Genomic DNA, 113278 nt, shown 5'->3' with positions numbered 1-113278 from the left:
CTGCTGGTCGATGCGGCGCTGCGCATCACCTCGCCCGATGGGCGCAGCTACGCCCAGCGCCTGGCCGCGGTGCGCACCGAGCGCCAGCTCAGTGAGCTCTACGAGGACTTCGTCGGCATGGTGCCGCTGGGCGGCAAGCTGTTCGGCGGGCTCAACCCGGTCCGCACCGGCGGGCCGATGCAGGTGAGCATCGCCTTCGCCCAGACGCGCACGCGCGGCTATCCGTATCCGCTGCAGGCCGGCGTGCGCCACGAGGTGTTCACCCGGCGCGGTGGGCTGTATTTCGGCACCGCCCATCTGCTGGGCTATCCGGCGCATTACGACGCGCTGCTGTACCGCTTCGCCGATTTCAACGCCGGCTGGTATGCCAGCCGCAACGCCGCCTTCCAGGCCGCGGTCAGCCGCGCCTCGGGCATCAAGCTGGCCCTGGACGGCGACCTGCTGCGGCCCGGCGCGGGCATGGACGATCCGGGCGCCACCGAGCGCGCGGTGCGCGCACTGGGCGCACGCCTGGACATGGACGAGGGCCAGATCCGCCGCGCGCTGCAGCAGGGTGACACGCTGGCGTTCGAGGACAGTGCGCTGTATGCACGCGTGTTCGCCCTGGGCGACGCGGCGGCCGGTCGGCCGCTGCCGCGCGCGGTGCTGCCGGGCATCCGGCTGGAGAGCCCCAAGATCACTCGCCAGCTGACCACCGCCTGGTTCGCCGACCGGGTCAACGCGCGCTGGCAGCGGTGCATGCGCCGCTGAGCGCCGGGCGCGTTTCGGTCAGCGAAAGCGGACAGGCTGGCGTTGGATGCGCTTGGCCGCGTTACCGAGCGCCTTAAGATGCGTTGGCCCCCCTTTGCCATCGCCGCGCAGTCGCACCACGCGCCTGCGCAAGCTCGCCATGACCGCGCTTCCGCCCGACACGTCGCCGCAGCTCGAAGCCATGCTCCAGGCGCTGGAACAGGCCCTGCCTGCGCTGGTGGCCGCGCACCCGGCGCCGGGCGATTTCTGGAATGCGTTCATGCTCCGGCTGGACGAGATCGAGGCATGCGCACCGCCGGAGCTGGACCTGACCGCACGCGTGAATGCGATGCTGGCGCCGCATGGGATGCGGATCGCGGTGGCGAACTAGGCGCCGTTCGCAACCCGCAGAAGCGACGCGCTGCGCGGATTCGTGCAGAAGTCGAAGGCGCTGGGTTCCCGCGTTCGCGGGAACGACGGGTTGCTTGGGCCGCCCCGATCCCGTGCTCCAGGCGCATGACCTTCGTCACTGGGCGCGGCGGCCGTGCACGGTGAGCATCGCGGTTAATCGATCCGCATCGGACTCCAGGACATCCCCATGAGCGCAGGACAGGGTTCGGCAGGCAACGTCATCGCCGCCATCTGCAGTTTCTTCATCCCGGGACTGGGCCAGCTGTTCCAGGGGCGGCTGATCTCGGCGGTGCTGTGGTTCCTGACCGGCTGCGTGGCCTTCGTCATCACCTGGCTGATCACGCTGTCGCTGCTGCCCTTCGGCTGGTTCATCATCAGCGTGCTCTCGTGCATCAACGCGGCGGTGTATCGCCGCGCACCCTGACCGACGCCGCTAGCGCGGCGCGGCCTCGAGCAGCTTCACCAGACTCCACAGCGTGTGGTTGACCGGGGTGGCGATGCCATGTTCCCGGCCCAGCCGCACGACGGCGCCGTTGAGATGGTCGATCTCGCTAGGCCGGCCGCGCGCCAGGTCCTGCGCGGTGGAGGAGCGCTGGCCGGCCATGTTGCGTGCCAGGCCGTAAGTGGCGTCCCACAGGTCGTCGGGCAGCGTGATGGACGCGGCCGCGGCCACCGCCGTGCATTCGTCGAAGACCGCGCGCATGGTGTCCTTGATCCCCGGCACCTGTACCAGCAGGCCGTAGGGCTGCTGGGAAATGGCCGACAGCGCGTTGTAGCAGCAGTTGATCACCAGCTTGGCCCAGAGCGCCTCGGCCACGTGGTCCGAGACTTCGCTCGGGATGCCGGCCTCAGTCAGCATCGCGGCCAGCGCGGCGCTGGTCGCCCCTGCGCCGATCACCAGCTCGCCGCGGCCGTGGTGGCGCACATGCGCCGGGCCGGCCATCTCGGTGCCGACGTAGACCACGGTGGGGATGACGGGGCGCTGCAGCGCCTGCGCCAGGCGTGCGGCATTGTCCACGCCGTTCTGCAGGCTGAGCACCTGGGCCTGCGGCGCGAGCCAGGGCGCGAGCGCGGCGCCGGCCGTCTCGGTGTCGCCGGACTTCACGCAGCACAGCACCAGCTCGGTCTCGGCCGCGGCGGCGGCGTCGGTGCTGGCCTGCAGCGCGACCACGCCATCGAACGCGGCCGACTCCAGCCGCAGGCCGTGGGCCTGCACCGCTTCGACCAGCGGCGCCCGGCCGATCAGGGTCACCGCGTGGCCGGCGCGCGCCAGCATGGCGCCGTAGTAGCAGCCGACTGCGCCGGCTCCCATCACCGCGATACGCATCGCGGCCTCCTTGGTTCATGGGAAAGCCACGGACTTTAGAGCGTGTCGCGGGGTGAGGTAAGGGCGGTGATCGGAACCTGTCGTTCCTGCAGAGGGGCGAGCGCGGTGTCGTTGGCTTTCAGGATCGCGCGAAAGGCGCTGGGTTCCCGCGTTCGCGGGAACGACGATAGGAGGCTGTGAGCCGATCATGCCAAGCCGCGTCGGCGAGACGCGCAACGCGGGATCGACCGTTTCATGGCGGGCCTGCACGCAGCCCAGAGCCCGCCATGCACGCTAGCCGATCGGCGCGCGCCGCGTCCCGCTGGGAAGATCGATCAGCGGCGCGGCAGCGCCGGCCTCGTTGCGGATCCGTTCGGCCAGGCGCAGCGACAGCGCGACGATGGTCAGGGTCGGGTTGGCGTAGCCGCCACTGGGGAACACCGACGAACCGGTGACGTACAGATTCTCCACGCCGTGCACGCGGCCCTCGCGATCGACCACGCCGCTGCGCGGGTCGTCGTGCATGCGCGTGGTGCCCAGGAAATGCGTGGTGGAGGTGGTCTTGATCTCCATCGGCCGGCGGATGTGGAAGGTGCCCAGGCCGCTGCGCGCCAGTTCGCGCGCCACGATGTCCTGGCTGCGGTGGACCAGGGCGATGTCCTGATCGTGCCAGCGCCACTGGATCTCGATCAGGCGGTTGCCCAGATCGTCGCGCTCCTGGCCCAGGCGCACGCGGTTGTCGTAGCGCGGCGGCTGCTCGACCTGGTGCAGCACCTCGAAGTGGTCCAGGCGGTGGCTGGGCTCGCCCTGGCGCGACCAGCCGCCCACGCCCAGGTGCGAGATCGGGCGGCGCAGGCGGTCGTTGTACTGCTGCAGCACGCCGTCGACGCCCAGCGCCGCGGCCACCAGGTCGCGCTTGCGCGGCAGCTGCTTGCGGCGCAGCGCCTCGCGCACGCGCTGCGAGGCGCGGAAGCCGATCTCGCGCCGGCGCGACATGCTGCGCCGGGGGAACAGGATCGTGCTGAGGTTGACGCTGGGCTCGCCGCGCAGGGTGGCATCGGTCAGCTGCAGATGGCCCATGGCCGAGGTGCCATCGACGCGGCGCAGGTCGTACAGCGCCATGCGGTCGATCAGCTTGCGCGAGCTCGGGGTGAAGGTGCCGCCGAAGACCAGCGGATGGTCCATGAAGTAACGCCCGACCAGCCCGTGCTGGTTGCCGATGCCGTCGGCGAGCACATCGTCGGAGGCCAGCAGCAGCTGCGGCGTGGCCAGGCCGCCCTGCGCCAGCACGATGGTGTCGGCCTCGAACACCAGCGCATGACCGGGCTGCGCCAGGGCGTGCACCGCGCGCACGCGCCCGCTCGACGCATCCAGCTGCAGGCGCGCGGCGGTGGCGTTGTAGTAACAGGTGATGTCGCGCGAGGCGCCGATCAGCTCGCGCTGGCCGCTTAGCACGACTTCCTTGTCGGCGAAGTGGAACATGCTGGTGCGCAGGCCGCTGCCTTGCAGCGGCAGGCGCGGCGCATCGGCGCCCTCCCAGTAGCCCGGGCCGTAGTGCCACGGCGGCAGCTCGAACCATTGCTGGGCGCGCGCATAGAACGGCGCCAGCTCGGCGATGGACAGCGGCCAGGCGCTGTCGGGCAGCCACGGCCGCGCCTCGAAATCGACCGCGCTGAGCGTGGTCAGACGCAGGTGGTTGGCGCCTGTGCCCGCGTCGACCAGCCAGCGGTTGGCGTTGCCGCCAAACCGGCGCGTGGTCCAGATGCCCTGGTGGCCGTCGAACACCGAGGTGCTGGCCGGCTGGCCGCGGGCGGCGTGATCTTCGTCCAGGCCGCCGCTTTCCAGCAGGGTGACCTTGAGGCCGCAGTGGCGCAGCGCGGTGGCCACGGCGATGCCGGCGGGGCCGGCACCGACGATGCAGACGTGGGAGCGAACGGTTGCGCCGCGGGGCAGCGCCTTGGCATCAACGAACATGAACGCACATCCTGTCGATCAGACGGTCGAATCCGGGCGCCGGAGGCGTCCTTCCCCCCAGACAACGCGGGCGAGGCGCCTGACAGGACAGTCAGCTGGCCACGGTCTTGCCCCCTCCCTTTCGCCGAAGGCGAAGGGGAGGGCCGGGGAGGGGTCGCTTTTGATTTTGCTGTTGCCGTTGCTTTCGCACTTGCCCCTCGCCAATACCGCAGAAGCTCAGAAGCAAAAGCGAACCCCCTCCCAACCTCCCCCTTGCGCTGCGCGCAAAGGGGAGGGGCCCTCCGGCGGCATCCAGCTAGCGGCACAGGACACGTCGCCTCGAGCCGAACCGCGATCACGCCCAGCGCATGAGCCCGCAAAATCCGCCCCCTCCCTTTCGCCGAAGGCGAAGGGGAGGGCTGGGGAGGGGTTGGCTGTTGCTGTTGCTGTTGCCGTTGCTTTCGCCCCTCGCCAACGGCGAGCACTGCAATAGCAAAAGCGACCCCCCTCCCAGCCTCCCCCTTGCGCTGCGCGCAAAGAGGAGGGGCGCTCCGGCGGCATCCGGCCAGCGGCATGGGACACGTCGCCTCGAGCCAAACCACGATCACGCCGAGCGCATGAGCCCTCAAGATCCGCCCCCTCCCTTTCGCCGAAGGCGAAGGGGAGCTCGAAGTCGCGAGCTAGCGACTGAGGGGGAGGGGTTGGCTGTTGCCGTTGCCGTTGCTGTTGCTTTCGCCTCTCGCCAACGGGCCGATTCCCGGATCACCCTGAGCCAGCTCAACTGCGGCCCCTGTCACGATCCGCGATCGCACACGGCCTTGCTTCATGACCATCGTGTCAGGATCCGGTGCTCCTGCCCCACGCGGGCGCCGCCCGAATGAAGCCGCATGGGATCGGACAAGGACCGCCTGGCCGCCATCCAGTCGCTGCGGGCCGTGGCCGCGCTGATGGTCGTCCTGCACCACGCGCGCAACCCGATTCCCTGGCTGTGGAACCCGCTGGCGCACTACGAGGCGTTCGCCTCCGGGGTGGACATCTTCTTTGTGATCAGCGGCCTGATCATGTACGTGGCCGCACGCGACGAACGCTGGCGCGAGTTCATCGGCAAGCGGGTGATTCGGGTGGTGCCGCTGTACTGGATCGCGACCCTGGCGCTGCTGGCGATCGAGCTGCTGCGCCACCAGGCGCGCCTGGACGCCAGTGAACTGTGGCACCTGCTGCAGTCGCTGTTCTTCATCCCGCACCCGAGCCCGGACAAGCATGGCGAGCTGTATCCGCTGCTGGCCGTGGGCTGGACGCTCAACTACGAGATGTTCTTCTACGCGCTGTTCTGCGTCGGCATCGTGCTCAGGCGCGTGGTGGCGGTGCCGACCGTGCTGATTCTGGCGCTGGTCGCGGCAGGTGCGCTGGGCGAGCCCCAAGGCCCGCTGGCACGCACCTACACCAGCCCGCTGCTGCTCGAATTCCTGTGCGGACTCTGGCTGGGCGTGCTCTACCGCCGCGGCCGTGCCGATCGTCTGCCGGGCTGGCTGCTGCCGGCCGGCCTGGCGGGGCTGCTGCTGTTGCCGGCGCTGTCGGAGGAGGAGCTCGCACTGGCGGGCCGGATCGTGTGCGGTGTCGCGGTCGTGGCCGGTGCGATCGGGCTGGGCACGCGCGCGCCGCGCCACCCGCTGCTGGAGCGGCTGGGCGATGCCAGCTACTCGATCTACCTCACCCATACCGTGGTGGCGCTGCTGCTGGTGCAGGCGCTGTGGGCGCGTATTCCGCTGCATGGGCCGCTGCAGCTGGCGGGCTATCTGCTCACCGTGCTGTGGGTGAGTGCGCTGGTCGGGCTGGCCAGCTATCGCTGGCTGGAACGTCCGATCACGCGCGGGTTACGCAGGGCGTGGATGGAGCGCGTCGCACGTCGCAGGGCGGCCGTCGCCGAAGAGGCTACGGAGACGCGCTAGGACGGCCGACAGTCCGTCGTTCCCGCGCATGCGGGAATCCAGTGCCTTTCAAGCGAAAGCTTGACGTCCTTGGGTTCCCGCTTTCGCGGGAACGACGATGGTGGGGGCAATGGCGCTAAGTCGTCTGACACACCTGGACGCGCCACGCCGCCGCCTCACCAGCCGTAGAGCTTCCAGTACACCGGCGAGATGTCGCCGCGGTTGGGGTCGCTGGAGCGGTCCAGCCTGCCGTCGCCGTTGTCGTCGTAGAGGTAATAGGCCGGGCCACGGCTCGGGGTGATCTTGACCATGCGCAGGGCGCCGGCGACGCGATATTCCTGGATGACATCGCCGTTGTCCTCGGTGCGCACCGCCACGTCGGCGTCGGGCAGGTCCATCTCGGTCAGGTCCTGGCCGCCGTGGCGCGCGCCGCCGCCGCTAGCGCAGCCGGTGAGCAGGATCCCGCCGCTCAGCAGCAGGCAGGTCAGGACGGGCATCAGGCGCTTCATGGCGGCATCTCGCAGGTGGGAACCGCGCCGATTATCCGCCTGCGCGCGTGCTGCCGGGTGACGGCCGGTGACGCGGAGGCGCGGCGTAGAATCTGCGCATGACAAGACTCGTACTGATCGACGGCTCCAGCTACCTCTACCGCGCCTTCCACGCGCTGCCGCCGCTGAGCAACGCGGCCGGCGAACCGACCGGCGCGCTGTTCGGCGTGGTCAACATGCTGCGCGCCACGCTGAAGGAGCGGCCCGAGTACGTCGCCTTCGTGGTCGATGCGCCCGGCAAGACCTTCCGCGACGACCTGTACCCCGAGTACAAGGCCAACCGCGCGGCGATGCCCGACGACCTGCGGGCGCAGGTCGAGCCGATGATGAAGATCGTCCACGCGCTGGGCATCGACATCCTGCGTGTGGAAGGGGTGGAGGCCGACGACGTGATCGGCACCCTGGCCGTGCAGGGCTGCCGCGACGGGCTGCAGGTGACCATCTCCACCGGCGACAAGGACTTCGCCCAGCTGGTGCGCCCGGGCGTGGAACTGGTCAATACCATGAGCGGCAGCCGGATGGATTCGGACGCGGCGGTAATGGAGAAGTTCGGCGTGCGCGCCGACCAGATCGTCGACCTGCTCTCGCTGATGGGCGACACGGTGGACAACGTGCCCGGCGTGGAGAAGTGCGGCCCCAAGACCGCGGCCAAGTGGCTGGCCGAGTACGGCACGCTGGACAACGTCATCGCCAACGCCGGCAGCATCAAGGGCAAGATCGGCGACAACCTGCGCGCGGCGCTCGAGCGCCTGCCGCTCAACCGCGCGCTGGTGACCATCCGCACCGACGTGCCGCTGGAAGTGGCCGCCCAGGACCTGGCGCTGCGCGAGCAGCACGTGGACGAACTGCGCGAGCTCTACGCGCGCTATGGCTTCAACCAGGCACTGAAGGAGCTGGACGGCGGCAGCGTGTCGGTGCCGGTCGCGGAAAAAGAGCCGGGCAGGGCGCGCGGCACCGGCTTTAGTGCCGCGCCCGCGCCGGCTGTCGTGCCCGATCTCGATCCGGCGCTGTCGGCCGCGGGCGAATACGAGACGCTGCTGACCACCGAACAGCTCGATGCCTGGATCGACACCCTCAAGGCCGCCGGCCGCTTCGCCTTCGACACCGAGACCGACAGCCTGGACCCGATGCAGGCCAACCTGATCGGCCTGAGCTTCGCCGCCGAAGCGGGCAAGGCCGCCTACCTGCCGCTGGGCCACAACTATCCGGGTGCGCCGGCGCAGCTGCCGCGCGAGGATGCGCTGGAGGCGCTGCGCCCGCTGCTGACCGATGCGGACGTGGAGAAGATCGGCCAGCACGGCAAGTACGACCTGCATGTCATGCGCCGTCACGGCGTGGAAGTGGCCGGCTACACCCAGGACACGCTGCTGGAGAGCTTCGTGCTCAACTCCGGCAGCGCCCGCCACGACATGGACAGCCTGGCCAAGCGCTACCTGGGCTACGACACGGTCAAGTACGAGGACGTGTGCGGCAAGGGTGCCAAGCAGATCCCGTTCTCGCAGGTGTCCCTGGAGGACGCCACCCGCTACGCGGCCGAGGACGCCGACATCACCCTGCGCCTGCACCAGGTGCTGTCGCCCAAGCTGGCCGCCGAGCCGGCGCTGGATTCGGTCTATCGCCACATCGAGATCCCGCTGGTGCCGGTGCTGGCGCGGATCGAGGCCAACGGCGTGCGCGTGGATGCCGACGAGCTGCGCCGCCAGAGCGCCGACCTGTCCAAGCGCATGCTCGCCGCCCAGCAGAAGGCGACCGAACTGGCCGGGCGCAGCTTCAACCTGGATTCGCCCAAGCAGCTGCAGGCGCTGCTGTTCGACGAGCTGGGCCTGCCGGCGGTGGTCAAGACGCCCAAGGGCCAGCCCTCGACCAACGAGGAGGCCCTGGAGGCCATCGCCGAGGCGCACGAGCTGCCGCGCGTGATCCTGGAATACCGCGGCCTGGCCAAGCTGCGCAGCACCTATACCGACAAGCTGCCGGAAATGATCCATCCGCAGACCGGCCGCGTGCACACCAGCTACCACCAGGCCGGCGCGGCGACCGGGCGCCTGTCCTCGTCCGATCCGAACCTGCAGAACATCCCGATCCGCACCGAGGACGGCCGCCGCATCCGCCGCGCCTTCGTCGCCCCGCCCGGGCGCAAGCTGGTGGCCTGCGACTACTCGCAGATCGAGCTGCGGATCATGGCCCACCTGTCCGGCGATCCCGGCCTGGTCGGCGCGTTCGAATCCGGCGCCGACGTGCACCGCGCCACCGCGGCCGAGGTCTTCGGCCGCAGCATCGACCAGGTCACGTCCAACGAGCGCCGCGCCGCCAAGGCGATCAACTTCGGCCTGATGTACGGCATGAGCGCCTTCGGCCTGGCGCGCCAGCTGGGCATCGGCCGCGGCGAGGCGCAGGACTACATCGCCCTGTACTTCAGCCGCTATCCGGGCGTGCGCGACTACATGGAGGCCACCCGCCAGCAGGCGCGCGAGCAGGGCTATGTCGAGACCGTGTTCGGCCGCCGCCTGTATCTGGACTACATCAACGCCGGCAGCCAGGGCCAGCGCGCCGGCGCCGAGCGCGCGGCGATCAACGCGCCGATGCAGGGCACCGCGGCGGACATCATCAAGCGCGCGATGGTCAGGGTGGACGCGTGGCTCGCCGACCATCGCGAGCGTGCCATGATGATCCTGCAGGTGCACGACGAACTGGTGTTCGAGGCCGAGGCCGACTTCGTCGAGACCCTCGCCGCGCAGGCGCGCAGCCTGATGGCGGGCGCGGCGACCCTGGCCGTGCCGCTGGAAGTCGATTGTGGGGTCGGCGACAACTGGGACGAGGCGCACTGATTGGCCGTGCGGATGTGTCGCGAACTGGACGTGGCGCGTATAGCGCCTTTGTGTCAGGCGGCGCAATAAAACCCGCAATCCAGGCCGCCAACACGGCGTTGCGGCCTACGCGATGCTGGCGAAACAGCCAGTTACATCGACATTTTCGAGATAACGAGAAATTAATTTCAGAACTGACCAGTTTATGATCTGAATATCCCCTAAATTCAACGGGTTTTTAACTGGATCCTTCACGATCTATCCATGTTGGGAGTGCTTTCATAGCCCTCGACAGATGCAAGGTCTGTCGCGGATCGCCCCCCATCCCCTGGGGCCGATCTCTGGTACGAAGAGCCCCTCCCCAGGCTCCCGTACCCTGGCCCCGCCGAGCTCCCCCTGCTCCGCGGGGCTTTTTTATGCCCGATCGTCGGCTTGCGGTCGCACCAACCCGCCGTCGCCACGCGCGTCTGCCCGAAAAGCCTGCTTCGCCAACCCGCCTCGACCCGGTCGGGCGCGACTCCTCGCTCGGTCAGCCCTCGACGGCGGACTCGCCGCCGCGGACCATCCTAAGGCCCGCTCGCCGCTCGCCTGCCCGGGCCGACGCTCTGCGGCGAATGGATCAGGACTTCTTACGGCAAGAAGGCATCCAGCAAGCGCTTTGCCCCCCCCTTTGCCGCAGGCGAAGGGGGGAGGGCCGGGGTGGGGTGCTCTTGCTTCGGCGGCTTGCCCGGCAAAGCCCCGACTCCTCCCCATCCCTCCCCTGCGCTGCGCGCAAGGGAGGGGGCTCAAGCCAAAGCCCTGTGACCTGACGCGCTGCCCCACGGAGTCGAAACGCCTTCCCGCCCGCAACCCCAAAGACCTGACCGGCGCGACAGGTTTTAAGCGACACTTCGCGCCTTCCGGTTGAGCCGCTTCGTGGTGTGGTGCGCATGTCGCCGTTCCCTTCTCGTCCGCTGTCCCGTCCGTCATGCGCGTCCTGATCGTCGAGGACGATGCGGCCATCGCCGAGGCCGTGGTCTCGGCCATGCGCCAGCAGGGGCATGCGGTGGATCATCTGGCCGATGGTTCGCGCGCCGATCTGGCGCTGCGCGACACCGAGTACCAGCTGCTGGTGCTGGACCTGGGCCTGCTGGGGCCCATGGATGGCGTGCAGGTGCTGCAGCGCCTGCGCGCCCGCGCGGCCACCACCGCAGTGCTGGTGATCACCGCACGCGAAGGGCTGGAGGATCGCGTGCAGGTGCTGGACCTGGGCGCCGACGATTACCTGGTCAAACCCTTCGCCCTGAAGGAGTTCGAGGCACGGGTACGTTCGCTGCTGCGGCGCATGGTCAGCCAGGGCGCGCCCGAACTGCGCCTGGGCCAGCTGCGCCTGGACCTGGCCGGCCACCGCGCCTGGATCGGTGAAGACCCGCTGGAGCTGACCGCCCGCGAGTTCGGCCTGCTCGGCGCACTGGCCACGCGCACCGGCCGGGTTGCCAGCCGCGCCCAGCTGGTCGAAGTGCTGTGCGGCTGGGATGCGGACATCAGCGACAACGGTCTGGACATCGCCATGTATCGCCTGCGCCGCAAGCTGCAGGGCAGCGGCGTGGGCGTGCGCACCATCCGCGGCCTGGGCTATCTGCTGCAGGAGCAACAGGACACAGGCGATGACGCCTAGGGCCTGCAGGGGGATCGATGGCCGGCCCTAGCCCGCACCCCAGCCTGCGCCGGCGGCTGGTGCTGTGGCTGGCGGTGCCCATGCTGGTGCTGCTGGGGCTCGATGCCGGGCTGACCTATCGCGTGGCGCTGCATTACGCCAACCGCGCGCACGACAGCAGCCTGGCCGACGACGCGGTCACCCTGGCCGAGCTGCTGCGGCGCGAGCCGCAGTCGCACGCGCTGTCCCAGCAGGCGCAGTTCCTGCTGCGCTACGACCCGAACGGGCCCAACTACTTCGCCGTGATCAGCCGGCGCCACGGCCTGCTCTACGGCGACAGCGGCCTGGGCAACACGCGGATGCCGGTGCCGGGGACCAAGCCGGTGCTCTACAAGGGCTTCCACGACGAGCACCATCTGCGCATGGCGACCGTCGGCCTGGCCTCGCCGTACGAGGCCGGCGACACGCTGGGGGTGACGGTCGCCGAGACCCTGCGCGAGCGCCACCGCAGTGCCCGCGACGTGCTGCTGATGACCCTGCCGCTGCAGGCCGGCCTGATCGCCGTGGTGCTGGTGCTGGTCTGGGTCGGCGTCGATCGCGGGCTTGGCCTGCTGGCGCCGCTGACCCGGCGCCTGGCCGAACGCGAGCAGGCCCTGGCGCCGGTGACCGAGCCCGACGTGCCGCGCGAGATCCTGCCGCTGACCCGCGCGCTGGACGCCCTGTTCGTGCGCGTGCGCGGCGCGATCTCCCTGCAGGAACGCTTCATCACCGACGCCGCCCACCAGCTGCGCACGCCGCTGGCGGGCCTGCAGCTGCATGCCGAACGGGCGATGACGGCGCAGGATCCGGCCCAGCTGCAGCAGTCGCTGGCCCACATCCTGGCGCAGACCGCGCGTGCGGCCCGGGCCTCCAACCAGCTGCTGGCGCTGAGCCGCGCGCAGGCGCCGCATCCGCGCGAGGAGATGCATGAACCGCTGGCCCTGGACCGGCTGGTGCCGCGCGCGGTGGCCGCCCGCGTGCCCGAGGCGCTCGATGCCGGGCTGGACCTCGGCTACCAGCCCCCGGAGACGCCCGTGCCTGCGATCGTCGGCGAAGCGCGCGGGGTGCAGGAGCTGCTCGACAACCTGATCGACAACGCCCTGCGCTATGCCGGCAAGGGCCGCAGCATCACCGTCGGCCTCTCGGCCGAGCAGGCGCGGGTGATCCTGAGCGTGGAAGACGATGGCCCGGGCGTGCCCGACGCGCTGCGCGCGCGGCTGGGCGAGCGCTTCTTCCGCGTGCCCGGCACCGGCGGCGAGGGCACGGGCCTGGGGCTCGCGATCGTCCAGGGCATCGCCAGCCACCACCAGGCCGAGGTGGCGTTCCTGCGCGGCGCGCAGGGTGGGCTGCGGGTGGAGGTGCGCTTCCCCGCAGCGGCGCGGCCGGAGACGGCGGCCGACCCGGGCAAGCACAACCTGGCGTAAACCCCGCCGCCGCCCCGGCGCGGACGAAAGCCAGCGGAAAACCTCGCGTGACACCCTGCCGGCCTCTTCAGTGAGGTGGCACGTGATCCGTTCAAGCGAATTCTTCTTCGAAGGTGGCCGCAACGGCGTGCTGCTGATCCATGGCCTGACCGGCACGCCGGCCGAGATGCGCCGGGTCGGCACCGGCCTGCACCGCGCCGGCTTCACCGTGCACGGCGTGCAGTTGGCCGGCCACTGCGGCGACCTGGACGACCTGATGGCCACCGGCTGGCGCGACTGGTACGCCAGCGTCGAGCAGGCCGCGGACACCATGGCGACGAAGGTGGACCGGATCTTCGTGGCCGGCCTGTCGATGGGCGCGCTGCTGTCGCTGGAGCTGGCCGCCCAGCGCCCCGAGCTGGTGTCGGGCGTCGGCGTGTATGGCGCGACCTTCGTCTATGACGGCTGGAACATCCCGTGGACGCGTCACCTGTCCTTCCTGCTGCCGCTGTTCAAGGCCACCGGCATCGGTCGCGACCGCATGTTCATGGAGGAGCCGCCGTTCGGCCTGCGCGACGAGCGCCTGCGCGCACAGATCAGCGCGGCGATGCAGGGCGCGGACAGCAGCGTGGCCGGGCTGCCGGGCAACCCCTGGCATTCGCTGGCCGAGCTGCGCGCGCTGGCGGCGCGGGTGCGCCGGCACCTGCCCCAGGTCACCGCGCCCTGCCTGGTGGCGCATGCCACCGAGGACGATGTGGCCAGCCTGCGCAATGCGCAGTGGGTGCTGGACGGCGTGTCCGGGCCGACCGAGTTCCTGCCGATGCACGAGAGCTATCACATGCTGACCCTGGACCGGCAGCGGCGCCTGCTGACCGAGCGCACGGTGGAATTCTTCCAGCGCCTGGCGCAGCCGGAAGCGGCGCCGCGGGCGAGCGTCGATGCGCCGTACCGGTACGAGGCACTGGCATGAGTCTGGCGGTGGCCCTGCTGTGGCTGCTGACCGTGGTGGTGGATACCGCGGGCCAGCTGGCCTTCAAGGCCGCGGCGGTGGATGGCGGTGAGGCCGCAGAGACGCTGGCGCGCTGGCGGCACCGGCTGGCGCGGCCGTGGCTGTGGCTGGGCATCGCCTGCTATGTCGTGGAGTTCCTGGCCTGGGCGGCGTTCCTGTCGCTGGTGCCGCTGTCGCGCGGCGTGCTGCTGGGCTCGGTCAACATCCTGGCGCTGATGCTGGCCGGGCGGCTGTTCTTCGGCGAGCGGCTGACGCCGCTGCGCGTGGCCGGCATGGGCCTGATCGGACTGGGCGTGGCGGTGGTGGGAGTGGGAGGATGAAGCGGCTGTACGTGTTCGGCTTTCCGCTGCTGATGGCGTTCGACACGCTGGCGCAGCTAAGCTTCAAGCTTGCCGGCGATCACGCCCTGCCGCTGGAATGGGGCCTGCCCTGGCTGCAGCGGCTGTTCGGCCAGCCGTGGATCTATGGCGCGATCCTGGGCTACATCGGCGCCTTCTTCACCTGGATGACGCTGCTGGAGCGCGCGCCGATCGGCCCGGCCTTCGCCGCCTCGCATCTGGAAGTGGTCAGCGTGCTGCTGGTCTCGGCCTGGCTGCTGGGCGAGCCGATCACCCTGGTGCACCTGGTGGGGGCGGCGTTGATCCTGGCCGGCGTGGCCTGCCTGGCGCGTGCCGAAACCCAGACCGCCGAGATCGCCGGTGCTGCCGCGACGTGAACTGCCGCCCACGGCGGGGCTGCCGCTGCGCTGGACCGACCTGCTGCCCGGCGATGCCGGGCTGGAAGCGCGGCTGGCGCAGCTGTTCGACCTGCCCGCGCCGCTGCTGACCTGCTCGGGTACCGCGGCGCTGGTGCTGGCCCTGCGCGCGCTGCGGCGTCTGGCGCCGACGCGCGATGAGGTCGTGGTGCCGGCCTACACCTGCCCGCTGGTGGCCATCGCGGTGCAGACCTGCGGACTGCGCCTGCGCCTGGGCGAGCTGCGCGAAGGACACTTCGATCTCGATCCGGTCGCCCTGCGCGGCCTGTGCGGGTCGCGCACGCTGGCGGTGCTGCCCACCCACCTGGCTGGTCGCGTGGCCGAGGTCGCCGACGCGGTGGGCGCGGCGCGCGCCTGCGGCGCCTGGGTGATCGAGGACGCGGCCCAGGCGCTGGGCGCGCGCGTGGACGGGCGCAGCGTCGGCCTGCGGGGCGACATCGGGTTCTTCAGCCTGGCCGCGGGCAAGGGCTTGTCGCTGTACGAGGGCGGCGTGCTGGTCAGCGCCGATCCGGTGCTGCGCGCGCTGCTGGCCGAGGAGGCAGCGCAGGTGCCCTCGAGTGCAGGCTGGGAGCTGCGTCGCAGCGCCGAGCTGCTGGGCCTGGCGCTGGCCTATCGGCCGCGCGCGCTGGCCCTGGCCTATGGCCTGCCGCTGCGGCGCGCGCTGGAGCGCGGCGATCCGGAAGCGGCGGTGGGCGATGTGTTCGGGCCGGAGATTCCGCTGCACCGCGTCGGCGCCTGGCGGCGCATGGTCGGCGTGCATGCCAGCGCGCGGCTCCCGGCCTTCCTGCACGACGCGCGCGATCGCGCCCTGGCCTGGAAGCAGAAGCTGCAAGCCGTGCCCGGCGTGCAGGTCTACGACGACCGCCCCGGCGAACACGGCACCTGGCCGGTGCTGTGGCTGCGCCTGCCCGACCGCGCGCGCCGCGACGCGGTGCTTGAGCGGCTATGGACCGCCGGCCTGGGCGTGAGCCGCATGTTCATCCACGCCTTGCCCGATTACGCCTATCTGCGCGACTGCGTGCCGCAGGCCGAGGTGCCGCAGGCGCGCGCACTGGCCGCGTGCAGCCTGACCATCGGCAACGGCCCCTGGCTGGATGAGGCCACGCGCGCGCGCATTCTCGACGTCCTGCGCCAAGGCGCGACGTAGAGCGGCGAGACGCGGGCTGTCAGGCCGCGACCGAAGCGGCGGCGATCAGGGGCAGCAGCGCCGCGTTCAGGGCGTGCTGGCCGGCCTGCCAAAGGGGCAGGACGTTCGGATCGGGCGGCTGCTGGCCGTCCAGCGCGGAGAGCAGGCGCTTGAAGGGCTGACGGTAGCGATGGTGCGAGATCTCGCCGGTGATGTCGCTGGCGACGATCGGCGCGGAGAGTTCGTCGATCAGGCGCCGCGCATCGGCCAGCTGGAAGCGGCCCTGGTCCCAGTTGGTGCGGGCCACGTCCTCGCCGAACACGTCCTTGTCGATGGACAGATAGACCGGCAGTGCGGCGTCGGCGCGTGCGGCGAAGGCGTCCAGCAGGCTGGCGCTGTCGGCGAAGCCGTGCACGGCGTGGCCGCAGCCCAGCGTGCGCGCCCAGCGCGTGTCCACGCCCAGGCACCAGTAGTGCACGCGTCCGGCGCGCAGCGGGCCGAGCACGTTCTCCCAGCAATGGCGCGTACCGGCGTCGGCCGAGCACAGGCCGACCATGTGCACGCGCGTCACCTGCGGCAGGGCCGCCACGCGCCGCACCCAGGAGCCGCAGTGCACGCCGAAGGGGTAGCGCATGTTGTCCGGATGGTTGTCCAGCACCACCACCTGCAGCGGGCCGCCGTGGCGCGCCGCCGCCTGCCGCACCAGCGGCCAGGTCAGGTGATGGAAATCGCCGCTGCCCAGCATCACCGTGCCGTGGGCGCTCTCCAGCGCCGGCTGCAGCTCGCGGGCCAGCCGTTCCAGCGTGGCCACGCCGCAGCCGAAGCGCACCGCGTCCTGCCAGGCACGCAGCGGCAGCACGCGCGCGCCCGGCAGCGGCCCGACCGCGCCGTCCAGGTCCAGCACCAGCGGTGCGCTCATCCGGCCACCTCGGCCTGCGGCACGCTGCCGGCTTCGTGTTCGAAGCGGTGCGCATGCCGGCGCAGCAGGCCGCGCAGCAGGGCGTTGCGCGGATACACCGCGTGCCGGGTGGGAGTGAGGCGCGCGCCGAGATAGCGCTTGATCTCCGGATCGGTCCAGCCGGCCACGTAGTGGCTCAGGCCCTGGCGGCGGGCGTGTTCGAGGTTGTGCATCCAGCTCACCGCGTACAGGTTGTGCTGGCGCGCCTGCGGATAGGCCAGGCCGATGTACTTGTCCACCAGCATGCCGGCGTGTTCGTAGCACAGGTTCCAGCCGATCAGCGCCTGATCGTGGTAATAGGCGAAGACGCGCCCGCCGCTGCCGCCGTCGCGCAGCAGGCCGTCGAGGAAGGCGCGGTCGAGCTGGTCGAAGTGGATCTGGCTCTGCGCGTAGACGTTGAGGTACAGCGCGTAATAGGTCGCCAGCGTGTCCGGCTCGTCGAAGCACGGCGCGCCGGTGGGCAGGCATTCGATGCGCAGGTCGGCGCGCGAGCGCAGCTTGCGGCGGATATCGCGGCGGCGGCCGGAGGACAGGCGCGCCAGATAGGCGTCCTCGTCGGCGAAATCGATCGGCACCCACGCCAGCTGCATGCCCTGCATCAGCACGAAGCCGCGCTCGGCCAGCGCCTGGGCGAAGGCCTGGGCGCGGCGATTGCCGTGCAGGCCGAGCAGGGGCGAGTCGTCGGGCAGATCCTTGACGATCAGCAGCGGCGCGCGCCGCGCCTGCGCCAGCACCTCGTCGGCCAACGCCTCCACGCTGCCGCTCAGCGGCAGCGGCGCGTATTCGGTGGCGGTGCAGCCGATGAAGCAGGCCGGCCACTCCAGCCAGCGGCGCCAGTGGCGATAGCCGGGCAGGCCGGTCACGCGCCGGCGCAGCGCATCGTCGGCGGTGGTCAGCAGATCCAGGCGGGCACGGAACAGCGGCAGGCCGCTGGACAGACGTTCGACCTGGAAACCAGGCGGCGGATGGGCCAGGAAGCTGTCGAGCAGCGCGTCGGGCTCGAGCTGGGTACAGGAGTACATGGCGGCTCCGCGAAGCACCGGCCGCTTGGCGCGGCCGGTGCCGGTGGGGGATCAGACGGTCTGCTTGGCCTTGGTCAGCGCCTGGTCGATCAGGGCGATGGCCAGGTCGATCTCCTCGTGGGTGATGTTCAGCGAGGGCGCCAGGGTGATGACGTTCTTGTACCAACCGCCCACGTCCAGCACCAGGCCGATCGGCCTGCCCTTGTGCGTGAGCTCGCCGCCCAGGCCGATGTCCACCATGCGGTCCAGCAGCGCCTTGTTGGGCGTGAAGCCGTCGGCCTCGCAGATCTCCGCGCGCAGCGCCAGGCCCAGGCCATCGACGTCGCCGATCTCCTTGTGACGCTTCTGCAGCTCGCGCAGGCCGTCCAGGAAGTGCGCGCCCTTCTCCGGCACGGTGCGCTCGTAGTCCATCTCATAGCCCATGCGGATCACTTCCAGCCCCAGCGAAGTGCCCAGCGGGTTGGAGTTGAACGTGGAATGGGTCGAGCCCGGCGGGAAGATGGTCGGGTTGATCAGCTCCTCGCGCGCCCACAGGCCGGACAGCGGGTTCAGGCCGTTGGTCAGCGCCTTGCCGAACACCAGCACGTCCGGGGTCACGCCGAAGTGCTCGATCGACCACAGCTTGCCGGTGCGCCAGAAGCCCATCTGGATCTCGTCGACCACCATCAGGATGCCGTACTGGTCCAGCACCTTCTTCAGATCGCGGAAGAAGTTCGGCGGCGGGATCACGTAGCCGCCGGTGCCCTGGATCGGCTCGACATAGAAGGCCGCGTATTCGGCCTGGCCGACCTTGGGGTCCCACACGCCGTTGTATTCGGTCTCGAACAGGCGCGCGAACTGGCGCACGCAGTGGTCCGAATACTCCTCCGGGCTCATGCCCTTGGGCCGGCGGAAGGGATAGGGGAAGGGGATGAACATCGCGCGCTCGCCGAAGTGGCCGAAGCGGCGGCGATAGCGGTAGCTGGAGGTGATGCTGGAGGCGCCCAGGGTGCGGCCGTGGTAGCCGCCCTCGAAGGCGAACATCAGGCTCTTGCCGTTCTTGTAGTTGCGCACCAGCTTGAGCGAGTCCTCGATGGCCTGCGCGCCGCCGACGTTGAAGTGCACGCGGCCGGGCAGGCCGAACTTGCCTTCCACGTCCTGGGCAATGGTCTTGGCCAGCTGGATGCGGGTGGGATGCAGGTACTGGCTGGCGACCTGCGGCAGGGTGTCGATCTGGTGCTTGAGCGCGTCGTTGAGGCGCTTGTTGGAATAGCCGAAGTTGCAGGCCGAGTACCACATCTGCAGATCCAGATACGGCGTCTGTCCACTGTCGAACATGTAGCTGCCTTCGCAGCGGTGGAACACCTTGGGCGGATCGACGTAGTGCACGGTGTCGCCGAAGGAGCTGTAGCGGGCCTCGTCGGCCAGCAGTTGGGCGTCGTCCTCGAGCGCCGGGGCGAGGGTGTGGAGCAGGTTCATGGCAGTGTCCGTTTGCAGCAGGAGGGGAAGCCGCGTCACGCGATGGCGGCGGCGGGAGAAACGAGCGGGGCGTGGCGGGTCAGTGCGCCGGATTCCAGCGCGGGCAGCAGCGCCAGCGCTTCGGCGAAGCCTTCGATGGCGCTGTGCGCCAGCGCGTGGTCGCGGCAATGGGCGATCAGCTTGCGCTTGGCGAACACGTAGTCGGCGCGGCCGGCCACGCAGAAGTCCGAGGTGCCGTCGCCGACCAGCAGCACCTGACTGCTTGGCGTGTGGCGGCGCGCCTGCGCGGCGCGCGCGCACTTGCAGGTGCCGGCGCCGCAGCTGGGCGCCTGGTGCGGGGATTCCAGGTTCCAGCGGCGTTCGCCGACCGGATGGAAGCGGTTGGCGTACAGCGGCAGCGGCGCCACGCCCTCGCGGGCCAGCAGCAGGCGGATCGGCAGGTCCAGGCCGTCGCTGACGATCTCCAGCGGCCAGCCGCGCGCGGCCACCGCCGCGGCGAAGGCGGGGAAGGCCGGGTCGATGTCCAGGCCCGACAGATGCTGTTCGAACTGGGCCGCATCCATGTCCAGCAGCGCGACCTGGCCGCGCATGCAGGCGCGCGAGCCGATGCGACCGGCCAGCCAGTCGTCCTCCAGCGCCTCCCAGCCGGGACGGCCGAAGCGCTGCAGCAAGGTGTCGATGGTGTCGCGCAGCCCGATGGTGCCGTCGAAGTCGCACAGCACGGTCCAGCGCAGGGGAACGGAACGAAGAGACATGGGACTTGGTGCGTGGTTCGAGGTAGCGCCACGTTAGGCAGCGGACCTTTCCGAGGGCTTTCCGTCGCCGCGCGCTTCAGCCGGCGTTGGGACGGCGCCGGTTCTTCACTTGCCGATGCGGGGCGCACGTGTGATAACGCCGCCGTTGCCACCTGCGATGCCGCCCCGATGCACGATCTGTTCGACCTGTCCGCGCCGTGGTGGCACTTCGTGCTGCGCGGGGTGGTGATCTATGTGATGGTCACCGTGCTGATGCGCATCTCCGGCAAGCGCGCCATCGGCCAGTTCACCCCGTTCGATCTGATCCTGCTGATCCTGATCGGCAATGCCGTGCAGAACGGCATCAACGGCGGCGACAACTCGCTCACCGGCGCGCTGATCATGGCATCCACGCTGATCGCGTTGAACTGGCTGGTGGCCTTCGGCTCGGCGCGCTCGATGCGCTTTCGCCGCCTGGTGGAGGGCCATGCCACGGTGCTGGCCCGCGACGGCAAGGTCTTCGCCGAGGTGCTGCGCAAGCAGCTGGTGGCCGAGTCGGACTTCAAGAAGGCCATGCGCCAGTCCGGCTGCGAGCACGAGCGCGACATCCGCCTGGCGATCCTGGAAACCAACGGCCACATCACCATCGAGACCCGCGAGGGCAAGTCGGGGTAGCGGCTTGGTGCATCCCATGGCGCACCTGTCCCCGCAAATCTTGTAGAGCGGAGCTTGCTCCGCTGGGGCCTTCGCCACGTACCAAACGAAGAGCAGCGGAGTCCCCAAAAGGGGATTGCCACAAGCTCCGCTCTACGGAGAGGCCACCCTTGTGGCTTCTTCGGTCAGTGGTGGCGGTGGAGCCCGAGCGGTAGAGCCTCATCGCCGCCATTGACGCAAAGGCCACAAGGGCGGCTCGCACGGGGTCAGCGGGAATCGAGCTCGGCCAACCAATCCCGCGGCCGCAGATAGTCGGCCAGGCGCGCCTCGTCGCTGCCGGCCTCGGGGGTGAAGCCGTATTCCCAGCGCACCAGCGGCGGCAGGCTCATCAGGATCGATTCGGCGCGCCCGCCGCTCTGCAGGCCGAACAGCGTGCCGCGGTCGTAGACCAGGTTGAACTCCACATAGCGCCCGCGCCGGTAGAGCTGGAAGTCGCGTTCGCGTTCGTCATAGGGCGTGTCGCGGCGTGCGGCCACGATCGGCAGATAGGCCTCGAGGAAACCGTCGCCGACCGCGCGCAGATAGCCGAAGTCGGCGTCGAAGTCGTCCTGCAGATCGTCGAAGAACAGCCCGCCGACGCCGCGCGTCTCGCCGCGATGCTTGAGGAAGAAGTACTCATCGCACCAGCGCTTGTGCGCCTCGTAGCGCGCCTGGCCGCCGAAGGGCGCGCACAGCGTCCGCGCGGTGCGATGCCAGTGCAGCACATCGGCATCGACCGGATAGAACGGCGTCAGGTCGAAGCCGCCGCCGAACCACCATGCCACCGTCTGCCCGTCGCGCTCGGCGCGGAAGTGGCGCACGTTGGCATGCGTGGTCGGCAGATGCGGATTGCGCGGATGGAACACCAGCGATACGCCGACCGCGCGCCACGAGGCGCCGGCCAGCTCGGGCCGCGCGGCCGAGGCCGAGGGCGGCAGCCGGCTGCCGGACACGTCGGAGAAGCCGATGCCGGCCTGCTCGAAGACGGCGCCGTCGCGCAGGATGCGCGTGCGCCCGCCGCCGCCCAGGGAAGGGCTAGTGTCGCGGGAGGCAGGAGGCCGGTAGCGACCGCCGCCCAGGGACGGGCCAGTGTCGCGAGAGGCAGGAGGCCGGTAGCGACCGCCGCCCAGGGAGGGGCCGGTGGCATGCGAGGCGGCATCGGCCGGGGGCTGGCGCGTCCAGCGATCCTCGACGAAGCGGGCCTGGCCGTCGGCGGCCTCGATGGCGGTGCAGATGCGGTCCTGCAGTCCGGCCAGATAGTCGCGGACGAGGTCGATGCTGGGGATGTGGGTCATGCGCGCAAGTGTACGGGCCGCTTCGTGGCGCTCAGCGCGGGCGGATCGTCGGCGCGCTGCCGAACTGCGCCCGCACCGGCGCCGTGCACAGCTTCCAGATGATCGCACCGTGCAGCGCGGTGAACACCAGCGCCACGATCACGCTGAAGACCAGGGCGGCGGTCTTCAGGCCGGCCAGCTCCGGCGGCAGCGCGCCACCGGCGCCGCCCAGCCCGGGCTGCATCGCCAGCGACGCCTCGGTCATCGCCGGCACGTACCAGAGCGAGCCATAGGTCAACAGCGTGCCCTGCGCCAGGTAGGCGATGAAGGCCAGGCGCGCCCATTCGCGGCGCTTGAGCAGGCCCCAGCCCAGCCAGGCCAGCAGCAGCGAGGCGATGGCCTCGGCCAGGCCGATCTCGAAGTAATGGGTCAGCATCCAGCGCATCAGCGGCGGCATCGGGCCGGCCGGCTCGAACAGCTGCAGATAGGCCGGGCTGGACACCAGGCCGGCCATCGCCATCTGCAGCGCGCCGTAGGCCAGGCCGACCGCGGCCAGGGCCAGGGTGATCCAGGCCAGCACGGTGACGAAGCCCTGCGCCCCGCTGCGGGGCGAGGGCGCGGCGCCTGGCAGCGGCGGCGGGACGGGCGCGCTCATGGCGTGGGCTTGAGCGTGTCGTCGAACAGGTTGAGCACGCGCTTGTACTCGTCCAGCCAGGAGTCGGCGCGGGTGAAGCCGTGGCGCTCCAGCGGATAGGGCGCGATGGACCAGTTGTCCTTGTGCAGCTCGATCAACTTCTGGGTCATGTCGATGGAGTCCTTGAAGAACACGTTGTCGTCGATCATGCCGTGCGCGATCAGCAGGCGGTCCTGCAGGCCGGCGGCGTACTCGATCGGCGAGGAGACGCGATAGGCCTGCGGGTCGATGTCCGGCGTGTTGAGGATATTGGACGTGTACTCGTGGTTGTACTGCATCCAGTCGGCCACCGGGCGCAGCGCGGCGCCGGCCTTGAACGTGCCCGGCGCGCGGAACAGCGCCATGTAGGTCAGAAAGCCGCCGTAGCTGCCGCCGTAGATGCCGGCGTGGTCGCGGTCGCCCTGGTGCTCGCGCACCAGCCATTCCAGGCCGTCCAGGTAATCGTCCAGCTCCGGGTGGCCCATGTTGCGGTAGATGGCCGTGCGCCAGTCGCGGCCGTAGCCGGCGCTGCCGCGGTAGTCCAGGTCCAGCACCAGATAGCCGCGCTGCACCAGCAGGTTGTGGAACATCTGCTCGCGCGGGTAGGGCGGATAGCCGGCGATGGCGTTCTGCAGATAGCCGGCGCCGTGGACGAACATCACCACCGGATAGCGCTTGCCCGGCACCAGTTGCGCCGGTGCGTAGAACTTGCCCCAGATCGCGCCGGCGCCGTGGCGCGAGGGCACCTGCACCAGCTGCGGCTGGATCCAGTTCACCGCCTTGAACGCCGGCGTGCGCGTGTCGGTCAGCACCTTGGCCTGGCCGCCGCCGGCCGGCACCACCGCCAGCTGGCTGGGCAGGTAGCTGGCCGAGTACTGGACCAGCAGCGAGCGCCCGTCCGGCGACTGGCTGAAGGCCTCCACGCCGCCGTCCAGCGCGGTGACCTCGGCGACCTTGCCGGTCTTCAGTTCGGTCCGGCAGACCTCGTAGCGGCCCGGCGCGGCGCGGTTGCACAGGAAGAAGAAGCCCTCGCTATCGGCCGCCACCTGCGGCGCGGATACCTCCCACGCGCCGCTGGTCAGTGCCTTGGTTTTCTCGCTGCCGCGCTGGGTGTAGAGCTGGGAGTGGCCGCTGGCCTCGCTCAGCAGCCACAGGGTCTGGTTGTCCGGCAGCCAGCCGAACTCGTTGAAGCTCCAGTTGATCCAGGCCGGGTCGGTGAGGCGGTCGCGCACCTGCAGGCGCGCGTTGTCCAGGTCCACGCTGGCGATCCAGCGGTCCTTGTTGTCGGTGGCGCGCAGCAGCAGGGCGACATTGCGCGAGTCGGCGCTCCAGTGGATCGCCGCGCCGCTGGCGTCGCCGTCGCTTTCCACGCGCACGGCGCGGTTGCCCTTCAGCGGCTCCTTGCCGGCGGCCTTGCGCAGCTCGGCCAGCGGGTCGCTGGCGATGCCGGGCAGGGTGTCCAGGCTCAGCGGCTTGACCGTGCCGCTGGCCATGTCGGCCAGCCACAGCGCCTGCGGGATCGGCGAGTTGCGCCCGACCAGCGTGCGCGCCTCCTGCTGCTCGGCGTAGCCGGATTCGGTGACGTAATGCGGGACCTCGCCGGCCTGGCCGGCGTCGGCGCCCTTCTTCTGCGTGACCACCAGCAGCCAGCGCCCGTCCGGGGACAGCGCGGTCTGGCTGATCTGCACGTCCTTGCCCAGGTAGACCGGCGCCGGCGCGCGGCTGGGGTCGGCCTTGCGCCAGGCGGCCTCCTGGCGGCGCAGCGCCTCGCGCTGTTCGCGGTCGCGGGCCAGGGTGGACAGGGTGCGCAGCTGCTGCTCGCGCAGGACGTCGGCCTCGGGCGCCTTGTCCGGATCGTCCTCGGCCTTGGCCTGGGCGGCCTGGGCCACGGCGGTGCCGTTCCAGCGGAACCACTGCTGGCCGACCCGCCACACCAGCGCGCCGTCGCTGGCGAACTGCGGCTGGCTTTCGTCCTCCAGCGTGCGCGTGAGCTGGGTCAGCGCGCCGCTGCGCAGGTTGCGCACGAACACATCGCCGTTGCGGATGAAGGCCTGGCGCTGGCGTTTGGCGTCGTAGATGGCATCCGGGGCGCCCAGGGTGTCGCGCGCGTCGTCGGACACGCGCGTGGCGGCGCTGGCGCCCAGCTCCTGGCGGAAGGTGTCGCGGATCGGCGAGCCGTTGCGCTTGAGGTCGTATTCCACCCCATGGCTGTCCCAGGTCCAGCGCGGCGCCTCGACCGGCGGGCCGATCCAGTCCAGGTCCGCCATGACCTGTTCGATGGTCAGCGGCGTGGGCGATTGCGCCAGCGCGGCGGGCGACAGCAGCAGGCAGGACAGGACGGCAACGGGCAGGCGCATGAACAGGCGCTTCTCGACGACAAAGAGCCGCGAAGGGTAGCAGCGGCATCGCGCGGGGCGCATCGGACCAAGGTCACGGCGACTTGCCCGGGCGGGCCCCAGCGGCGACAGTACCGTTCGCCCGGCGACCAGGACCGGGGTGCAGCCAGGGGAATGTCTTGATGTCAGCCGTCGTCGAATCCGCGCCGCAGCGCGCCGGCCTGTGCCCGCTGGGCCTCGGGGCGCCCACGCGGATCATCGCCCGCAGCGGCGGTGCGGCCATCGATCTGGCCACCTTCCACGGCCACGTCCGCGCGCTGGCCGCGCAGCTGCCGGCCGGGCGCCACGCGGTCAATCTGTGCGAGGACCGCTACCGCTTCCTGGTGGCGTTCTGCGCGGTGGCCCTGCGCGGGCAGGTGACCCTGCTGCCGTCCTCGCGCGCGCCGGCGGTGGTGGCCGACGTGATGGACCGCCATGCGGACACCTACGCGCTGGGCGACCTGCCCATCGACCCGGCCCCGGCCGGCTACTGGCGCCTGCCCGACACGCTGGGCCACCTGGACGGCCCGGTGCCGGAAGTGCCCGAGGACGCGGTGGTCTGCATCGGCTTCACCTCCGGCAGCACCGGCGCGCCCAAGCCCTTCCCCAAGACCCTGGCGGCCTTCCGCACCAGCAACGCGCAGAACCTCAGCGCCGTGGCCGACCTGTGGGGCCAGGCCACGCCCAGCCTGGTGGCCACCGTGCCGCCGCAGCACATGTACGGCATGGAGATGTCGGTGGTGATGCCGCTGATGAGCGATGCCTGCGTGCACGGCGGCAAGCCGTTCTTCCCGCAGGACGTGGCCAGCGCGCTGGCGCAGATGCCGGCCCCGCGCGTGCTGGTGACCACGCCCGTGCACCTGCGCGCGCTGGTCGAGTCGGGCGTGTCGCTGCCGCCCATCGCCGGCTATGTCTCGGCCACCGCGCCGCTGGAGCAGGCGCTGGCGCAGGCGGCCGAGGCGCGCTTCGGCGGCGAGCTGCGCGAGACCTTCGGCTCGACCGAGACCTGCATCTTCGCCAAGCGCCGCACCGCGCTGGACACGGCCTGGACGCCGCTGCCCGGCGTCTGGGTGCAGCCGCAGCCGGACGGCACGCTGGTGCACGCGCGCCACCTGCCGCAGCCGGTGCCGCTGGCCGACCTGATGGAGGTCGAACCCGACGGCCGCTTCCACCTGCGCGGGCGCCAGGCCGACCTGCTCGAGATCGCCGGCAAGCGCGCCTCGCTGGGCGATCTGACCCGCCGCCTGCAGGCCGTGCCCGGCGTGCGCGACGGCGCGGTGCTGCAGCTGGCGCCGGACGAGATGGGCGTGGCCCGCATCGCCGCGCTGGTCGTCGCCCCGGGCATGAACGAGACCGAGCTGCTCGCGCAGCTGCGCACGGCGATGGACCCGGTGTTCCTGCCGCGGCGCATCCGCTTCGTCGCCGCGCTGCCGCGCGGGGAGACCGGCAAGCTGCCGCGCGATGCCGCGCTGCGCCTGCTGGAATACTGATTCAAGGACGCATCAGGACGCGCCCGGCAGGCTGCGCGCGTCACGCACGAGGACCTCACACCACGCCATGTCGGCTGTCATCGAAACCCTGCCCCGCCCGGCAGGACGCTGCGCGCTGGGGGCCGGAACGCCCGGGCGGGTGATCGCCCATGCGGGCGGGCGCGACATCGCGCTGCATACCTTCCACGCGCAGGTGCGTGCGCTGGCGGCGCGGCTGCCGGCCGGCACCCATGCGGTCAACCTGTGCGAGGACCGCTACCGCTTCATGGTCGCCCTGTGCGCGGTGGCGCTGCGCGGGCAGGTCACCCTGCTGCCGCCCTCGCGCGCGCCGGCGGTGGTGGACGAGGTGATGGCGCGGCAGCCGGCCACCTACGCGCTGGGCGATCAGGCGCTGGCCGTCGCGCCGCCGCACTACTGGCGCCTGCCCGAGGTGCTGGACGAGGCCGACGGCCCGGTGCCCGAGGTCGATGAGGACGCGGTGTTCGCCGTGGCCTTCACCTCCGGCAGCACCGGCGCGCCGAAGGCCTTCCCCAAGACGCTGGCGCAGTTCCGCGCCAGCACCGCGCAGCTGGTCGCGGCGATGGCCGACCTGTGGGACGGCGCGCGGCCGAGCATCGTCGCCACCGTGCCGGCCCAGCACATGTTCGGCCTGGAGCAGTCGGTGATGGTGCCGCTGCTGACCGAGGCGGTGCTGCACGGGGCGCGCCCGTTTTTCCCGCTGGATGTGGCGCGCGCGCTGGCCGACGTGCCCGCGCCGCGCATGCTGATCACCACGCCGGTGCACCTGCGCGCCCTGGTCGAGTCGGGCGTGTCGCTGCCGGCCATCGCCGGCTGCGTGTCGGCGACCGCGCCGCTGGAACAGGCGCTGGCGCGCCAGGCCGAGGCGCGCTTCGGCGGCCAGGTGCGCGAGATCTTCGGCTCGACCGAGACCTGCATCTTCGCCAGGCGCCGCACCGCCATCGAACGCGCCTGGACCCCGCTGCCCGGGGTGAGCGTGCAGCCGCAGCCGGACGGCACGCTGATCGCCGCGCCGCATCTGCGCCAGCCGGTGGCGCTGGCCGACCTGACCGAGGTACTCGGCGACGGGCGCTTCATCGTGCACGGGCGCCAGGCCGACCTGCTGGAGATCGCCGGCAAGCGCGCCTCGCTGGCCGACCTGACCCGCCGCCTGCGCGCCGTGCCCGGCGTGCGCGATGGCGTGATGGTGCAGCTCGACAGCCCCGGCAAGGTGCGCCGCATCGCCGCGCTGGTGGTGACGCTGGGCCTGTCCGAGGGCGATCTGCTGGCCGCGCTGCGCGGGGCGATGGATCCGGTGTTCCTGCCGCGGCGGGTGCGCTTCGTCGAGGCGCTGCCGCGCACCGACACCGGCAAGCTGCCGCGCGCCGAGGTGCTGCGCCTGCTCGGGGAGACGACGTGAAACCGGCTGCGGTGATCGTCGGTGTCGCGCTCGCCGCGGCGCTCGCGGGGCTGGGGTGGTGGGCGTTGCGCGCCAGGCCCGAGCCGACGCAGGCCGCCGTGGCCGCGCCCGACACCGCCGCGCCCGCCGTCTCCACGCCGACCGTCAGCGCGCTGCCGGCCAGCACCACGCCGCTGCCGGCGACGGGCACGCCGCTGCGGCTGGTGTTCGACGATCTCAAGCGGCGCGCCGGCAACGGCGATGCGCGCGCGGCCTGCCGGCTGGCGGCCGAGCTGGAGCAGTGCGAGCGCGTGCGCCTGCAGCTGGCGCAGTTCGACGACATGACCCGGCAGCAGCAGCGCATGCTGGAGGGCATGGAGCCCGCGCAGCGCGCCAAGGCGCAGGAGAACATGGAGCGCACGTCCCTCGCGCGCGGCCAGCAGCTGCTGCAGGATTCGGAAGGCTGCGAGGGGGTGCCGGCAATGTCGCCGGCCCAGCGTGCGGGCCTGTGGCGCGATGCGGCGTTGGGCGGCAGTCTGCCGGCGTTGACGCAGTACGCGGTCGGCAACGCGTTCCGCACCCGCGACACGCTGCAGGTGCTGCCGCAGCTGCAGATCTATCGCAACGAGGCCGAAGGGCTGGCGCTGCAGGCGGCCGAGCGCGGCAGCATCCAGGCCACGATGGCGCTGGCCGGTGCGTATTCGCCGCAGCGCGATACCGGCCGGCGCACGTATCTGGCGCAGGTGGTGACGCCGGATCCGAGCAAGTCGCTGGCGCTCTATCTGCGGGCGCAGCAGGCGCTGGCGAGCACGCAGTCCGCGCAGGCGCAGGCGCCGATGCAGCGGTTCCGCGCCGGCGCGCTCCAGCGCAACATCGATTGGCTGCGCGGCAACATGTCCGATGCCCAGCTCGCGCAGGCCGACGCCCTGGCGCGTCAGTGGCAGCAGGACTGGAGCGCGCCCGCGCCCGAAGAAGGCGGTCTGCCGTTCTCGCCCGATGGCGGCGTGCCGGATGTCACGCCGAAGCTTTGCGGTGATTGACCTTTTGGCGGGGGCTTTAAAGGCCTCTGTCCTGGTTGAGCGACTTGGGTGCTTGAGCGCGCTGGCTTCGGACGGGCAGCGGTCCGGCGGGCGGCGTCCGCTTTTCCCTCAATCAGGGCATCCTGCCCTGATTCGGGCGCTCGGCATCCTGCCTCGCTCGGCGCGGCCACCGCCCGCCGGCCCGCTGCCTCGCGCGTTTCGTGAGATGGGTTTGGGTCGAAAGTCGACGCGACTCCTGACCCGGTCGCAGCCTCGTTGTAGAGCGGAGCTTGCTCCGCTGCTCTTCGTTCGGTTCGAGGAAAGCCCCAGCGGAGCAAGCTCCGCTCTACAGGTGGGAGAACCCTGGTGGCTCTGCGGCCAGTGGCGGCGACGGCGCGCTCAGCCGTGGACGCCGTCGATCTCGATGCGCAGGTCGCGGCGGCACACGGCCGCGTGCAGGATCAGGCGCGGCACTGAGGCCGGCAGGCGCTGGGCGAGCAGGTCGGCGGCCAGGGGCAGCTCGGCGGCGTCGCGCACGTAGACCTTCAGCCGGGTGCTGGCGTCGAACTGGGCCGGCAGTGTCGGCCGGTGCCGGCGCGCGCTGGCGAGCAGGCTGTCGAAGTTGGCGAAGGTCTCCTCCAGCTGCGCGGCGGTGGAGTCGCCGTGCAGGCTCTGGTGGCCGACCACCGAGGCGGTGCCGGACAGCAGCAGCGGGGCGTGCACCGACGGCGGCGGCAGCATGGCGCGGGCGAAGCTCGGCGGCTGCGGGCCGTACTGGCGTGGATAGCGATAGGCGCTGACCTGGCGCGGGTTCTCCACCGGCGTGCCCGGCTCGCGGCTGGCCAGCCAGTACACCTGCAGGGTGCGGCGGCCATCGACGCGCCCGATCGCGGTGGCCGCCGGCAGCTGCGCGGTGTCGAAGCGGCCCAGGCCACGCGCGCGACCGACGCAGAAGTGACGGTAGCGCTCGGCGTCGCCTTCGCCTTCGGTGATGTCGTCCAGGTAGTTCCACACGCGCAGCAGGTGCGGGGTGGCGCCGTCGGGCACGAAGCCGGACAGCTGCGCATAGGCCTGGACGGCGGCGGTCTCGATGTCGCCGTCGACCTCGTCGATCTGGATCGCGCCGAACTGCAGGGTCCCGTCGCTGGCCCAGGCGATCGCCCCGTCGCGCCCGCGCACGACCGGGCGGGTGCTGCGCCAGACCTCCAGCGGCGCCGCGCCGTAGGGCGCCAGCGGCACGCGCAGGTAGCGCGGATCGTCGTCGACGGGCGCCTCGGGGCCGAAGCCGAACACCGCCAGCACGCGGTAGTCGGCCAGCAGCGCCTGCGGCGTGGTGTCGTGGAGGTAGTCCACCGTCAGGGTGGACGCGTCGAGGGGCACGGAAGCGGAGAGCGAGTTCACGCGATCAGTTTAATCGGCCTGCAGTGTGTCGCCGGTAAAGCCCTCGGCCAGCTGGCGTCGCCGCCTGCGCCAGGCGCGCAGGGCGGCCGGCACCATGATCGCCACGTGCGCGGCGTAGATCAGGCGGAACACGCGCAGCCGGCGCAGCACGCGCGGGCTGTCGAACACGTCGCCGGCCAGCATCGCCACCACCGCCGATTCGACTTCCAGCACGTCGCGCGGGTTGGCGAACAGGTGGCGCATGGTCGGCGAGGTGAAGCGGTAGATGAACCACTTGAACTCGTCCAGGCCGGCGTCCAGCCGCCGCTGCAGCCTGCGGCGCAGGCGCGTGGCCTGCCGCGGCGCGCGCAGCGCGGCATCGACCATCGCCGCGCCCTGTTCGGCGCTGTGCATGGCCAGGAACACGCCGGAGGAGAACATCGGGTCGACGAAGGCATAGGCATCGCCCAGCAGCAGCCAGCGCGGTCCGCTCATGCGCGTGCATTCGTAGGCGTAGTTGCCGGTGGCGTGGACCGGGGCCACGCGCTGGGCGCCGGCCATGCGCTGGGCGACCTCGTCGTTCAGCGCCAGGGTCTGGCGCAGGAAGCCTTCCAGATCGCCGCTGCGGGTCTTGAGGTAGTCGGGGAAGCACACCGCGCCCACGCTCATCACATCGTCCGGCAGCGGGATCAGCCACATCCAGCCGTGCGCATGGCGGTAGATGCTGATGTTGCCCGCGTCCTCGCCGGGCCGCCGGGCTACGCCGCGGAAGTGGCTGAACACCGCGGCCGACTGGTGGCGCGGGTTCTTGCGCTTGAGCTTGAGCCGGCCGCCGAGGAAGGCGTCGCGGCCGCTGGCGTCCAGCAGCCACTGCGGGCGCAGGGTCAGCTCGGCGCCGCGTTGGCGCACCCGCACCACGGGTTGCTCGCTCTCGAAGGCCACGCCGGTCACCGCCGTGCCCTCGTGCGCGTCCACGCCTTCGCCGCGGGCCTTGTCGAACAGGATCCGGTCGAAGTCCGCGCGCGGCACCTGCAGGGCGAACGGGCTCTTGGCGTCCAGCGCGCGGGCGAACTTGAAGGTGTTGTAGCCGCCCTGCTCGTCGGGGAAGTCCGCGCCGAGCTTGAGCGTGCCGATCGCGCGCATGTCCTCCAGCACGCCCAGCCGTTCCAGCAGCGGCATGGTCATCGGCAGCAGCGATTCGCCGATGTGGAAGCGCGGATGGTGGTCCTTCTCCAGCAGGGTCACGCGCCAGCCGGCGCGGGCCAGCAGGATCGCCGCGGTGCTGCCGGCCGGGCCGCCGCCGACGATCAGCACGTCGGGCGTGGCGTCGGGCGCCCCAGTCGGGGCGGTGGCCAGGGCCGCGGCGGCGCCGGGATCGGCGGCGGGCTGGGCAGCGGTGGCGGGGGTCATGCGGCGCGAACCTTCGCGTGTGGCAGTCCTGACAAGGGCGTCATCATAGCCTGCGCGGCCACATTGCCCGAAGGTTGCGCGCGGCCGTCCTTTGCACCATCGTGTCGCACCTTCAACGCCCTGGAAACCGCTGCCGCATGTCCGCGCAAACGCCCGAAGAACACGAACTGGCCCAGCTGCTGGTCGAGAGTCTGAACCTGGAGGACGTGGACGCCGGCGCGATCGACCCGGAGGCGCCGCTGTTCAACACCGGCCTGGGCCTGGACTCGATCGATGCGCTGGAGCTGGCCTTGGCGATCGGCAAGAAGTACGGCTTCCAGCTGCGCTCGGACAACGAGGACAACCAGCGCATCTTCGCCTCGCTGCGCGCGCTGTCGGCCCATGTCCAGGCCAACCGGACCGTCTGAGGCTCCGGTCCGTCCAGTCCTCCATGCGCGCGCCTGAGCCGGGCGCGCCGGCCGACGCCGCGCCCTGGGCGATCGGCGCGGCGCTGGTGCTGGCCGTGGTCTATTCGCCGCTGGCGCATTGGGCCAATGCCAGCGGCCGCAGCGACCTGGCCGTGCTGGCCGGCGCGGCGCTGGTGCTGATGCTGCTGATCGAACCGATCGCCCGGGGGCGCTGGTGGGCCTGGGCGCTGGCCGCGCTGCTGCTGGCCGCCCTGGTGCCGCTGTGGCGCTCGCCGCACGCGCTGCTGCTGCTGACCGCCCCGCCGGTGGTGTTCACCGGCTGGGTGGCCTGGTTCTTCGGCCGCAGCCTGCGCGCCGGGCGCGTGCCGCTGATCGGGCGCATCGTCGAGGGCCTGTACGCGCAGGCCGGGCAGCCGCTCAGCGACGACCAGCGCCGCTACACCCGGCGCCTGACCCAGGCCTGGACCGCGCTGCTGGCCGGCATGACCCTCGCCAACCTGGCGCTGGCGCTGTGCGCGGTGCCCGGCGGCGTGCTGGCGCAGCTGGGCCGGCCCTCGCCTTGGCCGATCTCCGACGCGCACGCCTCGCTGTTCGCCAACCTGCTCGGCTACGGGGTGATCGGCGGGTTCTTCCTGGGCGAATACCTGCTGCGCGCGCGCTGGTTTCCGGTGCGGCCGTACCGCAACTTCGTCGACTTCGTGCGCCAGCTGGCGCGGCTGGGGCCGGGCTTCTGGCGCGATGTGCTGCGCTGAAGGCGGCCACGCGCGGCCCAGGGGTGCGGTCCGGAGTGGCGTTAAAAAATCGCAAAATCCCGCCGCCCAAGTGCGCGGCGGCCGGGTATCCTGTCGGCCATGAGCATTTCGACAGAGAACATGGACGTGCAGCCGTCGAGGTCCCTGGGCCAACTGGCCTGGGGCGCCTGGAACCTGCTGCAACTGGCGTTCACGCTGCTCTGGACGGCCACCCTGTGCAGCCTGGTGCTGCTGCTCTACGTGCTGGGCGTGCCGGTCGCGCGCCTGCTGCGCATGGCCCCGCGCGTGTGGGCGCCGGTGCTGGTGGCCGGGGCGGGCGCCAGACTGGTGGTCGAAGGCGGGCAGGACATCGACTGGTCGCGCCCGCATCTGGTCGTTTCCAACCACCAGTCGGTGATCGACATCTGCGCGCTGTACATGGCCGTGCCGGTGCCGCTGCGCTTCCTGCTCAAGGACGAGATGCGCAAGGTGCCGTTCGTGAACTGGTACGCGCGCGCCACCGGCATGCTGTTCCTGGACCGCGACAGCCGCCGCGCCGGGGCGATCGTGCGCCGCCAGGCCGCCGCGCTGCTGGCCGCCGGGCAGACCCTGTGCCTGTTCCCCGAGGGTACGCGCAGCCGCACCGGCGAGCTGGCGCCGTTCAAGGCCGGGCTGCTGCAGGCCGCCATCGACGCCGGCGTGCCGGTGATCCCGGTGGCGCTGGACGGCTGCGGCAAGGTGCTGCCGCCGCAGGGCCTGTTCCGCGTGCGGCCCGGCACCATCCGCGTTCGCATCGGCACGCCGATCGACCCACACCAGCCCGGCGACCCGCTGGACCGCCAGGCGCTCACCCAGCGTGTCCACGACGCCGTGCGCACGATGCTGGAACCGCGGATCTGAGCCAGGGCATGGAATTCGCTGTCGCGTCCGACCACCCGGCCCTGCCGGGCCATTTCCCAGGCCAGCCGATCGTGCCCGGCGTGGTGCTGCTGGACCATGTGCTGGAGGCGATCGCCGCCGCGCACGGCCCGTTGCCCGGCGCGCTGCGCCTGCCGCAGGTGAAGTTCGTCCAGCCGCTGCTGCCGGACCAGACCGCGCGGGTGGAGCTGGACGGTGCCGCGCCGCGCTGGAAGTTCCGCGTGCTGCGCGCGGACACCGTGCTGGCCAGCGGCGAGGTGGTGGCCGCATGAGCACGGCCTGGAAGCAACGCCCCGAGGGCGGCAACCGTCTGGCCCTGCGCGTGCTGCGCGCCATCGCCTGCCACGGCGGGCGCGGCCTGGCGCGCGCGCTGCTGTGGCCGATCACGCTGTACTTCATGGCCGTGCGCGGGCCCGAGCGCCGCGCCTCGCGCGCCTACCTGGCGCGCGTGCTCCATCGCCCGGTGCGCTGGCGCGATGTCGCCCGCCACATCCATACCTTCGCCGCGGTGATCCTGGACCGGGTGTTCCTGCTGAGCGGGCGCATGGGCGAGTTCGAGGTCGGCGTCACCGGCCTGGACCAGCTGCATGCGCAGATGGACAAGGGCCGCGGCGTGCTGATCTTCGGCTCGCACCTGGGCAGCTTCGACGCGCTGCGCGTGCTGGCCCAGGAGCGTCCGGACGTGCAGGTCAAGGTGGTCCTGGACAAGGCCCAGGCGCCGGCGATGACCGAGATGCTGGCCGCGCTCAACCCGCGCCTGGCCGACTGCATCATCGACGCCAGCCAGGACAGCACCTCGATCGTCATGGCGATCAAGCACGCCACCGACGAAGGCCACCTGGTCGCGCTGCTGGTCGACCGCGCGCGGCCTGAGGACCCGTGCCTGCCGGCGCAGTTCCTCGGCGCGCAGGCGCAGTTCCCGACCTCGCCGTGGCTGATCGGCGCGGTGCTCAAGGTGCCGGTGGTGCTGGCCTTCGGCCTGTACCAGGGCCGCGCGCGCTACACGCTGGCGTTCGAGACCTTCAGCGAAGGCCTGGAGGTGCCGCGCCGCAACCGCGCCGCGACCCTGGGCGCACTCATCCGTGGTTATGCCGCGCGGCTGGAGCATCATGTGTGCGCCGCGCCCTACAACTGGTTCAACTTCTATGATTTCTGGAACACCAAGCCCGACCCGGATCCTGCCGCTGTGGCGCCGGGCGCTGACGCTGACGCTGCTGTGCAGCGCCGCACCGCTGTCCGCCGCGTCGCCTGACGCGGTCGATCCGGCCTGGATCCTGTCCAAGATCGCCCGCAGCGGCGATATCTCCACCCCGTTCGTCGAGCTGCGCGGCTCGGCCCTGCTCAAGGCGCCACTGCGCGTGGAAGGCCGCTACGCGCGCCAGGCCGACACCACCCTGGTGCGCGAGGTCACCGCGCCCTACCACGAGAAGATCACGCTGAAGGGCCAGACCGCCACGCTGGAGCGCGACGGCAAGGCCACGCGCACCTTCTCGCTGGCGCGCGCGCCGGAGCTGGCCGATCTGCAAAAAGGCTTCGGCGCCCTGCTGAGCGGCGACGCCAGCCAGCTCGAGCAGCATTACGCGCTCAGCGCCACCGGCACGCGCCAGGCCTGGCAGCTGCGCCTGGATCCCAAGGACGCCACCGCGGCCAAGGTGCCGGTGCGCGGCATCCAGCTCTACGGGCAGGGCGCCGAGCTGCGCTGCATCGAGACCACCGACGCCAAGGGCCAGGCCCAGCGCACGCTGCTGGCCGGCGCGGCGCATGCGGCCCAGGGCGTGGATGACGGCGCGGCCCTGACCGCGCTGTGCCGCGGCCACGCCGGGTGAGTCTGCCGCCCGCCGCGCGCACCGGCCTGGCGCTGCTCTGGCTGGCGCTCCTGCTCGCGCTCGGCGCGTGGATCGGCAGCACGCTCAAGCTGTCCGGCGACCTGCGCAAGTTCATGCCCGAGGCGCGCACCCCCGCGCAGAAGCTGCTGCTGGACGAGCTGGGCGAAGGCCCGGGTTCGCGCCTGCTGCTGCTGGCCCTGTCCGGCAGCGACCAGGCCACGCTGGCGGCGCAGTCCAAGGCGCTGCGCGCGCGTCTGGCCAGCCAGCGCGAGGCGATCTCGATGGTCGCCAACGGCGACGTGTCGCCGGGCGATGCGATCCCGGCCAAGTGGCTGCCGTACCGCTTCCTGCTGACCGACCGCTACGACGCCCATCCGCTGGACGCGGCCACGCTGCACGCCGAACTGGCCGAGCGCGTGCAGGACCTGGGCTCGCCGGCGGCCGAGATGATCGAGCCGATGCTGCCGCGCGATCCCACGCTCGAACTGCTGTACGTGGCCCAGCGCCTGCAGCCGGCCAGCACGCCGCAGCTGATCGACGGGGTGTGGTTCGACAAGGCCGGCAAGCGCGCGCTGCTGGTGGTGGAGACGGTGGCCGGCGGCTTCGATCCCAGCGGCCAGCAGCAGGCGGTGGGTGGCATCCGCGCCGCGTTCGAGGCGGTGGCCAAGGGCAGCAACAGCCAGCTGCTGCTGACCGGGCCGGGCGCGTTCTCGGTGGAGATCAGCACGCGCACGCAGAACGAGACCCAGTGGATCGGCATGCTCGACACCGGCGGGCTGATCCTGCTGCTGCTGATCGCCTACCGCAGCTGGAAGATCCCGCTGCTGGGCGTGCTGCCGCTGGCCAGCGCCGGCCTGGTGGGCATGGTCGCGGTGATGCTGTGCTTCGAACAGGTGCACGGCATCACACTGGCCTTCGGCTTCACCCTGATCGGCGTGGTGCAGGACTATCCGATCCATCTGTTCAGCCATCAGCGTCCGGGGCTCTCGCCCTACGCCAATGCGCGCCATCTATGGCCGACGCTGGCCACCGGCGTGGTGTCCACCTGCATCGCGTATGTGACCTTCTTCTTCTCCGGCGTCGAAGGCCTGCGCCAGCTGGCGGTGTTCACCATCTGCGGGCTGGGCGGCGCGGCGCTGCTGACGCGCCTGCTGCTTCCGGCGCTGATCGATCCCTCGCCGCGCGACTATGCCGACTCGCGCCTGATGGCGCGGCTGTTCGTGCTGATCGATCGCCTGCCGCGGCCGCGCTGGTCGCTGCTGGGCCTGGCCGTGGTGGCGGCGGTGGTGATCGTCGCCAGCCCGACCCCGTTCTGGCAGGACGACCTGTCCAAGCTGACCCCGGTGCCGCGCGAATCGCTGATGCAGGACGGGGAGCTGCGCAGCGAGCTGGGCGCGCCGGACGTGATGTACGTGCTGAGCCTGCAGGCGCCCGACCGGCAGGCCGCGCTGGCCGCCTCGTCCGCCCTGCGCACGCGCCTGGACGCGCAGGTCGCCGCCGGCAACCTGGCCAGCTACGACATGGCCGCGCGCTACCTGCCGACCATCGCGACCCAGCGCAAGCGCCAGGCGCAGCTGCCCGCGCCGCAGGCCGCGCGCGCGATGCTGGAACAGGCCACCGCCGGGCTGCCGTTCCGCAGCGATGTCTTCGCCCCGTTCCTGGCCGACCTGGAGCAGGCGCGCACCGCCAGGCCGCTGGACGCGCCGGACCTGGCCGACACGCCGCTGGCCACGGGCGTGCAGGGCCTGCTGCTGGAAGGCGAAGGCCACACCACCGCCCTGGTCTCGCTCAGCGGCCTGCGCGATCCGGCCGCGCTCACCGCCGCGCTGGCCGGCACGGGCGCGCAGCTGATGGACCTGCGCGAGGCCTCGCGCACGCTGGTGCTCACCTACCACCGCGTGCTGGTGGCCATGGGCGTGGCCGCGGTGCTGCTGGCCATCGCCGTCAGCGTGTCGCTGCGCGAGCGCCGCCGCATCGTGCGCGTGCTGCTGCCGATGGGCCTGAGCGTGCTGCTGATCCTGGCGGTGCTGCGCGGCGCGGGCGTGGAGCTCAACCTGTTCCACCTGATCTCGCTGATCCTTGGCGCCGGGCTGGGCCTGGACTATGCGCTGTTCTTCGACCATGCCGGCGACGATGCGGCCGACCAGCGCCGCACCCTGCACGCGCTGATCGTGTGCAGCCTGATGACGCTGCTGGTGTTCGTGCTGCTGGGCCTGTCCAGCATCCCGGTGCTGCGCGCGATCGGTTCGACCGTGGCGATGGGCGTGGTGTTCAACTTCGTGCTGGCGCTGCTGGTCTCGCGCGAGCACGCGCGCGGCGACGATGCGCCGGGCGCGCAGGCCGCCGCGCATGGCTGAGGTTGCGCTGCCGCGCACGCGCGCGGAGATCGCACGGCTGGTGCCGCACCAGGGCCTGATGTGCCTGTGGGAGGAAGTGCTGGACTGGCGCGATACCGCCTTGGTCCTGCGCAGCCACGGCCATCGCGCGCCCGACCATCCGCTGCGCCGGCATGGCCGGCTGCATGCGGTGCACCTGTGCGAATACGGCGCCCAGGCCATGGCCGTCCACGGCGGCCTGCTCGGCCAGGCCAGCGGCGCGCCGGTGCGACCGGGCATGCTGGTGGCACTGCGCGGCGTGCAGCTGCACGTGGACACGCTCGACGGCCTCGAGCAGGCGCTGGAAGGCCATGCTGAGCTGCTGATGCACACGCCCGACAGCCAGCAGTACGGCTTCCGCATCCTGCACGCCGGCACCCTGCTGGCCGAAGGCCGCGCCTCGGTGATGCTGGGCTGAGGCGAGGGGTGGGGCGGTGGCCTTGGGAGAAGCAACAGCCTCCCAAATCGCTGTAGAGCGGAGCTTGCTCCGCTAGGCCTTGCCGATGATCCGGTCGGAACGCAGCGGAGCAAGCTCCGCTCTACAAGGAGGCCGCGACGTGGTGTGAAGAGACAGGTACTCCTCCCAGACCGCATGCAGCGCATTGCTACCATGCACCCATGACTTCATCGACGACTTCAAAGCCGGCGCGACGCGCGCTGGTGACCGGCGGCAGTGGCGACCTGGGCGGGGCGATCTGCACCGCGCTGGGCGCGGCAGGCTTCGAGGTGATCGTGCATGCCAACGGCAACCTGTCGCGCGCCCAGGCCGTGGCGCAACGCATCGCCGAATCCGGCGGACGCGCGCAGGCCGTGGCCTTCGACCTGGCCGACGCCGATGCCTGCGCGGCCGCCATCGCCACCCTGCTGGAAGCCGGCCCGGTGCAGGTGGTGGTCAACAACGCCGGCATCCATGACGACGCGCCGATGGCCGGCATGAGCGCGCAGCAGTGGCATCGCGTCATCGATGTCTCGCTGCACGGCTTCTTCCACGTCACCCAGCCCTTGCTGCTGCCGATGGCGCGCACGCGCTGGGGCCGGGTGGTGAGCGTGTCCTCGGTCGCGGCGGTGATCGGCAACCGCGGCCAGGTCAACTACGCCGCGGCCAAGTCGGCCCTGCATGGCGCCACCAAGTCGCTGGCCCGCGAGATGGCCAGCCGCGGCATCACCGCCAACGTGGTGGCGCCGGGCGTGATCGAGGGCGCGATGATCGGCGCGCAGTTCCCGCCCGAGGCGATCAAGCAACTGGTCCCGGCCGCCCGCGCCGGCAAGCCTGAGGAAGTCGCTGCGCTGGTGGCCTTTCTCTGCTCGGACGCCGCCGGCTACATCAACGGCCAGGTGATCGGCGTCAACGGCGGGATGGCGTAGGAAGGGCCGCCGATAGGCTCTCTGCCTCAAGCAGGGCGAAGCGCTCCGCTTTTGTGGGAGCAACTGTCTCTCAGGTCACGCCGCGGCCCCTTGTAGAGCGGAGCTTGCTCCGCTGCGTTCCGACCGGATCATCGGCAAGGCCTAGCGGAGCAAGCTCCGCTCTACCCGGCACACCCACAACCCACAGCGGGCGCTATGCGGCTTCGGCGTACCAGGCGGGTTCCAGCGACGCGATAGGCGGCGCGGTGCCGGCCAGCAAGGCCGCCAGGCCATGATCGTCCAGGTTGGCATGCGCCGCATTGGCGCGGGCCAGGATCTCGCCGGCCAGCCATTCCATGCGTGCGACGTTGGACGCCAGGCGTGCGGCCAGGGCGTCGGAATCGAGCGTGTCGTTCAAGGCGCGGTTGAGTTCGAAGAACCAGTCGATCGCGTACTGGTCCAACAGGCGGCCGTCGGTCAGCGGGGCAGGGTGGGGCGCGTTGCGCCGGCCCCATTCGGCCAGCAAGGCCTGCACGGCCAGATTGAGCGCGCGTCCGCGCTGGAACAGCGGCCGCAGCCGCCCCAGCAGCGGCACATCGGTCAGGCGTCCGGCGAAGTACAGCGGCGCCAGCAGCGACCAGTAGTAGGTGTAGTCCCAGATCACCTTGACCGGCATTACCTGCGCATCGCCGAACAGCGGGTACTGGCCCTGGTAGAGCGTCAGCGTGTTCTCGTAGAAGCCGCTGTAGAGCTGGTTATAGATGCCCGCGTACGGTGCGATCCCTTCCCCGGCGCGATCGCGCGCGACCAGGTCGGTGATGTAGCCGTTGGCGATGGCAATGAAGTCGCTGCCCGGCGAATAGAACGGGTCCAGGAACACCCCGGCCTCGCCGGTCAGCGCCCAGCGGTCGCCGGAGAACACCTGCTTGCAGCCGTAGGAGAAATCGCGCAGGAACATGAAGTCCATCAGCGCATGCTCGGGCCGCTCCAGCGCGGCGGCCACGCGCGGCTGGTGCGCGCGCAGCCAGTCCATCGCCTTGGCGTGGGTGTTCATCGTCTCCAGCGGATGCGCGTCGGCATCGCAGACGATGCCCAGCGAATGCGCGCCGCAGGACAGCGGGATCAGCCAGAACCAGTAGCCCGGCCCGCACATGTGATTGGTCGAGCGCCAGCGGTCCGGCGGCGTGCAGCGCGCCAGCCAGGCCGGATTGTCGGACCAGTCGTTGGGATCGATGAAGCCTTCCACGCGCCACCACACCGCATTGGCATGGTGCGCATTGGGCTGGGCCAGGCCGAGCTTGCGCTTGAGCAGGCCGGCGCGGCCGCTGGCATCGACCACCCAGCGCGCGTCCAGCGTGGCCGCCGCGCCATCGCGTTCGAAGCGCACGCCGTGATCGGCCTCACCGGAGGCCAGGTCCACGCCGCGCACGCTGGCGCCATCGATAAAGTCCACGCCCAGCGCACGCGCGCGCTCGCCGAGGAAGTTCTCAAAGCGGCCGCGGTCGATCTGCCAGGACGGGGTGGGCAGCAGCTGGCTCACGCCCAGTTCGGTGCACTGGTCGATCCGCCACTGGCCCTCGGAGAAGAAGAAGCGGAAGCCGAACTTGCGCAGATGCTCGGCATCCAGGTGCGCACGCAGGCCGAGCACATCGCTGAAGTAGTGCGCGCCGATCTCCACGCTCGACTCGCCCACCTTGAACGCGCCTTCGCGCACCGGATGGGCGCGGCGCTCGATCACGCTGATGGCCAGGGCCGGCTCGCGCGCCTTGAGCTGCAGGGCCAGGGTCAGTCCGGCCAGGCCGCCGCCGAGGATGGCCACATCGGTCCGCGCATTCATCTTCAGGCGTCCGCCGCCGGGGAGGGAGCCGGCACCCTAGCAAACTCGCCGTGTGGGTCGTGGATGACCGGGCGGGTGGCGCGGATGCCGCGATAGACCGACAGCAGCCGGCCATGGCGCAGCACCTGGCCGACCACGTGCGTGGTGATCCTGCACAGGTCGCGCACCAGGCGGAAATGGCTCTTGCGGAAGGTGCCCGGCTCGGTGCCGGCGTAGCGCGTCTCGATCGGCACCGACACCACGCGCGCACCGGCGCGGCGCGCGGCACTGATCAGCATCTGCGCCTCGAACACGAAGCCTTCGCCTTCCACCCCGTCCAGCGTGAACACGCTGCGCGGATAGAAACGCTGGCCGCTCTGCGTGTCGACCAGGCGGAAGCCGCAGCCCCAGGCGATGCCCCAGTCGCCGAAGTCGTTGCCGATGCGGCGGATGATCGGCTGGCTGGCGCGCTTGCGCAGGCGTGCGCCGTTGACCACCCAGCCGGGGTAGGCATTGGCCGCCTCGAGCATGCGCGGGAAGTCGCTGGCCCGGTGCTGGCCGTCGCCGTCCATGGTCAGCACGCCCTGCGCGCCCTGGCGCGCGGCTTCGGCGAAGCCGCTGCGCAGCGCCGCGCCCTTGCCCAGGCGCCGCGGATGGCGGATCAGCGTCACCGGCAGGCCGTCCAGGCAGTCGCTGGTGCCATCGTCGGAGCCGTCATCGACCACGATCACCCGCGGGCACACCGCCAGCGCGTCCTCGACCACCTCGCGGATGCGCAGCCGCTCGTTGAGCGCGGGGATCACCACAGCCACATCGTCCATGGTCAGTGCGCTCATCGGACGATCTCCACCTGCAGCACCGCGCCGTGGCCGGCGTCGAGGTGGCAGTGCGCGGCGCCCTGGGCCAGGGCGTCGAACAGCGGCAGCATCGGCGCCATCGCATTGCCGGCGGCGAGGGTTTCCAGCGGGCCGGCCGGTGCGCGGTCGGCGCCGCCGGTGCCCAGCGCGGCGCGCAGGGCGAGGCCTTCGCCCTGCGCACTGAGCACCAATGCGGCGCCCAGCAGCCCCTGGCTGTGCGAGATGCGACCCAGCGGCCCCACCGACTGGCTGTCGTAGCCCACCAGCAGCACCTCCGGCGTGCCGGTGGCCAGCTGGGTCAGCGCTTCGAGCAGGCCCTGGGCGAAGCTGCCGTGGAAGGCGCTGATCGCGGTGGCCGGCGCATGCGTGCCGGCGCCGATGGTCCAGTAGCCGGCCGCGGCGTTGTGCACCGAGTTGTGGAAGCGGATCGGCGAGATGCCGGTCGGGTCGCTGGCCAGCTGGCGGCACATGTAGTCGGTGATCGCCAGATCGCCATGGGTCGAGGTGAACACCGAGGGCAGGGCCGACGGGTCGCGGCCGGCGGCTTGGCATGCGGCCAGCGCCACTTCCAGGGCCACGGCCACCGTCTCCGGGGCGCGGCGGCGTTCGTTGGGCGCGAGCAGCTGTGGCGCCGGCTTGGCCGGCGCGTCGGGCGGCAGCGCGCCGCCGCGGGCATAGCCCTGCGCGGCGTCCCAGGACGGCAGGCCGCGGCACCAGAAGCCGATGCCGGCCACGCGGGCATTCAGGACCGGGGCGCTCATGCGCGGCCGAAGACCAGCGCGCAGTTGTTGCCGCCGAAGCCGAAGGAGTTGTTCATGGCGTACTGCACCGGGCGCCGCTCGGGCGCGAAACGGATCTGGGGACCGCACGCCGGATCGGGCGTGTGGGCGTTGAGGGTGCCGGGGAGATAGCCGGTGTCCAGCGCGATCAGCGCGAACACCGATTCGACGATGCCCGCCGCGCCCAGCGTGTGCCCGGTCCAGGCCTTGGTCGAGGCCGCGTGCAGCCCGTCGGGGAACAGCTTTGCCACCGCGATCGCCTCGACCGTGTCGTTGGCCGGCGTGGAGGTGCCGTGCAGGTTCAGATAGTCCAGCTGCGCGGGCTCGATGCCGGCGCGGGCCAGTGCATCGGCCATCGCCAGCTGCGCGCCCAGGCCTTCCGGATGCGGGGCGGACATGTGGTGGGCATCGCTGGATTCGCCGTAGCCGCGCAGCTGCAGGCCGGCCTGCGCCTGGTCCGCGCGTTCGATCAGGGCGAAGCCGCCGGCCTCGCCCAGCGACAGCCCGTCGCGGTGGGCATCGAAAGGCATGCACGGATTCTTCGACACCAGCTGCAGGGCGTTGAAGCCGTACAGCACGCTGCCGCACAGCGTGTCCACGCCGCCCACCAGCGCCGCATCGACCAGCCCGGCCTGGATCAGCCGCGCGGCCTGGGCGAAGACCTTGGCGCTGGACGAACACGCCGTGGCCACGGTCACGCAGGGCCCGGCCAGGCCGGTGGCGTGCTGGACGAAGTCGCCCAGCGAGTGCGGCGTGTGCACGATCGGGCGCGCCAGGTCGTCGGGGAAGCGCTCGCCTTCGGCATCCTGCTCCAGGCGGGTGTAGGCCTCCTCGCTGGCGCCGATGCTGGAGGTCGAGGTGCCGATCACCACCGCCACGCGTGCCGCGCCGTAGCGGCCTGCCGCGGCCTGCACCGCGTCGCGCACGCCGTCCTGGCGCAGGGCGAGCCAGGCCAGGCGGTTGTTGCGGCAGTCCCACTGCGCCAGCTCAGCCGGCAGCACGACGTCCTCGACGCCGTCGACGCGGCCGATCCAGCAGTCCAGGCGCGGGGTCGGACCGAAGTCGTTGCGCCGCAGGCCGCTGCGGCGCGCTTCCAGGCCTTGCGCCTGCGCCTGGCGGCCATGGCCCAGGGCGGTGGTGGCGGTATAGGCCGTGATCGCCAGGGGCGTCATGCGGGACGGGGACGGCATCCAGAGCTTTGTGTCAGTCGATGGCGTTCGAGTATAGCCAGCGGCCTCGGCGTGACCGTGTGCACGCGCAGGTGGCGTTTCAGGTTCGGGTTTCGCCACTGCGGGCTTTGCCGCACAATCGTTGCGACTTTCCTGATCAATCGGATTCGCGCGCAACCGGATGCATGCGTTCGTCTACAAGAGCCTGCGCAAGGCCGACACGTACCTGTACCTGGCAGCGCGCGACGACTTCGCCCGTCTGCCCGCGCCGGTGCGCGCCCAGCTGGGCGAGCTGGCCTTCGTGCTGGAAGTGACCCTGACTCCCGAGCGCAAGCTGGCGCGCGAGGACATCGCGGTGGTGCGGCAGAACCTGGCCAGCCAGGGCTTCCATCTGCAGTTCCCGCCGTTGGCGGCGATCCAGGATCCGATGCCCGATGCCTGATCCTGTCCGTCCGCCGATCCGCGCGGCGCTGGTGGCGCTGCTCGCCGGCCTTGCCCTGGCCGCACTGACCTTCTTCGGCGGACCGGTTGCCGCGGTGGGCGCGCTGCTGGCCCAGCCGGCCCTGGCCCTGGCGGTGTCCTGGCAGGCGCGCACCCGCGCGCCGGCGCGGCGCGACTTCCTCAAGCGCGATCTGCTGCCGCTGCTGGCGGTGTGGGGCGCGGGCTTCGCGGCCGCCGCCGGGCTGCTGGCCTGGCCGCTGCAGGCGCTGCGCAGCGGCGGCTCGCTGGGCGCCGCGCTGGGCCTGAGTGCGGTGGTCGGCGTCTGCCTGATCGGCGTGTGGTGGGCCTGGCCGCTGTGGCTGGCGGTCGAACGCGAGGGCGGCGCGCTCTCGCGCCAGTGGCGGGCGATGGCCGACCGCGACGTCGGCGACTGGCGCGGGCTGGGCGTGGCCGCGGCCGTGGCCCTGGCCATCGGCGGCGGGCTGAGCCTGGCCTGGCCGGCGCTGTGGCCCAGCACCCTGCGCGCCGTCGGCGCGATCGTCTACGCGCTGGCGCTGCCGCTGCTGCACGCCGGCCTGCAGCGCGCCACCCGCGCCGGCGGCCTGCCGGTGCTGGACATGCCGGCCAAGCCCGCCGCCCGACCGGCGCAGAAGGCGCCGCCGTCCTTCGCCCCGGCGCCGGCGCCTGCCGCGCGCCCCACGGCCGCCCCGGCACCGGCCGCCGCGCCGCGCGCCACGCCGGCACCCGCCGCGGCGGGTCCGGCCCAGGAGGCGGCGCTGTACGAGGCCGCGCGCAGCGGCCGTGTCGAGCGCGCGCTGGAGCTGATCGAGGCCGGCGCCAACCCGCGCGCCCTGCCGCCACCTGACGCGCGCGACCAGCGCAGCCTGGCCGTGCTGGCCGCGGTGCTGCCCGACTTGCGCCTGCTGCGCACCCTGATCGCCAAGGGCATCGACCTCAACCAGGCCCACGCCGGCATGACCCCGCTGCTGGCGGCGACCCGCGACAGCTGGCACGGCCGCCCGGACGCGGTCACCACGCTGCTGACCAACGGCGCCGACCCGCGCCAGGCCGACCGCGAAGGCAATACCGCCCTGCACCACGCCGCGCGCAGTTCCGACCCCGGCGTGGCCGCGCTGCTGCGCGACGCCGCCGCCGAGCTGGACGCCCTGAACCACGACGGCATCACCCCGCTGGGCATCGCCTGCGTCGCCGGCAACTGGCGCCTGGCCAAGTTCCTGCTCGAACGCGGCGCCCGCCCCGAACCCGCCGGCGGGCAGCCGGTGCTGCTGGCCGCCGCCGCGACCGAGGAAGACGACGCGGCCGGCGTGCAGCTGCTGCTCAAACACAAGGCCAAGGTCGATGCGCGCGGCGCGCACGGCCGCAGCGCCCTGCACGAGGCCGCCCTGGCCGGCCATGCCGAGATCCTGGCCGCGCTGCTCGCGGCCGGCGCCAGCATCGATGCGCGCGACGAGGCCGGCGCCACGCCGTGGCTGGAGGCCGCGCGCAGCGGCCGGGTCGCCGCGCTGGACACCCTGGCCGCCGCCGGCGCCGACCTGGCGGCGGTCGATGCCCGCGGTCGCAACGCGCTGCTGCTGGCCAGCACCGCCGAGCAGGTCGTGCCCGCGGTGGTCAAGCGCCTGCTGGAGCTAGGCGTGGACCCCGAACGGCGCGACCTGGCCGGCCACCGCGCCGCCGACCTGGCTGCCGCGGCCGGGCGCTGGGCCCTGGTCTCCCAGCTCGATCCCGACTACCCGTTGCCGACCGCCGTCTCGGCGGCTGACACCCATGCCCCGCCGCCGGACCAGGCGCCGCTGGGCCTGCTGCGCGAGGCGCTGGAGCGCGGCGAACGGCGCGGCCTGGACGCGCTGGTGCGGCTGTGCTCGCCGCAGGAGCTCGGCAGCCTGCTGCATGCCCCGGCCCTGCAGGCGCAGGCCGACGCGGTGGCCTGGCTGCTGCGACACGGCGCCTCGGGCGAACAGCCCGACGTGCGCGGCGACCTGCCGCTGCTGGCGGCGATGGCGCGCGGGCCGGCGGCGCTGCCGGTGATCCGGGTCCTGCTCGACGCCGGCCTGTCGCCCGCCGGCAGCGCCGGGCTGGCGCGCTTCCTGGCCGCCTGCCTGGCCTCCGATGCGCGCACCCGGCCGGAGGTGGCCGCAATGGCGCTGGAACTGCTGGCCCGCGGTGCCGATCCCTTCGCCCCCGCGCCCGGCGGCGACCGCGCGCTGCCTCTGGCCGTGCGGCTGGACTGGCCGGCGCTAGTGGAGGCCTTGCTAGCCCTCGGCGTGGACCGCGAGGCCCGCGACGCGCGCGGCATGTCGGCGCTGCACCTGGCGACCGCGCTGGGCAATGTGGCGATGGTCCGGCGCCTGATCGCGGCCGGCGCCTCGCCCGACGCGCGCGCCGCCGACGGCCAGACGCCGCTGGGCGTGGCCCTGTCGGCCGGCCGCCGCGACCTGGCCGACTGGCTGGACTGGCGCGTCTGGCCGCTGCCGCGCCGCGCGCTGCAGCCGGCCGACCTGCCGGCCGCGGCCAAGGCCGGCGACGCCGACGCGGTGCGCCGCCTGCTCGACCTGGGCTTCGACGTGGACGCGCAGGACGCGCAGGGCTGCAGCGCGCTGCTGCGCGCGGCCGGCGGCGGCCACGGCGCGGTGGTCGACCTGCTGCTGGCGCGCGGCGCCGATCCGCAGCGCCCCGCGCGCACCGGCGCCACGCCGCTGTCGGCGGCGGTGAGCATGCGCCAGACCGCGATCGTCGGCGCCCTGCTCGATACCGGCGCCAGCATCGAGTATCGCCTGCCCGGCGAGGTCAGCGTGCTGATGCTGGCCGCCGCGCTGGGCCTGCCCGATGTCGCCGCGCGCCTGCTCACCGCCGGGGCCGACGTGCACGCGGTCGATGCGCAGGGCCTGACCGCGCTGCACTGCGCCGGGCTGTTCGGCTTCATCGCCCGCGACCGGCCGCGCCTGCTGGCGCTGCTGGATACCTTGCTGCTGGCCGGCGCGCAGCCCGACGGGCCCGACGGCGGCACGGTCACCCCGCTGCTGCTGTTGCTGGGCGCGCGCGCCGAGCCGGGCACCGCCTGCGACGAGGACGTGATCCTGGCCGGCCTGGAGCGCCTGCTCGACGAGAGCGTCGCGCTCGACGTGCGCGATCCGCGCGGCTTCGGCCCGCTGCATCTGGCCGCGCTGCACGGCCTGCTGCGCGTGGTCCAGCGCCTGCTGCGCGCCGGCGCCGACCCGGCCCAGCGCGATGCGCTGAACCGCATCCCGCGCGATATCGCGATCATGCGCGGCTTCGTCGATGTGGCCGGCGAACTGGCGCCGACCGTGGTGCCCGGCGCCGGTGCGCCGATCGCGCGCTTCCTGCGCGACCCGCGCTGAAGGCGGCGCACCGCTTCCCTCCCCTGGATCCTCGCCGATGTCCGACGCGTCCGCCGCCGATGCCGCCCCCATCACCTGGGCCGATTTCGAGAAGGTGCTGCTGGTGGCCGGCACCATCCTGAAAGTCGAGCCCTTTCCCGAGGCGCGCCGGCCGGCCTACAAGGTCTGGGCCGACTTCGGCCCTTACGGCCGGCGCAAGACCAGCGCGCAGATCGTCAGCCTGTATGCGCCCGAGGACCTGGTCGGCAAGCAGATCGTGGCGGTGCTGAACTTCCCCGAGAAGCAGATCGGGCCGTTCCGGTCGCAGTTCCTGCTGACCGGTGCCTACACAGAGGAGGGCGTGGTGATCACCACGCTGGAGCGCCCGGTGCCCAACGGCGCGCGCCTGGGCTGAGCGCGCGCGGCCTCAGTCGCTGGCCGCCGGCTTGTCCGTCGTCGCAGACGCAGACGTGTCCGCTGTAGCGGGCGGCGCCGTGTCGGCGGCGACCAGCTTTTCCAGGTCGCGGCGCGCGTCGCGCGCGGTCTGGATCAGCGCCGCGTCGTCGTCGTAGACCAGGTACTGCTCGCGCAGCAGCTTCTCGTCGTGCGCGCGGAAGCGCTGCGCCTGCCGCGCGGCTTCCTCCTCGTCCACGCCCAGCGCGGTCAGCACACGCTCGCCCATCTCCAGGCTGGAACCGAAGGTCTCGCGGAAGGGCTCGGCGCTCAGGTCCATCAGCCGCCAGGCGTGCTGGCGATTGCGCGCCCGGCTGAGCACCGTGGCGGCCGGGTACATGCGCCGGATCAGGCGTGTGCAGCGGATGTTGGTGTCCGGATCGTCCATGGCCACCACGAACACCTTGCAGTGCTGCGCGCCGGCTGCGCGCAGCAGGTCGGGCCGGGTGGGATCGCCGTAGAACAGCCGCGCATTGCCGAAGCGGCGCAGCGTGTCCACCTGCTCGGCGCTGTGTTCGAGCGCGACGAAGGACACGCGCTGGGCGGTGAGCAGGCGCGCGACGATCTGGCCGAAGCGGCCCATGCCGGCGATCAGCACGCGCGGCTGCAGGTCCTCGACCTCCTCGAAGGCGCGCTTGGGCGCGGCCGGCGCGTGGTCCAGCCAGCGGCTGGCCGCGATCAGCAGCAGCGGCGTGGCGGCCATCGACAGGCCGACCATCGCCACCAGCCGGTCGCGCTGCTGCCCGCTCAGCAGGTCCGCCTGCGCGGCCTGGTTGAACACCACGAAGGCGAACTCGCCGCCCAGCCACAGCACCGCGCCCAGCTTCAGCGCCGCGCGCCAGCTCAGGCGCACCTGCCAGCGGCCCAGCGCCAGCAGCACGCCGGCCTTGACCAGCAGCAGGGTCAGCACGCCGGCGGCGATGATCTGCGGCTCGGCGCGGACGCGGTCGATGTCGATGGACATGCCCACGGCGATGAAGAACAGGCCCAGCAGCAGGCTCTTGAACGGCTCGATCTGCGATTCCAGCTCGTGGCGGAACTCGGAGTCGGACAGCAGCACGCCGGCCAGGAACGCGCCCAGGCCGGCGCTCAGCCCCGCCAGCTGCATCAGCCAGGCCGTGCCCAGCACCACCAGCAGCGCGCTGGCGGTGAACACCTCGGGCATCCGGGTGCGCGCCACGATGCGGAACAGATGCCGCAGCGCCAGCCGGCCGAACAGCGCCACCAGCACGATCGCGCCGATCGCCTCCAGGCCCGTGGCCCAGCTCAGGGTCTGGTTCTTGGCTCCGCCCAGCAGCGGGATCGCCACCAGCAGCGGGATCGCGGCCAGGTCCTGGAACAGCAGCACCGCAAAGCCGGTGCGGCCGTAGTCGGTGGCCAGGGCCTTGCGTTCGGCCAGCAGCTGCAGGCTGACCGCGGTGGAGGACAGTGCCAGACCCATGCCGATCACCAGCGCCTTCTTCCAGCTCAGGCCCAGGCACAGACACAGCGCGCCGAGCACCAGCGTGGTCAGCAGCACCTGCAGTCCGCCGGTGCCGAACACCGGCTTGCGCATCACCTTCAGCCGCGAGGGCGAGAGCTCCAGGCCGATCACGAACAGCAGCATGACCACGCCGACTTCCGAGGCGTTGAGGATGCGCTCGGCATCGCGCACGAAGCCGAAGCCATGCGGGCCCAGCAGCGCGCCGGCGACCAGATAGGCCAGCACCGCGCCCAGCCCGAGGCGCTTGAACACCGGCACGGCCACCACGCCGGCCAGCAGGAACACCAGCGCAAGTTGCAGACCGCCGTCGTTCATCGAAACTCCCTTTGCGCCCCTTCCATTATGCGCCGCCGCGCGCGTCCGACCGGCCGCGCGCGTGGGCCGCACTGTCATGGCGCCGGCGGGTCGGATGGCACTTGCCGCCGCTGCGCCGGGGCGGCAAGCTCGGTGCCTCATCGTGGACAGGGATCGACCATGCGCAGCACCGTCAGACTCGCGGCCTTCTTGTGCAGTGCGCTGCTTGCGACCGTGGGGAATGCCGCGTTCGCGCAGACCCGTGGCGAAGTCAGGGACACGCTGGAATCCAGCCTCGTCGTCACAGGCGACATCCGCATCGCCAGCGACGGCAAGGTCAAGGCGTTCCAGATCGATCGGCCGGACAAGCTGTCGGGCGATGTGACGCAGCTGATCGACCGTGCGGTGCCGAGCTGGGAGTTCGAGCCGATCCTGGTCGCGGGCAAGCCGGCGGAGGTGCGCTCGCGCATGCGCATCCGCCTGGTCGCGTACAAGCGTGAGGATGGCAACTATGTGCTGAGCATCCGCAGCGCGTCCTTCACCGGCGACCAGGACGAGGAGGTCGATGCGACCTGGCTCAAGCAGCAGAAGATGCCGCCGCCGGCCTATCCGGCGGTGGCCGCGGCGTCCAACGTGTCGGGCACGGTCTTTCTGCTGATCAAGGTCGGCGCGGACGGCAAGGTGCAGCAGGCGTTCGCCGAGCAGACCAATCTGCGCGTGCTGGCCAACGGGCGCGAGATGGCGCGCTGGCGCAAGGTGCTGGAGCAGTCGGCCATCGCCGCCACGCGGGCCTGGCAGTTCACGCCGTCCGCCAACGATCCCAAGCATCCCGAGGGCGGTTGGACCTCGCGCGTGCCGATCGACTATTCGCTCGCGCGCCAGCGTCCCGGCTACGGCACCTGGGAGCCCTACATCCCCGGTCCGCACATGCCGGCGCCGTGGCTGCGCCCCGAGCTGGCCCGCGCCCAGGACGTCGATGCCGCCCAGTCCGGCACGCTCGCCCCGGTCGGCGAAGGCGCGATCCGCCTGCGCACCGATCTCGGCCAGGGCTAGCGCGGGCGCGTTCCTGCGTCGTGTGGGCACCGCTCTGGCGGGCGGTGTCTGCTTTCCCCTCGGTCTGGTCATCTGCCCGCCTTACATCCTCCTATCGTCGTTCCCGCGAACGCGGGAACCCAGGGACTTTCGCTCGGAGCATGAAGAGCAGGGTTTTCTCGCGATCCTGAGGTCACTTTGCATTCGGGCGTTGCGGCTTCGGAAGGGCAGCGGTCCGGCAGGCGGGGGCCGCTTATCCCTCGATCAGGGCATCCTGCCCTGACTCGGGCGCTCGGCTTCCTGCCTCGCTAGGCGCGGCCCCCGCCCGCCGGACCGCTGCCTCGCGCGTCATGTCGCAGGGCTTCGGTTTGCGGGGCGGGGGCGTCGAACCTCTCCGCGCGCACAACGCGACCAGTAACGGGAAGTCATCGACTTGAGGCCCCCTCCCTTGCGCGCAGCGCAGGGGAGGGATGGGGAGGGTTCGGGGCTTTCCCGGGAAAGCCACCGAAGCAAGAGCAAGAGCAAAAGCACCCCACCCCGGCCCTCCCCTTCGCCTGCGGCGAAAGGGAGGGGGCAGAGCGCTTGCTCAATGCCTTCGTGGGAAGAAGTCCTGATCTGCACGCTCGCGGAGCCTCGACCCGGGCGGGCGCGCGGAGAGCGGGCCAAGGATGGCCCGCGGCGGCGAGTCCGCCAGGGATGGCGGACCGAGCCGAGGAGCCGCGCCCGGCCGGGTCGGGGCTGCTCACCGAAGCCGGCTTTACCGACCACGCACACTGAAGTCATTCCCCCACATCGGTGCGAGAAAAACAAAAACCCCCGCAATGCGGGGCTTTTCGTTGGGCTGCGAGAAGCGCGGCTCAGCGCTTCATCGAGCTGAAGAACTCGTCGTTGGACTTGGTGTTCTTCATCTTGTCCAGCATGAATTCCATCGCGGCGATTTCGTCCATCGGGTGCAGCAGCTTGCGCAGGATCCAGATCTTCTGCAGCAGCTCCGGTTCGATCAGCAGGTCTTCGCGGCGGGTGCCGGAGAGGTTGACCGCGATGGCCGGGTAGACGCGCTTCTCGGTGATGCGGCGATCCAGGTGGATTTCCGAGTTGCCGGTGCCCTTGAACTCTTCGTAGATCACCTTGTCCATCGCGCTGCCGGTGTCGACCAGGGCGGTGGCGATAATAGTCAGGCTGCCGCCTTCCTCCACGTTGCGCGCCGCGCCGAAGAAGCGCTTGGGGCGGTGCAGGGCGTTGGCGTCCACGCCGCCGGTGAGCACCTTGCCCGAGGACGGCACCACGTTGTTGTAGGCGCGGGCCAGGCGGGTGATCGAGTCGAGCAGGATCACCACGTCCTTCTTGTGCTCGACCAGGCGCTTGGCGCGCTCGATCACCATCTCGGCGACCTGCACGTGGCGGGCGGCGGGCTCGTCGAAGGTCGAGCTGATGACCTCGCCGCGCACGGTGCGCTGCATTTCGGTCACTTCTTCCGGACGCTCGTCGATCAGCAGCACGATCAGGTGCACGTCGGGATGGTTGGTGGTGATGGCCGTGGCGATCTGCTGCATCATCATCGTCTTGCCCGCCTTGGGCGGGGAGACGATCAACGAGCGCTGGCCCTTGCCCTGCGGGGCCATCAGGTCGAGGATGCGGCCGGCGATGTCCTCGGACGAACCGTTGCCGCGCTCCAGGTGGAAGCGCTTGCGCGGGAACAGCGGGGTCAGGTTCTCGAACAGCACCTTGCCCTTGCTGGCCTCGATCGGCTCGCCGTTGATGGTGTCGACGATGTTCAGCGCGAAGTAGCGCTCGCCGTCCTTGGGCCAGCGGATGCGTCCGGAGATGTGGTCGCCGGTGCGCAGGTTGAAGCGACGGATCTGGCTGGGCGAGATGTAGGTGTCGTCCGGGCCGGCCAGGTAGCTGGCCTCGGCCGCGCGCAGGAAGCCGAAGCCGTCGGGCAGGATCTCCAGCACGCCGTCGGCGGCCACGCCCTCGCCATGGCGGGTCAGCACCTTGAGCAGGGCGAAGATCACGTCCTGCTTGCGGGCGCGGGCCACGCCTTCCTGGATCTGCAACTGGTCGGCGATCTCGATCAGCTTGTGCGCCGGCATCTTCTTCAGATCGCTCAGCGAGTACTGCGGGAAGCCCTCGGGCACCTGCGGGTGCGGACGCGGCACGAAGGTCTCGCTGGCGGCGTCCTGCGGCAGACCGTCGTTGTAGCGGTCGTTGCGGCCCCGCTCGCGGTCGCGGCGGTTGCGGAAGCGCTCGCGGCGGTTGTTGCCCTGGCCCTGCTGCTGGCCGTTCTGGTTGTTCTGATTGTTCTGGTTGTTGTTCTGGAAGCGCTGCGGATTGTTGTGCTGGCCGTTGCCGTTGGCCTCACCGCTCTGCTGGCCCTGCGGGGCCTGCCGGGGCTCGCTCGGGGCGCCGTCGCCGCCGCCTTCGTTGCGCGGCGCGCTGGCTTCAGCCGGGGCGGCGGGCGGCGCTGCCGGGGCGGGCGCGCTGGCTTCCGGCGCCGGGGCGGGCCTGGGCGCAGGCGGTGCGCTGTCCAGGGCCAGGTCGGGCTGGGCGATGGCGTCGGGCTTGGGGGTCTTGCTCACGCGCGGCTTGCGCACGCGCTTCTCGGCGGTGGCGACGCCGGTTTCGTTGCTGTCGGACAAAGGGCGATTCCTCGCTTAAGAGGTTGCGAGCCTGCCGGCGGCACAAAGGGCGCGGGCGGCTGTTGGAGTGACGGTGGGTGGTGTTGCAGAAGGGGTGCGGCGCGAGAACCCCAAGCGCCGGATATCTTGACCTTAACACCGCGCCGGAACGGCTTCAAGCGCGTCCCGGCGTCGGTTTGCAGCGGATTCAGGCCCCGCGGGAGGCCGCGGGGCGGGGCATCAGGCGGCCTGGGCGCCGATGGCCTTGTCGATCATCTGGGTCAGCTGACCCTTGCCGACGGCGCCGACCTGGGTGGCCTGGACCTGGCCGTCCTTGAACAGCAGCAGCAGCGGGATGTTGCGCACGTGGTACTTGATGGCCGTGGCGCGGTTGTCGTCGACGTTGAGCTTGACCACCTTCAGGCGGCCCTCGTAGGCGTTGGCCAGCTCGTCCAGGACCGGGGCGATCATCTTGCACGGACCGCACCATTCGGCCCAGAAATCGACCAGAACGGGTTCATCGGACTGCAGTACGGCAGCGTCGAAATCGGCGTCGCCGACGTGGGTCACCTTGTCGCTCATCAGGGGGTCTCCGTGGGAGGTTTCGCGGTGCGGGGCCGGAAGATGGCCGCCGGATGCGGTAAAATGGGGTGTTTCGCGGCCCGATCAAGCCCTGCATGCTCTAGGGGGCGGCCGCGCCACCCGGCATCGAGGGCGCCAGTGTGCGACCGGGTTGCCGGCGATGCAAGCGGACTTCTCCGCCCCCTTCATCCCGCCGTCGGCCCGTGCCCCGGCGTAAAGAGAATTCATGAGCGACAAGCCTCTTACCGACGTCACCTTCAACTCCTTTCCCCTGCATCCGGACCTGCTGGCCGGGCTGGAAGCGGCCGGTTTCTCCCGCTGCACGCCGATCCAGGCGCTGACCCTGCCGGTGGCGCTGGCCGGGCGCGACGTGGCCGGCCAGGCCCAGACCGGCACCGGCAAGACGCTGGCCTTCCTGGTGGCGGTGATGAACCGCCTGCTGACCCGGCCGGCGCTGGCCGACCGCAAGCCCGAGGATCCGCGCGCGCTGATCATGGCGCCCACCCGCGAGCTGGCCATCCAGATCCACAAGGACGCGGTCAAGTTCGGTTCGTCGCTGGGCCTGCGCTTCGCGCTGGTCTACGGCGGGGTGGACTACGACAAGCAGCGCGAGCTGCTGCAGCAGGGCGTGGACATCATCATCGCCACCCCGGGCCGCCTGATCGACTACGTCAAGCAGCACAAGGTCGTGTCCCTGCATGCCTGCGAGGTGTGCGTGATGGACGAGGCCGACCGCATGTTCGACCTGGGCTTCATCAAGGACATCCGCTTCCTGCTGCGGCGCATGCCCGAGCGCACCACGCGCCAGACGCTGCTGTTCAGCGCCACGCTCAGCCACCGCGTGCTGGAGCTGGCCTACGAGCACATGAACGAGCCGGAGAAGCTGGTCGTCGAGGCCGAGACGGTCACCGCCGCGCGCGTGCGCCAGCGCATGTACCTGCCGGCCGACGACGAGAAGATCCCGCTGCTGCTGGGCCTGCTGTCGCGCAGCGAGGGCGCGCGCACCATGGTGTTCGTCAACACCAAGGCCTTCGTCGAGCGCGTGGCCCGGGCGCTGGAGCGCGCCGGCTACCGCGTCGGCGTGCTGTCCGGCGATGTGCCGCAGAAGAAGCGCGAGACCCTGCTCAAGCGCTTCCAGGCCGGCCAGCTCGAGCTGCTGGTGGCCACCGACGTGGCCGCGCGCGGCCTGCACATCGACGGCGTCAGCCACGTCTACAACTACGACCTGCCGTTCGACGCCGAGGACTACGTGCACCGCATCGGCCGCACCGCGCGCCTGGGCGCCGAGGGCGACGCGATCAGCTTCGCCTGCGAGCGCTATGCGATGAGCCTGCCGGACATCGAGGCCTACATCGAGCAGAAGATCCCGGTCGAGCCGGTCACCGCCGAGCTGCTGACCGCGCTGCCGCGCCCCGAGCGCGCGCCGCTGCCGCCGGGCGAGGAGGGCGAGGAAGCCGAGAGCGTCAGCGCGATCTTCCGCGAGGCGCGCGAGCAGAAGGCCGCCGACGAGGCGCGCCGCGGTGGCGGGCGCTCCGGCTCCGGCGGCGGTGGGCGCAGCGGTCCGCGTGAGGGCGGCCGCTCCGGCACCCGCGATGGCGCCGGCAGCCGCGGCCCGCGTCCGCCGCGCCGTCCGCGCAGCGAGCCGGCGGCAGGCGAGGCGGCCGTTGCGCCGGCCGCCGACACGCCGCTGGCCGAGGCGCCCCGCGTCGTGCCGGTCGCTGTCGCAGACGTCGATGTGCCGCACGATCCGAACGCGCCGCAGGGCGAGAAGCGCCCGCGCAAGCGCCGTCGCCGCCGCCATGGCCGTCCGGTCGAAGGCGCCGAGGGCGCGACGCAGCCCTCGGCCGGCTCCGGCAACGCCGCCGCTGGTCCGCGCGCGCCGCGCGCCAAGCCCGAGCCGTCGGCCGCCGCGCCGGTCGCCAAGGCCAAGCCGGCCCCGGCCGCCGGTAACGACTCGTTCCTGACCCGCCTGGGCCGCAAGATCAAGTCGCTGGTCGGCGGCTGACGGTAGAGGGACGCGGGCGGAGCAGCGCGCAGCGCATCGGCGCTGCGGCCGCTTCGCCGCCACGCGTTCCTCGCTCCGCTTCCCGCTCCACGGGTCACGCACTCGTTCTTCGCGTCGCGCGGGCATAATCGCGCCATGACCGTCCTGCGCTTCGAAAACGTCAGCAAGCTCTATCCCGGGGGCCACGAGGCCTTGTCCGATGTCAGCTTCGAGGTGGGCGAGGGCGAGATGCTGTTCGTCACCGGCCACTCCGGCGCCGGCAAGAGCACGCTGCTGCGGCTGGTGCACCTGAGCGAGCGGCCCAGCCGCGGCGCGGTGGTGTTCGACGGGCGCAACCTGCTCAAGGTGCGCGGCCGCCAGATCCCGCTGCACCGGCGCCATGTCGGCGCGGTGCATCAGGACCATCGCCTGCTCACCGACCGCACCGTGGCCGAGAACGTGGCCCTGCCGCTGATCCTGCGCGGCGACCGCCGCGGCGATATCGGCAAGCGCGTGCGCGAGGTGCTGACCCGCCTGGGCCTGGGCCACCGCGAGCGCGCGCTGCCGACCCAGCTCTCGGCCGGCGAGCAGCAGCGCGTGGGCATCGCCCGGGCGATCGTGTCCGAGCCGCGCCTGCTGGTCGCCGACGAACCCACCGGCAACCTCGACCCGACCCTGGCCGCGGAGATCATGTCGCTGTTCGCCTCCATGCCCGAGCGCGGCACCTCGGTGCTGGTGGTCAGCCACGACCTGGCGCTGATCAAGCGCATGCGCAAGCGCGTGCTGATCCTGGACCATGGCCGGCTGATGGACGACATCAGCCCCGACGACCTGGCCGAGTGACCGACATGATGTCCGCAAGTTTCGAAGGGGGGCGCGCATGAGCGACGAACCGGGCCCGAAGATCGAACCCAACCGCCGCGTCGACGGCCCGCGCTCGGGCGTGGGCATCTGGCTGGACCAGCACCTGTACAGCTTCGTCTCCAGCCTGGGCCGCGCGCTGCGCCGACCCTGGTCCACGGCCCTGACCATCGGCGTGATGGCGGTGGCCCTGGCCCTGCCGCTGGGCCTGTGGCTGGCGCTGGGCAACGTGCAGCACTTCGCCGGCAGCGTGCAGGCCTCGCGCCAGGTGGACGTGTTCCTCAAGCGCGACACCTCGCCCGAGCGCGCCCGCGCGCTGGCCGACGAGGTCCGTGCGCGCCCGGACGTGGCCCGCGTGGACCTGCGCACGCCCGAACAGGGCCTGGCCGACTTCCGCAAGCTCAGCGGGCTGGATGCGGCCATCGATGCGCTGGCCGAGAACCCGCTGCCGGCGCAGCTGGTGGTGATCCCCAGCGGCGACGACGCGCCGCTGGCCCAGGCGCTGGAGCAGCTGCCCGAGGCCGACGTGGTCCAGCACGACGCGGTCTGGCGCCAGCGCCTGGACGGCTGGCTGCGCTTCGGCACGCGCCTGGTGTGGGTGCTGGCGGCGCTGTTCGGCCTGGGCGCGGCGCTGGTGGTGGGCAACACCGTGCGCCTGGACATCCAGTCGCGGCGCGAGGAGATCGGCGTGCTGCAGCTGCTGGGCGCCAGCGACGGCTTCATCCGTCGGCCCTTCCTCTATCTGGGCGCCTGGTACGGCCTGGGCGCCGGGGTGCTGGCGCTGGGCCTGGTGCTGGTGGCCGGGGCCGCCCTGCGCGCGCCGCTGGAGGCGCTGGCGCAGAGCTATGGCAGCCGCTTCGCCCTGGACGGGCTGGACCCGGCGCGCGCCGGTCTGGTATTGGTGGCGGCCTTGATCATCGGCTGGTTGGGGGCCTGGTGGGTGACCGGGCACTACCTGCGCCAGACCCGCCCGACCGACACCTGACCGCCCCCGCGCTTATGGCCCCCCAAGACTTGCGGCACCTGATCAGCGACGCGCCCCGGGTCATGGTGGTGGACGGCTCCAAGATGGTGCGCAAGCTGATCGCCGATGTGCTCAAGCGCGACCTGCCGCAGGTCGAGGTGGTCGGCTGCGCGACCCTGGCCGAGGCGCGCGAGGCGCTGGCCAAGGGGCCGGTCGATCTGGTCACCACCGCGCTGTCGCTCAAGAGCGGCAGCGGCCTGGAGGTGGCGCGCGCGGTGCGCGAATCCGCCGGCCAGGCCTATGTGCCGGTGATCGTGGTCTCCGGCGAGGCGCAGCAGCACCTGGAGGAGCGCCGCTTCACCGAATTCGTCACCGACTATTTCGACAAGGCGCTGGGCCACGAGGCGCTGGCCGCCTTCATCCACGGCTACGTGCAGCCCGAGCCGGTGCCCGGCTCGACCGTGCTCTATGTCGAGGACAGCCGCGTGGTGGCCGAGACCACCACGCGCATGCTCGAGCGGCATGGACTTAAGGTGGTCCACGTGCTGCGCGCCGAGGATGCCTTCGGCCTGCTGACCGCCGAGTCGCTGGGCCTGTCCGATATCCGCTTCGACGTGGTGCTGACCGACGTGACCCTGAAGGGCGAGCTGAGCGGGGTGGACATCGTCCAGCGCGTGCGCGTGGATTTCGGCTACGGCAAGCGGCGCCTGCCCATCCTGGTGATGACCGGCGACAGCAACCGCGACAACCAGGCCGAGCTGCTGCGCGACGGCGCCAACGACCTGGTGCTCAAGCCCATCGAGGAACGCCTGCTGGTGACCAAGGTGCTGTTCCAGCTGCGACTGGCGCGCATGGCCGGCGGGCGCGTGGACGCATGAGCGCGATGGGCGATGTGGTCTTCATCGACGGGCTGCGGACGCAGGCCTTGATCGGCGTGTACGACTTCGAGCGGAACGGCCCGCAGCCGCTGGTGTTCGATGTGGAGATGACCATGGACACGCGCGCGGCCGGAAGCAGCGATGCGCTGGGCGACACGGTCGACTACGCGGTGGTGGCGCAGACCATCGAGCAGCTCTGCGCCGGCTCGGCCTTCGCGCTGGTCGAGGCGCTGGCCGAGACCATCGCCGCGCAGCTGCTGCGCGCGTTTCCGATCCGCACCGTCGCCCTGCGCGTGACCAAGCCGCAGGCCGTGCCGGCTGCGCGCGGCGTGGGCGTGCGCATCGTGCGCCACGCCGCATGAAGACCCATCGTTACGTGCTGCTGCTCGGCACCAGCCTGGCCTCGCCGCTGGTGCTGGAGCGGGCGATCGAATCGCTGGCGGTCGAGGGCCTGATCGAGGCGGCCTCGCGCCGGGTCAGCGGGCCCAGCATCAGCGCCGGCGATTCGCGCCATTTCCACAACCAGGCCGTGGTGCTGGCCACCGCGCTGACGCGCGAGGCGCTACCGGCGCGGCTCAAGCAGATCGAGGCCGCGCTGGGCCGCACGCCGAATGCGGCCGACTGCGTAATCGACATCGACCTGGCCTGCGAATGCGACGGCCACGGCATCGTGCTGTGGCGCGACGACCGCAAGTTGGGCCATGCGCTGTTCCTGGACCTGATGCAGGACGTGCTGGATCAGCTGCGCGGCTCCCACCTGTAGAGCGGAGCTTGCTCCGCTGGGGCTTTCCCGATGATCCGGCCGACCCGATGATCCGGCCGAAGCGCAGCGGAGCAAGCTCCGCTCTACGACGCGACGACCGCAAGCTGAGGCATGCGCTGTTCCTGGACCTGATGCAGGACGTGCTGGATCAGCTGCGCGGCTCCCCCCTGTAGAGCGGAGCTCGCTCCGCTGGGGCTTTCGCGATGATCCGGCCGAAGCGCAGCGGAGCAAGCTCCGCTCTACAACGCGACAACCGCGAGCTGGGCCATGCGCTGTTCCTGGACCTGATGCAGGACGTGCTGGATCAGCTGCGCGGCTCCCCTGTAGAGCGGAGCTTGCTCCGCTTGGGCTTTCCCGATGATCCGGCCGAGGAGCAGCGGAGCAAGCTCCGCTCTACAACGAGGTGGCGACTTGGTCCGGGGGACGGTTGCTTCCACGCCTCGCGCTAGACGAACACCGAGCGCCCGCCGTCGATCGCCACCACCTGGCCGTTGATATAGGCGTTGCCGTCCAGCAGCCAGCGCACCGCCGAGACGATGTCCTCCGGCGCGCCCTGGCGCTGCAGCGGCACGCGCTCGCGCAGCAGGGCCTCGGTCTCGGCCTTGGTCGGGTTCTCCGACCACAGGATGTTGCCCGGCGCGATCGCGTTCACCCGCACCCGCGGGCCCAGCTCACGCGCCAGCGACTGGGTCATCATCACCAGCGCGGCCTTGGCCATGCAGTACAGCGTGTGCTCGGGCAGCGGGCGCTGGGCATAGATGTCGGCGATGCTCACGATCGCCCCGCCGCTGGCCGCCAGATGCGGCGCGGCCGCCTGGGAGAGGAAGAACGGCGCGCGCGCATTGGAGGCGAACAGCGCGTCCCACTGCGCCGGCGTGGCCGTGCCGATCGGCGTGGCGTAGTAGGCCGAGGCGTTGTTGACCAGGGCGTCGAGCCGGCCGAACCGCCGCACCGTGTCTTCGACCAGTGCCGGCAGCCGCTCGGTGTCGGCCAGCTCGGCCTGCAGCATCAGCGTGCTGCCCGAGCGCACGGCTTCCAGCTCATCGACCAGCGCCTGCATCTGCGGCGCCGAGGCGCGGTAGTGCAGACCCAGCGCGTAGCCGTCGGCGTGCAGGGCGCGGGCGATGGCCGCGCCGATGCGCTTGGCGGCACCGGTGATCAGGGCGACGCGGGGTTGGTCGGACATGGCGGTCATCGCGGCGAGGACGAACCGCGATTGTGGCATCGCCGGCCGCCGCGCCGGACCGCCGCGCGCGCCTCTGGCATTGCTTGACGCCGGTCATGGTTTGCGGGCATGTTGCCGAAGAACCCTGTCGCGACCGCTTTCCGCTGGCTGCAAGGGCATCGGAACGGAGCGAATGGACTGGGCGAAGTATCGGACTTCCACGTTTGACGAGCTGATCCAGGCCGATGGCCAGCCGCGTCCCGCCGCGCGCCGGCTGGTCGAGTACCTGGAGGGGCTTTCGGGGCGCGAACTGGCCGAGCGCCAGCTGGCCGCCGACGTCACCGCCCGGGTCATGGGCATCACCTTCACCGTCTACTCCGATGGCCGCAACGTCGACCGCACGCTGCCCTTCGACCTGATCCCGCGCATCATCCCGCGCCGCGAGTGGGAGGTCACCGAAGCCGGCCTCAAGCAGCGCATGCAGGCGCTGAACCTGTTCATCGGCGACATCTACGGCAAGCAGCAGATCGTCAAGGACAAGGTGTTCCCGGCGATGCTGCTGGCCGACTCGGTCAACTTCCGTCCGCAGTGCGTGGGCATCACCCCGCCGCTGGGCGTGTGGGCGCACATCTGCGGCTCGGACCTGGTGCGCGATGCCGACGGCACGCTGTACGCGCTGGAGGACAACCTGCGCATCCCCTCCGGCGTGAGCTACATGCTGGAGAACCGCATGGTGGCCAAGCGCGTGTTCCCGGAGCTGTTCGAGACCAGCTCGATCCTGCCGGTGGACGAATACCCCAGCCAGCTCTACGAGACCCTGGCCGCGCTGTCGCCGCGCCCGGGCGATGCGCCGGTGATCGCGCTGCTGACGCCGGGCGTGTTCAACAGCGCCTACTTCGAACACGCCTATCTGGCCCAGGCCATGGGCATCGAGCTGGTCGAGGGCTCGGACCTGTTCGTCGCCGACGACGACTGCACCTACATGCGCACCGTGTACGGCCCGCAGCGCGTGGACGTGATCTACCGGCGCGTGGACGATCTGTTCATCGATCCGGAGGTGTTCCACCCCGATTCGATGCTGGGCGTGCCGGGCCTGATCCGCAGCTGGCGCGCCGGCAAGGTGGCGCTGGCCAATGCGCCGGGCGCCGGCGTGGCCGACGACAAGGTGGTCTTCGCCTACGTGCCCAAGATGATCAAGTACTACCTGGACCAGGAGCCGATCCTGCCCAACGTGCCCAGCTATCTGTGCCACGACGCGGCCGATCGCAAGTACGTGCTCGAGCACCTGGACCAGCTGGTGGTCAAGCCAGCCAACGAGTCCGGCGGCTACGGCATGCTGATCGGCCCGCGCGCCAGCGCGGCCGAGCGCGAGAAGTTCCGCGGGCTGATCCAGGACGATCCACGCAACTACATGGCCCAGCCCACGCTCAACCTGTCCACCGCGCCGATCGTCACCGACGAAGGCCCGTCGCCGCGACACCTGGACCTGCGCCCCTTCATCCTCTCGCGCCAGGACACCTACGTGACCACCGGCGGATTGACGCGCGTGGCGATGACGCCCGGCTCGCTGGTGGTCAATTCCTCGCAGGGCGGCGGCGCCAAGGACACCTGGGTGGTCGACGAGGAGGGGGACGCCTGATGCTCTCGCGCGTCGCAGACAACCTGTACTGGTTCAGCCGCTACATCCGCCGCGCGGAGAACACCGCGCGCCTGGTTGGCGTGGGCAGCATGCTGCAGCTGGACCTGCCGCGCTCGGTGCGCTTCACCTGGCGGCCGATGATCGACACCGTCGGCGCCGGCGAGGTGTTCAACGCGCTGCATCCCGATGCCGGCGCCGATGTGGCCGATGCCGAGGTGGTGCGCTTTTTGCTGCTGGACGAGCTCAATCCGTCCTCGCTGCGCGTCACCCTGACCCAGGCGCGCGAGATCCTGCGCGGCATCCGCGATGCGCTGCCGCAGGAGGTGTGGGAGGCGGTCAACGACCTGCACCTGTACGTGGGCGCCAGCGGCGAGCGCGCGCTGCAGCGGCGCTACCGCGAGGAGTTCATCAACCGCACCGTCGATGGCTGCCTGAAGGTGTCCGGCCTGCTGTCGGCCAACGTCAGCCGCGACATCGGTTACCAGTTCCTGCGTCTGGGCACCGGGATCGAACAGGCCGACATGACCACGCGCATCATCGATGCCGGCGCCTCGGGCCTGATCACGCCGCGCACCGAGGAAGACCGCGAGGCCTTCCGCAACATGCAGTGGATGGCGGTGCTGCGCTCGCTGGCGGCGTATCAGATGTATCGCCGCCATATCCGCCAGCGCGTCACCGGCGAGCATGCGCTGCGCTTCCTGCTGCAGAACACCGAATTCCCGCGCAGCGTGCAGTTCTGCCTGACCCGCGCACAGCACGTGCTGCCGACCATGCCGCCGCGCCCGAGCGTGGACCGTCATCTCAACCGCGTGGTCGGCATGACCCGCAACGCCGATCCGGTGTGGCTGGCCGCGCAGAATCCGGCCGCGTTCATGGACGATATCCAGACGCGCCTGAGCGATCTGCATCAGGCCATCGTCGAGGGCTACTTCTACAACTGAGGAGTGAATGCAGCGCCGCGTGCGCTGCTTCGACTCACTTCGCCAGCTTACTGCTGCCCGGCCTCGTCGCCCGGATCCAGGCGCGCCGCCATGCGCCGCGGCGGGGCGGTGACCGGCGCGGGGCCGCGTTCCTCGGCCTCGTCGCCTGCGCGCGGCGGCTCCCAGGGGAAGCGCGGCAGCGTGCGCACGGCGTTTTCCAGCTTGCGCGACCAGGTGTCGTGGATCTCGGCGTACAGCGGCGTGTCGGCTTCCAGGCGCAGCTGCTGGCTGATCCGCAGATCGCCGGCGCGGATGATCGCCATGTCCAGCGGCATACCCACCGACAGATTGGAGCGGATGGTCGAATCCAGCGAGACCAGCGCGCAGCGCGCCGCGTCCTCCAGCGTGGTGCCGGGGCGCAGGATGCGGTCCAGAATCGGCTTGCCGTACTTGGACTCGCCGATCTGCAGGTAGGGCGTCTCGGGCGAGGTGGCGATGCAGTTGCCCAGCGGATAGACCATGTACAGGCCCGGACGCTCGCCGGCGATCTGCCCGCCCAGCACCAGCGTGGACTGCACGCTGACGCCGCTCTGCTGGGCCTGGTCGGTCACCGCGGCCTGGCTGGCCACCAGCACCTCGCCCACGTACTCGGCCACCTCGAACAAATGCTTGAACGTGCGCAGGCTGCGCGTGCAGTCCGGATCCTCGGCGTCGCGCTTGAGCCGCGAGATGGTCAGCTGGGTCGTGGCCAGGTTGCCGGCCGAGAGCAGCACGAACACCCGATCGCCCGGGTACTCGAACACATGCATCTTGCGGTAGACGCGCACATCGTCGAACGATGCGCTGGTGCGGGTGTCCGCTGCGAAGACCAGGCCTTCGTCCACTTCGATGCCGACGCAATAGGTCATGGGGAAACCGGGGAAATAGGCTTCACGATCATAGGCAGCCCCGCCGGTGCTGGCTAGGGCTGCGCGGTGGTTGCACGAGGAACCAGTGCGTTTCATGCGCGGGTCGCGGTCTTCACGGGCATCTCCACGCCTGATGCGACGGGCGATCGCCTCGATCTGCGTCGGCGCAGGCACCCATCCGCCGTTGCGCTTCGTAGTCAGCAACGTCAAGACAGCACCGTGACGGATGCGCGGCTGTGCCCAGAGCGCAGCCCAGCAACGACCAGGTCGCAGGCGGACGAACTGCGGAACGCATCGGCCCGCGCGTGGGCGAGCCCTCAGGACCGGGCAGGTACCATGGCCGATCTCTCCCATCAGGCCCTCTCCTTCCGCATGACCGACCTGCCGACGCCCGATGCCGACGCCCTGGCGCACAGTGCGCAGCTGGCCGCGCTGATCCGCGGCGAAATCGCCGCTTCCGGCGGTTCGATCCCGTTCTCGCGCTTCATGGAGCGCTGCCTGTACACGCCGGGGCTGGGCTATTACAGCGCCGGGTCGGCCAAGTTCGGCGAGGCCGGCGACTTCGTCACCGCGCCGGAGTTGGGGCCGCTGTTCGCCGCGGCCGTGTCCGGGGCGCTGGCGCCGGTGCTGCAGCAGCTGGGGCCGCAGGCCTGCTTCCTGGAGATCGGCGGCGGCAGCGGCGCGTTCGCCGAGGTCATGCTCAAGCGCCTGCTGCAGCTGGACGCGATGCCGGACAAGTACTGGATCCTGGAGCCCAGCGCCGACCTGCGCCAGCGCCAGCGCGAACGCCTGGGCAAGCGCCTGATCCCGCCGGTATTCGACTGCGTGGAATGGCTGGACGGTCCGCCGGGCGAGGACTGGAACGGGGTGGTGTTCGCCAACGAGGTGATCGATGCGCTGCCCACGCCGCGCTTCGTGCTGCGCGAGGGTGAGGTGTTCGAGGAGCATGTGGCGCTGGACGGGCAGGGCGCCTTCGTCACCACCGACCGGCCGGCCGATCCGTTGCTGGCCGCGGCGGTGCGCCACGTGGAGCGCTATCGCGATGTGCTGTTCGAGGACGGCTACCGCTCCGAGCTGCTGCCGCAGCTGCCGTACTGGGTGCAGGCGGTGATCGGCGGCCTGAAGTCCGGCGCGATGCTGTTCTGCGACTACGGCTATCCGCGCAAGGAGTACTACCTGGACCAGCGCAGCAGCGGCACGCTGCGGGCGTTCTACCGGCACCGCATGCATGGCGATGTCTTCCGCTGGCCGGGCTTGCAGGACCTGACCGCGTCGGTGGACTTCACCGCGCTGGCCGAGGCCGGCACCGGGGCCGGCTTCGAACTGGCCGGCTATGCCACGCAGGCCGGCTTCCTGCTCGGCAACGGCCTGATGGACCGCCTGGCCGAGGCCGAGGCGCAGGCCGACGAGGCCGGCGCGCTGCGCCTGCGCAATGCGTTCAAGAAGCTCACCCTGCCCAACGAGATGGGCGAGCGCTTCCAGTGCATGGGCTTCGCGCGCGACTGCAACTTCGACGCGGCCTTCCTCACCGGCGATCTGACGTGGCGCCTGTGAGCGCGCCGGCCCTGAAGCCGCTGCGCTGGCCGGCCTTCTGGGTCGGGCTGTGGGTGTTGGCGATGGCGGTGGTGGTGACCACCTGCCTGCTGCCGGGCGATGACATTCCCCAGGTCGCGCCGGGCGTGGACAAGCTGCAGCATGCAAGCGCGTTCTTCGTGCTGGCCGTATGCGCGGTGCAGCTGTTCGCCACGCGGCGCGCGCTGCTGCGCGCCGGGGCGGGCCTGGTGATGCTGGGGGTGCTGATCGAGTTCCTGCAGGGCTGGTTCACCGTCGATCGCACGCCAGATGCCTTCGATGCGCTGGCCGATGCGCTGGGCGTGGCGCTGGGCCTGCTGGTCGCCAGGACGCCGGCGCGCGATCTGCTGCTGCGCCTGTTCCCGGCAAAAGTTCGTCGCAGCCAACGAACCTAAAGTAGGGAATTCAATCCTGCCAGTCCGGGCCATTCGCGCACTATGCTCAGTGTTCCCATTTAGGCAGACCGCAGTGGACACAGGTCTTCACGGATAACGGCCATCGACTGATCCATGCATGGGCGAAAGGCTTTCCGCAGTTGGGGCACGGAAAAAATTGCAGGCGGAGTGCCGAAACTCCGAGAAAGATCGCCCATGCCGCGATCAATAACCAGACGCCAATCGACGGGGAAGGCGCGTACGACACGGTGACCACGATCGCGACGACCGGGATGCCTGCAAGCAGCATCGCTACGAACCAGCGGGCGCGACTGCGATAGTCGCGCCATTGATCAGTGAGCTCCATGCCAAGTGGCACTTTGGGACGGTTCCTCGTCATAGAGCGACACGCTGCAGCCTAGTTTCCCGCGCTTGGGACTAGCGTCAAGCGATCCAGCACCCACATCTCCGGGCGCGTGTCGCCGGTGAAGTACACGCACAGGTCGGCCTTGGCCGGCGCGTTGGTCAGCGGCGCCTCCAGGGTCAGGAAGCCGTCGGCCGCCGGCGCCTTGGGCAGCGGCAGGCTGGCCAGGGTCGGGCCGTCGCAGCCGTTGCGGATCACCAGCTCGCCGTAGGGTGTCTTGGCCGGCTTGAACCTGCGCTTGGACTCATCGTGGGCCAGCTCGAAGAAGTACGGCATGCGCCCGGCGCGCACCGTCACCTTGCCGATGCCGCTCAGCGGCGCGCCCTTCCACAGCCAGCACGGGTTGAAGATGTCCACGTTGAAGACCGCGCGCGCGCCTTCGCGCGGGCCGTCGTCCTCCAGCCGCAGCATCAGCTGGTCGGTGCACATGGCCAGCTGCTCGTCGCTGCGCGTGCGCAGGGCCTCGGTGGTCAGCCCCAGCACGGTCGGCGGCGCCAGCGGCTTGCCGTCGAAGAACACCGCGGCCTGCACGGTGGTCGGCACCGGCACGGTCAGCGGCGCGGTATAGGCCGGCGAGTCGGCCGCCGGCACGCCGCCGTCCAGGGTGTAGCGGATGTCGGGATAGCCCAGCGGGTTGGACAGGGCCACCGTGGCCTGGGTGCCGGCGTCGTTGGCCTGGGTGTCGAACAGCACCTGGAACGGCGTGCGCGCGTAGCCGATGTGCAGCGCGCGGTAGTGCGCCAGCAGGTTGGGCATGCGCGCCTTGAAGTCTTCGAAGTTGCGGCTGGCCTGCGGTGACCAGGCGACCTCGGCCAGCGCGGCCAGGCGCGGGAACACCGCGTGTTCGACGCGCGCGAAGTTGTGTATGTGCTCGGTCCAGACATTGGCCTGCACGCCGATGATGTGCTGGCGCTGGCTGGCGTCCAGCTCGGCCGGCACCGGGTCGAAGGCGTACAGCTTCTGCAGCGGGATCTGCAGCGGCCGGCCCGGCGGCTCGGCCGGCGAGGCGGTCTGCAGGTAGTCCAGGTACAGGTGCGAGGCCGGGGTCATGACCACGTCGTGGCCCTTGCGCGCCGCTTCGATGCCGCCCTCGGTGCCGCGCCAGGACATCACCGCCGCGCCCTCGGGCAGCGGGCCGCCCAGCAGGATCTCGTCCCAGCCGATGATGCGCTTGCCGTGCTGGGCCAGCCAGGTGCCCAGGCGATCGATCATCCAGCCCTGCAGGGCTTCCTCGTCCTTCAGGCCCAGCTGCTTGATGCGCGCCTGCATGTGCTTGGAGGCCTTCCAGCGATCCTTGACCGCCTCGTCGCCGCCGATGTGGAAGAAGGTGCCCGGGAACAGCGGCAGCATCTCGCCCAGCACGTTCTCCAGGAAGGTCAGCGTGGCCTCGTCGGCGTTGAACAGGTTGGGATACACGCCCGCGCCGTTTGCCACCTGCAGCTGCGGCCGGTCCACGCCCAGCTCCGGATACGCGGCGATGGCGGCGGTGGCGTGGCCGGGGATGTCGATCTCCGGCACCACGGTGATGTGGCGCTTGGCGGCGTAGCGCACCACCGCGCGGATCTGCTCCTTGGTGTAGAAGGCGCATTCCTGGATCGGCTGACCGTCCTCGCCCACGCCCGCCTCGCCCAGCGGGATGCGGCAGCCGCCGACCTGGGTCAACAGCGGGTACTGGTCGATCTGGATGCGCCAGCCCTGGTCGTCGGCCAGGTGCCAGTGGAAGGTGTTGAGCTTGTGCACCGCCATCGCATCGAGCAGGCGTTCGACCTCTTCCACGCTCTGGAAATGGCGCACCGAATCGAGCATCAGCCCGCGCCATTTCAGCCGCGGCGCATCGGTGATGTCCACCGCGGCCAGGCCGGTGGCGCCCTTGCCGGCCGGCAGCAGCTGCCACAGGCTGACGCCGCCGTAGAACAGGCCGGCGCCGTCGGCGGCGCGGATGCTGATGCGCTCGGGCGTGACCTGCAGGCGGTAGCCCTCGGCCGGGCCGGCGGCCGGATCGAGCACGAACTGGATCGGGGCCTGCGCCGCCTCGCCTTCCTCGGCCAGTTCCAGCGCCGGGCCGCCGCTGTTGTGCAGCAGGTCGATGAACTGCTCGGCCGCCTGGCGCGCGGGCTCGCCCTGCGCCCCGACCCGCATGCCGGCGGTCAGGGCGAAGCGGCCTTGGCCGGCCACGGCCGACTGCGGGGCGGGAATCAGCGGCAGCGGCGCGGCCAGTGCGGCAGGCGCGACCACGGCCAGCAGCAGGGCGGCGGCGCGCAGGACAGGACCAAGACGGCGGGGCAGGGACATCTTCTGAACACCTCGTGCGTGACATGGGACCGCGCCGGGGCGCGATCCGCCGAAAAGTGAACGGGCCCGGACATGTCCGGGCCCGTTCAAGGGTCAAGCATGCAACAACTTGGCGCCGATCAGAACTTGGCGCGCAGGTTGAGGTAGTACTGGCGCCCGTTGGAGTACACCGCGTAGGGCAGGAAGCCCACCGTGCTGTCGGTGTAGTACTTGGCCTTGGGGTTGTTGAGGTTCAGGCCGTCCAGGCTGAGCGAGAGGTGGTCGTTGAACTTCCAGCCCAGCGAGGCCGACAGCGTGCCGAAGTCGTCCTGGTAGAACGGCGTGGCGCGGCTGGCGCCGGCGTAGAAGCTGTCGCGGTAGCTCCAGGACACACGCGCGCTGAAGATGTCGTTCTCGAAGTAGCCGGCCACGTTGTAGGTGTTCTTCGAGGTGCCGAACATCGGCGTGCCGGTGTCGGTGTCGCCATCGGTGTAGGTGTAGTTGATGCTGGTCCCGAAGTGCTCGCCGATCGGCTGCTGGTAGGTCAGCTCCACGCCCTGACCTTGGCGTCGGTGTTGACCGGCACGGTGACCTGGTAGTTGGCGTAGACGTCGGTGCCCTGGTCGAAGCTGGCCTGCTGGTCCTTGTACTGGATGGTCTGCGAGCCGCCCACGTCGATGTAGTCCTTCATCTTCATGTAGAAGGCGCTGGCGGCCAGTAGGCCGCGCGGCATGAAGTACCACTCCAGGGAGAGGTCGAAGTTGGTCGACACCAGCGGCTTGAGGTAGGGGTAGCCGCCGCTGCCGGTATGGGTCAGGTCATCCAGCGACAGCGAGCCGGCCAGCGCCGAGTAATCCGGGCGGGTCAGGGTCTTGGACGCGGCCACGCGGCCGACCAGGTCGTCGCTGAAGTCGAACTTGAAGTTCGCGCTGGGCAGCAGCTTGCTGTAGCTGTTCTTGGCCTCGATCGGCAGGTAGGCGCCGAAGGCCGAGCCGGTGATCGCACCCGGGATGGTGGCGGCCACGCCCTGGTTGTAGCGGACCGTGCTGGAGGTGCTGACGTAGCGCACGCCGATGTTGCCGCTCCAGCGCTCACCCTCGAAGTTGCCCTGCAGGTAGACCGCGCCGTTGTTTTCCTTCACGCCGTAGACGTTCTGCCAGTTGAAGCGCGTCACCGGATCGCGGTTGGCGTAGGCGGCGTCGATCGCGGCCAGCTGGCCGGGCGTGTAGTACCAGATGCCGCTCGGCAGGTTGCCTCCGATGCCGTCGCCGAAGTCGCTCGGGTAGGAGCCGCCGGTGGTCGGCAGCGCCGACAGCGGCGGCATTCCGTTGAGCGGGCCCTGGCCGATATCGAAGTCGTTGTGGCGCTCGTGCTCGGTGTAGCGCACGCCGAAGTCCAGCGAGCTGAACACGCCCTCGGTGTTGGTCCAGCTGCTGTCGGCGGCGAACCAGTTCTCCTTGTCCTTCACCTCGATGCCCTGGTCGCCGAAGATCCAGCCGGCCGACGGCACCTGGGTGGTCGGCGTGTTGCCGGTGCCCAGCGAGGCGTCGATGACGCTGCCGATGCCGTGCATCTGCCAGCCGACGGTGCCGCCGGTGGGCGAGATGCCGGTTTCCAGCACGTTCTGATGCGGGCTCTTGCCCACGCCGTGGCTGCTGCCGGCCTCGAACTTCACCGCCACGCTGTCGTTGACGTGCCAGTCGGCGTTGAGCGCGACGTAGTTGGTCGAGGACTCGGCGCCCGGGCGCGAGATCATGTCGTACACGCCGTACGGGGTGGTGCCGTTGGGGGTGTAGCTGGCGCTGGTCAGCACGCCGTTGTTGACGGTGTAGCTGTCCGGCGTCTGGGCGCCGACGAACTGGCTGCCCCAGATCATGAAGTTGCGGTTGTAGTTGTCCGCCTTCATCTTCGAGTAGAAGCCGTTGAGGTCGAAGGTCAGGTCGTCGGAGGCCTTGAACTGCAGGTCGACCGTGCCGCCCTGGCGCTCGCGCTCCTGGGTGAACAGCGTGGCGCCGATCAGGTTGGGATACAGCACGCTCTGGCCGCCGACCGTCGCGGTGCCGTAGCCGCCGACCACTTCCTGACCATCGCGGCGCAGGCTGCGCTTCTCGTAGAACGGCTGGACCAGGATGCCGAAGGTGTCGGCGTCGTTCTTCCAGTTGAGCAGACCGCTGAACTGCGGCTTGGTGTCGCCCGGCAGGTCGGAGTAGACCGCGCCGAAGGAGCCTTCCAGGGTCAGCGGCTTGTCGAAGTTCAGCGGCTTGCGGGTGATGATGTCGACCGAACCGGCGGCACCGCCTTCGACCAGCTTGGCCTCGGAGGACTTGTGCACCACGACCTGGTCCACGATCTCGGAGGGCAGCAGCGAGTAGCTGACGCTGCGGCCGACGGTCTGCACCTGCGAGAGCACGAACCAGTCGCCGGTGGCGATGCCGTGGCCGTTGAGGGTGGTCTGGGTCAGGCTGGGGCTGGTGCCGCGCAGGGACACGCGGTCGGCTTCGTCGAAGGCGCCTTCGCTGGCCGAGGACGAGGCGATGTTCACGCCCGGCAGTTCGCGCAGGGTATCGGCCACGTTCTTGGCGGGCAGCTTGCCGATGTCCTCGGCGCTGACGGCTTCCACGTGCGAGCTGGCGTCGCGCTTGGTGTTGAGCGATTGCTCCAGGCTGCCGCGGATGCCGACGACCTTGACGGTGTCCAGGTCGGTGGCGGTCTGGCTGCTGTCGGTCTGCTGGGCCTGAGCGGCGAAGCTCAGACTGGTCAGGATGGCCACGCTGAGGAGGGATTTCTTGCAGGTCATGATGCTTCCCCGGTCTAGAAGTTGGGTTGTGGCAGTGGGCTGCCAGGCCTTACATCGGTGCGGTGCGAAAAACGAGCAGTGTTCAAGGACGACAAGGTGATGCGGATGCCGAATGTCCCGTCCAGCGCGAAAGCCAAAGGGCGGCGTGCGAAGGACGTCAGTGCGGTTGTTGTGTCTGGCCGAGGTACCAGTTGGCGGCGCCCAGGACGCCCAGCTGCCCGTGCTCGACCAGTCGCACGGGAATGCGCTCCAGCGCCGCTCGCATCGGCCCCTTGTTGAGGAAGCGTTCGACGAAGCTGCTCTGCAGCAGGAACTCGCGGATGCGCGGCAGGATGCCGCCGGCCAGGTAGACCCCGCCGGTGATGCCGTACAGCAGGGCCATGTCGCCCACCGTGCTGCCCAGCAGGCCGCAGAACACCTCCAGTGCCTCGCGCGCCAGCGGGTCGTGGCCGGCCGCGGCGGTGACCGCGTTGGGCGCGAAATGCTCGGGCGCCACGCCGCGCACCTCGCACAGCGTGCGGTAGAGGTTGAGCAGGCCGGGGCCGGACAGGGCGTGCTCGACCGGCACGTGCGGCTGCTTCTTCAGCATCTGCGCCAGCAGGCGCATCTCCAGCTCGGTGCCCACGCTCAGCGCGGCCTGGCCGGCTTCGGTGGCCAGCACGGTGGCGCTGTGTCCGGTCGGGATCCATACCGCGCCGCCCAGGCCGGTGCCGGGGCCGAGCACCAGCGTCGGCCCGCGCTCGGACACGGTAGCCGGGCCGGTCAGGCGCAGCACTTCCTGGTCGCCGACCAGCGCGGCGGCATAGGCCACGGCCTCGAAGTCGTTGACCAGGCGCAGATCGTCCAGGCCCAGGGTGCCCTGGATCTCGCGCGGGGACAGGCGCCAGGGCAGGTTGGCGGTGATCACCGTGCCGTCTTCCAGCGGGAAGCCGGCGCTGGCGATCACGCCCCGGCGCACGCGCGGGCCGTCCAGGCCGTCGAGGAAGTTGCCGATGATCTCGGCCAGCCCGCCGTAATCGGCGCAGGCGTACTTGCGGTAGCTGAGGATCTCGACTGGCTGCAGGTCGTGTCCGGTCGGCCGGACCAAGCCCAGGCGCACATGCGTGCCGCCCACGTCGGCGGCGATGAAGGGCGATGCGCCGTTCAACACACGATGGCTCAGCGGTGCGACATCTGCTTCCACGAACTGCCCCCATGGCGTCACGGCGATTTCACAGACCACCGTGGCTTGCGGTGAGTCTCCCTTGGCGATGACAACGATGTCAACAGGGGGCGAGCAGTTTTTCAAGCCAGTGGTATTGCTGCGCCGCGGCGTGATTTCGGGGCGATTCGATGCCAGGCGCGCTACGCGGAAGCCCTGAAATAACGGGCTCTCTTCTCCGCTTCGTCGCGCGCCCGTGCCGGCGAAGCGAGCGCCGGGCTTGCAGACTTCCGAAAAATTGGTTTTAAATTGGACCCAATGAATTTCAATCCACCGTCGCAGGTCGCAGGTTGATGGCGCGCGCCAAGCCCGTGGTCGACCCGCGGCTGCGCGCGATCGCGCTGGACGCCAAGGCGCCCACGCCGCTGTATCTGCAGCTGACCGCCCAGCTGATCGATGCGATCCGCGGCGAGCAGTGGAAGCCGGGCGAAGCGCTTCCCGCCGAGCGGGTGCTGTGCGAGCGGTTGAAGGTGTCTCGCGTCACGCTGCGTCAGGCCATGGACGCGCTGGTCGAGCAGGGCCTGGTCGTGCGCCGGCAGGGCGCCGGCACCTTCGTCACCTCGCAGATCACCCATCCGCTCAGCGGTCTGACCAGCTTCAGCGAGACCCTGCGGATGAAGGGCTACCAGCCGGGTAGCCGCTGGTTGGAGCGGCGCGTGCGCCCGGCGCTGGGCGAGGAGATCCTGCGCCTGGGGCTCTCGCCGGACGCGCAGGTCGCCTCGCTCATGCGGCTGCGCAGTGCCGACGAGCGGGTCATGGCCTACGAGCACACGATCGTGCCGGAGCGGCTGTTGCCCGAGCCGCTGTCCATGGGCGATTCGCTCTATGCCCACCTGGATGCGCAGGGCACGCCGGTCGTGCGCGCGCTGCAGTATTTCCGCGCGGTCAACCTGAGTGCGGCGATGGCCGAGCACCTGGGCATGGCGCAGGGCGATGCCATCCTGCACGTGGTGCGGGTCGGCTATGGCCGCGACGGGAGCGCCATCGAGTTGAGCCACACCTACTGCCACAACGATTTCTACGATTTCGTCGCCGAACTGCGACGTTGAACCCGTCCGCCGCGCCCGGGCGTGTCCGGGGCGCGGCGGGTGTCAGCCACCCAGCACGCTCTCACCATCGAACCTTCGGAGTTGCGCGTCCATGTCGTCCGACCAGAGCAAACGCTTCGCCACCTCGCTGGCCATCACCGGCCTGCTGTTCTTCATCATGGGGTTCTTCACCTGGATCAACGGCCCGCTGATCACCTTCGTCAAGCTGGCCTTCGACCTGGATGAGGTCAAGGCGTTCCTGGTGGTGTTCGTCTTCTATATCTCCTACTTCCTGCTGGCGCTGCCGGCGGCGGCCGTGCTCAAGCTCACCGGCATGAAGAAGGGCCTGGCGCTGAGCCTGGGGCTGATGGCGGTGGGCGCGGCGATGTTCGGCCAGTTCTCCACCCATCGCTGGTACGCCGGCGCGCTGTCGGGACTGTTCGTGATCGGCGGCGGCCTGGCCATGCTGCAGACGGCGGTCAATCCCTACATCTCCATCCTGGGGCCGATCGAGACCGCCGCGCGCCGCATCGCGCTGATGGGCATCTGCAACAAGGTGGCCGGCATCCTGGCGCCGATCGTGATCGGCTCGCTGGTGCTGCACGGCGTGGGCGACATCGCCACCCAGGTGGCCGCCGCCGACCCTGACACCAAGGAGCAGCTGCTCGATGCGTTCGCCGCCAAGATCCACGGCCCGTACCTGGCCATGGCCGGTGTGCTGGTAGTGGTGGCGTTGGGCATCCTGTTCTCGCCGCTGCCCGAGCTGCGCGGCAGCGAGGCCAACGCCGAGGTCGCCGCCAGGAGCGGTGTGGCGCGCGGCAGCATCTTCCAGTTCCCGCATCTGCTGCTGGGCGTGCTGTGCCTGTTCTGCTATGTCGGCGTGGAAGTGCTGGCCGGCGATGCCATCGGCACCTACGGCAACGGCTTCGGCCTGCCGCTGGATGAGACCAAGTTCTTCACCTCCTTCACCCTGGGCGCGATGCTGCTGGGCTATCTGGCCGGGCTGGTGGCGATCCCGCGCCTGCTCTCGCAGCAGGCCTACCTGGCGATGTCGGCGGTATTGGGCGTGGTGTTCGCGCTGGGCGCGCTGCTGACCCACGGCTATGTGTCGGTGGGCTTCGTGGCCGCGCTGGGCTTCGCCAACGCGATGATGTGGCCGGCGATCTTCCCGCTGGCGATCAAGGGCCTGGGCCGCTTCACCGAGACCGGCTCGGCGCTGCTGGTGATGGGCATCGCCGGCGGCGCGGTGCTCTCGCAGGGCTTCGCCATCCTCAAGCAGCACGCCGATTTCCAGGTGGTGTTCGCGTGCCTGGCCGTGCCCTGCTATCTGTACATCCTGTTCTTCGCCGTGCGCGGCTACCGCGTCGGTCACGGCGCCGGATCGCGCTGAGCCCGCTGCCCCTTCTTCCGGACTGACGCAGGAGCCAGCACATGCGCCGACCCACCATCAAGGACGTCGCCGAGCGGGCCAAGGTCTCGCTCAAGACGGTCTCGCGCGTGATCAACAACGAACCTTCGGTCATGCAGGCCACGCGCCAGCGCGTGCTGCGCGCCATCGCCGAACTGGACTACGAGCCCGACCCGTCCGCGCGCAACCTGCGCAGCGGCACGCCGTTCGTGATCGGCCTGGTCTACGACAACCCCAATCCGTACCACATCATCGGCGTGCAGAACGGCGTGCTGGCGGCGTGCCGCGAGACCGGCTTCGGCCTGCAGATCCAGCCCTGCGATTCGACCTCGCCGCTGCTGGCCGAGGAGCTGGCCGAGTTCGTGCAGCGCTCGCGCCTGGCCGGGCTGGTGCTGACCGCGCCGATGTCCGAGCGGCCCGAGCTGATCGCCACGCTCACCGCGCGCGGCGTGCAGCTGGTGCGCATCATCGCCGCCACCGAAGACCCGGGCGAGGGCCCGCCGTGCGTCTACGTGGACGACCGCGACGCGGCCTACGAGATCACCGAGCATCTGATCCAGCTGGGCCACCAGCGCATCGGCTTCCTGATGGGCGGGCCGGCGCATCGCTCGTCCACCGAGCGCTACGCCGGCTACGAGCAGGCGCTGAAGGACTACGGCATCACTCTGGACAAGCATCTGGTGGTGCCGGGCGACTACACCTTCGACGACGGCTTCCGCGGCGCGCGCCGTCTGCTGGCGCTGCGCGAGCCGCCCACGGCGATCTTCGGTTCCAACGACGAGATCGCCGCCGGCGTGCTGGCCGCGGCCAAGTCGGCCGGCATGAACGTGCCCTACGACCTGTCCATCGCCGGCTTCGAGGACAGCCCGTTCTCCAAGCAGTCCTGGCCGGCGCTGACCACGGCCAAGCAGGCCACCGAGGACATCGCCAAGCACGCCGCGCGCCTGCTGATCGCGCGCCTGCGCCAGGACGCGTACGACGATTCCCCCATCGCCATGCACAACCAGGGCTTCACGCCGCAGCTGGTCGTGCGCGGTTCCACCGCTCCCATGCGCCCTTCGCGCGCCGAGTCCAAGACCTGATCCCATGACGTCCGACGTTTCGCTGCCGGCCCCGGCCGACACCTTGATGTACAACGAAGCCGCCTCCACCGCGCAGGTGGTCGCCGCCCAGTTCGCCCGCAATCACGCCACGGTGGTGGCGCTGGCGCAGTCGCTGCGGCAGAACCCGCCGCCGTTCGTGGCCACTTGCGCGCGCGGCAGCTCCGACCATGCCGCGACCTTCGGCAAGTACCTGTTCGAGACCCAGCTCGGCGTGGTCACGGCCTCGGCCTCGCCGTCGATCGGTTCGGTCTACGGCGCGCCGCTGCAGCTGGCCGGCGCGCTGTTCATCGTCATCTCCCAGTCCGGCAAGAGCCCGGACCTGCTGCGCAACGCCGAGGCGGCCAAGGCCGCCGGCGCGCGCGTGGTGGCGCTGGTCAACGTGGAGGACTCGCCGCTGGCGCAGCTGGCCGAGGTGGTGATCCCGCTGTGCGCCGGCCCGGAGAAGTCGGTCGCGGCGACCAAGAGCTATCTGGCCTCGCTGGCCGCGCTGCTGCAGCTGGCCGCGCACTGGTCGCAGGACGCGGCGCTGCTGGCCGCGCTCGACGCGCTGCCCGGCGCGCTGCGCCAGGCCTGGGACGCGGACTGGTCCAGCGTCACCGAGGGCCTGGTCGATGCGCACAACCTGTTCGTGCTCGGCCGCGGCCTGGGCCTGGCCGCGGCGCAGGAGGCGGCGCTGAAGTTCAAGGAGACCTGCGGTTTGCATGCCGAAGCCTACAGCTCGGCCGAGGTCAAGCACGGGCCGATGGCGCTGGTCGGGCCGGGCTTCCCGGTGCTGTGCTTCGCCCAGCCCGACGGCACCGAGGCCGGCATGCTGACGCTGGCCAGGGAGTTCCGTGCCCGCGGCGCGCAGGTGTGGGTGGCCGCCACGCACGACGGCGATCTGCCGCTGGTGGAGGTGCCGCATCCGGCGTGCGCGCCGCTGCTGACCATCCAGAGCTTCTACAAGGCGATCAACGCCCTGGCCCTGGCGCGCGGCCACAACCCGGACGTGCCGCCGCATCTGAACAAGGTCACCGAAACCGTATGAGCATCTTTGCCCTGGTCAACGCGCGGGTGTTCGCCGCGCAGGGCCTGATCGAGGACGGCGCCGTGGTGGTGCGCGACGGCCGCATCGCCGCGATCACCGACCGCGCCGGCGCCAAGGCCTTCACCGAGGATCTGCGCGATCTTGGCGGCACCTGGCTGGCGCCGGGCTTCATCGACATCCAGGTCAACGGCGGCGGCGGCGTGCTGTTCAACAACACGCCCACGGCCGAAGGCATCGACCGCATCGGCCGCGCGCATCGCAAGTACGGCACCACCGCCTTCCTGCCGACCCTGATCAGCGACCGCGCCGAGGTCATGGACACGGCCATCGCCGCCACGCGCCAGGCCATCGCCGGCGGCGTGGACGGCGTGCTCGGCATCCACCTGGAAGGGCCGTACCTGGCGCCGGCGCGCAAGGGCACCCACGACGCGCAGCAGTTCCGCGTGCCTGGCGACGAGGAGATCGCCATGGTCACCGCGCTGGACAACGGCCTGACCCTGATGACCGTGGCGCCGGAGGCCATCGGCCCCGAACGCATCGCCGCGCTCGTCGCGCGCGGGGCGATCGTGGTGGCCGGCCACACCGCGGCCAGCTACGAGCAGGTGCGCGCCGGACTGGACGCCGGCCTGCGCGGCTTCACCCATCTCTACAACGCGATGAGTCCGCTGCAGGGCCGCGAGCCCGGCGCGGTCGGCGCGGCGTTGGAAGACCCGCACAGCTGGTGCGGGATGATCGTCGATGGCGTGCACGTACACCCGGCCTCGCTGCGCGTGGCGCTGGCGGCCAAGCCGCGCGGCAAGCTGGTGCTGGTCACCGACGCCATGCCGATGGTCGGCGACCAGGGCCCCAGCTTCGACCTGTACGGCGAGACCATCACCGCCGTCGACGGCGTGGTGCGCAACGCCGCCGGCTCGCTGGCCGGTTCCGCGCTGGACATGGCCAGCGCGGTGCGCAACGCCGTGCACCTGCTCGGCCTGCCGCTGGAGGAGGCGCTGCGCATGGCGACGCTGTATCCGGCGCAGTTCCTGCGGCTGGAGCACGAGCGCGGCGCGATCGCCGAGGGCCTGCGCGCCGACCTGGTCGCGCTGGACGAGGACCTGCGCGTGGTCGAGACCTGGATTGGCGGGAAGCCCTCGCTCTGAGCGACACTGCAGCGCCATGAACGCCCCCGCCACCCGCCGTTTCGCCTCGGTCGACGCCCTGCGCGGACTGACGGTGGCCTTGATGCTGCTGGTCAACGACCCGGGCGACTGGGCGCATGTGTACGCGCCGCTGCTGCACTCGGAGTGGAGCGGCTGCACGCCGACCGATCTGGTGTTCCCGTTCTTCCTGTTCATCGTCGGCGTGTCGATCGCGCTGGGGATCGTGCCGCGCATCGAGGCCGGCGCCGATCCCGCACCGATCCGCCGCAGCATCGCGGTGCGCGCGCTGCGCATCATCGGCATCGGCCTGGCGATCAACCTGCTGGCGTGGTGGCTGCTGGACAAGCCGCACTTCCGCCCGTGGGGCGTGCTGCAGCGGATCGGGATCTGCTTCTTGGTGGTCGGCTGGCTGGCCACCCTGCCCAGGTCGCGCGCCTGGCTGGGCTTGCTGGCCGCGGGGCTGCTGCTGGGCTACTGGGCGCTGCTGGCCTTCGGCGGCGGCTATGCGCCGTGGACCAATCTGGCCAGCCGCGTGGATACCGCCCTGCTGGGGCCACTGGTGTACGAGCTCGATCCGGCCACCGGCCGCGGCCACGACCCCGAAGGCCTGCTGTCCACGCTGCCGTCCCTCGTCACCACCCTGCTGGGCCTGCACGCCGGCGGCTGGCTGCGCCGCGGCCGCGCCCATCGCCTGCTGCCCGGCGCCCTGGCCGGGCTGATGGTCGGCTGGCTGTGGTCGGCCGTGCTGCCCTGGAACAAGAACCTGTGGACGCCCTCCTTCGTGCTGTGGACGGCGGGCTGGGCGATGGCCGTGCTGTGGCTGTTCCATCAGCTCATCGATCGCCACGGCTGGCCGGCGCTGGGCCGGTCGCTGGGCATCAACGCGATCACGGTCTACGCGGGCTCTGCGCTGATGTTCCTGCTGCTGTATGCGGTGGGGGCGTGGGAGGCGATCTACCGGATCGGGTTCGCGGGCTGGATGACGCCGAAGTTCGGGCCGTATGCGCCATCGCTGGCCTTCGGCCTGGTGTTCACCGGGCTGTGGTGGGGCATTGCGAAGGCGATGGAGCGGAAGGGGATCGTGATCAAGGTGTAGCGGCTGTGCGCTTGTCGCCGATCGGCGGCCGCTATCCCAGCAGCAACATCGCTGCGCGATTGAGCGCATAGCCGCCGATCACCAGCAGTCCCCACAACACCGCCGCCAGCAGCAGCGGCCTGGCGCCGGCCTGCCGGATCGCCCCCCACTGCGTGCGCAGCCCCAGCGCCGCCATCGCCATGGCCAGCAGCAGCGTGTCCAGGCCGTTGGCCACCGCGACCACGGACGGCGACAGCAGCTGCAGCGAGTTGAAGCCGGCCATCGCCACGAAGCCCAGTGCGAACCACGGAATGGTCAGCGGTATCGCCTCGGCATCGGCGCGTGCCTGGCCACGGCGCAGCCACGCGCCCAGCGCCAGCAGGAAGGGCGCCAGCAGCATCACCCGCAGCATCTTCTCGATCACCGCCGCGTTCGCCGCGGCGTCGCCGACGGCGCGGCCGGCCACCACCACCTGGGCGACCTCGTGGATGGTCGAGCCGGCGTAGAGCCCGTACGCGTGTGCGTCCAGCGGCAGATACGGCGCCAGCTGCGGATACACGAACATGCTCAGCGTGCCGAACACCACCACCGTGGCCACCGCGACCGACACCTTGTGCGCCGGCGCCTTGAGCACCGGCTCGGTGGCCAGCACCGCGGCCGCGCCGCAGATCGCGCTGCCGGCGCCGATCAGCATGGCGCTCTGGCGATCCAGCTTGAGCACGCGCGTGCCCAACCACGTCGCGGTGCCGAACACGCCGGCCACCACCGCCACATCGATCGCCAGCCCGGCCAGGCCCACGCCCAGCAGGTCCTGGAAGGTCACGCGCAGGCCGTAGAGCACAATCCCGGCGCGCAGCAGCGTGCCCTTGGCCAGATCCACGCCGGCGCCTGTCTGCGCGGCCATGGCCGGGAACACGCTGTTGCCCAGCACGATGCCGAGCACGATCGCCAGCGTCAGCGCGCCCAGCCCGGCGTGCTGCGTCCACGGCAGCTGCGCCAGGCCGATGCCCGCCAGCGCGATGCCCAGCGCCAGCAGCAGGCCCGGCCAGGGGCCGGGCCGCGTGCCGAGCGTGAGCGAATGCGGATGCGGGAACGTGGAACCGGACATGACGCGTCAATGGCCTTGAAGGATGCGCCATGCTCGGCTCAAGGCTAGGATGCGTCCAATACATCATTCTCCGATTTTCATGAATTCAACTCATGGCTTGAACCTGCACCTGCTGCGCGTCTTCGCTGCGGTGGTGGAACACGACGGCTTCTCGCGCGCGGCCGAGGCGCTGTTCGTCAGTCAGTCGGCCGTGTCCAAGGCGCTGCGCGAGCTGGAGCATCAGCTCGACCTGCCGTTGATCGACCGCTCCGGCGGCCGCGGCGTGCGCCTGACCGAGAGCGGCCAGGCCCTGTATCGCCACGCGCGCGGCATCTTCGCGCTGGAGCGCGCGGCGCTGGAGGAAGTGCGCGAGCGCGTGGGGCTGCGGCGCGGCGGCCTGCGCATCGGCGCCAGCACCACGGTGGCGGCGTACTGGCTGGCCGAGGCGTTCGCGCGACATGCCGCGCGCCATCCGCAGCTGGACAGCGCGCTGGTGGTCGGCAACACCGGCGAGGTCGCCGAGGCGCTGATCGATTGCCGCATCGACGCGGGCTTCGTCGAAGGCCCGCCGCACGACGAACGCATCCTGGCCACGCGCTGGCGCGATGAGCCGCTGCAGGCGGTGGTCGCCACCGCCTCGACGCTGGGCGCGCAGCGCCGGGCCAGCGCCCGGCAGCTGGGCGCGCAGCGCTGGCTGGTGCGCGAGGCCGGCTCGGGCACGCGCGAGGTCGCCCAGTCACTGCTGGCCGCACGCGGCATCGTGCCGGCGCGCACGCTGGAGATCGGCGGCAACGAGGCCATCGCCCGCGCGGTGGCCGCCGGCGACGGCGTGGCGATCCTGCCGGCCGCGGTCGTCGCCGATCTCATCGCGGTCGGGCGCCTGCGCGCGCTGGCGCTGCCGCCCGGTCCAGCGCTGCAGCGTCCGCTCTATCGCCTGGAGCTGGCCAACCGTCCGCGCTCGCCGGCGCTGGCGGCGTTCCTGGCGGCCATGGAGCGGCGGGAAACTTGAGCGGCGCGGCCGTCTCGGCCAAGCTTGGAAGGCATGGACGCCATGGGCGAAGAAGGACCTCCGCGATGCCGATCAACACAGGTCGATTCCTCCTGCTCGCCGCAGGCCTCGCGGCGCTGCTGTCCGCCTGCGGCGGCGGCGCCCCCGAGCAGTTCCTGACGCTGAAGCTGGAAGGCAAGCCGTTGCGCTTCGACAAGCATCTGGGCGCCAACGATCCGCCGTCCGAGCCGACGGTGCACTTCGTGACGGTCGGCGGACACCTGGAAGACGATCCGTCCTCGCCCGGCTTCATGTTCCAGCTCGTGGCGCCGGAGGTGAAGCCCGGGACCTATCGCAGCGGCGTCGATCAGCTCTATGCGTCGTACTACGTCCAGACGCCCAACGGGACCACGACCTACACCGGCGATGCCATGGACGGCGCCAGCTTCGTGATGACCGTGACGGCCATGGATGCCGATGGGGTGCAAGGCACCTTCTCCGGTCGGCTGCGGCTGACCGGCGGCGGCGAGCAGGGACCGTTTCTCCAGGTCGAGGACGGCCGCTTCTCCGCGCGCTACAACGGCCATTGAGCCTGCCGTCCGCGCCCGTCGGGCCGCGACGAGCGTGGGACGGCGCCTAGTCGCACGTGCAGGGCTCAGCCGGCCGTCGAACGCGCGGCGCCGATCGCCGCGATGCGCGCCTTGCGCACGGCCTCGCCGATCTGCAGGCCTTTGAGGCCCTCGGTGGCCACATCGCGCGCGCTCACCGCGCAGGCCGCCGCATGCAGGCGCTTGAGCGTTTCGCCCTGCGGATAGGCGTCCTCGGCACTGCCGGCGCGTCCGCGCTTGTCGCATTCGCAGACCAGCGCCAGCTGGGCGATGCGCGCGGGCTTGCGGAAGCCGTCGCAGCGCGCCAGCAGATCGTGCACGGTGGCATCGCGCAGCTCATCGATGCGGTGCACGTTGAGATGCTCGCGGCAGGCCATCACCGCCAGCTCGCGATGTTCGGTCGGCACCTTCAGCCGCGCCGACAGCGCCAGCAGCGGCTTGATGCCGGCCTGCTCGTGACCGATGTGGCGCGGCAGCACGTCGGCCGGTGTCAGCGCCTTGCCCAGGTCGTGGGTCAGCGCGGCGTAGCCGATCACCTCATCGCCCGGCGCCAGTCGCGCGGCCATGTCGCTGACCAGTTCCTGGTGCACGCCGGTATCCACCTCGGGATGGAACTCGGCGCGCTGCGGCACGCCGTACAGCGCGTCCAGTTCCGGCAGCACATGCGCCAGCGCGCCGGCGTCATGCAGCGTGCGCAGGAAGGCGCTGGGGCGCGGCGAGGCCAGCGCCTTGCGCAGCTCCTGCCAGACGCGCTCGGGCACCAGCGCGTCCAGCTCGCCGCTGTCGGCCACCTGCCGCATCAGCGCCAGCGTCTCGGGCGCGACGCGGAAGCCCAGCGGCGCCAGGCGCGCCATGAAGCGTGCCGCGCGCAGCACGCGCAGGGGGTCTTCGACGAAGGCCGGGCCGACGTGACGCAGCACGCGTGCCTCGATGTCGTCCACGCCGTGATAAGGATCGACCAGGGCGCCGTCGGCATCGCGCGCGATCGCGTTGAGGGTGAAGTCGCGCCGGCCCAGGTCTTCCTCCAGCGTCACGCCCGGGTCGGCGTCGACCACGAAGCCGCGATAGCCGCGTCCGGACTTGCGCTCGGTCCGCGCCAGCGCGTACTCCTCCTGCGTGTCCGGATGCAGGAATACCGGGAAATCGCGCCCCACCGCGCGGAAGCCCTGCGCCTCCATCTGCGCCTGCGTGGCGCCGACCACGACCCAGTCGCGATCGCCCGGCGGAAGGCCAAGCAGGGCATCGCGGACCGCGCCGCCGACGAGATAGGTCTTCATGGGGCTAGGAACGAGTGAAGAGGAACGAGAAACGAGTGGGGCGCCAGCTTAGCGTGATCGCTGCGCACGTTAGCGCAGCGCCTTCGCTCGCAGAAAGATCAAGTAGCAAGCCCGCCTTGCACACCCTTACTCGTTTCTCGTTCCTCTCCACTCGTTTCTCTTCTTTCTCCGCTCACTCCTGCTCATCCGCTCCGGCCTGCGCCCCGCACGCGAAGCGCTTGCGCTTGCCGTCCAGCCGGCCCTGCATGCGTTCGTCCAGCGACAGCGCGTCGCCGCCCAGGCGCCAGTCGTAGATCACGCTGAAGGCCAGCACGCGGGCCACGTACTCGCGGGTTTCCTTGTAGCTGATCGTTTCGATCCAGATGTCAGGGTCGAAGCCGGGCCGCTGCGACTGCCAGCGCGCGGTCGGCGTCGGGCCCGCGTTGTAGGCGGCGATGGTGACGTAGGGCGTGCCGTACTTGCCCAGCAGCTCGCGCAGGTAAGCCGCGCCGATGGCGATGTTGGTGTCGGCGTCGTACAGGCTCTGCGCGCCGCCGTAGGCGATGCCGTTGCGCCGCGCCACCTCGGCGGCGGTGCCCGGCACCACCTGCATCAGGCCCAGGGCGTTGGCCGGCGAGCGGGCGTTGGGATTGAACACGCTCTCGGCGCGAATCTCGGCGGCCACCCAGGCCGGATCGATCGCATTGCGCTGGGACTGGGTGCGGATGGTGGCGTGGTGGTGCAGCGGGAAGCGCAGGCGGTAGAGCTGCATTTCCTCCGGCTTCTTGCCCAGGGCGAACACCGCGCGGTCGAACCAGCCGTTGCGCTGCGCCACTTCCACCGCGATGCGCCGTTGATCGTCGTTGAAGCGGCTCAGCGCGTCGTTCCATTCGGCGGTGGCCCAGGCGGCGCGGTCGAGCTTCCACAGCTCCATCGCGCGCACCAGCGCAGGGTCGCGCGCCACGGCCGCCTGCGCCTGCGCACTGTCGCGCGGCTCGCGCGGGCACAGCGCATAGGGCTGGTCGAGCACGTCGGCGGCCAGGAAGCCGTGGAAGGTGCTGGTGCGGGCGGCATGCGCGTACAGCGCCCTGGCCGCGCCGGGCTGGCCGGTCTTGTCGAGCATGCGCGCCTCGAACCACTGCCAGCGCGCATCGCCGCGCTGCCCGGCCGGCATGGCGCGGATGGCCTGCAGCGCCGCGGGCCAGTCGCCGCGGGCCATGGCCTCGCGCGCCTGCCATTCGTGCAGGCGTTCGTCGTAGGCGGCGGCAGGCACGGCGGCCAGGCGGCGCGCCGAGTCGGGCAGGTAGGAGGCCACCGTCCACAGCGCGATCTGGTAGAGCACCTGGCCGCGCTGGGTCTCGCTCAGTCCCAGGGCCTGCACGTACTGCGGCAGCAGGCCTTCGGCCGCGTCGGGGTCCTTGCGCGCGAGCAGTTCCAGGCCGTCGGTGGCCATGGCGCGGGCGCGGTCGGACGGCTCCCAGGCCAGGCCCTGGGAGCCCGGCGCATCGAGGAAGCTCGCATAGGCCAGCACCTGGCTGCGCGCGCCGGCGCTCATGCCGTTGGCGGCCGCGCGCATCACGCCCGTCTGGCCCGCGGCCGCCGCCGCGTCGATGCGCTCCCAGCGCAGCGCATCGCTGAGCTGGCCCTGCGTGGCCAGCGCGGAGAACACCGGGTCGCAGCCGTCGGGCAGGGACTTGCTGGCCCCGCGCCACAGGGCCTGGGCCTCGCTCACCCAGGCCGCATCGGTGCGGCCCTGCACCCACAGCGCCTGCAGCCGCGCGCAGCGCAGGCCGGGGTTGTCGGTGGGCTGCCAGTTGGCCAGCAGCGTGGGCCAGTCCTTGCGTCGCGCCAGTGACGGCAGCCAGGCGCTGCGCAGGGCGTTGGCCACGGGCTGGCCGCTGTAGCGGCGCAGGAAGTCCTGCGCGCGCGCGGGGTCGAGCGTGTCGATGTCGCGCTTGAGCTGGGCGAACTCGACCCAGCCGCGCACCGGGCTGTCGGCCAGGGCCGGGTTGGTCAGCGCATCGCTGGGTTGGCCGCGGTCGGCCGCCTCCAGCGCGGCGCGGACCAGCGGGCGCTGCGCATCCAGGTCCTGCGCGGCGGCGGGCGCGCAGAGGCACAGCGAGGTAACGGCCAACAGCAGGAGCGATCGCATCATGCGCGCGATGATAAGCAGGCGTGCATGAATCGGATTTCCGCGGTGGGTGTGGGTTTGGAAGGAGCGCCAACGGCGCCTCCCCACCTGTAGAGCGGAGCTTGCTCCGCTGCGGCCTTCTCCACACACCGAACGAAGCGCAGCCGAGCTTGCTCCGATGGGGCTTTCCCGATGATCTGGCCCAAGAGCAGCGGAGCAAGCTCCGCTCTACAGGTGGGCCGCCCGGGGGATATTCAGAAGCCCTACTGTCGCAGCGCCTGCGCGGGGACGTCGATGTCCAGCGCCAGCGCCAAGTGGTCGGAGAACGCCGCCGGCACGGCCCGCGCATTGGCATGGGCCAGCTGGTCGGTGACCAGGATGTGGTCGATCGCGCGCGCCGGCTTCCAGCTGGGGAAGGTCGGCACACAGAAGCTCGGTGGACGCAGATGCGTGCGTTCGTACAGCAGGTCCATTTCCGGCACCGTCGGCACGCAGTTGAAGTCGCCCATCAGCACCGCATGCGGATGCGGGGCCAGCAGCTCGGCGATATAGCCCAGCTGCTGGCGGCGCGAGCCGTTGCCCAGCGACAGATGCGCCACCGCCACCACCAGGCCTTCCTCGCCGCTGCCGAAATGCGCCAGCAGCACGCCGCGCCCGGCGATGCGCCCGGGCAGCGGATGCATGGCCACCTTGACCGGCTCGAGCCGGCTCAGCAGCCCGTTGGCGCTGCCGGCCACGCGCGCCACGTTGCGGTTGGGCTGGTGGCTCCAGTACTGAAAGCCGGCGCGCTGGGCCAGGTAGTGGGTCTGGTTGGTGAAGCCGGAGCGCAGACTGCCCGGATCGGCCTCCTGCAGCCCGACGATGTCATGGCCGCCGGCCAGGTCGGCGATGGCGTCCAGGCTGCTGCGCTTGGCGCCCACCGGCAGCGCGTGCGACCAGCTGCGGGTGAAGTAATCGCTGTAGCGGCGGGTGCTGGAGCCGGCCTGGATGTTGGCGCTCAACATCCGCAGCCGGCGTGCATCGGGGGACACTTCGGTCATCGGCTTACTTGGCGGCCTGGCGCTCTTTGGCGATCAGGTGGTCGGTGATGCGCAGCATGTCGGCCATCGAGCGGCCCTTGACCAGGTACTTGCCGCCCACGATCAGCGCCGGCGTGCCGGGGATCTGCGCGCGCATCAGGAACTGGTTGGCCTTGCTCAGCTTGCCGGCCACCGCGAAGCTGGCCATGGCCTGCTTGAACTGGTCGGCGGTGACGCCGTACTGGGTGTACCACTGGGCCACCTTGTCCGCGTCGAAAGGCTCGCCTTCGCCCGGCAGCGCGTGGTCGATGTGGATCGCCTTGAACATCGCGTCGTGGCTCCTCTTCTCGATGCCCAGCGCCTGCGCGGCGTAGTAGACCTTGGCGTACTCGCGGAAGTCCGGACGGAACTGCGCCGGCACGTAGACCACCTTCACGTCGGCCGGCTGCTTGGCCTTCCACTGGTTGAAGCCGGGCTCGAACTGCGCGCACGCCGGGCAGATGTAGTTGAAGCCTTCGACCACCTCGATCTTGCCGTCGGCGGGCTCGAAGGGCTGGCCGTCGGCGATCACCGAGTAGTCGGTACCTTCCACCGGCGCCGGGCCCTGCGGCGGCACGATCGGATTGTTGTTGGGCGCATCGGGGGCGGCGGCCTCGGCCGGCGCGCTGGCGGCGGGGGCGCTGGTGTCGGTCGCAGCCGGGGCGGCTGGCGCGGAGGCGGCCGGGGCGGAAGCGGCGGGCGTGCTCGCGGCGGTCGCCGCGGAGGCGTCCTCCTTGGAACAGGCGGCCAGCACGGGCAACAGGGCCACCAGGGCCAGGGCGAAACGGGTCTTCATGGTCGGTGCGACTCCATAGCAGCAGGCGAAGAAGCGGGCGGGCGCGCGGGGCATGGTGCCGCCGCGCACGTAAAGAAGGGATGTGCGCGTTACTTGGCGGCGGCCAGTTCGCGCTTGATCAGGAAGTCGGCGACCTTCAGCACGTCGTCCGGGTCGACCGTGGTGATGCGGTACTTGCCGTTGATCACCAGGGTCGGCGTGCCGCGGATGCCGCTGGCCATGCCGAAGGCGCGCGCCTTCTCCAGTTGCGCGGCGACCTGCGGCGATTCCATGGCCGCGGCGAACTTGTCCGGGTCGGGCCCGAAGCGCGCGTAGAACCCGGCGATCTCCTGGTCGCTGGCGTTCTGGATCGGCAGCTCATGGCTGTCGTGCAGGGCCTTGAACACCGCCGCGTGGCTCTGCTTGAGCACGCCCAGCTGCTGGGCGGCGTAGAACGCCTTGGCATAGGGGATCCAGTAGCCGCCGAACGCCGCCGGCACCGAGGTCACCCGCACGCTGGCCGGTTGCCGCTTCTGCCAAGCCTCGAACTGCGGCTCGAAATGCGCGCAATGGATGCAGACGTAGCCGAACACCTCGACCACCTCGACCTTCTGCTGGCCTGTGAGCGGGGCGAAGGGCTGGCCGTCGGCGATGACGTCGTAGTCCTCGCCCTCCACCGGGGCGTTGGAGGAGGCGCAGGCCGTGAGCGGCAACAGGGCGAGCAGGGCGAGGGCGAACAGGCGCAGCTTCATGCGGCAGAGCTCCTTCCGGTGGCGGAGTGGGGGAGGGGATTGTCCGGCAAAACGCACGACGCCGGCCATACATGGCCGGCGTCGTGGTGTGACGGGGGCGACAGCAGGGGCCGTCGGCGCGATGCGCCGCTAGGACCTCAGGACTGCCCGGTTGGTTCCGCAGGCGCGGCGGGCGCCGGCGCCGAGGCGCTGGCCGAGGGCGCCGCGGCCGCATCGGCGGCGCTCTCGTGCAGGCCCTGGATGTAGCTGCCCAGCGACTGGATCTCCTGATCGGTCAGCGGCTTGGCGACCTGGGCCATGATCTGGAAGTGAGCCGGATCCTTGTAGGCGGTCGTGCCGGCCTGGTACTCCTGCAGGCGCCGCACCACGTACTCCTGCGGCTGGCCGCCCACATGCGGATACGGCGGGCCCGGGTTGCCGGCGCCGCTGGGCCCGTGACAGGCCATGCAGGCCGGGATGCCGCGCGCGGCGTCGCCGCCACGGAACAGCTGCTCGCCGACCTGGTAGAACTTCAGCCCCTTGTACGGGCCCTCGGTGATCGGGGTGTCGTCGGCCACGCCCGCGCCGGCCTTCTGCGTGGCGAAGTAGGCGCCGACATCGCGCATGTCCTGCGGGCTCAGGCTCTGGGCGAAGGGGATCATCACCGCGGCCATGCCGCTGGTGCGCTGGCCGGTGGCGAACAGCGCCAGCTGCTGGGCGATGTAGCCCTCGCTCTGGCCGGCCAGGCGCGGATAGATCGGCGCGGCCGGGTTGCCGTCGGCGCCATGGCAGGCCGCGCAGGTGCCGGCCTTGCTCTGGCCGGCCTTGGCATCGCCCCAGTGGGTCTTGGTCAGGTCGATCTCCAGCGGCTGGGCCTGCACCGGGGTGTTGTCCGGCAGCGGCGTCACGCTGGTCTGCGCGTAGGCGGCGGCCGCGACGGCGACGATGGCAAGGCTGGACAGTCCCAAGACACGAGCGTGGCGCATAGCTGGAGCTCCGTGATTCCCAATGGTTCGCGCACCGCAAGGCCCGGGGCCGCGCGAAGCCGGCCGATTATCGTCATGGCCCGCTCGGACGGTCAATGCGAGTGCGCGTCCGGTGCGCGCAGTGCGCCAATTGCGCGCAGATGCCGGGCAGATGTGCGGAAAAGATGGCGCGCTGCAACATGGCTGCCGTGCCGCGCGACGGCCGTGCGATCCTATGCCCATGGCCGTCTCCAACTATCTCAACGCCGCGCGCTACCTGCTGTCCGCGCACAACGCCCGCCAGCTGCCTGCCGACGACGGACTGGAGGTGGCCTTCGCCGGGCGTTCCAATGCCGGCAAGTCCAGCGCCCTCAACGCCCTGGCCGGCCACAACGCGCTGGCGCGGGTCTCCAAGACGCCGGGCCGGACCCAGCAGCTGGTGTTCTTCGAGGTCAGGCCGCAGCGCTGCCTGGTCGACCTGCCCGGCTACGGCTACGCCAAGGTGCCGATGGACCTGCAGGCGCACTGGCAGGCCTTCATCGACCAGTACTTCGCCACCCGCCAGTCCCTGCGCGGGCTGGTGGTGGTGATGGACATCCGCCATCCGCTCAAGGACTACGACCGGCAGATGCTGGGCTATGCCGTCCAGCGCAGCCTGCCGGCGCATGTGCTGCTGACCAAGGGCGACAAGCTCGGCCGCGGCCAGCAGTCGCAGACCCTGGCCGCGGTGCGCAAGGAGCTGTCCTCGGCGTTCGGCGACAGCGTCGGGGTGCAGGTGTTCTCGTCCGAGTCCAAACAGGGCGTGGACCAGGCCCGCACCGTGGTGCAGACCTGGCTGGACCTGATGCCGGCGGCCGCGCCGGCCGTCGCGGCCGAGTAAGCGTCGCGGCGGGGATCCCTTTCCGTTCGCGCTCTCGCGGCTTTCCGTTCGCACTGTCGCGGCCGATCAGCGCCGCGACAAACCTCCTACCATCGTTCCCGCGCACGCGGGAACCCATGGACGTTGCTCGACCTGCACGGAAGTCCCTGGATCCCCGCGTTCGCGGGGATGACGAGATTTGAGTTCATCGCGCGCAGCGGAATCGGCTTTCAGGGAGCAGGTGGGTTCAAAGCTCACGCCGCACCCAGTAGCAAACCTCCCTACCGTCGTCCCCGCGTGCGCGGGAACCCATGGACGTCGCTCGACCTGCACGGACGTCCCTGGATCCCCGCGTTCGCGGGGATGACGAGTTTTGAGTTCATCGCGCGGGGACCGATTGGCTTTTGACAAGCAGGTGGATCCAAGGCGCGCGCCGCACCCAGTAGCAAACCTCCCTACCGTCGTTCCCGCGAAAGCGGGAACCCTTGGACGTTCAAGCGCCAAACCAGGGCACTGGATTCCCGCTTTGGTGGGAGCGACGGGTGATGGTCAGCCGCTCAACCCTGACGGCGACACATCGAACGCACGCCCCACCAGATCCGCCGCCGCCATCGCCAGCGCGCCCCAGAAGGTGACCCGCAGCGCCCCGCGCAGCGTCGGCGCGCCGCCTGCGCGCGCGGCTAGCGCGCCGGATGCCAGCAGCGCCAGCAGCGTGGCCACGATCACCGCCAGCCGCGCCTGCGCCGGGAACAGCAACGCCGCCAGCAGTGGCAGCACCGCGCCGGTGGAGAACGCCGCCGCCGAGGCCAGCGCCGCCTGCACCGGCCGCGCGCGCAGGGCCTCGGTGATGCCCAGCTCGTCGCGGGCGTGCGCGGCCAGGGCATCGTGCGCGGTCAGCTGTTCGGCCACCTGACGCGCGAGCGCAGGCTTCAGGCCGCGCTGTTCATAGATGCCGGCCAGCTCGATCAGCTCGTTGTGCGGGTCTTCGGCCAGCTCGCGCTTCTCCAGTCTGAGGTCCGCGCGCTCGGTATCGGCCTGCGAGCTGACCGACACGTATTCGCCGGCCGCCATCGACATCGCTCCGGCCACCAGCCCGGCCACGCCGGTGGCGACCAGCACGCCCTGGCCCGCGCCGCTGGCCGCCACGCCGACCATCAGCCCGGCGACGGAGACGATGCCGTCGTTGGCGCCGAGCACGGCGGCGCGCAGCCAGCCGGTGCGGTTGCTGCGGTGGACTTCGGCGTGGAACTTGCGCATGGGCGATGACCGGCGATCGGGAGGCCACAGCCTAGCCAACCATGACCGCCCGGCGCGAACTGCGAGGCCTGGCGCGAATGCGATGCGCTCGCGCCCGGCCGCCCCGATCGCGTGTAACGCTCTGCGTGCGGATCGGTGGATCCGCTCAGAACTGACGCGCCTCGGTGGCGAAATAGCCGCCGACCGACTCGTAGCTGATGGAGGCGCTGGCATTGAACAGGGTCGCCAGCGTCTGGCATTCGGTCGCGCTCAGGAAGACCTGCGTGCTCGCGCGCGAGCCGACCAGGGTGTAGTACATCCAGTAGGTCTTGTCGGCCGGTTTGAAGCCGAAGCTGTAGTGGTCCACTTTCTGCCACGCCATGACGCAGGTTCCTTGGTTGATGGGATGGGGTCTTGCCTGGGCGCCGATCCGGGCGCGCTTCGCTCCGGATCGGCGCCACAGCGCATCGCGCTTTTGAAATGCGCGATGCGCGCTAGAAGCGCCAGGTGTAGCGCAGGCTGGCCTGGTGCGCGGCCGCGCCGCCGCCACTGGTCGCCGCATACGCCAGCGACAGCTCGCTGTCGCGCCCCAGCGCATAGTCCACGGCGAAGCGTCCGATCACCGCGTCGCGCCCCGTGCGCGGGGCCAGGACCTGGAAACGCGCGCCGCCGTCGAACTGCGCCTCCATGGACGACACCGCATCGCCGCCGAAGCGGTGGCGCAGGCCCAGTCGCGCGTCGACGCGCAGGCGCTGATCGGCCGAGGGCACGTTCAGGACCAGCCAGGCCCCGGCGGTGTCGGTCTTGCTGGTGCCGCTGGCCACGTGCAAGGCGGCGCTGCCCCCGTGTTCGTCGAAGGCATCGGTGCGGGCCTGGGCATGCGCCAGTTCCAGCTGCGCCCCCAGCACCGGCGTCAACGCCACCTTGGCGCTGGCGAAGCCCTGCCACAGCTGTGCGTCGTAGCCGGCGCGCAGGCGCTGGCTCTCCAGGCCCTCGATGTAGACCGCGCGCCGGCTGTCCAGCCGGTAGTCGGAGTAGGTCACGCCCGCGCGCAGCTCGAAGCGACCGGTCTGCACGCCGCCATGCACGCCCAGATGCAGCCCGCGCGCATCCATCGAGGAGGCGCGTGCGTCGCTGCGCAGGCTGCCGTCGCTGTAGCCGGCCAGCGCGCCGAGGACGCCGTGCTCGCCCAGTTCCAGATCGGCGCCGAACGCCAGGCCCTGGTGGTCTTCCTTGACCTGCGCCGCGTTGCCGTCGCCGTTCAGATGGCCCCAGGCCCCCAGCGCCTGCGCCCAGACGCCGCTGCCGTCGGTGCGGCGCTCGTCCAGCGCCTGGCGCAGTTCGGCCGACTGCAGCAGCAGGCTGGCGCGCGTATCGGCGTGGATTTCGCCGGACAGCGCGTCGAAGGCGGCCCGCGCCCTGTCCTGGTCGGGCAGGCTGGCCACCGCCTCGTACAAGGCCCCGCTGCCGACGCTTTCCACGCCGCCGCCTGCGCCGCACTGGTTGTCGGTGGCTGCGACCTCGCAGAACGCCACCGCGTTGCGCGCCACCTGCAGCAGGACATCGTTGGCGCCGTAACGCAGCGACAGGTCGACGAAGGGCAGATCCTGGGTGAGTGCGTCGAAGCGTCCGCTCACGCCGCCGGCGGCGGTGAGGATGTCGAAGGACGCGCCCGGCAGGTAAGTGCCCGCGGCCTTGCTCACCGCCACCGTACCGCCCTGCAGCGTCGCGGTGCCGGACACCGCGATGCGGTCGCTGGCGCCGCTGGGGTCGATCTCCACCGCATAGGTCGAGCCGGCCTGCTGCACGTAGTCGCCGTTGACGCTCAGCGTGCCGATGGAATTGCCCGGCGCGATGGTCGCACCGGCCTGCACGGTGGTGGCGCCGACGCTGCCGTTGCCCTGCAGGCGCGCACCGGAGCCGACCGCCAGCGTGCCGCCCAGGCGACCATCGACCGCCAGCGTGCCGCTGCGCACCTGGGTAGCGCCGCTGAAGGCAGACGAGTCGCCTGTCAGCCGCAGCAGCCCGTTGCCGGCCTGCGCCAGCGTTCCGGCACCGCTGATCGCGCCGGCGAAACTCACCGCGTCGCTGCGATTGAAGGCCAGCGTGCCGGCGTTGGCGACGTTGCCGGCGATCGTGCCGGCCGTACCGCCATTGCCCACCTGCAGCGTCGCGCCGGACTGCACGGCCAATGCGCCGCCCAGCGCGCCATCGACTTCCAGTGTGCCGCTGCGCACCTGGCTGGTGCCGCTGAAGGCGGACGAGTCGCCCGTCAGCCGCAGCAGCCCGCTGCCGGCCTGCGCCAGCGTGCCGGCACCGCTGATCGCGCCGGCGAAACTCACCGCGTCGCTGCGATTGAAGGCCAGCGTGCCGGCGTTGGCGACGTTGCCGGCGATTGTGCCCGCCGTGCCGCCATTGCCCACCTGCAGCGTCGCGCCGGACTGCACGGCCAATGCGCCGCCCAGCGCGCCGTCCACTTCCAGCGTGCCGGCGCGCACCTGGGTGGTGCCGCTGAAGGCGGACGAGTCGCCCGTCAGCCGCAGCAGCCCGCCGCCGGCCTGCGCCAGCGTGCCGGCGCCGCTGATCGCGCCGGCGAAGTCCACCGCGTCGCTGCGATCGAAGACCAGTGTCCCGGCGTTACGCACGTCGCCGACGATCGCACCGGTGGTGCCTCCGTCGCCGATCTGCAGGGTGCCGTTGCGCACGACGGTGCCGTGTTGCCAGCTGCCGTTGCCGGTCAGCACCAGTGTGCCCAGGTCGTCCTTCACCAGCGTGGAATCGCCGCCGATGTCGCTGGCGATGGTGGCGCTAGAGGCCGCGCCCCCCGCGCTGCCGTCGCCCACCCTCACGACCACTTCCCCGTCGGAGAATTGCTCCAGGTACAAGCGCGCGCCCTGCAGCATCCAGCCGCTGCCGACCAACTGCAGGCCGGCGGCGTACACGGTTTCACCCAGCGTCACCGTGCCCGGCGTGCCCTGGAACACCGCGAACAGTTCGTTCCACGTGCGTGGGTCGGTGCCCGCCGGGTTGGTCCAGTTGGTGACGCCGCTGACCCAGGTTCCGCTGCCGCCATGCACCTGGCCATCGGGGACCGTGGTGGTGCCGTTCCAGAAGCTCACGGTCTGGTCGTCGCCGCCGCTGACCACCAGGTTCACCTGCTTGTCGACGGAGGTCTGCAGCGCACCGCTGGTGCCATTGGGTAGCGCCCCCACGTCCAGGCCGTTGTCCGTCAGGGTGCCGCCGTAGTCGAACAGCCGGTACACGCCCTGGCCGAACAGGCCGGCATCGGTGACCTGCAGGGCGCCATCCAGCGTCAGGTTGCCGCCCACGGCGAACAGCGCCTGGCTGTCCGGCGCGTACAGCGACGCCCGCACCACCGCGGTATCCCCCAGCAGCAGATCGCCATCGATGCGCAGCGTCGGCTCGCCCTGCACGCCCGACAGCGTGCCGCCGGCATTCACCGCCGCACTGCCGGACAGGCGGCCGTCGCCGCTCAGGATGCCGGTGCCGGAGACCAGGGCATTGCCGCCGAGCAGCGCATGCACGTTGAGCTCGCCGCCGGTGACGACGGCGGTCCCACCGAAGTCCGGGCTGTCCTGGCTCAGCGAGGTGTAGCCGGCCAGCACGTCCACCCTGTCCACCTGGGAGAGGGACAGGTCGTAGCTCTTGATGTCGGTGTGATTGAACACCACGCGCCCGCCGTGGACCGTGGTGCGGGTGTCGAGTCGGCCGCTGGTCTCGGGACCGTCCTCGATGGTGCCGCCCAGATAAAGGATGCCGTCGTCGCTCTGGTTGAGCACATCATCTGATGCGTGCAGCGCGCCGCCGGTGACCTGCAGGATGCCCTCGTTGCTGAAGCCGCCGGGCAGGCGCAGGTAGCTGTTGTCGAACAGCTTGATCAGGCCCAGATTGCGCAGGGTGCCGGGGAAGGAAAAGACGCCCTGCCCCTGCAGCAAGAGCCCGCCCCGATTGACGACCTGGCCGGAGCCGCGGACCAGGTCGGGGACGTTCAGCGACAGATTGACCCAGTTCTCCAGCGTCGCGCCAGCGGCCACAGTGAACGTCCCCCCGAAGGTGGTGCCGCCCCCGCTGCCCAACTGCAGCGTGCCGGCTTCCACCCGCGTGTCACCCGTCCAACTGCGGCTGCCGGTGAGCACCAGCCGGCCCAGGTCGGTCTTGACCAGGGTGGCGTTGCCGGTCAGCGGCACCCCGATGTGCGCCGTCCAGGCCGCGCCGGCCGCGGTGCCGTCGCCCACCCGGACCACCACATCCCCGCCCCGACCATCCAGCGTCAGCTGCCCGTCGCCGGATACCCACCACTCCCCGTCCATGAACTGCATCCCGGTGGTCTTCACCTCACCGTCGTCGCCGCTCACGGCGACGACCCCCGGGTTGGCCTGGAAGACCGCGGCACGCCCGTTCCACGCCCGCGACTCGGTCCCGTTCGCGTTGGTCCAGTTGGTGCGCGTGCCGGCGCTCCAGGTGCCGTAGCCGCCGACCACCGTGCCGGTGGGCGAGAGCGTGTTGCCGTTCCAGAAGCTGAGCGAGGTGTCGCCGCCGGCCGGGGTCACCACCAGATTCACCTGGTGGGCGATGCTGTTCTGGACCTGGCTGGCCAGGTTGCTGGGCAGGCCGTACACGTCCAGGCCGTTGTCGGTCAGCGCGCCGCCGTAGTCGATCAGACGGTACACGCCGGCGCCCATGTCCTGCGTCGCGTTCAGCGCCAGGCCGCCGTCGAGGATCAGGTCGCCGCCCACGGTGAGCCGCGCCTGCGCGGCGGGCAGGTCGTTCGGTGCGCCGAGGATGGCGTTGAGGCGGCTGTTCGCGCCCAGCCGCAGCGCACCGCCGATATGGAACTGGCTGTCGCTGCCCCAGCCGAGCTGCAAGGCGCCGTCCTGCGCATCCACATCGCCCGCGACCGTGCCGGAACCGCCCAGATGACCGCCATTGGTCAGCGTGACCGCGCCTCCCAGCACGCCGTCTTGCACCCAGAGGAAGCTGCCGCCGCCGTCCACCCGCGCGCTGCCGCCGAAGGCGGAATTGTCGCCACGCAGGGTCAGATCGCCGTTATTGACCTCCAGCGCCTGCATCTGTGCCAGCCGCAGGTCGGGGTCGAAGGAGGCGTTGACCACCAGGGTGCCGCCCTGCAGCGTGGTGGCCGCCAGCGTGCCGGCGCTGTTGCCCTGAAGAGCGTCGATCTCATCGCCGATCACCACGCGCCCGGTCGCCGACTGCCGGAACACCGCCGTGCCATCGCCGGCCTGGAGGGTGCCGCCGTTGCGCAGCTGCACCGTGCCGTCGTTGACGAAGGTGTCCGGGAGCTGCAGGCCGCCGGTATCGATCTCGACGCGGCCGCGATTGGTCAGCGCGGCATCGAAGGCCGTGGTGCCGGGGATGGTCTTGCGGATCGTGCCGTCGTTGGTCACCGGCCCGCCGCCGAGCAGATCGCCGTTGGACACACCGATCAGCCCGCCCGTTGCGACATGGATGGACCCCAGGCCGGGCAGGTCGGTGACGCCGACCAGGTGTAGCGTCGCGCCGTTGCCGACCTCCAGGTTCGCCACGATGTTGGCGCCGTTGGTGTAGAGCGTGGTGCCCTCCAGCGTCCAGCCGCCCGCCAGCGTGGCCGAACTTCCCAGCGTGGCACTGCCGTCGATGAGCATCGCGTTGTTGCCCCAGAATACGCCGCCGTCGAAACTCAGGTTGGCATTGGTGGCCGTGGTGGTGCCGCTGAAGGTCGCACCGTTGGCGAAGGAGACGATGCCCCGCCAGACACCGGTATCGATCACGCCGCCGTCGTTGAATTCCGGCCCGCCCTGGCTGTCGCCGTCGAACTGCAGGGTGCCGGCCAGCACCCGCACCGTGCCGCTGTTGACGAAGTGGACCCCGCCGATATGCGCCGTGCCGGTGCCGGCGCTCTTCAGCAGCTCACCCTGATTGTCGAACTGACCGCCGCTGGTGCTGTTGTCGCCGGTGATCGACACGTCGCCCTGCAGGTCGTAGGTGCCCTGGTTGGTCAGCACGCTGCCGGTGCTGCCGAACAGCAGGTTGCCGGCGGCGTGCGCGACGGTGGCGCCGGTGCCGATCAGCAGGTCCTGTCGTCCGTCGCAGTTGGGTCCGTTGGGCGCGCAGCCCAGCAGCTTGTCGGCGCCGCTGGTCAGCGTGAGCAGATCGCCCGCGGCCAGGGTGGAGGGCGCCACGCTGCTGGAGGTAGTGGGGTCGCTCAAGGTGGTGTACCAGCCCGAGGCCCAGGTGTAGTCCGTGGCCGCAGCCGGGCCCGCCAGTCCGGCCAGGCTCAGCGCCACCAGGGACGCCAGCCGCGCGCGCCGCACGCTGGCGCCCCCCGCCGTCGCGCCGGTCCCGTGGCGGCAGGCCAGCTCGGAGGCCACCTGTGGCACGCCCAGGGCGCGGTTGAAGACAAGCCGGTAGACGCGGTTCATGCGGTAGCCCCAGATGCAAGGAAGGAGTTCGAACCCTGCTATGCGCAGGACGGGGCCCGGACAGGACATCGGCGGCGCCGCGCGCCGCTGTAGCGCCGCTGCGCGGCGGCTTATGAGAGGATGCGGCCGGGACGATCCGCGCCGCCAAGGCCGGACATGGGGCACAAGCGAGGACAGGCATGGGGACCGACACGGTGCCGGTGACCGAACTGCTGCAACGCGCGCGGCAAGGCGATGCGGCCGCGGCCGGTGCGGCGTTCGCCAGTGTGTATTCCGAACTCAAGCGCGTCGCGCATGCGCAGCTGCGGCGCGAGCGCGGCGGCGTGGATACGACCATGCTGGTGCATGAGGCCTATCTGAAACTGGCCGGCGGCGCGGTGGTCTCGGCCAACGATCGAAGCCACCTGCTGGCGATCTCCGCCCGCGCCATGCGCCAGGTGCTGGTGGACCAGGCGCGCTCGGTCCACGCCGACAAGCGCGGCGGCGGACAGGCGCCGGTGACGCTGACCGCACGCCTGGGCTCGGGCGAGCGCGCGATCGTGGAAGTGCTGGCGCTGGACGAGCTGTTGGGCGCGCTGCATGACGCCGATGCGCGCGCCGCGCAGATCGTCGAACTGCGCTACTTCGGCGGCTATGAGGAGACCGAGATCGCGCAGATGCTGGACATCAGCGTGCGCACGGTGCGCCGCGACTGGCGCGCGGCCCGCGCCTTCCTGCTGGCGGAGCTGGAGAAGTGAACGAGGCCGAACGTCGCCGGCGTGCGTTGGCGGCGTTCCGCGACGTCGTCGACCTGCCCGTCGACCAGCGCGCGGCCTGGCTGGAGCAGCACTGCGCGCACGATGCGCAGCTCATCGCGCAGGTGCTGGCCCTGCTTGCCGCCGACGACCGTGAAGGCGAGCCCTTCGACGGCGATGCCCGCATCTGGGGCCAGGCGCTGCACGTGAGCGAGGAGCACGAAGCGCACGACGCGATGCTGGGCCGGCAGCTCGGCGCCTGGCGCGTGCTGGACGTGCTGGGGCGCGGCGGCATGGGCGCGGTGTACCGGGTCGAACGCGACGACGGCGCCTACACGCAGCAGGCCGCGCTCAAGCTGATCCGCGCCAGCACCGATTCGCAGGCCGCGCGCGAGCGCTTCCTGCGCGAACGCCAGATCCTGGCCGCGCTGCGCCATCCCCACATCGCCACGCTGCTCGATGGCGGCATCTCCCCGCAGGGCGAGCCGTACTTCGTGATGGAGCTGATCGACGGCCAACCCATCGACCGCTGGTGCGATGCGCACAACCTGGGGCTGCGCGAACGCGTGACGCTGTTCCTGCAGGTGCTCGACGCGGTGCGCTACGCGCATCGCAATCTGGTCGTGCATCGCGACCTCAAGCCCTCCAACCTGATGGTCGATGCGGAGGGGCGCGTCAAGCTGCTGGATTTCGGCATCGCCAAGCAGCTGGAAGGGGGCGCCGTAACGGCCACGCACGACCGGGCCCTGACCTTCGAGTACGCCTCGCCCGAGCAGCTGCACGATGCGCCCATCACCACCGCTACCGATGTGTGGCAGCTGGGCGTGGTGCTGCATCGGCTGTTGTCCGGGTCGCATCCCTTCGGGCTGACCCGGGACACGCCGCTGGCCAGCCAGCTCCAGCACCTCGAGCGCGATCCCGAGCCGCTCACCCGCGCCGCCGCCAAGCTGCCGCCCGAGCAGGCGCTGCAGCGCGGCGGGCATTCGCCGGACTCGCTGTCGCGCGCGCTGCGCGGCAGCCTGTCGGCGATCGTCCAGACCTGCCTGCGGCGCGATCCGGAGGCGCGCTACGCCACGGCCGACGCCTTGGCCAACGACCTGCAGGCCTGGCTGGACAGCCGGCCGATCGCCGCCGTGCCGCTCAGACGCATGCAGCGCCTGCGGCTGTGGGGGCGCCGTAACCGCACGCTGGCCGCCGCCGGCGCGGCCGTCGCGCTCGCCCTGGTCGCGGGCACCGGCGTCGCGCTCTGGCAGGCGCACGAGGCCCGCGCCCAGGCCCGCATCGCCACGCGCGAAAGCGCCAGCGCCCGTGCCTCGCTCGCCTTCCTGACCGATACCCTCTCCGCAGCCGCGCCGGAAGAAGCCATGCGCCGTGATGTCAGCGTGCGCGACCTGCTCGATCAGGCGCGCAGGAAGCTCGACGAGAAATCGCTGGAGCCGCAGGTGCGGCAGTTTGTACAGCTGATGTTGGCCACGCTCTACCACTCGCTTGGGGACATACGCACAGCGCTGCCGTTGTTCGAGGCGGGTTTCAAGGGCGTGCAGCCGCAGAGCCGGGAGGATGTCGCGGCACTGTTCGTCCCCATGTCGGCTTATATCGGCGCACTGGGGCAGTCGGGCCGTGGCGCGGAGGGTCTCGCCGAGGCCAAGCGCGCCGAAGTTTGGCGCCTGACTTATGCCCCTCGGGACAAGACGCTGCAGCTCGCCTCCTTGGTGCTCCAGGGTAAGGGACATTTCTACGCCCATGATGAAGACCAGGCCGAGGCGTTCTGGAAACAGGCCATCGAACTGGCGGCGCTGCTTCCGGATCCAGCGGTGAACGATACGATCGAGGCTTACCAGTTGCTGTCGGGCGTGCTGGCGGCGAAGGGCGAGTACGAACCGGCCGTGCGATACGCGCAGGCCGGGCTCGATTTTGCCGACCGGCGTCGGGTCTCCCCGAACTCACCGGTGCGTGTCAGCCTGCTGCTCTCCAAGGCCAATGCACTGCAGCAGGCGGGCGAGCTGGCCGAGGCCGAGGCCGTGATCCGGCAGGGGATGGCGCTGCAGCGTGCCACGATCGGCGAGGGCGGCACACGCATGTCCGATCTCTACAACAGCCTGGGAATCGTGCTGAACGACCAGGGCCGCTACCGCGAGGCGGTGGAAGCGCTTGAACATTCGGATGGGCTGGAGGAATCGGCGAGTGGCTCGCAGGTGGAGCTTGCGATCGGCCTGGGCAATCTTGGCTCCGTCTACGAGAACGCAGGGGACTATGCGCGCGCGATCGAGTTGTTCGATCGCGCCGTTTCGTTGGCGGATCGCAGCGGCCTGTCGCCGGACGATGCGACGCGACGGCGTCTGGCCAGGAGTCGCGCGCGCTCCCTGGCTTTCGCGGGTCGCTATGCCGAAGCCGATCTGCAGCTGCGCGACCTGCAGGCGCGAGCCCTCCGGCTGGAGGGCGACGCCTCGATCGAGTACGCCATGTTGATCTGGCAACGCACCGGACTCGCACGCCGGATGGGCGACTGGGCTGCGGGAACCGCCTTGCTTGCGCAGGCACGGACGCGATTGTCGGCACTGCTGCCACCGACGCATCCCTTGTTCGCCCATATGTTGCGTGCGCAGGCGGCGTTCGCGCGCCAGCGGGGCGCGCTGGCCGACGCCGAGCGCGCGCAGCGACAGGCGCTGGAACGCCTGCAGGGCGACGCGGCGCTGGCGATCGACACGGCCATCGCGCAGGCCGAGCTGGCCGACATCCTGCAGCGGCGCGGCGATGCGCAGCAGGCCGCGCAGTTGCTTGCGCAGGCCTTGCCGGTCCTGCGCAAGCAACTGCTGCCACAGGAAGTCTCCCTGGCCGCTGCCGAATCGCTTGCAGCCCGACTTGCACCCAAGCAGCACGGCTGAGCGGCCGCTGGCGGCGACGCGGTTTCGCACGCCACCACGCTGACGCCGGGCGGGATCACCCGGCAGGTGTCGTTGCGCGATGGACGAACGGCAGTCGATCCCAAGGCCCTTCGCGCGCGTGCCAGGCGTGGAATGCCAGCAACGGAAAGCTCAAGAGACGCCAGCGTCGACGATGCGGCGGGGATCGCCCGGTATCATGCGGCCGTTGTGCTGGTCCGCCCGCGGCGCCAGATCGCCCCCCTCTTCGTTGCGAGTCGCCCTTGTCCAGTCCCAGCCACGTTGCCGATACCCCGATCACCACGCTGTCGCAGCTGGTCGATTACGCCGCGTCCGGGGCGCGGCCGCGCGAGGCGTGGCGCATCGGCACCGAGCACGAGAAGTTCGGCTTCCGCACCGACGATCTGCGCCCGCCCACCTTCGAGGGCGAGCGCGGCATCGAGGCGCTGCTGGTCGGGCTGACCCGCTTCGGCTGGCAGCCGGTGCAGGAGGACGGCCGTACCATCGCCCTGCTGCGCGACGGCGCCTCGGTCACCCTGGAGCCGGCCGGCCAGCTCGAGCTCTCGGGCGCGGCGCTGGAGACGCTCCACGAGACCGGCGACGAGCTGACCGTTCACCTGGACGAAGTGCGCCAGGTCGCCGACGAGCTGCGCCTGGGCTTTCTGGGCATGGGCTTCCAGCCCAAGTGGACGCGCGCGGACATGCCGTGGATGCCCAAGGGCCGCTACCAGATCATGAAGTCCTACATGCCCAAGGTCGGCAAGCTCGGCCTGGACATGATGACGCGCACCTGCACCGTCCAGGTCAATCTGGACTACGGCAGCGAGGCGGACATGGTCAGGAAGTTCCGCGTGTCGCTGGCGCTGCAGCCGATCGCCACGGCGTTGTTCGCCGACTCGCCGTTCACCGACGGCGCGCCCAACGGCTACCAGAGCTACCGTTCGCACATCTGGACCGATACCGATGGCGACCGCACCGGCATGCTGGATTTCGTGTTCGAGGACGGCTTCGGCTTCGAGCGCTATGTCGACTACCTGCTCGACGTGCCCATGTACTTCTCCTACCGCGGCGGCATCTACCACGACGCCTCCGGCCAGAGCTTCCGCGACTTCCTCAAGGGCCGGCTGCCGGCGCTGCCCGGTGCGCTGCCCACGCTGCGCGACTGGTCCGATCACATGACCACCGCCTTCCCGGAGGTGCGCATGAAGAAGTACCTGGAGATGCGCGGCGCCGATGCGGGCACGCCCGATCGTCTGGCCGCGTTGCCGGCCTTCTGGGTGGGCCTGCTGTACGACGATGCGGCGCTGGATGCGGCCTGGGACCTGGTGCGCGACTTCACCGGCGAAGAGCGCCACGCCCTGCGCGACGGCGTACCGCGGCATGGCCTGCGCCTGCCGTTCCGTGGCGGCAGCGTGCGCGATCTGGCGCGGCGCGCGCTGGAGATCGCCCACGCCGGCCTGGCGCGGCGCGCCCGCCTGCACGCAGGTCGCGACGAGACCGGCTTCCTCGATCCGCTGCATGCCATCGTCGATTCGGGCGTGAGCGCGGCCGACGCCAAGCTGGCGTTGTACGAGGGGGCATGGGGCCGCAGCGTGGACCCGGTCTTCAGCGAGTTCGCCTACCGCTGAGCGCTTCGCGCGCCGGGCCGCAAGCCTGCGCGCTGGCTTGCGAACCCCTGATGGCTGCGCGGGCGTGCTTCAGCGCGGGAGCCTGTCGGTCAGCGCCTTCAACAGTCGCTTGGCCTTGTCGACCTTCTGCTCGGGTGCGGGCGGGGTGTCGGCATCACGCGCTGGCTCGACCGCCGCGGCCGGCTGCGCCCGGGCGGCACGCGCTTCCTCCTCCAGCCGGGCCCGCTCGGCCCTGCCGGCTTCCAGGTCCGCGCGGCTGGGCTGCCAGGGCACCGTGACGGTCGGTCCGGTGTTGCCGCCCTCCATCGTGTTGTTACGGTCGTCGTTGCCCTTGCCGCATTCGACGTTGCCGCCTCTGACCCACTTGCCAAGGCCAGGCCGCGGTGCCACCCGGTCCAGGTGGGCCTGGTAGGCCATCTCGATTTCCTGGGTCGACATGCCAGCGGTGTCCTTGAAGTGCGCAACGAGGCGCGTGTCCCTCGTCTTGCCCAGGCACCAGCCTTCGGCGTGGGCGGCGGCGGGCAGGCCGGCCGCGAACGGCAGCAGGGCGAGCATCAGGTGTCGGGGTCGCATGAGGATGTCTCCGGTCGAGTGTGGAAGGGTGGGTCAGGCGCGGGCCTGTCCGTAAGCGGGAGGTCGGCGCAAGGCAAGCGAGAAAACGGGACGGCGGTGGCGGCCTCGCTCATCCGCCAGGGCCGTCGGCGCACTGCGGTTCGCGCACCATCGGGATGCCGGGGCTGGCGCCGCCGCAGGCCTTGCCGCCCGGGCCGGTGGCGCAGCCGGCGGCCTGGGTCTGGATCACCGCGGTGTCGCCGTCGGTTTCGATGGTGTAGCTGCCGCCGTAGTCGGCCTTGATCGAGCCGATGGAGGTCAGCCAGCGGTAGCGGCCGTGGCGGTCGTCGGTGGGCGTGAACTGCATGGAGACATTCGCCCGGCTGCAGTCGCCACCGGTGCCGCGGATCGCGAACGGCCTGGTCAGGTCGCAGACCCGCGCATCGCCCTGGATGGCGGGGCAGCCCGGCAGCATGGTGATCCGCCAGCCGCCCTGCAGCGTGTCGAAGTCCAGCGTGGCTTTGCCCACGCCGCGCTTGCTGCGCGCCTCGAAGGCGATGCTGGCGCGCTGGTCGCGCTGGTCCGGGTTGGCGTAGTCGAACTGCGCATCGGCCTTGACCTTGCCGGTGGGGTTGAGCGTGCTGCCACCGCTCAGCGTGGCGGCGACGGTGCCGCGCGTGGGTGCGCCGTCGGCCTTCGCCCTTGGCATGGCTCTGAGGGTGTAGGCGGTGTTGGGCCGCGCGCCGGTGCGCTTGGCCGGGTCGCTGGTGACCTCGAGTTTCACGCAGCGCCCGGATTGCCACGGCGCGCTGCGCAGCGCCGCCTCGGACATCAGGTGCATGAAAAGTTGTGCGCCCTGCAGCAGTTTGTAGGCGCTCTCGGCTTCGTCCGGATGGAAGATGCTGAAGCCCTGCTCGCCATGCTCGGTGAAGGTGCCCTGGCCGTCGCGGCCCAGGCCCATGCTGACGTCGGCCGACTGGATGGCGCCGTGTTCGCTGCCGCTCATGCGGATGTCCAGGCGCGAGGCGCTTCCGTCCTGGGCATCGATCAGGTGGGCATCGTCGTCCAGCCAGCGTTCCAGGATGAAATGCGCGGTGACCGCGCCGCCGATGCCGGGCTTGCCGGTAACCGCCATCTTCGAGTCCACGTCCATGGTCATGCTCACCCTGCCCTCGCGGTCCGGACAGGTGTCCATGCGCGTGCGCACCTTCAGCGCGCCGCTGATGCCGTGTTCGTTCATGGCGTACTCGATGGTCTGTTCGACGGTCGTGTCGGTCACCGTCATCCCCATGCCGCCCCGGTCGTTCCTGCTCAGCTCGATGGGGCCTGCCTTGACCAGTTCGGCCACACGCGCGTCGGAGGCCTCACTGACCATATAGCCGGACATGCTGCTGACCAGGCTGCCGCCGAACACGCCCATGCCAAATCCCACGAAACCGGAGGACATGCCCTCGCCGGTGAACGCAACCGGCTGCAGCCTCGGTGGATGCGCAGCCAGCGCCTCGGCGTGCCGCTGGTAGGCGTTGCCCAGCGCCTGCAGGGCCGCCAGCGCCTGCGGCTGCCCGCCCAGCGCATCGACCATGCCGGTGGCCTGCATCAGCCGGTAGTGCAGCACGTAGTCGATCGGCGCCACCCGGCGCGCGTTGGCCACCGGTCCCTCGGCCCTGAAGCGGTCCAGCTGCGCCTGGTCGATCATGGCGGCAGGCTTGGATTGCGCTCCCTCTGGCTTGCCGTCCGCGGGCGCGCGACCACAGCCCAGCGGGAGCAGGAGCAGCGCCAGCAGGCCGAGCGCATGCAGCGCTTGCCGGAGCGGTCGGTGCGGCGGGGCAACGAAGGACATGGCGCTGTCGCAGATCGGGACGGTTCCATGGCAATGCGCAGGATCCGCCCGGGACAGGACATGCCCGTTCTCCCGTCCATGCTTCGGACGACGGCAAGACGGCGCGTTTTCGCCAGCCAGATCCGTCGTTCCCGCGAACGCGGGAATCCATGGACGTTGGAGCAGGCGGCGAAAGTCCTTGGGTTCCCGCTTTCGCGGGAACGACGCGGAGATGTCAGCCGCGGATCAGTGCGATCTCGCTCGGGCCAGCCGAGCTAGGCGCGGTTCCGCACGCGCCTCGAAGCCGATCGCGCTACGCGTCGTCGCGCGCGCGCGGCAGCGTCACCCAGGCTTGTAGGCCGCCTTGGTCCAGGTTGGCCAGGCCGATCTCGCCGCCGTGGCGCAGCACGATCGCGCGGGCCGAGGCCAGGCCCAGGCCGATGCCGCCGGTCTCCTTGTTGCGCGAGTTCTCGCCGCGGAAGAACGGCATGAACAGCTTGTCGCCCAGCGCCAGGTCGATGCCCGGCCCATCGTCCTCGATCTCCAGCAGGGCGTGGCCGTCGATGGCGCGGACCTTGACCCGCGCGCGGGTGCCGTACTTGACCGCGTTGCCGATCAGGTTGCCGACCACGCGCCGCAGCGCCAGCGGATCGGCGTCGATCATCACCCGCTGGCTGTCCGCCGTCAGGGTCACGTCCTGGCCGATGTCGGCCGCGTCGTCGACCACGCTCTCGACCAGATCGCGGAAATCCAGCCGCTCGCGTGGGCCGCGGAAGGACTGGTCGCGCAGGAACTCCAGCGCGACGCTGATCATGTGCTTCATCTCATCGATGTCGGCGGCGGCGCGTTCGCGCAGCGGCGAGTCGATGTCGTCCAGGCGGAAGGCCAGGCGCGCCAGCGGCGTGCGCAGGTCATGGGCGATCGCGCCGACCATGTGGGTGCGCTCGGCGACCATGCGGCTCAGGCGCGCCTGCATGGCATTGAACGAATCGGTGGCCTGCAGGATCTCGGCCGGGCCGCGCCGCTCCAGCGGTGGCGCGTCCGGATCGCGGCCCAGGCGGTCGGCGGCGGCGGCGAAATCGCGGATCGGCTTGGACAGCGCGCGTGAGAACCACCAGGCCAGCGGCAGCATCAGCAGCAGGCCGAACGAGAACAACGCCAGCAGCTGCAGCTTGAAGGCGGTCGACAGCGTGCGCCCGGCGTAGCGCACCACGCGCCAGTGGCCGTCGTCCTGCTGGGCCGCGGCGATGAAGCCGTTCTCCAGCCCGGCGCCGAAGCGCAGCACCAGCGGGGTCTCGCGTTGCCGGGCGAAGGCATTGCCTTGGGAGCTCTGGCCGGCCTCCGGTGCGGCGATGTCCTGGGGAATGGCCTGCGGCGGCAGGGACGGGACGAAGGGCCCTGCGGTCATGCCCGGAATCGTCGCCACCCCGCGCCGGCGCATCCACGCCGGCTCCTGGCCCATCGACAGCGGCACCATCCCGTCGTTCAGGCGCTCCTGTTCGCCGCGGGCCACGTCGTGGTGGGGACGGTAGACGCGGATCTGATTCAGATCCTGGCGCAGCCAGCCGGCCAGCACGCGGCGCATGAAGGGGTCTTCGCGGTTCATGCCGGCCGACGGCACCGGCGCCTCGCGCTCGTCGGTGACCGAGACATTGGGACTGCTGGCCGGCATGCGCGTGGACAGCAGCGCCACCAGTTCGGGCAGCTGCACCGGCGGGTTGTAGACCGGCGTGCGCAGGAACAGCACGGCCAGGCCGATGCACTGGGCCAGCACCAGCGCTGCCGCAAGCAGCAGGAAGGTCCGGGAGAAGATCGAGCGGCCGGAGCGGCCTCCGGCCGCTGGCCTCACAGGCGCGTGACCGCCGGCAGCAGCATGTAGCCTTCGTTGCGCACCGTGCGGATCAGCTCGGCGTGGCCGCGGCCGTTGATCTTGCGACGCAGGCGGCTGACCTGGCTGTCGATGGCGCGGTCGAACACCTCGGTGCCGCGGCCGCGCGCCATGTCCAGCAGCTGGTCGCGGCTGAGCACGCGCTGGGGATGTTCGACGAAGGTGCGCAGCAGCGAGAACTCGCCGTCGGACAGGGTGATGTAGGTGCCGCTGGGATCGCGCAGGTCGCGGCGTACCGCGTCCAGGCGCCAGCCGCCGAACTCGTACTGGCTGCCGCGCGTTTCAGGCGCCGAGCCGAACGCCTTCTGCCGGCGCAGCAGGGCGCGCACGCGGGCCAGCAGTTCGCGCGGGTTGCAGGGCTTGGCCAGGTAGTCGTCGGCGCCGACCTCCAGCCCGACGATGCGGTCGGTGTCGTTGCCCAGCGCGCTGAGCATCAGCACCGCCGGGCCGTTGCCGGTGTTGAGCCGGCGCGCCACGCTCAGGCCATCCTCGCCGGGCATCATCACGTCCAGGATGATCAGGTCGGGGCGCCCGGATTCCAGCGTCTCCCACATCTCCTTGGCGCTGTCGGCCTCGTCCACCAGATAACCGTGGCCGATCAGGAAATCGACGGTGAGACGGCGCAGGTCCGGATCGTCGTCGACAACCAGGATGCGGAATTCGGGGTCCATATCGGCAAGGATGGCGTTCATGAGCGCTTGAATACTGCGCCAGTTTAGGTCGCGTTTGTCAGTCGTGCCATCCGCCGCCACGTCCCGGGTCGCGTTCAGCCGGCGGTGGTCCAGCGCCCGCTGCCTGGGCGTTTCCGGCCAGTCCCTGGCCCGCTGCGGTCCCTGAAAGCCATCCCTCCCGCCGCGTCATCGCCCGGCATATGTCGCGCATATGCCGGCGCGTGCGTGTGCACGGGCTTGCATGTCCGGGTGCGGCTCTGGATACTATCCCCCAGTATCTGCAAGAGGCCGCCATGCCGCATTCGGTGACGGAAAAGAAGCGCGTGCTCAGCCGCCTGCGCCGCATCCGCGGCCAGACCGAGGCGCTGGAGCGCGCGCTGGAGGCCGGCGCCGACTGTGGGCCGGTGCTGCAGCAGATCGCGGCCATCCGCGGCGCGGTCAACGGCCTGATGTCCGAGGTCATGGAAGCCCATATCCGCGAGACCTTCGGCCAGCCGGCCGATGACGACATCCAGCGCGAGGCGCGCGTGGCCGAGATGACCGGCCTGGTGCGCTCGTACCTCAAGTAAGCCGGGCGCGCCGCGCCCCGCTTCGTTTTTTCTTAGTGCTTAAGGAGACTTCCACCATGAAATCCCGTGCCGCCGTCGCATTCGGTCCCGGCCAGCCGCTGAAGATCGTCGAGATCGATGTCGCCCCGCCCAAGGCCGGCGAAGTGTTGGTGAAGATCACCCACACCGGCGTATGCCACACCGACGCCTTCACCCTCAGCGGCGACGATCCGGAAGGGCTGTTCCCGGCGGTGCTCGGCCACGAAGGCGCCGGCATCGTGGTCGAGGTCGGCGAGGGCGTGACCAGCGTGGCGCCGGGCGACCACGTGATCCCGCTGTACACCGCCGAGTGCGGCCAGTGCCTGTTCTGCAAGAGCGGCAAGACCAACCTGTGCGTGTCCGTGCGCGCCACCCAGGGCAAGGGCGTGATGCCCGACGGCACCAGCCGCTTCAGCTATGAGGGGCAGCCGATCTATCACTACATGGGCTGCTCGACCTTCAGCGAGTACACCGTGGTGGCCGAGGTCTCGCTGGCCAAGGTCAATCCGGAGGCCAACCCGGAGCACGTGTGCCTGCTCGGCTGCGGCGTCACCACCGGCATCGGCGCCGTGCACAACACGGCCAAGGTGGCCGAGGGCGATTCGGTGGCGGTGTTCGGGCTGGGCGGCATCGGCCTGGCGGTGATCCAGGGCGCGCGCCAGGCCAAGGCCGGACGCATCATCGCGGTGGACACCAACCCGTCCAAGTTCGAGCTGGCGCGCGAGTTCGGCGCCACCGACTGCGTCAACCCGAAGGATTACGACAAGCCGATCCAGCAGGTGATCGTGGAGATGACCGGCTGGGGCGTGGACCATTCCTTCGAGTGCATCGGCAACGTCAACGTGATGCGCGCGGCGCTGGAATGCGCGCACCGCGGCTGGGGCCAGAGCGTGATCATCGGCGTGGCCGGCGCTGGCCAGGAGATCAGCACGCGGCCGTTCCAGCTGGTCACCGGGCGCAAGTGGCTGGGCACCGCCTTCGGCGGGGTCAAGGGCCGCACGCAGCTGCCGGGCATGGTCGAGGACGCGATGAAGGGCGAGATCCAACTGGCGCCGTTCGTGACCCACACCATGCCGCTGGACGACATCAACGAGGCCTTCCACCTGATGCACGAAGGCAAGTCGATCCGCTCGGTCATCCATTACTGAAGCCGCCGCCATGGAACGCATCGAACACCGCGCCTGCTTCGGCGGCTGGCAGGACGTCTACCGGCACAGCTCGCAGGTGCTGGGTTGCCAGATGAACTTCGCCGTCTACCTGCCGCCGCAGGCGCAGGCCGGCGCGAGGCTGCCGGTGCTGTACTGGCTCTCGGGCCTGACCTGCACCGAGCAGAACTTCATCACCAAGGCCGGCGCGCAGCGCTACGCGGCCGAGCATGGGGTGATCGTCGTCGCGCCGGACACCAGTCCGCGCGGCGACGAGGTGGCCGATGCCGAGGGCTACGACCTGGGCAAGGGCGCGGGCTTCTACGTCAACGCCACCCAGCAGCCCTGGGCGGCACATTACCGCATGGACGACTACATCGTGGAGGAGTTGCCGGCGCTGATCGAGGCCAACTTCCCGGTGAGCGAGGCGCGTTCGATCTTCGGGCATTCGATGGGCGGCCACGGCGCGCTGGCGATCGCCCTGCGCAATCCGCAGCGCTATCGCAGCGTGTCGGCGTTCTCGCCGATCGTCGCGCCGACGCAGGTGCCGTGGGGGCAGAAGGCCTTCGCCGCCTACCTGGGCGAGGACCGTGCCGCCTGGAAAGCCTACGACGCCACCGAGCTGGTCAAGACCTCGACGCCGCGATTGCCGCTGCTGATCGACCAGGGCGATGCCGACGAGTTCCTGGAAGGCCAGCTCAAGCCGCAGCTGTTCGCACAAGCCGCGGCCGAGGTGGGCTACCCGATCACGCTGCGGATGCAGCCCGGCTACGACCACAGCTACTACTTCATGGCCAGCTTCATCGGCGAGCACATCGCCTTCCACGCCGCCGCGCTGCGCGCCTGAGGCCGCACGAGGGCGTGCGGCCTCAGGCCTGCGCCCTCCGCGTGCGCAGGGCCAGGCCGATCGCCACGCCCGCGCCGCACGTCGCAGACAACGTGGCCAGCGCAAAGATCGCCGCATAGCCCAGGCGCGTGGCCACGATGCCGGCCAGCGGCCCGGTGATCGCATAGGCGATGTCCTGGAACGCCGCATAGCCGCCCAGCGCGGTGGCGCGCATCTGTGCCGGCACGCGCTGCACCACCACCACGCCCAGCGCCGGGAACACCAGCGAGCAGCCCATGCCGGCGACGAAGGCGCCGGCCAAGGCCAGCGTAGGCGTGGTGGCCAACGCAAGCAGTGCCAGCCCGACGCCCTCGCCAATCATCGAGACCGCCGCCACGCGCGCGCCGCCGAAGCGGTCGATGCTGCGTGCCAGGATCAGCCGCGACAGGACGAATCCGCCGCCGAAGGCGCTCAGCGCCCACGCGGCCCCACGCCAGTGCTGGTCATTGAAGTACAGCACGGCGAAGGTGCTGATGGAGGCGAAGCCCACGCCCTGCAGCGCCAGTCCCACCGCGGGCAGCGCGATGCGGCCCAGCACGTCGCGCAGCGGCAGGCGCGCGCCGGCGACCGGTTGCGGCGCGGGCACCCTGGCGGTCATCGCCCACGCCAGCAGCGGCACCAGCAGGCAGGCGCCGGCCACGGCGGTGAAGCCCCACGATTGCGCCATCGCCACGCCGATCGGCGCGCCGACGGCCAGCGAGGCGAAGATCGCCAGTCCGACCCAGGTCATGACCCGGCCGGCGCGCGGCTGGCCGACCGTGCCGATGCCCCAGGCCAGCATGCCGGTGATCAGCAGGCTCTCGCCCATGCCGGTCGCCAGCCTGCCGATGATCAGCAGCGGCAAGGCCGCACCGGGCAGCGCGGCGGCCAGCAGGTAGGTGGCGCCCGATGCGGCCAGCAGCACGCAGCCGCGGCGCATGGCCCGGGCCGGGCCACGGGTGTCGGCGATGCGGCCGGCGAGGCCGCGCGTCAGCACGGTGGCGACGAATTGCACGCCGATCACGCAGCCGACGACCAGGTTGGACTGCTGCAGCGTGTCGCGGACGAACACCGGCAGCACCGGCAGCGGGACGGCGATGCTCAGATAGGCGATGAAGGTCGCCAGGCACAGGCGTGCCAGGCGCCAGGTGGCCGCGCGGTCGGAAGGAAGTGCGTTCATGGACAGGTCTCGGGATGTAAGCCGGTGGCCGGTCGTGCCCGAGAACGAACCCGCGCGCGACCTGCGTCCGGAGAGAGGGACGGGGTGCGCGTTGGTTGACGTGAACGCTTACGCGGCAGGCGTCAGCCTGTCGAAAATCGCGCGTAGCCTAGCGCAGCCAGGCGACGGTCGGCAACGCATCACCATGCTTGCCTATGGCCGCCGGTAGCCGCCCTCCAGGCCGCGCGCGGACAGCACCAGCTGCCACAGCTGCAGGTCGCGCGCGCGGAAGGCGCCGGCGCAGGACAGCAGGTAATAGCGCCACATGCGGCCGAAACGCTCGCCCAGCGCCTCGGCGAAGCGCGGCCAGGCGCGGGCGAAGTTGGCATGCCAGGCCATCAGGGTGCGATCGTAGTCGGCGCCGAAGTTGTGCACGTCCTCGATCACGAACCGGCCCTCGCAGGCGGTGCCGATCTGCTGCAGCGTCGGGATCTCGCCGTTGGGGAAGATGTAGCGATGCGTCCACGGATCGGTCGCGCCGGCCACGGTCTTGCCGATGGTGTGCAGCAGGAACAGGCCATCCGGCGCCAGGCAGCGCGCCGCCACCTCCATGAAGGTGGCGTAGTTGCGATGGCCGACATGCTCGAACATGCCGATGCTGGCGATGCGGTCGAAGCGCCCGTCCAGGTCGCGGTAGTCCTGCAGCCGCACTTCGATCGGCAGATCCGGATAGCGCTGCTGGACCCAGGCCGCCTGTTCGCGCGAGATGGTCACCCCGACGCATTCCACGCCGTAATGCTGCGCGGCATAGGCCATGAAGCTGCCCCAGCCGCAGCCGATGTCCAGCACGCGCATGCCCGGCTGCAGGCCCAGCTTGCGGCAGACCAGGTCGAGCTTGGCCTCCTGCGCCTCATCCAGCGTCTGCGCGTGCTCCCAGTAGCCGCAGGTGTAGGTCATGCGCGCGTCGAGCATGGCCGCGTAGAAGTCGTTGCCCAGGTCGTAGTGCGCCTCGCCGACCTGCCAGGCGCGGCGTGCGGTCTGCAGGTTGAGCAGGCGGGCGCGCAGGTGGTGGCCCAGCAACTGCAGCGGCCGGACCTGGCGCGGCAGGTCGGCGCGCAGCACGCGCTGGAAGAGTTCGTCCAGCCGGTCGCATTCCCAGTGCCCGTCCATGTAGGCCTCGCCCAGGCCCAGGTTGCCCTGGGCGAACACGCGCGCCGGCACGTCCGGGTGCAGCAGGCGCAGGTCCCAGGGGCGGTGGCCATCCAGCCTGATGTCCGCCGCTTGCAGCAGCGCGGCCAGCTTGTCGTAGAGCGCGTCGTGGCGCTGGACGGGGGCCTGACCGCTATCGAAGGTGAGCATGCACGCATCTCCACGAGAACTTCGGGTTCGCGCGTGGCAGGCGTGGACGTCGGGCCGCGGGCCCTGGCGATCCCGCGTCGTCAGGACACGGACCGAATGGCGCGGTGGCGGGCGCGGGCGCCGGCAGTGTCGGCGCCCCGCACGCGCGTCGCGTCAGGAACGTCTAGCCTGCGCCTGACGGCGTGGTCATGTCGTGGACATGGCGGCGCGGCCGGTTCAACGCTGCGTTCCGGCGGCGGGTTGCAGCGCCAGTGAGCGCAGGGTTCGGGCTGGATGCGTGCCAACGCGTCGCGACCGACCTGCGCTCGGCTGGCCTCGCCGCCCCCTGCTTCAGCGTGCCGA

96 protein-coding genes and 1 pseudogene (2 of these 97 running past the window's edge) are annotated in these 113278 nt (G+C 70.9%); 54 read left to right on the top strand and 43 right to left on the bottom strand.

Translation table 11 applies throughout. The features are described 5' to 3' along the window. The 3 genes from MWN52_RS17775 to MWN52_RS17765 all read left to right on the top strand — a co-directional run. A protein-coding gene (locus MWN52_RS17775) for a DUF1615 domain-containing protein (protein WP_425608054.1) crosses the window boundary here: on the top strand, positions 1 to 750 show its 3' portion. Its footprint begins 357 nt before the window's first position; 750 of the gene's 1107 nt are visible here — the last part of the coding sequence; its start codon lies off the left edge, out of view; its stop codon occupies positions 748 to 750. Between the two features lie 139 nt (positions 751 to 889). Then, positions 890 to 1120, top strand: a complete 231-nt coding sequence (locus MWN52_RS17770) for a hypothetical protein (protein WP_286575726.1) — start codon at positions 890 to 892, stop codon at positions 1118 to 1120. Between the two features lie 207 nt (positions 1121 to 1327). After that, positions 1328 to 1564: a hypothetical protein gene (locus tag MWN52_RS17765; protein WP_130521653.1), complete on the top strand. Its 237-nt coding sequence runs from the start codon at positions 1328 to 1330 to the stop codon at positions 1562 to 1564. Between the two features lie 9 nt (positions 1565 to 1573). Here the strand turns inward: MWN52_RS17765 and MWN52_RS17760 are convergent, their stop codons facing one another. Together MWN52_RS17760 and MWN52_RS17755 are read right to left on the bottom strand one after the other, a co-directional pair. Continuing rightward, positions 1574 to 2467, bottom strand: coding sequence for a ketopantoate reductase family protein (locus tag MWN52_RS17760; protein WP_286575725.1), 894 nt, complete (start codon positions 2465 to 2467; stop codon positions 1574 to 1576). Positions 2468 to 2740: 273 nt separating this feature from the next. Beyond that, positions 2741 to 4420 carry a GMC oxidoreductase gene (locus MWN52_RS17755; RefSeq protein WP_286575724.1) on the bottom strand — a complete coding sequence of 560 codons (1680 nt, stop codon included), beginning with the start codon at positions 4418 to 4420 and terminating at the stop codon, positions 2741 to 2743. Between the two features lie 866 nt (positions 4421 to 5286). On the opposite strand from MWN52_RS17755, the gene MWN52_RS17750 reads away from it, so the two are divergent. Beyond that, on the top strand, positions 5287 to 6348 hold the full coding sequence (locus MWN52_RS17750) for an acyltransferase family protein (RefSeq protein ID WP_286575723.1): 1062 nt from the start codon (positions 5287 to 5289) through the stop codon (positions 6346 to 6348). A 155-nt stretch (positions 6349 to 6503) separates the two neighbouring features. On the opposite strand, the gene MWN52_RS17745 is transcribed toward MWN52_RS17750, so the two are convergent. After that, positions 6504 to 6815 (bottom strand): DUF2782 domain-containing protein, encoded by a 312-nt coding sequence (locus MWN52_RS17745; protein WP_130561758.1) that lies wholly within the window; start codon positions 6813 to 6815, stop codon positions 6504 to 6506. Positions 6816 to 6934: 119 nt separating this feature from the next. Between MWN52_RS17745 and polA the strand changes: the two genes are divergently transcribed. The 7 genes from polA (at position 6935) to MWN52_RS17710 (ending at position 15667) form a co-directional block, all read left to right on the top strand. After that, positions 6935 to 9700 (top strand): DNA polymerase I, encoded by a 2766-nt coding sequence (gene polA, locus MWN52_RS17740; RefSeq protein ID WP_286575722.1) that lies wholly within the window; start codon positions 6935 to 6937, stop codon positions 9698 to 9700. A gap of 946 nt (positions 9701 to 10646) precedes the next feature. Continuing rightward, positions 10647 to 11336 (top strand): response regulator, encoded by a 690-nt coding sequence (locus MWN52_RS17735; protein WP_130521806.1) that lies wholly within the window; start codon positions 10647 to 10649, stop codon positions 11334 to 11336. Positions 11337 to 11353: 17 nt separating this feature from the next. Beyond that, positions 11354 to 12778 carry a sensor histidine kinase gene (locus tag MWN52_RS17730; protein WP_286575721.1) on the top strand — a complete coding sequence of 475 codons (1425 nt, stop codon included), beginning with the start codon at positions 11354 to 11356 and terminating at the stop codon, positions 12776 to 12778. 82 nt (positions 12779 to 12860) lie between these two features. Continuing rightward, on the top strand, positions 12861 to 13727 hold the full coding sequence (locus tag MWN52_RS17725) for an alpha/beta hydrolase (protein WP_286575720.1): 867 nt from the start codon (positions 12861 to 12863) through the stop codon (positions 13725 to 13727). After that, positions 13724 to 14086, top strand: coding sequence for an EamA family transporter (locus MWN52_RS17720; RefSeq protein ID WP_130524719.1), 363 nt, complete (start codon positions 13724 to 13726; stop codon positions 14084 to 14086). Before MWN52_RS17725 ends, MWN52_RS17720 begins: the two co-directional genes overlap by 4 nt. Further along, entirely contained in the window at positions 14083 to 14481 is a 399-nt protein-coding gene (locus MWN52_RS17715) for a DMT family transporter (RefSeq protein WP_130524720.1), read from the top strand. The genes MWN52_RS17720 and MWN52_RS17715 overlap by 4 nt, the downstream gene beginning before the upstream one ends. Further along, a complete protein-coding gene (locus MWN52_RS17710) occupies positions 14465 to 15667 on the top strand; it encodes a DegT/DnrJ/EryC1/StrS family aminotransferase (RefSeq protein ID WP_286575719.1) in 1203 nt (400 codons plus the stop codon). The genes MWN52_RS17715 and MWN52_RS17710 overlap by 17 nt, the downstream gene beginning before the upstream one ends. A gap of 19 nt (positions 15668 to 15686) precedes the next feature. Here the strand turns inward: MWN52_RS17710 and MWN52_RS17705 are convergent, their stop codons facing one another. From MWN52_RS17705 to MWN52_RS17690, 4 genes are read right to left on the bottom strand one after another with little or no spacing between them, the layout of a single operon-like run. Further along, the gene (locus MWN52_RS17705) at positions 15687 to 16565 is read right to left on the bottom strand and encodes an arginase family protein (RefSeq protein WP_286575718.1); all 879 of its coding nucleotides are present in this window, start codon (positions 16563 to 16565) and stop codon (positions 15687 to 15689) included. After that, entirely contained in the window at positions 16562 to 17626 is a 1065-nt protein-coding gene (locus MWN52_RS17700) for a GNAT family N-acetyltransferase (RefSeq protein WP_130521813.1), read from the bottom strand. The genes MWN52_RS17705 and MWN52_RS17700 overlap by 4 nt, the downstream gene beginning before the upstream one ends. A 51-nt stretch (positions 17627 to 17677) precedes the next feature. After that, the gene (locus MWN52_RS17695) at positions 17678 to 19084 is read right to left on the bottom strand and encodes an aspartate aminotransferase family protein (protein ID WP_286575717.1); all 1407 of its coding nucleotides are present in this window, start codon (positions 19082 to 19084) and stop codon (positions 17678 to 17680) included. Between the two features lie 35 nt (positions 19085 to 19119). Further along, a complete protein-coding gene (locus tag MWN52_RS17690) occupies positions 19120 to 19818 on the bottom strand; it encodes an HAD-IB family phosphatase (protein WP_286577790.1) in 699 nt (232 codons plus the stop codon). A 189-nt stretch (positions 19819 to 20007) separates the two neighbouring features. On the opposite strand from MWN52_RS17690, the gene MWN52_RS17685 reads away from it, so the two are divergent. Further along, positions 20008 to 20493: a DUF421 domain-containing protein gene (locus MWN52_RS17685; RefSeq protein ID WP_286575716.1), complete on the top strand. Its 486-nt coding sequence runs from the start codon at positions 20008 to 20010 to the stop codon at positions 20491 to 20493. Positions 20494 to 20738: 245 nt separating this feature from the next. Here the strand turns inward: MWN52_RS17685 and hemF are convergent, their stop codons facing one another. Genes hemF through MWN52_RS17670 form a run of 3 tightly spaced genes read right to left on the bottom strand, consistent with a single transcriptional unit; the run spans position 20739 to position 24815 of the window. Beyond that, entirely contained in the window at positions 20739 to 21806 is a 1068-nt protein-coding gene (hemF, locus tag MWN52_RS17680; RefSeq protein ID WP_425608053.1) for an oxygen-dependent coproporphyrinogen oxidase, read from the bottom strand. A gap of 31 nt (positions 21807 to 21837) precedes the next feature. Continuing rightward, on the bottom strand, positions 21838 to 22440 hold the full coding sequence (locus tag MWN52_RS17675) for a hypothetical protein (RefSeq protein ID WP_286575715.1): 603 nt from the start codon (positions 22438 to 22440) through the stop codon (positions 21838 to 21840). Next, a complete protein-coding gene (locus MWN52_RS17670) occupies positions 22437 to 24815 on the bottom strand; it encodes a S9 family peptidase (RefSeq protein ID WP_425608052.1) in 2379 nt (792 codons plus the stop codon). Before MWN52_RS17670 ends, MWN52_RS17675 begins: the two co-directional genes overlap by 4 nt. 161 nt (positions 24816 to 24976) lie before the next feature. On the opposite strand from MWN52_RS17670, the gene MWN52_RS17665 reads away from it, so the two are divergent. From MWN52_RS17665 to MWN52_RS17655, 3 genes are all read left to right on the top strand, one after another. Beyond that, the gene (locus MWN52_RS17665) at positions 24977 to 26323 is read left to right on the top strand and encodes an AMP-binding protein (protein ID WP_286575714.1); all 1347 of its coding nucleotides are present in this window, start codon (positions 24977 to 24979) and stop codon (positions 26321 to 26323) included. Between the two features lie 79 nt (positions 26324 to 26402). Continuing rightward, entirely contained in the window at positions 26403 to 27740 is a 1338-nt protein-coding gene (locus MWN52_RS17660; RefSeq protein ID WP_425608137.1) for an AMP-binding protein, read from the top strand. Then, complete coding sequence (locus MWN52_RS17655) at positions 27737 to 28759, top strand: hypothetical protein (RefSeq protein ID WP_286575712.1); 1023 nt, start codon at positions 27737 to 27739, stop codon at positions 28757 to 28759. The genes MWN52_RS17660 and MWN52_RS17655 overlap by 4 nt, the downstream gene beginning before the upstream one ends. A 378-nt stretch (positions 28760 to 29137) precedes the next feature. On the opposite strand, the gene MWN52_RS17650 is transcribed toward MWN52_RS17655, so the two are convergent. Further along, positions 29138 to 30139, bottom strand: a complete 1002-nt coding sequence (locus MWN52_RS17650) for a chorismate transformation FkbO/Hyg5 family protein (RefSeq protein WP_286575711.1) — start codon at positions 30137 to 30139, stop codon at positions 29138 to 29140. A 9-nt stretch (positions 30140 to 30148) separates the two neighbouring features. After that, the gene (locus MWN52_RS17645) at positions 30149 to 31528 is read right to left on the bottom strand and encodes an NAD(P)/FAD-dependent oxidoreductase (RefSeq protein ID WP_286575710.1); all 1380 of its coding nucleotides are present in this window, start codon (positions 31526 to 31528) and stop codon (positions 30149 to 30151) included. A gap of 137 nt (positions 31529 to 31665) precedes the next feature. On the opposite strand from MWN52_RS17645, the gene MWN52_RS17640 reads away from it, so the two are divergent. The 9 genes from MWN52_RS17640 to fabG all read left to right on the top strand — a co-directional run bounded on the left by MWN52_RS17640 (position 31666) and on the right by fabG (position 39150). Continuing rightward, positions 31666 to 31935: a phosphopantetheine-binding protein gene (locus MWN52_RS17640; RefSeq protein WP_130521821.1), complete on the top strand. Its 270-nt coding sequence runs from the start codon at positions 31666 to 31668 to the stop codon at positions 31933 to 31935. Positions 31936 to 31958: 23 nt separating this feature from the next. Further along, positions 31959 to 32687 carry a COG4648 family protein gene (locus tag MWN52_RS17635; protein WP_286575709.1) on the top strand — a complete coding sequence of 243 codons (729 nt, stop codon included), beginning with the start codon at positions 31959 to 31961 and terminating at the stop codon, positions 32685 to 32687. Positions 32688 to 32813: 126 nt separating this feature from the next. Then, positions 32814 to 33566 (top strand): lysophospholipid acyltransferase family protein, encoded by a 753-nt coding sequence (locus MWN52_RS17630; protein WP_379655806.1) that lies wholly within the window; start codon positions 32814 to 32816, stop codon positions 33564 to 33566. A gap of 8 nt (positions 33567 to 33574) precedes the next feature. Further along, entirely contained in the window at positions 33575 to 33856 is a 282-nt protein-coding gene (locus MWN52_RS17625; protein ID WP_130521822.1) for an ApeI family dehydratase, read from the top strand. Then, complete coding sequence (locus MWN52_RS17620; RefSeq protein WP_286575708.1) at positions 33853 to 34836, top strand: lysophospholipid acyltransferase family protein; 984 nt, start codon at positions 33853 to 33855, stop codon at positions 34834 to 34836. The genes MWN52_RS17625 and MWN52_RS17620 overlap by 4 nt, the downstream gene beginning before the upstream one ends. Continuing rightward, the gene (locus tag MWN52_RS17615) at positions 34730 to 35410 is read left to right on the top strand and encodes a LolA-related protein (RefSeq protein WP_130535411.1); all 681 of its coding nucleotides are present in this window, start codon (positions 34730 to 34732) and stop codon (positions 35408 to 35410) included. Before MWN52_RS17620 ends, MWN52_RS17615 begins: the two co-directional genes overlap by 107 nt. Continuing rightward, positions 35407 to 37767, top strand: coding sequence for an MMPL family transporter (locus tag MWN52_RS17610; protein WP_286575707.1), 2361 nt, complete (start codon positions 35407 to 35409; stop codon positions 37765 to 37767). The genes MWN52_RS17615 and MWN52_RS17610 overlap by 4 nt, the downstream gene beginning before the upstream one ends. Further along, positions 37760 to 38203 (top strand): hotdog family protein, encoded by a 444-nt coding sequence (locus tag MWN52_RS17605; protein WP_286575706.1) that lies wholly within the window; start codon positions 37760 to 37762, stop codon positions 38201 to 38203. The genes MWN52_RS17610 and MWN52_RS17605 overlap by 8 nt, the downstream gene beginning before the upstream one ends. 200 nt (positions 38204 to 38403) lie before the next feature. Next, entirely contained in the window at positions 38404 to 39150 is a 747-nt protein-coding gene (gene fabG / locus MWN52_RS17600; protein WP_286575705.1) for a 3-oxoacyl-ACP reductase FabG, read from the top strand. Between the two features lie 193 nt (positions 39151 to 39343). Here the strand turns inward: fabG and MWN52_RS17595 are convergent, their stop codons facing one another. Genes MWN52_RS17595 through MWN52_RS17580 form a run of 4 tightly spaced genes read right to left on the bottom strand, consistent with a single transcriptional unit; the run spans position 39344 to position 43753 of the window. Next, positions 39344 to 40966 carry an NAD(P)/FAD-dependent oxidoreductase gene (locus tag MWN52_RS17595; RefSeq protein WP_286575704.1) on the bottom strand — a complete coding sequence of 541 codons (1623 nt, stop codon included), beginning with the start codon at positions 40964 to 40966 and terminating at the stop codon, positions 39344 to 39346. Between the two features lie 2 nt (positions 40967 to 40968). Next, the gene (locus tag MWN52_RS17590; RefSeq protein ID WP_130521672.1) at positions 40969 to 41781 is read right to left on the bottom strand and encodes a glycosyltransferase family 2 protein; all 813 of its coding nucleotides are present in this window, start codon (positions 41779 to 41781) and stop codon (positions 40969 to 40971) included. Continuing rightward, positions 41778 to 42563, bottom strand: coding sequence for a beta-ketoacyl synthase chain length factor (locus tag MWN52_RS17585; RefSeq protein ID WP_286575703.1), 786 nt, complete (start codon positions 42561 to 42563; stop codon positions 41778 to 41780). The genes MWN52_RS17590 and MWN52_RS17585 overlap by 4 nt, the downstream gene beginning before the upstream one ends. Then, on the bottom strand, positions 42560 to 43753 hold the full coding sequence (locus MWN52_RS17580; protein ID WP_286577786.1) for a beta-ketoacyl-[acyl-carrier-protein] synthase family protein: 1194 nt from the start codon (positions 43751 to 43753) through the stop codon (positions 42560 to 42562). Before MWN52_RS17580 ends, MWN52_RS17585 begins: the two co-directional genes overlap by 4 nt. A 178-nt stretch (positions 43754 to 43931) precedes the next feature. Between MWN52_RS17580 and MWN52_RS17575 the strand changes: the two genes are divergently transcribed. Genes MWN52_RS17575 through MWN52_RS17565 form a run of 3 tightly spaced genes read left to right on the top strand, consistent with a single transcriptional unit; the run spans position 43932 to position 47962 of the window. After that, positions 43932 to 44192: a YcgL domain-containing protein gene (locus tag MWN52_RS17575; RefSeq protein WP_130521674.1), complete on the top strand. Its 261-nt coding sequence runs from the start codon at positions 43932 to 43934 to the stop codon at positions 44190 to 44192. Beyond that, a complete protein-coding gene (locus tag MWN52_RS17570) occupies positions 44185 to 47568 on the top strand; it encodes an ankyrin repeat domain-containing protein (protein ID WP_286575702.1) in 3384 nt (1127 codons plus the stop codon). The genes MWN52_RS17575 and MWN52_RS17570 overlap by 8 nt, the downstream gene beginning before the upstream one ends. A gap of 37 nt (positions 47569 to 47605) precedes the next feature. Further along, positions 47606 to 47962 carry a tRNA-binding protein gene (locus MWN52_RS17565; protein WP_286575701.1) on the top strand — a complete coding sequence of 119 codons (357 nt, stop codon included), beginning with the start codon at positions 47606 to 47608 and terminating at the stop codon, positions 47960 to 47962. Between the two features lie 12 nt (positions 47963 to 47974). Here MWN52_RS17565 and MWN52_RS17560 read toward each other — a convergent pair whose 3' ends face one another. Continuing rightward, entirely contained in the window at positions 47975 to 49798 is a 1824-nt protein-coding gene (locus MWN52_RS17560; RefSeq protein WP_131659179.1) for a monovalent cation:proton antiporter-2 (CPA2) family protein, read from the bottom strand. Positions 49799 to 49957: 159 nt separating this feature from the next. Between MWN52_RS17560 and MWN52_RS17555 the strand changes: the two genes are divergently transcribed. Then, entirely contained in the window at positions 49958 to 50830 is an 873-nt protein-coding gene (locus MWN52_RS17555) for an energy transducer TonB family protein (protein WP_286575700.1), read from the top strand. A gap of 836 nt (positions 50831 to 51666) precedes the next feature. Here MWN52_RS17555 and rho read toward each other — a convergent pair. Beyond that, a complete protein-coding gene (rho, locus tag MWN52_RS17550) occupies positions 51667 to 53361 on the bottom strand; it encodes a transcription termination factor Rho (RefSeq protein WP_425480387.1) in 1695 nt (564 codons plus the stop codon). A 306-nt stretch (positions 53362 to 53667) separates the two neighbouring features. Beyond that, positions 53668 to 54009, bottom strand: a complete 342-nt coding sequence (trxA, locus tag MWN52_RS17545) for a thioredoxin TrxA (RefSeq protein ID WP_130521680.1) — start codon at positions 54007 to 54009, stop codon at positions 53668 to 53670. A 226-nt stretch (positions 54010 to 54235) separates the two neighbouring features. On the opposite strand from trxA, the gene rhlB reads away from it, so the two are divergent. From rhlB to MWN52_RS17510, 7 genes are all read left to right on the top strand, one after another. Continuing rightward, positions 54236 to 56014 carry an ATP-dependent RNA helicase RhlB gene (gene rhlB / locus MWN52_RS17540; RefSeq protein WP_286575699.1) on the top strand — a complete coding sequence of 593 codons (1779 nt, stop codon included), beginning with the start codon at positions 54236 to 54238 and terminating at the stop codon, positions 56012 to 56014. A 135-nt stretch (positions 56015 to 56149) separates the two neighbouring features. Next, complete coding sequence (ftsE, locus tag MWN52_RS17535) at positions 56150 to 56836, top strand: cell division ATP-binding protein FtsE (RefSeq protein ID WP_130521682.1); 687 nt, start codon at positions 56150 to 56152, stop codon at positions 56834 to 56836. Positions 56837 to 56873: 37 nt separating this feature from the next. Next, entirely contained in the window at positions 56874 to 57839 is a 966-nt protein-coding gene (gene ftsX, locus MWN52_RS17530) for a permease-like cell division protein FtsX (RefSeq protein ID WP_286575698.1), read from the top strand. A gap of 14 nt (positions 57840 to 57853) precedes the next feature. Then, positions 57854 to 58696 carry a response regulator gene (locus MWN52_RS17525; RefSeq protein ID WP_130521684.1) on the top strand — a complete coding sequence of 281 codons (843 nt, stop codon included), beginning with the start codon at positions 57854 to 57856 and terminating at the stop codon, positions 58694 to 58696. Beyond that, positions 58693 to 59058: a dihydroneopterin aldolase gene (gene folB / locus MWN52_RS17520; protein WP_286575697.1), complete on the top strand. Its 366-nt coding sequence runs from the start codon at positions 58693 to 58695 to the stop codon at positions 59056 to 59058. Before MWN52_RS17525 ends, folB begins: the two co-directional genes overlap by 4 nt. Then, positions 59055 to 59459, top strand: a complete 405-nt coding sequence (locus tag MWN52_RS17515; protein ID WP_286575696.1) for a 2-amino-4-hydroxy-6-hydroxymethyldihydropteridine diphosphokinase — start codon at positions 59055 to 59057, stop codon at positions 59457 to 59459. The genes folB and MWN52_RS17515 overlap by 4 nt, the downstream gene beginning before the upstream one ends. 47 nt (positions 59460 to 59506) lie before the next feature. After that, positions 59507 to 59632: a hypothetical protein gene (locus MWN52_RS17510; RefSeq protein ID WP_286575695.1), complete on the top strand. Its 126-nt coding sequence runs from the start codon at positions 59507 to 59509 to the stop codon at positions 59630 to 59632. Positions 59633 to 59904: 272 nt separating this feature from the next. Here the strand turns inward: MWN52_RS17510 and MWN52_RS17505 are convergent, their stop codons facing one another. Next, complete coding sequence (locus MWN52_RS17505; RefSeq protein ID WP_425608051.1) at positions 59905 to 60654, bottom strand: pteridine reductase; 750 nt, start codon at positions 60652 to 60654, stop codon at positions 59905 to 59907. Between the two features lie 163 nt (positions 60655 to 60817). Here MWN52_RS17505 and MWN52_RS17500 point away from each other — a divergent pair, with 163 nt between their 5' ends. Together MWN52_RS17500 and MWN52_RS17495 are read left to right on the top strand one after the other, a co-directional pair. After that, positions 60818 to 62263: a circularly permuted type 2 ATP-grasp protein gene (locus MWN52_RS17500; protein WP_131659174.1), complete on the top strand. Its 1446-nt coding sequence runs from the start codon at positions 60818 to 60820 to the stop codon at positions 62261 to 62263. Continuing rightward, positions 62263 to 63204 carry an alpha-E domain-containing protein gene (locus tag MWN52_RS17495; protein WP_286575693.1) on the top strand — a complete coding sequence of 314 codons (942 nt, stop codon included), beginning with the start codon at positions 62263 to 62265 and terminating at the stop codon, positions 63202 to 63204. Before MWN52_RS17500 ends, MWN52_RS17495 begins: the two co-directional genes overlap by 1 nt. A gap of 47 nt (positions 63205 to 63251) precedes the next feature. Here the strand turns inward: MWN52_RS17495 and MWN52_RS17490 are convergent, their stop codons facing one another. Further along, on the bottom strand, positions 63252 to 64091 hold the full coding sequence (locus MWN52_RS17490) for a proteasome-type protease (protein WP_130525202.1): 840 nt from the start codon (positions 64089 to 64091) through the stop codon (positions 63252 to 63254). A gap of 336 nt (positions 64092 to 64427) precedes the next feature. Here MWN52_RS17490 and MWN52_RS17485 point away from each other — a divergent pair, with 336 nt between their 5' ends. Further along, positions 64428 to 65645, top strand: a complete 1218-nt coding sequence (locus MWN52_RS17485; protein ID WP_286575692.1) for a class I SAM-dependent methyltransferase — start codon at positions 64428 to 64430, stop codon at positions 65643 to 65645. Further along, complete coding sequence (locus MWN52_RS17480; protein WP_286575691.1) at positions 65633 to 66058, top strand: VanZ family protein; 426 nt, start codon at positions 65633 to 65635, stop codon at positions 66056 to 66058. Before MWN52_RS17485 ends, MWN52_RS17480 begins: the two co-directional genes overlap by 13 nt. Positions 66059 to 66104: 46 nt before the next feature. On the opposite strand, the gene MWN52_RS17475 is transcribed toward MWN52_RS17480, so the two are convergent. The 4 genes and pseudogenes from MWN52_RS17475 to MWN52_RS17460 form a co-directional block, all read right to left on the bottom strand. Continuing rightward, a complete protein-coding gene (locus tag MWN52_RS17475) occupies positions 66105 to 66404 on the bottom strand; it encodes a hypothetical protein (protein ID WP_286575690.1) in 300 nt (99 codons plus the stop codon). Between the two features lie 51 nt (positions 66405 to 66455). Further along, complete coding sequence (locus MWN52_RS17470) at positions 66456 to 68753, bottom strand: beta-N-acetylhexosaminidase (protein ID WP_286575689.1); 2298 nt, start codon at positions 68751 to 68753, stop codon at positions 66456 to 66458. A 119-nt stretch (positions 68754 to 68872) separates the two neighbouring features. Further along, positions 68873 to 71529 (bottom strand): annotated as a pseudogene (locus tag MWN52_RS17465) (TonB-dependent receptor). Positions 71530 to 71686: 157 nt separating this feature from the next. Next, complete coding sequence (locus MWN52_RS17460; protein ID WP_286575688.1) at positions 71687 to 72712, bottom strand: glucokinase; 1026 nt, start codon at positions 72710 to 72712, stop codon at positions 71687 to 71689. A gap of 311 nt (positions 72713 to 73023) precedes the next feature. On the opposite strand from MWN52_RS17460, the gene MWN52_RS17455 reads away from it, so the two are divergent. The 6 genes from MWN52_RS17455 (at position 73024) to MWN52_RS17430 (ending at position 79534) form a co-directional block, all read left to right on the top strand. Continuing rightward, the gene (locus MWN52_RS17455) at positions 73024 to 73779 is read left to right on the top strand and encodes a GntR family transcriptional regulator (protein ID WP_425608050.1); all 756 of its coding nucleotides are present in this window, start codon (positions 73024 to 73026) and stop codon (positions 73777 to 73779) included. A gap of 91 nt (positions 73780 to 73870) precedes the next feature. Beyond that, positions 73871 to 75148 (top strand): sugar MFS transporter, encoded by a 1278-nt coding sequence (locus MWN52_RS17450; RefSeq protein ID WP_286575687.1) that lies wholly within the window; start codon positions 73871 to 73873, stop codon positions 75146 to 75148. A 41-nt stretch (positions 75149 to 75189) separates the two neighbouring features. After that, a complete protein-coding gene (locus MWN52_RS17445; protein WP_130521697.1) occupies positions 75190 to 76248 on the top strand; it encodes a LacI family DNA-binding transcriptional regulator in 1059 nt (352 codons plus the stop codon). Between the two features lie 4 nt (positions 76249 to 76252). Beyond that, a complete protein-coding gene (locus tag MWN52_RS17440; protein WP_130521698.1) occupies positions 76253 to 77296 on the top strand; it encodes an SIS domain-containing protein in 1044 nt (347 codons plus the stop codon). Further along, positions 77293 to 78438 (top strand): N-acetylglucosamine-6-phosphate deacetylase, encoded by a 1146-nt coding sequence (gene nagA, locus MWN52_RS17435; protein WP_286575686.1) that lies wholly within the window; start codon positions 77293 to 77295, stop codon positions 78436 to 78438. Before MWN52_RS17440 ends, nagA begins: the two co-directional genes overlap by 4 nt. Before the next feature lie 16 nt (positions 78439 to 78454). Next, positions 78455 to 79534, top strand: a complete 1080-nt coding sequence (locus tag MWN52_RS17430; RefSeq protein ID WP_286575685.1) for an acyltransferase family protein — start codon at positions 78455 to 78457, stop codon at positions 79532 to 79534. A gap of 31 nt (positions 79535 to 79565) precedes the next feature. Here MWN52_RS17430 and MWN52_RS17425 read toward each other — a convergent pair whose 3' ends face one another. Continuing rightward, positions 79566 to 80621 carry a YeiH family protein gene (locus tag MWN52_RS17425; protein WP_345783499.1) on the bottom strand — a complete coding sequence of 352 codons (1056 nt, stop codon included), beginning with the start codon at positions 80619 to 80621 and terminating at the stop codon, positions 79566 to 79568. Between the two features lie 79 nt (positions 80622 to 80700). Between MWN52_RS17425 and MWN52_RS17420 the strand changes: the two genes are divergently transcribed. Continuing rightward, a complete protein-coding gene (locus tag MWN52_RS17420) occupies positions 80701 to 81609 on the top strand; it encodes a LysR substrate-binding domain-containing protein (protein WP_286575684.1) in 909 nt (302 codons plus the stop codon). A 65-nt stretch (positions 81610 to 81674) separates the two neighbouring features. Then, on the top strand, positions 81675 to 82178 hold the full coding sequence (locus MWN52_RS17415; protein ID WP_286575683.1) for a hypothetical protein: 504 nt from the start codon (positions 81675 to 81677) through the stop codon (positions 82176 to 82178). Positions 82179 to 82243: 65 nt separating this feature from the next. Here the strand turns inward: MWN52_RS17415 and MWN52_RS17410 are convergent, their stop codons facing one another. The 6 genes from MWN52_RS17410 to MWN52_RS17385 form a co-directional block, all read right to left on the bottom strand. Next, positions 82244 to 83473: a multifunctional CCA addition/repair protein gene (locus tag MWN52_RS17410; protein ID WP_286575682.1), complete on the bottom strand. Its 1230-nt coding sequence runs from the start codon at positions 83471 to 83473 to the stop codon at positions 82244 to 82246. A gap of 172 nt (positions 83474 to 83645) precedes the next feature. Then, positions 83646 to 85607, bottom strand: a complete 1962-nt coding sequence (locus MWN52_RS17405) for a transglycosylase SLT domain-containing protein (RefSeq protein ID WP_286575681.1) — start codon at positions 85605 to 85607, stop codon at positions 83646 to 83648. Positions 85608 to 85846: 239 nt separating this feature from the next. After that, positions 85847 to 86587, bottom strand: coding sequence for an endonuclease/exonuclease/phosphatase family protein (locus tag MWN52_RS17400; protein ID WP_130525215.1), 741 nt, complete (start codon positions 86585 to 86587; stop codon positions 85847 to 85849). 40 nt (positions 86588 to 86627) lie between these two features. Continuing rightward, positions 86628 to 87437, bottom strand: coding sequence for a thiol:disulfide interchange protein DsbA/DsbL (locus tag MWN52_RS17395; RefSeq protein ID WP_286575680.1), 810 nt, complete (start codon positions 87435 to 87437; stop codon positions 86628 to 86630). An 89-nt stretch (positions 87438 to 87526) separates the two neighbouring features. Continuing rightward, on the bottom strand, positions 87527 to 88168 hold the full coding sequence (locus MWN52_RS17390; protein ID WP_286575679.1) for a thiol:disulfide interchange protein DsbA/DsbL: 642 nt from the start codon (positions 88166 to 88168) through the stop codon (positions 87527 to 87529). Positions 88169 to 88305: 137 nt separating this feature from the next. Next, complete coding sequence (locus MWN52_RS17385; RefSeq protein ID WP_286575678.1) at positions 88306 to 89133, bottom strand: c-type cytochrome; 828 nt, start codon at positions 89131 to 89133, stop codon at positions 88306 to 88308. 220 nt (positions 89134 to 89353) lie between these two features. Between MWN52_RS17385 and yihA the strand changes: the two genes are divergently transcribed. After that, positions 89354 to 89992, top strand: a complete 639-nt coding sequence (gene yihA, locus MWN52_RS17380) for a ribosome biogenesis GTP-binding protein YihA/YsxC (RefSeq protein ID WP_131659162.1) — start codon at positions 89354 to 89356, stop codon at positions 89990 to 89992. Between the two features lie 528 nt (positions 89993 to 90520). On the opposite strand, the gene MWN52_RS17375 is transcribed toward yihA, so the two are convergent. The 3 genes from MWN52_RS17375 to MWN52_RS17365 all read right to left on the bottom strand — a co-directional run bounded on the left by MWN52_RS17375 (position 90521) and on the right by MWN52_RS17365 (position 97647). Then, positions 90521 to 91228, bottom strand: a complete 708-nt coding sequence (locus MWN52_RS17375) for a VIT1/CCC1 transporter family protein (RefSeq protein ID WP_286575677.1) — start codon at positions 91226 to 91228, stop codon at positions 90521 to 90523. Positions 91229 to 91373: 145 nt separating this feature from the next. After that, positions 91374 to 91589 (bottom strand): hypothetical protein, encoded by a 216-nt coding sequence (locus MWN52_RS17370; RefSeq protein ID WP_286575676.1) that lies wholly within the window; start codon positions 91587 to 91589, stop codon positions 91374 to 91376. Positions 91590 to 91701: 112 nt separating this feature from the next. Beyond that, complete coding sequence (locus tag MWN52_RS17365; protein ID WP_286575675.1) at positions 91702 to 97647, bottom strand: autotransporter domain-containing protein; 5946 nt, start codon at positions 97645 to 97647, stop codon at positions 91702 to 91704. A gap of 179 nt (positions 97648 to 97826) precedes the next feature. Here MWN52_RS17365 and MWN52_RS17360 point away from each other — a divergent pair, with 179 nt between their 5' ends. Then, a complete protein-coding gene (locus tag MWN52_RS17360) occupies positions 97827 to 98384 on the top strand; it encodes an ECF-type sigma factor (RefSeq protein ID WP_286575674.1) in 558 nt (185 codons plus the stop codon). Here the strand turns inward: MWN52_RS17360 and MWN52_RS17355 are convergent. Further along, a complete protein-coding gene (locus MWN52_RS17355; RefSeq protein ID WP_286575673.1) occupies positions 98279 to 98611 on the bottom strand; it encodes a hypothetical protein in 333 nt (110 codons plus the stop codon). The two genes, MWN52_RS17360 and MWN52_RS17355, sit on opposite strands and share 106 nt — an antisense overlap. A gap of 6 nt (positions 98612 to 98617) precedes the next feature. On the opposite strand from MWN52_RS17355, the gene MWN52_RS17350 reads away from it, so the two are divergent. Then, on the top strand, positions 98618 to 101266 hold the full coding sequence (locus tag MWN52_RS17350; protein WP_286575672.1) for a serine/threonine-protein kinase: 2649 nt from the start codon (positions 98618 to 98620) through the stop codon (positions 101264 to 101266). Positions 101267 to 101526: 260 nt separating this feature from the next. Continuing rightward, complete coding sequence (locus MWN52_RS17345; RefSeq protein WP_286575671.1) at positions 101527 to 102891, top strand: glutamate--cysteine ligase; 1365 nt, start codon at positions 101527 to 101529, stop codon at positions 102889 to 102891. A 69-nt stretch (positions 102892 to 102960) separates the two neighbouring features. Here MWN52_RS17345 and MWN52_RS17340 read toward each other — a convergent pair whose 3' ends face one another. From MWN52_RS17340 to MWN52_RS17325, 4 genes are all read right to left on the bottom strand, one after another. Continuing rightward, on the bottom strand, positions 102961 to 103446 hold the full coding sequence (locus tag MWN52_RS17340) for a hypothetical protein (protein ID WP_286575670.1): 486 nt from the start codon (positions 103444 to 103446) through the stop codon (positions 102961 to 102963). Between the two features lie 127 nt (positions 103447 to 103573). Next, positions 103574 to 105139 carry a hypothetical protein gene (locus MWN52_RS17335; protein WP_286575669.1) on the bottom strand — a complete coding sequence of 522 codons (1566 nt, stop codon included), beginning with the start codon at positions 105137 to 105139 and terminating at the stop codon, positions 103574 to 103576. Between the two features lie 436 nt (positions 105140 to 105575). Continuing rightward, positions 105576 to 107111 (bottom strand): ATP-binding protein, encoded by a 1536-nt coding sequence (locus MWN52_RS17330; RefSeq protein ID WP_286575668.1) that lies wholly within the window; start codon positions 107109 to 107111, stop codon positions 105576 to 105578. Continuing rightward, on the bottom strand, positions 107108 to 107821 hold the full coding sequence (locus tag MWN52_RS17325; protein WP_130521739.1) for a response regulator: 714 nt from the start codon (positions 107819 to 107821) through the stop codon (positions 107108 to 107110). The genes MWN52_RS17330 and MWN52_RS17325 overlap by 4 nt, the downstream gene beginning before the upstream one ends. A gap of 293 nt (positions 107822 to 108114) precedes the next feature. Between MWN52_RS17325 and MWN52_RS17320 the strand changes: the two genes are divergently transcribed. From MWN52_RS17320 to fghA, 3 genes are read left to right on the top strand one after another with little or no spacing between them, the layout of a single operon-like run. Further along, positions 108115 to 108390, top strand: a complete 276-nt coding sequence (locus tag MWN52_RS17320) for a metal/formaldehyde-sensitive transcriptional repressor (RefSeq protein WP_130521713.1) — start codon at positions 108115 to 108117, stop codon at positions 108388 to 108390. A gap of 56 nt (positions 108391 to 108446) precedes the next feature. Beyond that, positions 108447 to 109556: an S-(hydroxymethyl)glutathione dehydrogenase/class III alcohol dehydrogenase gene (locus MWN52_RS17315; RefSeq protein ID WP_130521714.1), complete on the top strand. Its 1110-nt coding sequence runs from the start codon at positions 108447 to 108449 to the stop codon at positions 109554 to 109556. A 10-nt stretch (positions 109557 to 109566) separates the two neighbouring features. Then, on the top strand, positions 109567 to 110400 hold the full coding sequence (gene fghA / locus MWN52_RS17310) for an S-formylglutathione hydrolase (RefSeq protein ID WP_286575667.1): 834 nt from the start codon (positions 109567 to 109569) through the stop codon (positions 110398 to 110400). 22 nt (positions 110401 to 110422) lie between these two features. Here the strand turns inward: fghA and MWN52_RS17305 are convergent, their stop codons facing one another. The 3 genes from MWN52_RS17305 to MWN52_RS17295 form a co-directional block, all read right to left on the bottom strand. Beyond that, entirely contained in the window at positions 110423 to 111598 is a 1176-nt protein-coding gene (locus MWN52_RS17305) for an arabinose transporter (RefSeq protein ID WP_286575666.1), read from the bottom strand. Positions 111599 to 111790: 192 nt separating this feature from the next. After that, entirely contained in the window at positions 111791 to 112936 is a 1146-nt protein-coding gene (gene cfa / locus MWN52_RS17300; protein WP_286575665.1) for a cyclopropane fatty acyl phospholipid synthase, read from the bottom strand. 330 nt (positions 112937 to 113266) lie between these two features. Beyond that, positions 113267 to 113278: the 3' end of an aminotransferase-like domain-containing protein gene (locus tag MWN52_RS17295; RefSeq protein WP_286575664.1), read on the bottom strand. 1404 nt of this gene lie beyond the right edge of the window; the window shows 12 of its 1416 coding nt (coding positions 1405–1416); its start codon lies off the right edge, out of view; it ends in the stop codon at positions 113267 to 113269.

The sequence above is a fragment of the Pseudoxanthomonas winnipegensis genome, assembly GCF_030322905.1.
GTDB classification, from domain to species: domain Bacteria; phylum Pseudomonadota; class Gammaproteobacteria; order Xanthomonadales; family Xanthomonadaceae; genus Pseudoxanthomonas_A; species Pseudoxanthomonas_A winnipegensis.
Note: the sequence above shows the minus strand (reverse complement) of the source record. Positions and strands in the feature narration are given on the sequence as shown.

What these genes read in the sequence shown, in the direction of transcription:
- MWN52_RS17500 (WP_131659174.1), top strand. Translation starts at nt 60,818, where the DNA reads ATGGACTGGGCGAAGTATCGGACTTCCACGTTTGACGAGCTGATCCAG.
- MWN52_RS17575 (WP_130521674.1), top strand. Translation starts at nt 43,932, where the DNA reads ATGCATGCGTTCGTCTACAAGAGCCTGCGCAAGGCCGACACGTACCTG.
- MWN52_RS17640 (WP_130521821.1), top strand. Translation starts at nt 31,666, where the DNA reads ATGTCCGCGCAAACGCCCGAAGAACACGAACTGGCCCAGCTGCTGGTC.
- MWN52_RS17560 (WP_131659179.1), bottom strand. Translation starts at nt 49,798, where the DNA reads ATGAACGACGGCGGTCTGCAACTTGCGCTGGTGTTCCTGCTGGCCGGC.
- fghA (WP_286575667.1), top strand. Translation starts at nt 109,567, where the DNA reads ATGGAACGCATCGAACACCGCGCCTGCTTCGGCGGCTGGCAGGACGTC.
- MWN52_RS17410 (WP_286575682.1), bottom strand. Translation starts at nt 83,473, where the DNA reads ATGAAGACCTATCTCGTCGGCGGCGCGGTCCGCGATGCCCTGCTTGGC.
- MWN52_RS17335 (WP_286575669.1), bottom strand. Translation starts at nt 105,139, where the DNA reads ATGATCGACCAGGCGCAGCTGGACCGCTTCAGGGCCGAGGGACCGGTG.
- MWN52_RS17590 (WP_130521672.1), bottom strand. Translation starts at nt 41,781, where the DNA reads ATGAGCGCACTGACCATGGACGATGTGGCTGTGGTGATCCCCGCGCTC.
- MWN52_RS17675 (WP_286575715.1), bottom strand. Translation starts at nt 22,440, where the DNA reads ATGAGCGCGCCCGTCCCGCCGCCGCTGCCAGGCGCCGCGCCCTCGCCC.
- MWN52_RS17350 (WP_286575672.1), top strand. Translation starts at nt 98,618, where the DNA reads ATGCTGGGCCGGCAGCTCGGCGCCTGGCGCGTGCTGGACGTGCTGGGG.
- yihA (WP_131659162.1), top strand. Translation starts at nt 89,354, where the DNA reads ATGGCCGTCTCCAACTATCTCAACGCCGCGCGCTACCTGCTGTCCGCG.
- MWN52_RS17665 (WP_286575714.1), top strand. Translation starts at nt 24,977, where the DNA reads ATGTCAGCCGTCGTCGAATCCGCGCCGCAGCGCGCCGGCCTGTGCCCG.
- rhlB (WP_286575699.1), top strand. Translation starts at nt 54,236, where the DNA reads ATGAGCGACAAGCCTCTTACCGACGTCACCTTCAACTCCTTTCCCCTG.
- ftsX (WP_286575698.1), top strand. Translation starts at nt 56,874, where the DNA reads ATGAGCGACGAACCGGGCCCGAAGATCGAACCCAACCGCCGCGTCGAC.
- MWN52_RS17705 (WP_286575718.1), bottom strand. Translation starts at nt 16,565, where the DNA reads ATGAGCGCACCGCTGGTGCTGGACCTGGACGGCGCGGTCGGGCCGCTG.
- MWN52_RS17570 (WP_286575702.1), top strand. Translation starts at nt 44,185, where the DNA reads ATGCCTGATCCTGTCCGTCCGCCGATCCGCGCGGCGCTGGTGGCGCTG.
- MWN52_RS17440 (WP_130521698.1), top strand. Translation starts at nt 76,253, where the DNA reads ATGACGTCCGACGTTTCGCTGCCGGCCCCGGCCGACACCTTGATGTAC.
- fabG (WP_286575705.1), top strand. Translation starts at nt 38,404, where the DNA reads ATGACTTCATCGACGACTTCAAAGCCGGCGCGACGCGCGCTGGTGACC.
- MWN52_RS17385 (WP_286575678.1), bottom strand. Translation starts at nt 89,133, where the DNA reads ATGCGCCACGCTCGTGTCTTGGGACTGTCCAGCCTTGCCATCGTCGCC.
- MWN52_RS17595 (WP_286575704.1), bottom strand. Translation starts at nt 40,966, where the DNA reads ATGAATGCGCGGACCGATGTGGCCATCCTCGGCGGCGGCCTGGCCGGA.
- MWN52_RS17685 (WP_286575716.1), top strand. Translation starts at nt 20,008, where the DNA reads ATGCACGATCTGTTCGACCTGTCCGCGCCGTGGTGGCACTTCGTGCTG.
- MWN52_RS17340 (WP_286575670.1), bottom strand. Translation starts at nt 103,446, where the DNA reads ATGCTCGCCCTGCTGCCGTTCGCGGCCGGCCTGCCCGCCGCCGCCCAC.
- MWN52_RS17580 (WP_286577786.1), bottom strand. Translation starts at nt 43,753, where the DNA reads ATGACGCCCCTGGCGATCACGGCCTATACCGCCACCACCGCCCTGGGC.
- MWN52_RS17715 (WP_130524720.1), top strand. Translation starts at nt 14,083, where the DNA reads ATGAAGCGGCTGTACGTGTTCGGCTTTCCGCTGCTGATGGCGTTCGAC.
- MWN52_RS17375 (WP_286575677.1), bottom strand. Translation starts at nt 91,228, where the DNA reads ATGCGCAAGTTCCACGCCGAAGTCCACCGCAGCAACCGCACCGGCTGG.
- MWN52_RS17765 (WP_130521653.1), top strand. Translation starts at nt 1,328, where the DNA reads ATGAGCGCAGGACAGGGTTCGGCAGGCAACGTCATCGCCGCCATCTGC.
- MWN52_RS17695 (WP_286575717.1), bottom strand. Translation starts at nt 19,084, where the DNA reads ATGAACCTGCTCCACACCCTCGCCCCGGCGCTCGAGGACGACGCCCAA.
- MWN52_RS17735 (WP_130521806.1), top strand. Translation starts at nt 10,647, where the DNA reads ATGCGCGTCCTGATCGTCGAGGACGATGCGGCCATCGCCGAGGCCGTG.
- MWN52_RS17770 (WP_286575726.1), top strand. Translation starts at nt 890, where the DNA reads ATGACCGCGCTTCCGCCCGACACGTCGCCGCAGCTCGAAGCCATGCTC.
- MWN52_RS17625 (WP_130521822.1), top strand. Translation starts at nt 33,575, where the DNA reads ATGGAATTCGCTGTCGCGTCCGACCACCCGGCCCTGCCGGGCCATTTC.
- MWN52_RS17555 (WP_286575700.1), top strand. Translation starts at nt 49,958, where the DNA reads ATGCGCAGCACCGTCAGACTCGCGGCCTTCTTGTGCAGTGCGCTGCTT.
- MWN52_RS17605 (WP_286575706.1), top strand. Translation starts at nt 37,760, where the DNA reads ATGGCTGAGGTTGCGCTGCCGCGCACGCGCGCGGAGATCGCACGGCTG.
- MWN52_RS17370 (WP_286575676.1), bottom strand. Translation starts at nt 91,589, where the DNA reads ATGGCGTGGCAGAAAGTGGACCACTACAGCTTCGGCTTCAAACCGGCC.
- hemF (WP_425608053.1), bottom strand. Translation starts at nt 21,806, where the DNA reads ATGACCCACATCCCCAGCATCGACCTCGTCCGCGACTATCTGGCCGGA.
- MWN52_RS17585 (WP_286575703.1), bottom strand. Translation starts at nt 42,563, where the DNA reads ATGAGCGCCCCGGTCCTGAATGCCCGCGTGGCCGGCATCGGCTTCTGG.
- MWN52_RS17755 (WP_286575724.1), bottom strand. Translation starts at nt 4,420, where the DNA reads ATGTTCGTTGATGCCAAGGCGCTGCCCCGCGGCGCAACCGTTCGCTCC.
- MWN52_RS17450 (WP_286575687.1), top strand. Translation starts at nt 73,871, where the DNA reads ATGTCGTCCGACCAGAGCAAACGCTTCGCCACCTCGCTGGCCATCACC.
- polA (WP_286575722.1), top strand. Translation starts at nt 6,935, where the DNA reads ATGACAAGACTCGTACTGATCGACGGCTCCAGCTACCTCTACCGCGCC.
- MWN52_RS17320 (WP_130521713.1), top strand. Translation starts at nt 108,115, where the DNA reads ATGCCGCATTCGGTGACGGAAAAGAAGCGCGTGCTCAGCCGCCTGCGC.
- MWN52_RS17565 (WP_286575701.1), top strand. Translation starts at nt 47,606, where the DNA reads ATGTCCGACGCGTCCGCCGCCGATGCCGCCCCCATCACCTGGGCCGAT.
- MWN52_RS17395 (WP_286575680.1), bottom strand. Translation starts at nt 87,437, where the DNA reads ATGAAGACCCGTTTCGCCCTGGCCCTGGTGGCCCTGTTGCCCGTGCTG.
- MWN52_RS17750 (WP_286575723.1), top strand. Translation starts at nt 5,287, where the DNA reads ATGGGATCGGACAAGGACCGCCTGGCCGCCATCCAGTCGCTGCGGGCC.
- MWN52_RS17420 (WP_286575684.1), top strand. Translation starts at nt 80,701, where the DNA reads ATGAATTCAACTCATGGCTTGAACCTGCACCTGCTGCGCGTCTTCGCT.
- cfa (WP_286575665.1), bottom strand. Translation starts at nt 112,936, where the DNA reads ATGCTCACCTTCGATAGCGGTCAGGCCCCCGTCCAGCGCCACGACGCG.
- MWN52_RS17475 (WP_286575690.1), bottom strand. Translation starts at nt 66,404, where the DNA reads ATGGAGCTCACTGATCAATGGCGCGACTATCGCAGTCGCGCCCGCTGG.
- MWN52_RS17620 (WP_286575708.1), top strand. Translation starts at nt 33,853, where the DNA reads ATGAGCACGGCCTGGAAGCAACGCCCCGAGGGCGGCAACCGTCTGGCC.
- MWN52_RS17495 (WP_286575693.1), top strand. Translation starts at nt 62,263, where the DNA reads ATGCTCTCGCGCGTCGCAGACAACCTGTACTGGTTCAGCCGCTACATC.
- ftsE (WP_130521682.1), top strand. Translation starts at nt 56,150, where the DNA reads ATGACCGTCCTGCGCTTCGAAAACGTCAGCAAGCTCTATCCCGGGGGC.
- MWN52_RS17505 (WP_425608051.1), bottom strand. Translation starts at nt 60,654, where the DNA reads ATGACCGCCATGTCCGACCAACCCCGCGTCGCCCTGATCACCGGTGCC.
- MWN52_RS17470 (WP_286575689.1), bottom strand. Translation starts at nt 68,753, where the DNA reads ATGTCCCTGCCCCGCCGTCTTGGTCCTGTCCTGCGCGCCGCCGCCCTG.
- MWN52_RS17700 (WP_130521813.1), bottom strand. Translation starts at nt 17,626, where the DNA reads ATGTACTCCTGTACCCAGCTCGAGCCCGACGCGCTGCTCGACAGCTTC.
- trxA (WP_130521680.1), bottom strand. Translation starts at nt 54,009, where the DNA reads ATGAGCGACAAGGTGACCCACGTCGGCGACGCCGATTTCGACGCTGCC.
- MWN52_RS17430 (WP_286575685.1), top strand. Translation starts at nt 78,455, where the DNA reads ATGAACGCCCCCGCCACCCGCCGTTTCGCCTCGGTCGACGCCCTGCGC.
- MWN52_RS17515 (WP_286575696.1), top strand. Translation starts at nt 59,055, where the DNA reads ATGAAGACCCATCGTTACGTGCTGCTGCTCGGCACCAGCCTGGCCTCG.
- MWN52_RS17615 (WP_130535411.1), top strand. Translation starts at nt 34,730, where the DNA reads ATGATTTCTGGAACACCAAGCCCGACCCGGATCCTGCCGCTGTGGCGC.
- MWN52_RS17645 (WP_286575710.1), bottom strand. Translation starts at nt 31,528, where the DNA reads ATGACCCCCGCCACCGCTGCCCAGCCCGCCGCCGATCCCGGCGCCGCC.
- MWN52_RS17445 (WP_130521697.1), top strand. Translation starts at nt 75,190, where the DNA reads ATGCGCCGACCCACCATCAAGGACGTCGCCGAGCGGGCCAAGGTCTCG.
- MWN52_RS17360 (WP_286575674.1), top strand. Translation starts at nt 97,827, where the DNA reads ATGGGGACCGACACGGTGCCGGTGACCGAACTGCTGCAACGCGCGCGG.
- MWN52_RS17305 (WP_286575666.1), bottom strand. Translation starts at nt 111,598, where the DNA reads ATGAACGCACTTCCTTCCGACCGCGCGGCCACCTGGCGCCTGGCACGC.
- MWN52_RS17490 (WP_130525202.1), bottom strand. Translation starts at nt 64,091, where the DNA reads ATGACCTATTGCGTCGGCATCGAAGTGGACGAAGGCCTGGTCTTCGCA.
- MWN52_RS17405 (WP_286575681.1), bottom strand. Translation starts at nt 85,607, where the DNA reads ATGATGCGATCGCTCCTGCTGTTGGCCGTTACCTCGCTGTGCCTCTGC.
- MWN52_RS17390 (WP_286575679.1), bottom strand. Translation starts at nt 88,168, where the DNA reads ATGAAGCTGCGCCTGTTCGCCCTCGCCCTGCTCGCCCTGTTGCCGCTC.
- MWN52_RS17325 (WP_130521739.1), bottom strand. Translation starts at nt 107,821, where the DNA reads ATGGACCCCGAATTCCGCATCCTGGTTGTCGACGACGATCCGGACCTG.
- MWN52_RS17730 (WP_286575721.1), top strand. Translation starts at nt 11,354, where the DNA reads ATGGCCGGCCCTAGCCCGCACCCCAGCCTGCGCCGGCGGCTGGTGCTG.
- nagA (WP_286575686.1), top strand. Translation starts at nt 77,293, where the DNA reads ATGAGCATCTTTGCCCTGGTCAACGCGCGGGTGTTCGCCGCGCAGGGC.
- MWN52_RS17720 (WP_130524719.1), top strand. Translation starts at nt 13,724, where the DNA reads ATGAGTCTGGCGGTGGCCCTGCTGTGGCTGCTGACCGTGGTGGTGGAT.
- MWN52_RS17670 (WP_425608052.1), bottom strand. Translation starts at nt 24,815, where the DNA reads ATGCGCCTGCCCGTTGCCGTCCTGTCCTGCCTGCTGCTGTCGCCCGCC.
- MWN52_RS17315 (WP_130521714.1), top strand. Translation starts at nt 108,447, where the DNA reads ATGAAATCCCGTGCCGCCGTCGCATTCGGTCCCGGCCAGCCGCTGAAG.
- MWN52_RS17525 (WP_130521684.1), top strand. Translation starts at nt 57,854, where the DNA reads ATGGCCCCCCAAGACTTGCGGCACCTGATCAGCGACGCGCCCCGGGTC.
- MWN52_RS17415 (WP_286575683.1), top strand. Translation starts at nt 81,675, where the DNA reads ATGCCGATCAACACAGGTCGATTCCTCCTGCTCGCCGCAGGCCTCGCG.
- MWN52_RS17510 (WP_286575695.1), top strand. Translation starts at nt 59,507, where the DNA reads ATGATCCGGCCGAAGCGCAGCGGAGCAAGCTCCGCTCTACGACGCGAC.
- MWN52_RS17635 (WP_286575709.1), top strand. Translation starts at nt 31,959, where the DNA reads ATGCGCGCGCCTGAGCCGGGCGCGCCGGCCGACGCCGCGCCCTGGGCG.
- folB (WP_286575697.1), top strand. Translation starts at nt 58,693, where the DNA reads ATGAGCGCGATGGGCGATGTGGTCTTCATCGACGGGCTGCGGACGCAG.
- MWN52_RS17400 (WP_130525215.1), bottom strand. Translation starts at nt 86,587, where the DNA reads ATGTTGAGCGCCAACATCCAGGCCGGCTCCAGCACCCGCCGCTACAGC.
- MWN52_RS17485 (WP_286575692.1), top strand. Translation starts at nt 64,428, where the DNA reads ATGGCCGATCTCTCCCATCAGGCCCTCTCCTTCCGCATGACCGACCTG.
- MWN52_RS17425 (WP_345783499.1), bottom strand. Translation starts at nt 80,621, where the DNA reads ATGTCCGGTTCCACGTTCCCGCATCCGCATTCGCTCACGCTCGGCACG.
- MWN52_RS17365 (WP_286575675.1), bottom strand. Translation starts at nt 97,647, where the DNA reads ATGAACCGCGTCTACCGGCTTGTCTTCAACCGCGCCCTGGGCGTGCCA.
- MWN52_RS17760 (WP_286575725.1), bottom strand. Translation starts at nt 2,467, where the DNA reads ATGCGTATCGCGGTGATGGGAGCCGGCGCAGTCGGCTGCTACTACGGC.
- MWN52_RS17455 (WP_425608050.1), top strand. Translation starts at nt 73,024, where the DNA reads ATGGCGCGCGCCAAGCCCGTGGTCGACCCGCGGCTGCGCGCGATCGCG.